The sequence below is a fragment of the Robinsoniella peoriensis genome (assembly GCF_000797495.1).
Lineage (GTDB): Bacteria > Bacillota > Clostridia > Lachnospirales > Lachnospiraceae > Robinsoniella > Robinsoniella peoriensis.
Map to the genome: position 1 here is coordinate 403,700 of NZ_JTGN01000005.1, position 103,074 is coordinate 506,773.

The following is a 103,074-nucleotide window of genomic DNA, read 5'->3' on the forward strand; positions in this document are numbered from 1 at the left end:
ATTAATATTAATACCATCGTAACGAATTTTACCGTCCGCTATATCGTAAAAACGATTAATTAAGTTGGTAATGGTCGTTTTTCCTGCTCCGGTTGCCCCTACAAAAGCTACTTTCTGCCCAGGCTCTGCATAAAGAGTAATATTCTGAAGCACGATTTTATTTTCTTCATAGCCAAAGTCCACATCGAACAGCCGTACATCTCCGGTTAATCTGGTGTAAGTTGTGGTACCATTTTCATGAGGATGTTTCCATGCCCAGGTGCCGGTACGTTCTGTACATTCCACCATCTCTCCGTTAACTTCTTTTGTATTGACCAAGGTTACATATCCTTCATCTACTTCCGGGATTTCATCAATCAGGGTAAATACCCTGTCAGCACCAGCCAGACCCATAATAACCGCATTCAGCTGGTTGGATACCTGACTGACATTTCCGGAAAATTGTCTGGTCATATTTAAAAATGGAACTACAATGCTGATGCTGATTGCCATGCCCGATATGCTAACATTTGGCACGTTACTAAGAAGCAGAATACCACCAACTAAAGCAACTATTACATAGAGTACATTTCCAATATTGTTAAGGATCGGCATCAGCGTGTTGGCAAATTTATTTGCCTGCTGGGCATCGTGAAACAATGCATCATTGTAACGGTCAAAATCTGATTTACTCTCTTCTTCGTGGCAAAATACCTTTACGACCTTCTGCCCATTCATCATTTCCTCCACAAACCCCTCTGCTTTTCCCAGAGCAATCTGTTGGCGGATAAAATATTTAGCTGAATTTCCTCCAATTTTCTTTGTGACAAGCACCATAAATACCACACCGATAACGACTACAATTGTCAGCCATACGCTATAGTAAAGCATAATAGAAAATATCGTCAGCACCGTAACGGCAGATACTAAAAGCTGAGGGAAACTCTGGGATATCATCTGACGCAGAGTATCAATATCGTTGGTATAGTAGCTCATAATATCACCGTGGTTGTGGGTATCAAAATAGCGGACTGGAAGATCCTGCATACCGTTAAACATTTTCTGGCGCAGCTTTTTTAGTGTACCCTGCGTGATTACAGCCATCATCTGGTTGTAAATAACAGATGCACACAGGGACAGTACATAAAAGGTTACCAACAGCAATACCAGTCCGATGATTTTGGCAGAAACCGAATCCCAGTCACCGCTCTGCCAGCTCTGTTCTATGGTTGCAATTACATTCTGCATAAAAATAGCCGGGATGGAACTGACAACCGCATTGAAAATAATGCAGATCAGTACCACAGGCATCATTACAGGATAAAAACTAAACAGCGTCTTAATTACCCGCCCTAATACTCCTTTTTTACTCTTCATCAGAACCACCTGCCTTATTTTGTGAATTGTATACTTCCTGGTAAATCGTATTTCCTCTTAACAGCTCTTGATGGGTTCCCACTGCATTAATGGTACCTCCATCCATGACCACAATGCGGTCAGCATCCTGTACAGAAGAAGTTCTCTGTGCAATGATAATCTTAGTCGTATCGGGAATAAACTCCCGAAATGCTTTTCTGATCTGGGCATCCGTTTTCGTATCCACCGCACTTGTAGAATCATCCAGAATAATAATTTTCGGTTTCTTCAAAAGAGCTCTGGCAATACAAAGCCTCTGTTTCTGACCGCCTGATACATTGGAACCGCCCTGTTCTATGTAAGTATCATATTGCTCCGGGAACTGCATAATAAATTCATCTGCCTGAGCCAGCTTACATGCTTCTATCATTTCTTCGTCTGTGGCTTCTTTATTTCCCCACCGCAGATTATCTTTAATGGTACCAGAAAACAGGATATTTTTTTGCAGTACAACTGATACCTGGTTCCTAAGGGTTTCTATATCATAATCTTTAACATCAATCCCACCTACTTTCACTACCCCTTCTGTAGTATCATAAAGTCTTGAAATCAGCTGGATTAATGAAGATTTTGATGAACCGGTTCCTCCGATAATACCTATCGTTTCTCCTGATTTTATATGAAGATTAATGTCGGCAAGCGCCATTTTTTCTGCTTTCATTGAATATTTAAAATTAACCTGTTCAAAATCAACAGAGCCGTCTGCCACTGTAAAGACCGGATCTGCCGGATTCGCCAGCGAACTGTCTTCTCTTAATACTTCAACAATACGTTTCGAAGATTCACTTGCCATGGTGATCATAACAAATACCATAGACAGCATCATCAGGCTGCTCAATATCTGAAAGCTGTATGCTAACAGAGAGGATAACTGCCCTACGTCCAAGTCCAGGCCTCTGGAAGTAATAATTGTATAAGAACCAAATGACATCACAAATATCATTACAGAATAAATACAAAACTGCATTAGCGGATTGTTAATGGCTAAAATCCTCTCCGCTCTTGTAAAGTCATTGCAGACATCTCCCGCAGCTGTTCCAAATTTTTCTTTCTCGTAGTCTTCTCTCACATAAGATTTTACAACACGCATACCTTTGATATTTTCCTGCACAGAATTGTTAAGAGCATCGTATTTTTTAAATACCTGCTTAAATAATGGCATTACTTTTCGGATTACCAAAAAGAGTCCAAACCCCAAAATCGGGATTACAATCAGGAAAACAAATGCCATTTTCCCACCCATAATAAAAGCCATGGCAAAGGCAAATAACAGCATTAACGGACAGCGGATAGCCGTTCTCACAATCATCATGTAGGCATTCTGAACATTGGTAACATCAGTGGTAAGCCGGGTTACCAGGGATGATGTTGAAAATTTGTCGATATTCTCAAAGGAATAACTCTGTATTTTATAATACATATCCTTTCTGATATTACGGGCAAAACCGCAGGATGCCGTTGCGCATGCAGTTCCCGCCAGTGCTCCAAAAGTCAGGGACAATCCTGCCATGACTACCAGCAGCAATCCGTATTGAAACAGAACTATAAGATCACAGCCCGCTTTTATCTGATTGACCAGTTGCGCAATCAAAAATGGAATAATACACTCCATAACAACTTCCAAAGAAACCAATATCGGTGCCTGTATGGAGGCTTTTTTAAATTCTCTGATACATTTCATAAGTTCTTTTATCATTGCTTTTCCTATCTCCTTTTCTATTTTCCATCATCTTTACCAACAAAATAACGGGCAGGTTAATCAACCGGATTTATGTGATTAACACTACTCGTTTCGCCTTTTTAGCTTCTCTATTTATTTGTGCCCGCAACTAGTTGGGTAAATGATTACCTTCCAAAAAAATATTCTGTTCCCTTGTTCCCTGCCTGCTTTAATAATGTGAGAAATTCTGCTGCCTGCTCTTCTGACATATCCTCTGTAATCATAGTTTCCCAATCTGACATTACTTTGTTTATTGTGTCAAATGCCTTATAAGCTTTTTCAGTGGGATATAACCTGCTGGTGCGCTTATCATTTACAAAAGTTTCTCTGGTGAGATACTCTTCTTTTTCTAAATAATCCAAAGCTCTGGTAATATTACTTGGATGGACATAAATTAACGTCTTCAGCTTATCCTGGGTAATGCCGGGATTTATACAAATGTGGATAATGAAGACATGATGGCTGCTGTTGATATTCAGCTCTTTAAATTGTTGATCAGCGTATACATTACTTAATCTTCCTAAAATAGACAGCCACTTAAATACTTGACCCATGACAGCACCCTGCTTTCTTTTTTAGTCATTATAGCACTATATTATTGCGTGCGCAACTTCTTTTTTATTTTTTATTCTTTTTTGATTTTAATTGTGACACACAGATGTCACAATATACATGGTATGATTATATCAAAAAGGAGGTATTTATTATGAATTACGAATGGAAAAAAGAAGAAAAAGAAATATATCTGCCGAAAGCAAAGGCTGTGCTGGTCTCCGTACCCAAACAAAGATTTATATCCCTGAAAGGAAAAGGAGACCCAAACAGCTGCGAATTCAGTGAAAAAATCAGTGTACTATTCCCTGCTGCATACAGCATAAAATCCCAATATAAAAAATATTGCAAATCCACAGCCCAGGATGTTTTATATGATAATTATTCCGTTAACCCTCTGGAAGCTGTATGGGACATGACTGAAGACGGAAAACAGTCTGACAAATTAATAAAAAGTGAACTTATTTATGAAATGATGATCGCTATTCCTGATTTTGTGCCGGACGAAGTAATTGCAGAAGGGATTGCAAATGTTAAGAAGAAAAAACCGAATCCTCTCCTGAATGAATTATCTGTGATTACCATGGAAGAACGTTTATCCGTTCAAATACTCCATAGCGGATCCTATGATGATGAACCAGCCAGCTTTAAACTGATGGATCAATTCTGTCAGGATTATAACCTCAGAAGAACCGATGATACGCATATAGAAATATATATCGTTGTTAAAACCGTCATTCAGGCTAATTTAAAAACCGTTCTGCGCTACGATGTATGCCCAAAATAAATATGTTCCTCTTGTTACATTTATGTTAGAATAATGACATGGGGTATACCAGGAGGGATTGCTATGCAGAGTAATCGGTTGTTTGAAATTATTTATATACTGCTGAATAAAAAAAAAGTTACTGCTACGGAGTTGGCTGAGTATTTTGAAGTGTCAAGACGTACCATTTGCAGGGATATTGAGATGCTCTCTTTCGCCGGCATTCCTATTTATGCCAATAAGGGAAGATACGGCGGAATCAGCCTGCTGGACAATTTCGTTTTAGATAAATCACTGATCACTGATTCGGAACAGCAGGAAATTCTAGCATCCTTAAAGATATTGGAAGAATTGAAATATCCAAATGCCAAAGAATCTCTTGGCAGACTGGCAAATCTATTTCAAAAGACCAACGATGATTGGATTTCTGTCGATTTTTCGCATTGGGGAAGTCATACAGATGAAATCGATACTTTTTCCATAATCAAAAGCTGTATTTTACAGCAGATAATCATTGAATTTGATTATTTTAATTCTTTCGGACAAAGCAGTTGCAACCGGATAGAGCCGTACAAGCTATGGTTTAAAGAAAAATCATGGTATATAAAAGGATATAGCCTCAAACACGAGGAATTTCGAATTTACAAAATGACACGGATTAAAAATTTAAAAGCCGCATCCCAATCCTTTGCCAAAAGGGAACTGCCTTCCGAATCTGCCGGCATAGAAATGAGATCCCCCTTTGAACTTGTGAACTTAAAACTTCAATTTTCCAGTGAAATCGCTTACCGGGTTTATGATGAATTTGATTTGGAACAGATAAAAGAAGATGAAAAAGGAAATTTAATCGTAACTGCGGAATATCCCTTAAATGACTGGGTATACGGTTATATCCTATCGTTCGGAAAAGAAGTGGTGGTTCTGGAACCGGACCATGTAAAAAAGCATATCTTGGAGATAGTAAATGAAATTACCGGAAATTACATAGCACTATTTGCAAAATGAAAATGTTATATGAAAGGTGACATCTAATGGCACCTTTCTTGCGATACCATATCACTAAAGGAGCGAAAGTCTAATGAAAATGACATTAAAAATTGAGGAGCAGATGTTTGCGCCTTGCGGGATGAATTGCATGGTCTGTTATAAACATTGTTTCACAAAAAAACCATGCCCTGGATGTATGGGTATGAATACAGGAAAGCCGAAACATTGTCGTAGTTGTAAAATAAAAGATTGTGTCCAGAAAAAGAGTCTGACTTACTGTTATGAGTGTACCGATTTCCCATGTAAGTTAATAAATAATCTTGAAAAAAGCTACAATCAACGATACGGAGAAAGCCTTGTAGCAAATAGTTTAATTGTTAAGGATAATGGTATTCCATACCTGCTGGAAACACACAGCAAAATCTATTGTTGCCCAAAATGCGGGGGTGTGATTTCTCTGCACGATAAAGTATGCAGTGATTGTCGGAATCCTGCGTAACTAAACGTAGCCGCTTGCACACCTTTCCTTTAGAAATTTCAATTATGTTGTTTTATCCCCCTGTTTATTTCACTATATTTGCTGCCGGTGTCACCTTTTCTTTTATAGGCATTAAAAGATCTAACTGTAAATGTTCATCATCTTTATCGGGTTGTTCAATATGATTGTAGAAATTCAAGTGTTCCTCCAATAGGCCGCACATATGCTCCTGATCTTGCAAGTCACCTGCAAAATCATATCTTTCGTTTTTCATAATCCAATCAAGAAATGAATCCCACTCATTAAAATTTCCAAAAGTAATCATATGAGCCGCATATAAGCCTCCGCAGAATTTCTTTTTTTCAAGTGGATCTGGTACTTCCATCTCATCAGGAATCGTTACCCAAGTCTCATAACCATGATAACCTGTTTCATCAACCGGATTAGGGTGATTAAAGCCATACAGTCTCAGATCCGGTTTTAATTTACACAAAGCACTTTCCTTTACAAACTTTTCAATTAAGAAGTTTGCATTTAATTCAGGTTCATCCCCAATACAACGAGCCGCAGCTACAGTAGCCGGAGGCAGATAGATAATGCGTACATCATTGATTTTGGAGAGGCGCTCATCTGCTTTCTTTAATTTGTCTGCGGATTGTTCTTCTTTAAAATTAATACTAATAAGACTGAGAGACTCAATAGTCGCCAGCAGTGTATCATCCTGGGATATCAAATTCTTCAGTGGCAGCTCAGTCGACTTGCTGAGTTCTTCAACAAAATGATTTAGTATATCTCTAATTGTGGAAAGAGCTGTAATTTCTTCGTCTAATTCTTCCATGTTCTTCCGGAAAATTTCGATTGCCGCTACCGCATTTGTATTATTCAATATAATAGAAATTTGGCGGACAGGTATTCGCAGCTTACGCAATAGTATGATCTGTTTCATTCGGGTAACTGCATTATTATCATAGATACGGTAGGAATATCCTTCCCGCCGGGAACTGCTGATTAATCCAACCTTTTCGTAATAGCGAAGCATTCTCGTTGAAATCCCCAAACTTCTGGATACTTGGCTTATTGTCATTTCCTCCATTTTATACCTCCTTATTATATCTCATGTTATAGTTTATATTTTAAACTGCGACACGGTGTCAAAGTCAAGTAAAATAAGTATCTGACTCAGATGAACATTCCTTCCCATGAAATTTGGCATTGAAAACAGAAAAACGGTTATATTTCACTCTTTTTCTAAAATTCCTCTTTGATACATTCCAAAAATATCCTTGCTAAAAGGGGATCGAACTGGATTCCCGCATTTTTTTCTATCTCCGTACAGGCGTACTCTTTTGTTCTATTTTGATTATTAACATCGTTAGCCACTGCATCATAACTGTCTGCAATACAGCATATCCGGGCTTCCAACGGGATTTCCTCACACCGAAGGCCATCGGGATACCCTTTTCCGTCCCAGCGTTCATGATGGTATTCTGCCATAGCCCACACCGTATTCTCATATTTCTCCTGGTCTTTTTTTAACATACAGACCGCAATGTCTCCGCCGTATTCGGCATGATTATGGATCATAGAACGCTCTTTTTGTGTCAGGGGAGCCTTTTTACAAAGTATTTCTCCTGGTATTAATATTTTACCTGCATCGTGATAGAGGGCACCTAAACGAACGGCTTCTATAGAAAGTTCTCTTGCAGCCTGCGCATACGTCTGGGCAGAACACATTTTTACAAACAGGGCACAAGCGTACTTTGCAGTAAGACCTTGATGAATATAAAGATCTTTCGGCAAATTTAAATAAAGCCTTTTGAAAATTTCCTGCACATTATTTTGTTTTAATCTTTGCATAATTTTCCCTCCTTCACCAGACTGCGATTCGTATACAAGAGGCGGCTAAAAATAATTTAAAATCCGGGAAAATTTTCCTGTATATTTCTCCACTGCTTCTGTTATATTATATCTTTATGATATTAACAAATCATGATATCCGGCTTATCTTTCGCAAAATACTTTATTTTACGAAAATAACCTTTTTCCCCTTTTCCTATCACCGTTCCCAGCAGCGATCCTGACGGCTTATGACGGCTTATATTTTTATGCTGTAAGACGATTCAGCTTTAACATGGATTTTTGAATATGCTGTTTTGTAGAGTGTCCATACCATTCCAGGGTGATCTTTGCGGAACTATGTCCCAGAATCTCTTTCAATGCCTGGATATCCCCGTTTTTTTCAATAAACCTTGTGGCAAACGTATGCCGCAGTGTATGAAAGTGAATGCCCTGAAGCCCGATTGATTCAGTTACCCTGGTCAGATGATATTGTAATACTCTGGGATCCATCGCTTTTCTGCCTGCCCCAAAGATATAATCACTCCCCAGGGCTTGGTTATCTTTTTTGAACTGAACCAGTATCTTCACCAGAAAACGGGGGAGGGGAATAAATCGTCTGGATGAGTCTGACTTTGTTTCCGTCAGGAGCAGTTTCGTCTTCTGTTTCTGCTGATGATACAGCGAGACTCTTTGAATACTGTGTGATACATGAATTCCCCCGGTCAGCGGATCAAAATCCTGCCAGGTATAGCCACAGCATTCCCCTACCCTGCTGCCGCTGTAAAGAGCCAATAACACTGCCAAATCCTTTGATTTTTTATCATCCAGTTTCTCTTCTATCCGCTTCTGTTCATTCAATGTCATAAATCTCGGTTTTTTCCGCTTATATTTTTTCTTTTTATAGGGTAAAAGCGGAAGACCCGATATCAGTTTTCTATCCCGGGCGCTGCACAGAGCTGCCATAAAACGTTTACAGATATTTTGTGCAGTAGCTGTTGTAATATTTTTATCAAGAATAGCATTGTAAACAATCTCCATTGTTTTGTTATTCATATTCTTCAATTTAATTTTACCAGCCGATGGAAGTATATGACGCTCTACCTGGCCTCTGTACACCGCGTAAGTAGAATACTTTACCTCTGGCTTAATTACTGCTTCCAGCCAAAACTCCAGCCATGCACCTATTGATCCGTCCCGGTAAATTTCTTCAGACCTGTCAATCGTTTTTGCCAGCGTCCTGTCCGCTTTGCAAATCTCCAGTTTTTTCTTAACCTCTGTATAGGTCTTTCCATATATATAAGAAAAAGCAGTCCTGCCGTTAGGCTTCCTTCCTATTACATATCTGCCTTCCCACCTGCCATCCTTCCGTTTATAGATATTCTCTCCTCGTCTTGCCATGCTGTTCACTCTCCTTCTAAATTTGACGGCTTATCTGACGGCTTAAAAATTCCACCCCGTACTCTACAATACAGAACTTTTTGGACAAATGCTTCAAAGAACTTTATTATTTCACAAATTCTTTCATAAATATTGAGAAAAATCTACATAGTATTGACAATTATATCCAATTATGGTAGACTCATGCCATAATTTAAGTTGTTTTTAACAAGATTTTTATTCAATATCATAAAATAAAGTATTTTACGAACGGCAAATAGGCTACAGGCTATTTCAGCGGTTCTTTTTTTGAGTATCCCTTTCCCTTGACATAAGTCCATAACTATAATACGATGAAACCATCAAAATAACTAAAAACCTTTCAAAAACCACTCAATATAAATAAACCGTCCAAACCTCAAATGGAAATGAAAAGGAAAAGTAAGGAGAATGCAGACCATGACTACCGAAATTACAACCATTGACAGCTACATTAGCCAGTACACGCCAGAGATTCAAGAGATATTAAATATCATAAGAAACCACATTAGGGAGTGTGCCCCTGACGCAGCCGAAAAAATCAGCTGGGGTATGCCAACCTTTACTTATCACGGTAATCTGGTGCACTTTGCCGCTAATAAACATCATTTAGGATTTTATCCCGGTGAGAATGGCGTTGCATGCTTTAAGCAAAAATTGACAAAATACAAGTGCAGTAAGGGAGCAATTCAATTTCCATATGCTGAACCATTGCCTCTTGACCTTATAAAAGAGATTGTTGCATTCCGGTTAAAGGAAAATATGCAGATATATGAAGAAAAGTTAAAGAAAAAATCTAAATGACACTGCATTTAATCATTTGTTTGACAGTGGATATAAAAAAGGCGCTGACCAATGACGACAAAGACTTTCATACTTCGTCATCAGGCAGCGCCCTTTTTTATAATTATTTACTCCACAACCACACCTTTTTGCAGCATTACATTTGCATAAAGCGCTTTTTCACTTGTAGTAATGATCGCATAGACTTTCTTAGCCTCTTCATAGAATGCGAACCGTTCGATATTACCAACTGCGTTCTCGCCTCTTTCATCATACTTTGCAACGATTTCTTTGTATGTATCCCAGATTGGTGTCTCTACATTGTCTCCAGCCATTACTTCCATAAGATTAACCGGCTGTTCCACATAGGTATCCAATGGCATTACCTTTAAAATGGCATCTAATATTTCAGGTACCCCATGTCCGTCACAGCGGATAACTATTGCATCTTTTCCCATGGATTCTGCCGGGAAATTGCCATCTGAAATGATGATTCTGTCACTGTGTCCCATTTCACATAAAACTTTTAATAATTGAGGTGATAATATCTGTGGTATTCCTTTTAACATAATTTAATGTCCTCCAACTTTTCTTTTATTTGCATAGATGCCGGTTAGAATCGGTACTACTACTGCACTGATAACAACAACTGCCGCAATCTGGGTTGCCGCTGTTTCAGCATATGGTTTCCAGGCAGGATCCACAAGGGCAATCGCCGCCGGCACTCCGATAGCATTGGCACCGGTGGCACAGGCTGCAAGCCCCGCATATCCCGGACGGCCTGCAATTAATTTATCGCATAGCACGGTAAATGCCCCGCCAATCCCCAGAACGATGACACTTAATAGTATGCCTTCTATTCCGGCACTGGCTGCATTTTTCAAATCAATGCCCGCACCCAGGGTAAATCCTATAAATGGCAGCAGCAGCTGTATTCCGGGCTTTAGAAATTCCCTTATCGTTTTACTGATATTTCCAACTAATATTCCCATCAGCAGGGGGATTACCGTAGCGATCAGCGAGATCGCTGAAAAACTGGCTGACCCCGATACGCCCAGAACAATTAAGGTAAGAAATGGGCCATTGGTCAATGAAAGGGGGCCCACTACTGCTGCATCCGCTTCATCTCCATAGGCCGCAGCCAGAGAGAGGTAAATGCTTCCGTTAATATTTGTAATGGCACAAACTAGTGCCAATAATGAAACTCCAAATATGCCTTCGTTTCCCACAAGCCTTCCGATCAGCAAAATACTCAGGAAACCAAGCAGAAATTTGGATACCAGAAGCGCTGCACTCCGTCTTGCCACCAGACCCAATTTTTTCATCTGAAGCTGGCTCCCAAGGCACAATAGCTGCACGCCCATAATGGTAATTGCTCCTTCCGCAGAGAAGACAGCGGTTGTAAATGATCCGATTTCTAAGATATCCGGGAAAAAAGAGTGAATGATTATCCCCATAAACATAGGGATAATCATTAATCCTGCCGGTACTTTTTTTAATACCTTCCATATCATATATTATTTTACGATAAATCCGTCTTCATCCCATAAGTCATGCCAGTCATTGGCACCTTCCCATAAGAATACCTGACCTTTTACCAATCTGTTATTTCTCTCTAAAGTCGCAATAGACGCCATTTCTTCTTCGGTTAACGGATCTTCCGTTGTAAGTTTTAAATTGCTTACATATTCTGCTTCATGAATGGAGAATGGAATCGGAATCTGTCCTCTTTGTACGGCCCATTTCAGTGCGATAACCGCAGGATGACAATTGTGAGCTTTGGCAATGGAAACCATTTCCGGAGTCTGGATATCCGCGATATCTTCCGGACACATGTCTCTTTCCGGTCTTGTTGGGGAACCGATGGGCATAAAGCCAATTGGCTGAATATCATGAGCTGTCAGGTAGTCAAATAACTTCTGTTGCTGGAAGCATGGATGCAATTCCATTTCACATGCAACCGGTTTGATTCTTAGTTTTGGCAGTACCGCCTCTAATTTCGGAATTGTCATATTGGAGATACCGATGCTTTTGATTAATCCCTTTTCTACTAATTCTTCACATCTCTGATAAGTAGCCACAAATTCTTCAACACTGAATGGTTTGGAATCCGGATTACGGGAATCTACGTCACAGTGTGGTGCATGGTAATTCGGAAATGGCCAGTGGATAAAGAATAAATCCACATATTCACACTGTAAATCTGCAATACTCTTTCTGCAGGACTCCTCCACTCTCTCATGCATGTCATTCCATACTTTTGTCATTATGTAAAGATCTTTACGTTCTACCACACCCTCATCCATTGCATCTTTAAATACTTTTCCAATTTGATCTTCATTTCCATAGCAAGCTGCACAGTCAAACATACGGTATCCGCAGCGGATTGCTCCCGCAACTGCTGCTGAAACCTGCTCAGCAGTAAAACGGTCGGAACCAAAGGTACCCATTCCGATGCAGGGAATTTCTTCACCTGTATAAAGTTTTCTTTTTGGCACGATAGCCGGATTAATAAAATTACTCATGTTTGTTTCCTCCTATTTATAATTATTTTTTTATTGATAAGTTAATAAATCTGTATCATACATATCTCAGTTTATAAAGATTTGTATTTCCCTGATCTCCCGGTTCATTATATTTTTTTCATCAGACCTTTCAGGCTCTCATATAATTCCAGGTATGTTTCATAGTTTTTCCGGTAAAGCCGGTGCTTTTCCATATCCGGCTCATGCCGTCTGGTAACTTTGACCGTCAACTGTACCGCTTCTTCAAAATCTTTGTATACGCCGACTCCCACACCGGCGAGAATCACTGCTCCCAGTGTGGTTGCCGTATCAGAGGACGGAACTACAATCGGCTTTCCTGTAATGTCCGACTTTATCTGGGTCCACAGCAGTGAATTTGCCGAGCCTCCCATTGCTCTTAGTTCTTCCACCTTTGCCCCGGTGTCTTCTGCAATATCCAGGTTATGCTTTAAAGAAAAAGCAACGCCTTCCATAGCCGCCCTGACCATATGCCCTTTTGTTTTATTAAAGTCCAGGCCATAATAAACACCTTTTGCATTTGGATCCCATATCGGGGATCGTTCACCAGCCATATAAGGCAGGAATACTACACCGTCGCTTCCGGGTGATACCGATTCCGCAATCTCATTTAGCTGCACCAGTGATGGTTTACCGACTCTCTCTGCAATTTCCCGTTCATAATCAGCGAATTCCTTTTCAAACCATCGCATGACACCGCCGCCGCCAACGGTTCCTCCCTGTAAAAGCCACTGTCCGGGAACTACATGGGCACCCATTATTAACCGGGGATCTGCTGCATACTCTTCCATACAGATGCTCATTCCACCTGCCTGACCACCCTGTTCCTGGGTTTCTCCAACGTGGATAACTCCGGCACCAAGTGTTCCGCACGCAGCGTCGAGTCCCCCTGCAACTACCGGAGTCCCCACAGCCAGCCCGGTTTCTTGTGCTGCACCTGGGGTTACGGTCCCAACTACCTGATGGCAGGGTACCAGTTCCGGCAGAAAACTTCTGGGAATGCCCATTTTTTCACACATATCATCGTTCCAGCAGCCATTTCTCATGTCGAAGCAATGCACCCCATACCCCTGTGACAGGTCATGGCTTAATACATCCGTTAACCGGTATGCAATAAATGCATTTGACTGAAGAATCTTGTCAATCTTTTTATACATTTCCGGAAGGTGCTCTTTATACCATAGAATTTTTGCTGTGGTATAAGATGGCTGCAGTGAATTCCCTGTGAGTGCGAATATATTCTCTTCTCCGATTTCGCTGTTGATTCTGTCACAGATATCCTGCGCCCTTGTATCCATCCAGATCGGAGTATTTGCAAGCACATTACCCTCTTTATCAATTGGAATTGCCGACCAGCTTTGACCGTCGATTCCAACGCCTGCAATATCTGCAGCATCTATATGATTCATTTTTAATAATGATCTAATCGTGCCGCATACAGCTTTCCACCATTCGTCCGGATTTTGCTCTGCCCAGCCGGGCTGTGGATAATAGACCGGATATTCACCGGTACCGGATGCAATTACCGAGCCGTTTTTTTCAAACACTGCTATCTTGCAGGCACTCGTACCGATATCGATTCCTAATAATAATTGTCCCATATATGACCTCCTGGCGGCTGACTATGCCGCTATTGTCTGGTATTCCCAACGCCTTTTCTTATATTATAGATTTTTTTAATATTAATACAAGAGATTAAATTGACAGAACAAACCAATATATGTCGCATTATCGAATATTTCTTGACTTTCGAATATCGAACTGGTACGATGAAGAAAAAAGAAGCTGGTTGGATACGAATTATGCGCACTGTTTATACGGATTTAAATATAAAATTTTCAATTGAAGACACTACATTCCATGTGCTGAATATTGTATTTGAACGTTTTTTGCGTTCCATGCCAAAGCACAGCCATGGAAGCAACAGTTATGAACTTCACTATATTCCTTACGGTCATGGTAAAGTAAATATTGACAACACAATCTATGATGTGGAGCCTAATACGCTTTATATGACAGGCCCCCATGTGGAACACGAGCAGATTCCCATTAAAGATGATCCGATGACCGAATACTGTATTTACTTCAAAATAAGTAAAGCGCCTTCTTCCTCTGCCGGAACTATGGCTAATACTGACTCCATTACGGTACAGTTTCAAAAAACGAAGTTCTGGTTCGGAAAAGACTCACAGGATATCTACCACCTGATGCAGCAGATTTTTTACGAATTGGAAAATAAGTACACCGGTTATATCACACAGGTTGAAACCCTGCTGCAGCAGTGCATTGTAAAGGTGGTTCGGAACTACGAAAACAAAAAGGAATCCAGGGCACATTTTTCTCCTTCGAACCTGGTAGACAGCAAATATCTCATTGTAGAGGAATGCTTTTTATATGACTACGAAACCATTACACTTGAAAAACTCTCGGTTCGTCTGGGCCTCAGCACCAGGCAGACCGAGCGGTTTTTAAAAGATTATTACGGCAAAACATTTTCCCAGAAAAAGAGCGAGGCCAAGATGTCTATGGCTAAAATCCTGTTATCGGACGAAACACTGAGTATTTCAGAGGTTGCCATCCGATTGAATTATTCCTCTGTGGAACATTTTTCTTATGCTTTTAAATTGTTTTATGGGATAACGGCTAGGCAGTATCGAAAGAATCATGCAGAAAATGAATAGGTAAGGGGGATGAGGGACTTCCATTTCAGTGCTTTTCTGCCTTCGACGGAACTCTTTCACAAAGCACTGCATACCGCTGCAGGTTAAATCCATAGGGATGGCAGGTAAGCAGCGTTATCAGATCTCTACCTTCCTGAATTAAAATTTCCTGAATATCTGTAGGTTTCAGTATTTTGATTTCCGCCACCCGATAAGTTAATGTTTCTCTGAAATTTTTAATGATTACCTCATCTCCCGGTTCCAGTTTTTCAATATCCCGGAACATTGCCGCTCTGCTGTACCCACGGTGGGCTGCTATCACTGCATTTGAATTTATACCGCCCACAGGCAGGGATGTCTGGGTCAGATGTGCCGCTCCTTTTGCCATATTTTCATTGGTAGCTCCCAGGTAAACAGGCAGTTCGATGTCCATTTTTGGGATTTTTAAGCTTCCGATCATATCTTCATCAAATCCCCATTCCTTCAGGCTAAAGCCGATCTGCTCATAGGAAAACGGATCAACCAGATCTTTTTGTCCTGATAAAAACAAGTTCCGGTTGTAAGCTAATATTTTTTCGTAAAGTTCATCGAAAAATGGTTTGGGAACTGAGGTATCTGACACTTCCGCTTTCATTTCCCTTTTCATCTTATCGGTTTTCTGATCAAACGCTTCCAGAACTTTTCTTACTTCCCGGTCATATACCTGCTGAGAAATGTAAGGATAGAGCAATAATCCCATACCTGCAGCCAAAGAAATTACTGCCATAATTAAAATGATTTTCTTTTTTAAGATCATCTCTCATTTCCTTTCTTTCTATTTCTAATGACGGCAGTAATAATGATAAGCAGTATAATCACAGCTGTTGTCAGACCTGTAATCCATAATGTCTGTTCCTCCCGGGTGAGCTTTCTCTCTGTCTTTTCAGCTGCCTGCTTTTCCTGCCATGCATGATAGTCTGTTCTTTTGCCCCGAACCAGAAGCCTGTGGCTGTTAACACCGTATGGAGTACATGTAACCAGAGTCACATAATCTTTTCCCGCCACGGGCTTTAAATCATCTGTATTTTCCGGTTCCACGACCTTAATCTGGTCAACCTGATAGGCGAGTACCCGGTCCAGAATATGCAGATAGAACATATCTCCCTCTCCCAGTTCCGTTAAATCGGTAAACAGTTTTGCCGTTGTAAGCCCTGTATGTCCGGTAAATACCGCATGGGTACCTGCCCCTCCTACGGGCAAAGAAGTCCCCTCCAGATGTCCCACACCTTTTTTTAATGTAGATTCACCTGTTCCATGGTAGACAGCCAGATTCACATCAATATCCGGAATATCAATATATCCCATAATTCCATTTATATTCAATACTTCTTTGTAATTATCCTGCAGCACCATACCGCTTCCTTCCATGAACGGATCCCTCAGCACATTTCCGCTCAGACTTTCATTATATTCTTCTGCTTTTTTCCATTCTTCCTCCATCTCATCCCTGGCTTTATTTTTCACCTGGTCCTCAAAATTCTGAATGGCATATGACTGGTTTCTCTCCATGAGTAAATTACTGACATGAGGATACAGGAAGAATCCCATGCCCAGCAATAATAAAACCACGATTGAAATTATTCTCTTCATAATAGGCTCCTATTTGAATGGGTATTTGTTCCGGACACAGGAGACGCAGCGGGCTGCGCTGACTACTTTGCAGGCTGAATTACGGTATCTTTTTACAATGAAAGGGGGAAGCTGTCCTTCCCCCTCAAACCTTGTTGATCAGATATTAATGATTTACTTTACGCTTTTTAAAGGAATGTATCAGCAGTATGACAGCCAATACAATGAATCCGATACCTGCTGCCGTAAAGATTGTGGTACCCATTCCACCGGTTACCGGCAGTATAAATGCACTGCTGTTCTTCACGGTTACCTGGGCAATACAGCCGGTATTCTCAATCCCTGCAGGATTTACCGTTACCTTGATTGGCTCATTTAAAAGGTTATAACCATTCGGTGCCTGTGTTTCTACTAAATAATAGGTAGTAGGTTTGTTATCTTCCGTAACTTTATCACCGGTTACTCCATAAGCAAACCCTAAAAATTCAGCCGTTCCGTCTGCTTTTGTGGTTACGATAATGTCATTTCCGTTTACATCCCTGATGTATTTTTTATCTTTTGCATCGCTTAAACTGGCTGCAATGGCGAATTTGGCATCCGGAAGTTTCGTTTCCTGATCATTTGCGTCTACTTTCATAATACCAATTTTTCCGGTATGGACTTCCGGCTTATTTTCAGGCAGAACTTCATAGCTCTTATCCTGGTCAAACTGATTTTTATAATCCAGCCTGGCACCATTCTTAATCTCGGTCTGCATCGGAGCGTCTTCCGTCAGAGTTGTATCAAATACAACTCTTATAAATTTATATCCGCTGTCTGCAAGATATTGGCGTCCCGTCTGAGTAAAGCTGACTTTTATATTGCTCTGGGTTGTTTCTGAGGCATCATAATTCCCGGCTGGAATCAAAACTTCACCCTCACTGCCTGTCTCCGTACTTCTGTCTTTTACCCCATATACCTTAACCGAATCTGCCACGTATTTTAATACACCATCCAGTGCATCGGTAATATCATATTTTTTCGCTGCTGCTACATTAGTCGGTACGGAAGGCTGAATAATCCAGGTTACTTTCCCACCGTGGGTATCCGAAGTTTCATGTTTGTTGGGAACTTTAGTCACATATTTATCAATGTCTGCACTTTCATTTTTGGGATAAACATGAACATCGGTAATCCACCCGTTACCTTCCGGATTCGTCATAGGCACGCTTACAATAAAAGGTGCGACAGGTTCTGCTACCTTTTCACTTGGAAGCTCGGTTACATAATAAAAACCTCTTGGCAGATTGTCAATTGCTGCAATACCCAGATCTTTACCATCTTCATCTGTTCCGGATGTGATAACCGTCTGTGCTGTATCTTTATCTAACATATCCTCTGTAACTTCCGATGCATTTGTGGGGATTTTTCCATCAGTTGAGGATACCGCATTTCCATCCGCATCCAGTGTAATCTTTAATTTTACTATTTCAAATTCAATTCCATTTAAAGGTACTGCGGATGCCGGTATATCTGTGGTCTCATTTCCGTTTCCAGGTGTATCTGCATCTGTTAAGTCATCCATTAAATATTTATGGATGGTAAGGCTGCCTGTGGCCTCCGGCAGATCAGTATCATTACCGGCTGCTGCTGCAGAAACAGCAAACATACCTGTTGTTAAAACTGCTGCCATAAAAACTGCACTCATCTTCTTTATCATTTTTTTCATTTTATTCTGGTTCTCCTTTTCTTGTTATTTGATTTACTGCCAGTAAAAACCAACAGAAATACAGCCAGCATTATTATGCCAACTCCGGTCACAGAGAAGAGCAGTGTTCCGCTGCCTCCTGCAAGCGGCAGTTCTGTGTTTTTAAAATTAGGCAATTTATATATTACTTTATCGCCCTGGATTTCCTTTATAAATGCAGGGGGCAATGGATCTCCTGCTGCTTTTATGGTTATGGGATTCTCTTTGTTGGTCACATCCACATGAATACGCCACTGTCCCAATGGCAGACTATATCCCGGATTGGTCTGAACCTCTGCCAGCTGATAATCACCGCTTGGAACATCTGCAAAGTCTACCAGTCCATTCTGGTCACTTACCACTGTATCTCTCTCGGTCCAGCAGTTTCCCGGTTCATTCGTTACCAATTCATCGTGTTGTGTATCCTGTTGATGTTTTGCAGAACAGCTGTAAAGTTTAAATTTCACATTGCTTAAAGGTTTACTATGATCATTTCCATCCACTTTGTAGAATTGAAAAGGAACTGCTATCAGAGTATTGACAAATAAAGCATGATCTGTATTGCTTGTCCCATCGGCGGATGTATAAGTAATGCTTTTCACTTCCAGGCTGTCTGTACCTTCGGCTTTCCCAATAGCAACTGCTGCTGCATAAACATTCGTGTCATATATATAATTGGGATCTCCGTTATCTTTTTCGGTAATCAGGTAATGATACACATAGTATGCTCCTTCTTTCAGGGTATCCTGTGTAATCTCACTTCCCAGACTGATGGTCCCTAATTTTGCTGTTCCATCGGCTTCATTTACTGTAATTAGCGGTGACGCCAATGCGGGTGTTGCCGGATATGCCGGATCGTTTTTCAACGAAAACTCAAACATTCCTTCCGGAATAGCCGTAATTTCTTTTCCTGTAGGGTATTTTAATTCTTTTAATACTTCTAAGGATACATCGACGGGATGCAAGGGGTCCTGCTGCTCTGCCGTCAGGTGCTGGGTAAAGGCTGCTGCAACGGATACATTCTGATATAAATCCCGCGCTTCTGCAAGTTTTGCCTCTGCCGCTGCCTTAGCTGCCGCTCTGTCCGGTACATATGCAACTGCCGGATCCGTTGATTCACCGCTGCCGACAATATAGGTAATCATACCGGCTTTCCCATTGTGATTTCCCGCAGTCCATTTCAGGGTTATTGATTCCAGATCTCCCCCTTCCGGAGGTATAATTTCCAAATCAATAGTATCCGTATCATCGCCGCCCAGGACAAATGACCCGTCTTCTAATTCCTGAACTCCCTGCAGCTCTCCCGTATCAATTATGCTGCCGCTTCTTCCATTGATTTTCAGTTTACCGTCACGTACAGAAAAAGCGACAGGCATCGGATTTTTGTCATATCCGCCCGGCGGACTGTCTTCTAAAAAATAATAGTCTCCTACCTCCAGTCCCTCTACATCAATTCTCCCGTTTGCATCGGTAATATAACTTCCTGTCACAATATCCGATTCCGGAGACGGATTATCTCCCTGTTTCCGATACAGGACGTATTTTGCACCCGCTTTCGGTTTACCGTCATCCTGTCCCGTTTTGATAAGGGAGATCTTGTGAGTAGTGTTGACGGTACCTTTCTCAACTTTTGTATACATTTTAATTTCAAAGGGTATTCTCCAGGAAAGAGTTGATGCATTGGACTGCACGTCATCAAATCCGGAATCGGTTATAACAAACCAGTTCATTCTGGAATCATTTGCTGCTCCCAGGGTGATAAACAGTTTTCCGCTTCCCAAAATATTCGATAACTGAAGGCTTTCAATTTTACCACCCTGCTGGGAAACCTGCGCTCCTGTGGATATCCCGTCCAATTCCCGGATCTTAATGCTGTCTTCCCGGATATTGACATGGTCATCTCCTGCATAAAATGAGAGAGGCACTGTATATGTTCCGGCAAAGTTTTCCGTTCCATCCACGACATACTTCAGAACTTCATCATCCAGCTTCACAACGTTTTCTGTCAAAAGAGGCTGTAGATTAAATCTTCCTCCCACCCAAAGAGGATACTTGCGGATGGGATTACCATATACATTTACCTCCATGGACCGTCCAAAAATTCCATAGTAGGTCTGTTCTTCCGGTGTTACATCTGATTCAATAACCGCCTTTGATATGGACAGGGGTCTGATGTCCACAATATGATTATAGGAAATATCCCATTTCGCACATGATTTCAGTATAGAGATACCTTGTATATCTCCAATTTCTTTATTGCTTGCATAAATAGTTCCGGTATAAGACTTTAATAAATCTGCAACCGTTGAAAAACTATTTTTCTCCAATGTATTTCCATTCAGAAAGTTTGCAGGATCTGCCATAATAGAATCATAAATTGCCTGGGCAAAATTCTGATCCTTTATTCCGGCTGCCTGAATAGATTCCGGATTAAAATTGCTGATATCCAGTTTCGGCATTCCCGGATCGCTGCCGGGTGGTTCACTTTCCGATTCTGATTGTGCCTGGGATTCTGTTCCTGTGTGAGATTGCGTTTCTGGCTGAGATTCTGTCTGTTTTCCTGTCTCTGCCTGCGTTTCATTCTCTGCCGGTGTCTCTGATTGTGCCTTTGACTCAGTTTGTGCCTGCGTCTCTGAATTTTCCTGCTTTCCGGATTCGGATTGTGTTTCTGTTTCAGGCTCTGCAGTTACTTCAGGCGGAATTGACACATCTCCTGTAAGCCCTGCAGAAGCTTCCACTTGCTGCTTCCAAATTGGATTAGCAGTGAGACATACAGCAAAGCATAAAACGAGTATTATCATTCTTGTTATCCTATTTTTAAACCTCAATGTATTCCCCCCTATCCACGATGCTGCTATTCTGACAGACTACCCTGTAAATATAAGCTCCAAAGCTTTGATGGAAATTCCTGCTGCCGGAATGATCAATACTGGCTGCTTTTTTTACTGCGGAAGACGGCATACGTTCCCAGTCCCATAAATATAATAGCTGCTATAACTGCAATGAGCTCACTTCCATTTTCACCTGTTTTCGGGGAAACACCAGTCTCTTCGCTTTTTCCCTGTTCTTTTTCCTGATATACCAATGCCACCGGTGATGCCGAATGAAAGACCGCACTTGCAATATTCCCATTCGTTGTGGTATCTAATAACTCCCATCCATGCTCCTCACATTTATGCAGCACATAAACCTGAATATTTGATGTAATACTATTGCATACCAGGTCAATGCTGACCGGGTTTTCACTGGATGGCATAGGATCCGCCTGAATTGTTAAATTGCTTATTTTCGTCAGGAATTTGTAATCAGACAGCTTCTCCAGGGAAATAACCTTTGTCTTACTGTTATAAAGTTCCAGTTCATCCTTTCCCAGTGCTTCCGCCAGATTCTTATTCAGATTTTCGTTAATCTTATCCACCTCACTTTGTATTTCCGGATCATCAAACTTATCTGACAAGCTTACGGTTCCTCTGTCGGAGCCGGCGCTTACAATGCCCCCGATACCTGTTGAGACACTGTGAATTATGCCGCTGGCATTTACCTGCATTCCAGTCATCAGAAGCATGCAGACAACTAAAATGACTGCCATTTTTTGTTTCATAGCCAAATCCTCCTTTTCAATAAAAGTATTTTTAATTCTTTTCTTAAGTTTTTTCTGTCGATGTGCACAATATATTTCACTCCTCCTCTCCTGAAGCGTTTTTTAACGCTTTCTATTTATCTAAAACTGCCACAGATATAAATGTTTTACTTTCTATGACAGGCAGATAACCCAATGGCCTTACTAATTTAATACTGGGAATAAATAAATGCTGTATTTCCGGGATAAAATAAGCTTAATAGGATCCAAATTAAAATACATATGAGTACTTTTGATGAAAACTTGTCCATAGGAAGCAGTTTGTAAAATCCATTTCCCTGATTTTTGAATTTAGCAATCAGTGTTGCAATAATCATTATCAGGGCAAATATAACCGTATATATGTAAATATAATCTATCCCCGGTTTCCAGCAGAAAATCCTGCCCAATATGAGGACTGCCTGTTCCACTGAGTCTGCCCGGAAAAATATCCAGCAGACGCAGACAAAAGCATAGGTAAGCAGCCAGGATACGAAAGCACCCACCCCCTGCATCGCCTTATTTTCAACTCTGACAGGATGCTTCTTCCTAAAGGTTAAATAGTTTTTATGAAGAACCAAAGCAAATCCATTGAGCAGCCCCCATACAATATAGGTCCAGTTAGCTCCATGCCAAAGCCCACCCAAAGTCATGGTTATCACCAGATTTAAATAAGTCCGCCCTCTTCCTTTCCTGTTTCCGCCCAGCGGAATATACAGATACTGCATAAGCCAGGAAGACAGGCTGATATGCCAGCGCTTCCAAAACTCTGATAAATTTTTCGATATGTATGGAATATTAAAATTGGGCGGGATCTCAAATCCCAATATCTTAGCAATTCCGATAGCCATATCGGAATAACCGGAAAAATCACAATATATCTGAATGGAATAAGAGATTACCGCAAATATAATAGAAAGCGCACTGTAGGCCGCCGGAGCCTGAAAGACTGCATCCACACATACAGACAACCGGTCCGCTATCACAAACTTTTTAAATATTCCGAAAAGTACAATCTGTATCCCTGCCTCTGCATTTGCTTTTGTAATCTGCCTTTTTTCATTGATCTGCTGAAGAAACTGTTTGTTCTTCACAATCGGTCCCGTTGAGATCTTGGGGAAAAAACCTGTTAACAGTGCCACGGATATGAAATCTGCCGGCTTTAATTCCTCTTTATAGATATCCGCCACATAGCTGATTGCCTGAAATGTGTAAAAGGAAATCCCAAGTGGCATTGCTATTTTCCATAGCTGTACATTGCTTTTTATCTGAAATAAAGACAGGAAAGATTCTGTAAAAAAATGATAATATTTAAAAAATCCCAAAATAATTAACATAAAAGCAATATATATAAATAGAGTTGTTTTCCTTTTTGCAGGATTCTTATTTTCCCTGGCTATATTTTTCCCTGCAATATAAGTCACATAGGTCTGCAGGATAAGTAAAATTAAAAATCTCACATCCAGATAGGAATAAAATATGTAACTGCTGGCCAGCAGAATTTTGTTATGCTGTCTCTTTTCATGCGTAATCATTAACAAAATGATGGTTACACTAAATAAAATCAAAAACTGAATTGATATAAATCCCATAGTTAATTATCCTCACAAGAAATCAGATTTGCTTGACTCAAAGCATTGTATAGTTCTTTTGCAAGAATCCGATGCCCTGTCCTGTTCAGGTGCCCTTCACCCATCGAAGTGTTGTTAAAACCATAGGGAACGCAATACTCCTTCTCATAGCTTTCCAAAAATGCATTCCCGGTATCGATGATCTGAATATCCTGTTTTTTGCAGACCTGCTGAAAATATTGGTAAGTATCATCGCAGGTTACTTCCATATGGTCACCGCTTATTTTTACTATGGGATGGTATAGAATGAATATCTTACCCTGATATTCCTCTTTCATCTTCGTAAATATCTGATCCAATATTTCTTTATAGCGGTAAACGTTACTTATTTTATCCTGCGTCTCCGTTTCCTGCTCCTGTTGATGAATACCAAATGCCCCGCTGAAATCAATTTTAAAATCTGCAAATTGTTTTTGCTGTAATAAATTCAGCAGCGGCATATTTTCTTTTACTGTAATCGCCAGCTTTTGCATTCCGGATATATTTTCCGCGATAGCGGGTCCGTTTTCTTCCTTATTATATGGAATCTGATCCAGACATTTTTCTAAAGTCTGAATGTCACAATTGGTATTAAAGACTTCCAGTACAACCCCTCTGGCATTCGGAAACTCTTTCACTGCCGCCGAAAAATGTCTTAAAAGATCCGGCATATAATGTCCGTCCGTGCCGATATTATAGATATATTCCCTGGGCTCTCCTGTAATCTTCCCGTTCACCAGATCGGTATATCTTTCACCTATTGGAACTTCCTTTCCCTGTGTATGGGAAGATCCCATCACCAGAATATAGTTGTCCCTGGCAATCGGATACTGGTTGATATACCCATTCTCATCCACTTTTCCGATTCCAAAGCCTTCCAAAGCATTGGAATAAAAGGAACCGGGATTCCAAATTGCACTGGTAGCTGATTCCGATCTGCTGATCCACCCAGGCTGATGAAAATAGATGAATATAAATAAATTGACGAAGCAAAAGGAAATTATTATGGCAGATATCCAGGCTGCCAGGGTTTTGACTGTTCTTTTCATCTCTACATCCTTTCGTATCCGTGCACCAGCTGCAGCTGCTGCAGCGAATATTCTAATCATTTTGCATTACCCCAAGGACCAGAAATCTGTAATTACTTCCCATCCCGTGGCAGGTTGATAACGTAAGAATTTTATCGGTTGGAAGGAGTGCAGTATTCTCGTCAGTATTGCTTCTCATATCACGGATATTCATGATTTCTTTTAGAAAGGGAAAGAAGGACTCATCGCCTGAAAAATCATAACTTTTCATAATATGCCGGTTGTCAAATAACACTGCCGCAAATATCCGGTAAGTCAGTTTCTTATCTTTCATATAAATATAAATCTCCCGGTTGGCATCGAAAAAACTTTTATCCTCAAAAAGGCGTAACTCCCCAAACATATCTCCGTTTTTCATGTTATGTCCGTATAAAACTGTTACAGGGTCCATAAAATCTTTGCTATTATAATCTTCACTGAAAATAGATCCTTCTATATTGGCACTGCCGTCCGGTGTCTTGTCCAGATAATAGCTATTGTCATCTTTTCGCTGGACAACCGGATAATTTACCTTTGTACCCGGTATCTCTATCCACGCATAGACATCCGGCATTTCTTTTTGTATCTTCACAATATTTACCGGTAGGTCCGTTGGCTGATCTGTTGTTGTATCGGTGGATGAGGGAGACTTCGAATCTGTTTCTTTTGGTTTATTGTCTTTGTTTACCGAATCCTTCTCGTCCTGGTTTTTAGTCCCTTCTTCTTCTGCATCATTTTCCGTTACCGCAGCATACTCATAGAGTTTCGCAGCAGCCAGCTTCTGCATTTGTCTGTTTACCGCAAAACCAATACATAACCCTGCCAGTAAAAATGCTGCAATTCCCACAATGAGCCACTTTAAACCTGCCCTTTTCTTCTTATTCAACTTCCATCACCGCCGCTGTTCTTTGTTTCGGTTTCTGCCTCCGCGTAAAAATTATCGAGTATTACATCATATAACTGATCCTGGTCTATATGAAATTCTTCATAATAAGTTCCTTTTTCTGTTTTACCGGGAAGCATCTGAATGTCGTCCCCGCTGAAATTTGTATCCAGCATCAGGGTTGCCAGGTAAACTGCATGATCAAGCCCAAGGTTTGTCACCATATTTTTAGACAGCTCCTGATAAAGCTTAACCGGCAAAGACGGGTCTTTTCTGATCGTTCCTTTTGCTGCATTTAAAAATGACAATATATATGTTTTCTGCCTCTGCATACGCATTCCATTGCCGCCGCTTTTAGTAATATCTCTTCTTTGGATAAATTTCATAGCCTGTTCTCCGGTCAGGGTGATTTTCGCCCCCTTTTGAAATGCCGGGTCATCATATTCCATATCTTCCGGTATGGTTACCGTAACGCCGCCTACCGCATCATTTAATTTTGAAACAGCTTCCAGATTTATCGCAGCGTATCCATGAATCGGGAGGTTATACATTAATTTTGAAACAGCTTCCTTCATCATTTCACAGGATTTATCAGAACCATCCCCATATGCATAGGCAAGGGCCAGATGATTCTTTTCTTCACCAAGATAATTTCCTTCGTAATCATAATTTTTAATTGCAGTCATGGTATCTCTCGAAATACCAAATATTTTCATTTTTCGGGTATCCGGATTCAGGGAAAGGAGAAAAACAGCATCCGCCTGTCCACCTTTCCCGGATATTCCCGGTATGGTTTCTATTTCCTGAGTGCGCTTATCGATACCCATACATAAAATGTTGATTACGTTTTCCTGGTAACGATATGCTTTTCCATCATGGTAGTATAAAGACGGATCATACGCTTGCTCTTCATTTTTACCATCTTGCTTACCTTTGGCATCCTCACTTTCTTTTTCCAGTGTGGGTGCCTTGCTCAGTGTGTTCTTTTGCAGCAGGCTGTTCTTCCCCATAACCCGGTACGTATGATAGACTCCAAACCCGCCCATCCCCGTAAACACGCATAAAGTAAAGCAGACAAGCACAATCCTGATTAATATTTTAAATTTTCTGCCTTTTGAAAATACATAACGGTAGAACATCGCCAAACCAAATCCAAGGAATCCCCCTAAGGTGTTGCAAACAAGGTCATCTATATCAAATACACCTGTCCTGGTTTGGAACTGAATAGTCTCAATAAAAAGACTGCAAAGAGGAATCACCAGGAGTAAAAAATATTTCTTCTTTCCGTCGGATCGGATTAACTGTATAAAAACTCCCACCGGTACAAAAAGAAGGATATTACCAAATATCCGGACGATCGCCCTGTTGGGATATCCGGCACGATATATTTCATCAAATAAAATCAGATTCACTTTCGCTTCTTTCATCGGTACTCTTGTAAAAAGTGTAATGCTGAGTATGATCCCTAGATACAGAAGCAGCATACTGATTACGGAGATATTCCGAACCTTTATCTTAGCAGTATCGGTGATATGCAGGTGCGCTGCGGTAAAATAAACCGCAATACACAATAAAACAGCTGACAACACCATAATCAGAAAGGAAAAGGGAACTTTTTCTAATTCTGCTGACATGGTTTCCAGCACTTTACCGAAATTAATGATCGCTTTCATAACATCCTCCTTTGCATCTGTATTCTAAATCCGATCTGTATCTTTAATTTTCCCCATCCGATACTTTTTGTTTGTAATAACGGTAAGACTTTCCATAATAATAGTTGTGATATCCGTACTTTAGGAACCCTGCTTCCACATAGTTTAAAACGTAACCCACCAGCTTAAGATCTGAATTTGCAAGCATTTCCATGCCTTCCCGCACGTACCTTGCTTCCACATAATCCTGTCTCACCAGATATATTCCGGCATCTGCATACTCGGATATCATAGATGCATCTGTAAAAAAAGAAACCGGCGGCGTATCTATGACCACATAATCATATTCACTGCCCAAAGAATCCATAATTTCCTGAAAACGGGGATTGGAAAGAACATTTGCAGTATCTTCCCTTGCTTTTCCGGCACACAAAACCATAATATGATCCCTGTACTTTTTAACTGCCTTCTCTAATTCCAATTTATTTTCTATAACATCCTGCAAGCCTTCTCCACTGCTCTCTATTCCCAGCATCGTGCCGATGGAAGGATGCCTCAGATCACAGTCAACCAGAACCACTCTTTTTCCTTCATCTGCCATAGCCTGAGCCAGATTCACCGCAAATGTTGTCTTGCCTTCACTTGGCAGTGAACTGGTGATCATCAGGATTTTGGCATTCTCTTCTTTCAGGTGTTTTGCAGTTCTGGACTGTATGGACCTTATGGCCTGGCGGAAATCATAGGAAACCTTCTTGTCCGAAATTAAGATATGGCGTACTTCTTTATTGGTCCGCTTCTTCTCCTTCACTTTCGGAATGTACGCCAGGCAGTCCAGATTCACAATTTTTTTCATATCCGTCTCTCTGCGGATTGTTTTTCTTGTGAGGGCATAGCATACCAGAAGAACAAATACACAGCAGCCTCCGGACAGAATACCCATAAGGATGTACTTTAACTGTGGATATGGATTCACTGGGTTCTCTGTTGCCAGGGTGTAATCGATTACATTTAACTCTACCGTTCCAACATTTTTGGATGCATATACCGGATAAGTTTCCTGGAAAGCTTCCATCATTGCATTTGCCTGGTTATAATCCGCAGAAGTTATCATTACATTTAGCATATTAGAGGAACTGGTATTATACATGCGGATGCTCCCGGGCAGCTTTTCTTCCTTAATCTGCATCTTCTGTTTTATATCAGAGGACAAACCGGTATTTGCCAGAATATCCGGAAACGATGCACTCAGCCGCCCTGTGATCACCACATCTGTTGCTGCATCTCCTGTTTTCGTCACCACGTATGTCAGTTTTGCCTGATAAAGCAGGGTATAATTCCAGGATTTAACTGCAACTATTCCGCCTGAAGTCATAAGAAAGACAAGCAGAAGCAGAATTTTCCAACGCTTCAAGCCATTCCACATATTATCAATAAAATTTCTCACGTCCAGAATTTTATCGTCATCATAAATGATGTCTATTTTATCATTGTATAGCTGCATGTTAATTCCTCACCTTCACGTCATGGTTATTCGCCGGACCTCTGTCATATCTTCCATAATATTTCTTATATCCATATGCCTTCGCTCCTGCCCTGCCGACAACTCTGGAACAAACCGCATTTAACACAAACCCGGTAACTTCCGTCCCTCCCCGTTCTAACAGATCAATGATGTCATTGATATTTCTGGCCTTTGCCATATTCTGCCTGATCACTAAAATTGTCTGTGGAATGATAGAAGCCAGAACTTCCACATCTCTGATGATTCCGGCTGGAGGGACATCCAGTATAATATAGTCCATCTCTTCTTCTGCTCTTTTTAACAATTCTTTTGCTTTTTCATTTGTTAAGAGGATATCGCTTTCGATCATGGTTTTTGTGGAAAAGCAATAGTTAACCAGATCATTTTTTTCCCGGAAAATAACGTCTTCATAGGATGCTTTGCCCTCCAGATACGAGACAATATCCCTCCCCACCGGAATCTCCCGGTCTAAGATACGATACAATGCAGGTTTCTTCATATCTACATCAATCAGAAGTACTTTTTGCCCTCTGGATGCCAGTTTTAGTGCAAGGTTTGCAGCAATTGTAGATTTTCCTTCATTTTCCATAACACTGGTTACCATGAAAGTTTTGTCCCGGCTTTTTTCCAGCTTACGCAGCAGCATCGTTACCGTTTTACTCATTTCTTCAGAATAAGTAAAGCTGACCGTAGGATTGGAAAGTAAGATACTCTTTTTTGCGTATTTATTTTCAAAGTGTATTTCACCCAGATAGTCAGCGTCTATCAGCTTCTTTGCCTGCATGGCATTCTGAATTCTCCCGCTGAATATATTGGCAATGCCTATCATACTTATTTCCATTAAGATCACAAATATAAAAATGGTTATGGAAATTGCCATGGCATTATTAGACTCACAGGTAATCTTCGCTGCCAGGGGCGCACCGGTTTTCTCCATCAGGTATCCGCCTGTCAGATAGGAGGATACCTTAGCATAATTCTTTAAAGCAGCAGACATCATCCGAAAGGAAGCCTCTGCTGATAAAGCCCTGGTTTCCAGCAGAATCATGTTGGAGCCCTCTACACTTTTTGCCTGTATCGTTCCGGGAAGTTTGCTGCAGTCAAGCTCTTCCCGGACACGGCTGCCCAAAACATCACTGTTCAGGGAGCTGACACATCTTCCCACCACATTGTTTATGTTATAATCCCCTAAGGAACTGAGTGTATTATCTCTGGATATTACAACCATGTTCATTTTGGATACATACACGTCCGGTCTGATCCGGTTCCAGATCCCGAAAAAACAAATTCCAAAGGTAAATGCCAGCATCAGTATGTACGGAATATTTTTCAGCAATGTCCGTCCTATCGATATATAATCGATTCCGGAATCCTTTATTTCCTCCTGACGATTGTCATAATCCATAATTTCCTCCTATTCTACTACCACCAGAAGCTCCGCATTGCAGGTATACTCCTGGCTGTCTGTGGTATAAGTATATACAACAGAGTAATTACCCTTTTTTCCGGTATCAACATTGGATGCGTATTTTATTCGGGAAATATTAATCCATTTTCCGGACTTCTCTTTTGCTTCTGCTTCTGTGACTTCTTTCTTTTTCCCGTTCACTTTCATGCTTACCATAGGACCAAAATCGATACTCAGGGTCATCTGGTCATATACATAATCCAGATAATCCGTTGGCTCAAAAGCATCACCTTTTGAAAGATAAATGACATATTGCTTTAACATAATCTTAGGAACAAAGTTTCTTTCCTCATAACTGTCATCATAGATTTCCACTTTTACAGGCAAGGCGGCGGTATCCCCTACGCTGTTAGTCACCTGAAGTGTGCAGTCATAGATTCCCGCTTTAGGATCTTCATCAAATTTATCTTCTCCTTCAATTTTGATGAACGGACTGATATCACCATCCAGACAGTCATCTGCTTTTACATACTGAATCAGAGATATGTCTTCATTTTTAGAAAAACGAAGGGGACTGGTGATGGAAAACCTTGGGCTGTGATAATCTGTATAATGCAGTTTTCTCGTTACAGCTCCAATATTATTGGAATGGTCAAATGCCGCATAAGAAATCATAAATTCGTTATCAGCACCTGATTGATCTTTTTCAATACTCTCAATCAGCAATGAATCCGTAACATCTCCATCCTGTTCATCGATGGCTTTAATCCCTTTCATCAGTTCTTCATTCCCCGCCTCAATGGAAGCTGATATTTCCTCATTTTCACAAATAAGATCCGGACCGGTCACATCCCGCTTCTTCTGCATCTGATATACCTCATATACACCAAAACCCAGAGAAATGATAAAAGCCAATATAATGAATCTTTTAATCCATTTCATAATATGAATCTCCTCTTTCTGTACTATATAAACGTTAAATGATGCGGCTGTAAGGTTTGTATCTCTTCATTATTAATAATGCGGTCCGGATTTTTTTCCAAAAGTAATTCTGCGTATTCCACAGAAAATTCTTTTATCAAGAACCTCCGGATTCTATCCATGGAAATAGTTCTCCCGGCATAACCGTGTGCATCGGAAGCCACCAATTGTACCAGATTGGAGCGGAGCATTGCATATGCCAGCCTCGCTGCATATGTCCCAAACTCTCCAAAGAGACTTCCTTTGTTAATCTGCATTGCACAATCCTGCTTTATTAATTCATAAATAAATTCCGGATTATCCTGCATAAAATAATACCGTTCCGGGTGTGCCAGAATAACCCGGTACCCTATTGCCTGTATCTGACAAATTGCCTGGTTAACCTGCTGCGGTCGTTCCCGGAAATCAAACTCTAAGAGAACATAACTGCCGTGATTCATCGCGATCACTTCTTTGCGGTCCAGCTTCTCACATAAGTGATCATCGAAATACAACTCCATTCCCGGTAATATTTCTACCGGAATCTGATAACCCTTCAGTTTCTTTCGCAGATATTCCAAAACCTCATAATAATCTACCGTGGAATAAGGATAACAGTTTCCATGGCTGGCTGCGAAGATCCTGTCTGTGCCATTTTCATAAGCCGTATATATCATATCGATACTCTCTTCCACTGTCTCAGGTCCGTCATCAAGACCGGGTAAAATATGTGCATGGATATCTGTCACGGAAGATACCTCCTATCCTTTCATTTTTTTATATGGATTTTTCAACTGTGCAAAATGTAAGAAGGCGGAAAAAAGGATTACAAGTCCAAGCACCAGAACCGGTTTCACATACAGACCAAAATCACCTGCAAAAAACGGTATCCGTTCCCAGAACTTTCCCACCACTTCAATGACAGCAACCTGACTAATATAAATATACAAATATAGATTAGAACCAATCTGTTCTATTAACGTTCCTTTTTTGCTGTTCCCGTTTTGTATTGCATAAAGGTAAAGTCCGGTAATAAACACTACATTTCCGGTATATAACAATGCATTGCCCACGAACCGGCTTTCCATTATAATCATTACCGTTCCCAACACTGAAATTAAGAGGGGAATATTTTTATTTTTTATCAACTGAATATCTTTTTCTTTGTTATGAAGATAATGTCCCAGCATAAAAAACGGATAACCTGTAAGCAGAAAATTCCGGTACCATTTTAAATGGATACCAAATCCCAATACGGTTCCCAGCTCACAAAGTACCAGATTCACAATCAGTAAAATACTTGCGGTTAAATAAAGAACAAAGTACCGTTTTCCAAATATCTTTACCAGAATCCCAAACAACAGATAAACATATAACGCTGCGGGAATATACCACAGTACTCCATTGATCGAATCGGTTACATTAAACAGCAGAAAATCGAATATATTCTGACTCTGAAAGATTGCCAGGCTCAGCCATTCCATCGCTTCTGCTATGCCGCCGCTTAATAATTTCGGCAGAAAGCGCCAGCCGATATAGCAGATCATGGCCGCCACCAGTAACTGTAATGTTTTCTTAATCCTTCGCCCGGTAACCACAAGGGTTGTTTCCTTATCTGCAAAGAATGTATAATACCCACTCAGCATAAAAAAGAAAGGAATACCGGTTCTTGCAAAAGCAGATATTACCGCACCGGGAACCGAGGGAAAGCGGCAATGGATTAATACAATTCCCATACAGGCAAGGCCTTTTAGGTAATTCAAAAAATAGTTGGTTTGGTTTTGGTTTTTCATTTAAGGATTTCCCCATTCCTTTTTTATAACTAAATAAAGATCTAAGAAACTAGCTTTAAAACTACTCTTAAAATTACTAATATACTTTTGATAGAAAATCACATAATATATCCAAACAAATATATTTTTATCCGTTAGAAATTTACATCGTAAATTTGCACATTGTATAGATTTGTTTAAAAATATATCCTTTGTATTTGAATAATTATTTTTGAAATCTTTTGAATTAATTACTCTTAATAAGCTTTGATAATATAATTTTCTTTCCATACATGTAAAAATTCTATTTTTCAATGTTTTGACTCCATGCCATGATGTGTTAGCACTATGGCATCTTCTGTATATTGAACAAAAATTAATTTTATAAGAACTATCCAAAAAATTAGCAAATCCCCACAAAAATGTATCATGTCCTATTCCTATCCCTGAAATATCATATTTCATAATTTCTTGAAAAAATTTGTTTTTTATACACATACAACATCCCAAGCCTGTTAAAATATGATTTGTCTTTGAATACGATATATAATTTATAGACATGTCATAATCTTTTGGATTATTGCTTTGATAAAAAACAGCTTGATTAGAATAATAGTTCCCCGAAAAATTTGCACACTCTGCTAACAAGACATTTATATTGGCATTATCTTCCATAGCCTCTGTCATAATTTCAATTTTTGTATTTACCCATATATCATCCTGATCACAAAGAAAAATATACTTTCCAGTTGCTTTTTTTATAGTATCAATAAAGTTTTGAGAATATCCTTTATTGATCTTATTTTCCAAAAGCAACCAAGTCTTTTGCAATGAGTATTTTTCTATATATGACTGTATAATGCTAACTGTATTATCCGTTGATGCGTCGTCAGCTATAAGCACCTCATCTACTTGTAAAGTTTGTTTTCTCAATGAATCTAATTGTTCAATAATAAATCTTTCACCATTATAAGTAGCTAATACTACACTTACACTCTTTGATATTCTGCTTTTTTCATCTTGCATTTTTATATACCCTGACTCCTCTTGTGAAAATATATCTTTATTGTTTTTTATAGATTTCATTCATAAATGATATCTTTTTATCCCATGTATAATTATCAAGTACTTTCTTATACGCTGCTAATCCCTTTTCCCTTACCAGTTCCGGCTTTCTAATACATTCTTCCATTATTTCTGCAAGCTTCATTATGTATTCTTCACGGCTATTCCCAGATATTAAAAATCCTTCCTGGTCGGTAACCATCAGGGCCGCCCCACCTTGATTTAATGTAATTACCGGTAATCCATGAGAAAAAGCTTCTACTAATACAGTTCCTGTAGTTTCCCTCAGACTTGGAAATATAAAAAGATCTGCTTTATCGTAATACTTTTGCATGTTTTCATATGATAATTTTCCAGTAAAAATCACTTTTTTATTTAAATTCTTTTTATTACAGGATTCTTTTAAATAGTCTGACTCCGGGCCATCACCGCACAAAATCACCTGATACTTCAACTCAGAATCCACAATCGATAAGGCATCTATTAATAGCGAAAGACCTTTTCGGAACACCATACGGCCTGACCATATAAAGGTCATTATTTTTTCTGGCTGATTCGATAATCTTGCTATTCTATCAGTCATTAGAACCTTTTCTTTTTCAATTGCCACATCCAGAAGCAAATAGCATTTTTGCTTATTTTTGATATGCGGCAGCAAAAAATCATACGTTTCCCGGTTGGTAAAAAAAATAGAATCTGCTTTATTAATGGCTCTTTTGTATCTGGGATTGCGAATCGTTATTTTATTAATCAATGATCGAATATCTTCTTCTGCCCTGTTATGCCTGGTATAATATTTAAGCGGCTTCGGCGTTTGCTGTGCACCGCCGATAGGTCCCAGCAGATAGCGGGTATTTATCTTGTACAGAAATCCTATTAAACGAAAATCGCTGGTAGAAACATGATGAATAAGATCAAACTGATATATCTTATGCAGCTTTTTTATCATACTATATGCCGGATACTGCCATAATTTCTGGTATACCAGAAACCCTTTTCCTGTTTTATAATAGAAATTCATCCAATCCGGTATATCACAATAGAAGAAATGCATATTGGTTATGTTATGCTCTGATAAGTATCTTTCAATCTGTGGTTCCCTGTCTTTTCGTGTCACCACATATACCTCATGGTCAGTTCTCATATAAAATGGCCAGAGCCATCCAAGCCCCTCATCACTCCCTGCATTGGGTTCACAGGAAAAAGAATAGTATAAGATTCTCATCTGGGTTTATCTCCTTTTACGTCCGTTATTCCACCTGTCGAATCTATCATGTCCCATTATTTTCAGAAGCATTTTCTTTAATGCCATTTTGATCGTATCCGATAATTTTTTTTCAAGCCAGGTCCCCATCATGTGATGAATCATATATGTATTTTCAGTTTTCCTGATATGTGAATTATCCATGTCATAACCAGTAAAATACTCAACCGGATAAATCTTCATATCGGAATGTATAATCTGTAAGGTATCATTGGTCTGTAAACCATACTTCTTTGCCAGCATAGTCAAATGATCATTGATGGGTGTTATGTCCATCGTTCCATCCTCTGACTGAAAATTGCGGGTATGATAAGTTCTTAAAAACTCTGCTAAAAATGGATGGTGCGGAACCGATGCAATGAATGCTGCCGTTAACAAAGTTTCTGTCACAAATCCGGATACAAAAGTTTCATTGTCTAAAATATCATTGAGGGATTTTACTACTTCAACATCCGTATCCAGATAGATACCGCCATAATTACACAACACCTGAACTCTTACATAATCGCTCACAAAAGCGTATTTATTGCATTCATAAGCCTGCTTTACATACGCAGGTGCAAGGTGTATCTCAAAATTGTTTTCATTCCACTCTATGATTTGGTATTCCGGGAGCATTTTTTCCCAGGTACTTATGCAAAATTGTATTAACTTACTTTTTTCTCCTTTACCAAACCAGCAGTAATGCAGTATCTTAGGAATTGTTTGCATATCTGTTTTACCTCCATGACAAATCCGAAAAATACTGGATCGTTTTTTCCAGTCCTTCTCTTAAGCAGATACCCGGTTCCCATCCCAGTTCTTTTCTCGCCAGTTCAATCACTGGTTTTCTCTGCATCGGATCATCGGAAGGCAGTGGGTGAAATACCAGTTTCGATTTACTTCCAGTCAGTTCAATCACAAGTTCCGCAAGGCTTTTAATCGTAAATTCACCCGGATTCCCGATATTTACAGGACCCGTAAATCCTTCGTGGGAATTCATAAGCCTCACCATTCCTTCAATTAAATCATCTGCATAGCAGAAACTTCTTGTCTGGCTTCCATCTCCATAAATGGTGATATCCTCATCTTTCAGCGCCTGAACTATAAAATTTGATACGACTCTTCCATCATTAGGATGCATCCTGGGTCCATATGTATTAAAGATTCTCATAACCTTTATATCTACGTTATGCTGTCTGTGATAGTCAAAAAATAACGTTTCCGCCACACGTTTTCCCTCATCATAGCAGGAACGGATTCCGATGGTATTCACACAGCCCCGGTAGCTTTCCGGCTGTGGATGAATCTCCGGATCGCCATATACCTCACTGGTACTTGCCTGCAGTATTCTTGCATGTACTCTTTTTGCCAGTCCCAGCATATTCATGGCACCCAGTACACTTGCTTTGGTTGTTTTTATGGGATTATACTGATAGTGAATCGGACTGGCAGGACATGCCAGGTTGTAAATCATATCTACCTCTGCATACAGGGGATTCACAATATCATGACGTAAAAATTCAAAATTTTTCTTATCAAACAGATGCTCTATATTTCTTTTGCTTCCTGTAAATAAATTATCTACACAGATTACTTCATGCCCCTCATTTACAAGACGTTCACATAAATGAGAACCTAAAAATCCTGCTCCTCCTGTTACTAAAATTCTGTTCTTCAATTTTTATCCTTCTTTCAATAAAACTTATTAATGTTAATTCCAACTTTTTTTAACAGATAAATGATGAAAAGTACTCCTAAACTCATATTGCATTTCAATAAAATCAATATAATTTTTAATTTGTATCCTCCACCATGCACTGTCAGATTTTTAATTGCCTCTTCCACACATGGCAATGATAAATATTTATTTAAAAGATAATATGACTTCTTTATCTTTTCTTTTTCTGTAATATTATTCATCAATTCTATAATAGATAAAACATTAGATCCGGAATATAATTCAAATATATCTACGCACATCTCAGCCATAACCTCAGACCGGATCCGTTCTCTCGCTTCTGACAGAGCTATTTTGTTTTGCAGTAAATTACTTCCCTGTAAAGTTCTCAGAAGCGCACCGCTATTTCTGATATAGTAATAATAGAGCTCTTTATGAATAGAACACATGGAACGGGCATGGATGCAAAACTCACAGATAAACATTGAATCTTCATTCAGAATAATTTTTTCATCAAAACGAATATGATGTCTGTCAATAATATCCTTTCGAAATAAATGCTTCCAGACCATACCTTTTTCTCTTTTCGGATCAATGTCTCCTTTACCATTCCACCTGCTGATACTTAGTTTTGATATTCCTATTAACCGTGGAAAATAATTTTTCATTATCAATTTATTGGAATTGTATTCATACTTATCTTTTGGCAATACACTTTCTGTTATCCCATCTGGAAATACAGCATAATATCCAAATGAGACAAGGTCTGACTCCTTTTGTTCAATTAAGGATGATAATATCTTAAGTGCATCTTTATCTATTTCGTCATCAGGATCTGCAAATAAAATGTATTTTCCCCTGGCTTGGTCCAAGCCTTTATTTCGTGCTGATGAGACACCACCGTTTTCTTTTTCTATATATATAATTCTCCTGTCTCTTGTCGCGTAATCTTTACATATAGCAGAAGTGTCATCATCCGATCCATCGTTAACCAATATTATTTCATAATTACGGAATCGATTTTCGATAATACTGTCCAGGCATACATTTAAATAGGCGCTCACGTTATAGCACGGAATTATAATACTAAAAAGACACTGTTCCATAATCCATAGCTCCTTTAATCCACAGAAATGAAATCAATTTTTCCCCACCCCAATCTGATAATATGTAAATCCAAGCTCTTCCACCGCTTTCTTCTCATACTGATTTCTGCCATCGAAAATAACCGGAGTTTTCATTCTCTTCAGCATCTCCTGAAAATCAGGTGAGCGGAATTCTTTCCACTCGGTTATCAGCAGCATGGCATCCACATCCACTAGTGCAGAGTATTTGCTTTTCACATATTCCACATGGGAGTTATCTTTCAGATAACAGGTTCGGGCTTCGTTTTCCGCCTTTGGATCATAAGCCTTAATCTTCGCACCTCTTTTTGTCAGTTCCGAAATAATGGTAATGGATGCCGCTTCCCGCATATCATCTGTCTCCGGTTTAAAAGACAGCCCCCATACGCCAAAACATTTATCACTCAGATCTTCACCAAAATAATCTGCCACTTTCTGTACCAGGACTTTTTTCTGCATAAAATTGACCTCTTCTACCGATTTTAAAAGGGATGCCTGATATCCGGACTCTTCTGCTGTGCGGATCAATGCCTGCACATCCTTTGGAAAACAGGAGCCGCCATAGCCGCAGCCGGGATAAATGAAACTGTAGCCGATCCTGGAATCACTGCCGATCCCAAGCCTGACATGATTCACATCCGCACCCACCAGTTCACAGATATTAGCCATTTCGTTCATAAAGCTTATTTTAGCCGCCAGCATGGAATTGGCTGCATATTTCGTCATCTCTGCACTGGCAATATCCATACAGATAAAATTATTGGTGTTCAGTACATAATGCTTGTAAAGTTCTTTCATCATGGAAAAGGCATGTTCATTATCTGCACCTATAACGATTCTGTCCGGGCGCATGGTATCTGCTATGGCATTACCTTCTTTTAAAAATTCAGGATTGGAGATTACATCAAATGTCAATTCCAGACATCGTTTATCCAATTCTTCCTGGATTTTTTTCCGTACCTTTCCTGCCGTTCCCACCGGAACTGTAGATTTATCTATAACAAAGACGTGGTTCTCCATATATTTTCCAATGGATGCCGCCACGGAAAGCACGTATTGCAAATCTGCACTTCCATCTTCACCCATTGGCGTTCCAACTGCAATAAAACAGATTTTAGATTTTTGAATTGCTTCCTGCAGCGATGTTGTAAAACTAAGGTGCCCCAGTTCTAAATTCCGGACTACAATTTCTTCTAATCCAGGTTCATATATTGGAATGGTTCCATTTTGCAGGTTTTTAATTTTGACTGCATTGGTATCCACGCATACTACTTCATTTCCCATTTCAGACAGACATGCCCCTGTTACCAGCCCCACATACCCTGTCCCAATGACGGTAATTCTCATAACCGGTTCCTCCGTATTTCAGTAATTTTCAGATTTGTACTTCTTCTATATGTATTATTCTTTTTGATATTTTCCTGTCTGCTGCTCACCTGTCATTTTCAATGGTTTCTAATACAATCCCGGCAATGGTATCCCAGGAATATTTCTTTATGTACTCTTCCTGATGACTGGTCACGTAATTTTTGATTTCTGCATTATTTAACAGCCGGTGCATTTTACCAGCCAGATCCAGGGGGTTCTCTTCATCAATGAGATACCCGTTTTTCCCCTCTGTAATAATTTCTTTCATAGAAAATGCATTTCGGGCTATGCAGGGAAGCCCAAAGATCAATGCTTCTGCGAAAACGATACCAAAAGGTTCTGACCGTGATGGCATAACAAAAATATCACAAAGATTATAATATTCCGCCAGCTTTTCAGGCCTCATCAATCCAAGATACTTCACTCCGTCGGGTATTTCTCCCGGCAAAGGCCACGTTTCAGGACCTGCTATATAAAGTTCTGCATCCGGCATCTTTTCCTTTTTTAATATCCGAAATGCCTCAAGTACCACTTCTCCGCCTTTTCGCTGGAATTCTTTTCCTACAAATAAGATCTTATTGGACTGCTTTCTTGAGCGGTCAATGCTGGAAATATCCACATTGCATCCCCCGCCGATTGCATGGACTTTCCCCGGATCTACTCCCGTGTTGCTGACCAGGTCGTCCACAAGCCATTGTCCCATAGTAAAAATCCCTTTACATTTTTTATAGAACTCCACTGCCTTATCCCTTCTCACTTTCATGACTTCGGCGGAAGTGTTCGGCGGCATCGCAGTATATTTTAAAATCGGGCTTTGCGCCTGGTACAGCCGGTAAAGGTAATCATCTGATAAATCGATATAGATATATGTATTTTCGGTTACTTTCGTATCATATTCCCGATACATAAAATAACGGTTTTGGGGAATAACCTTCAGGTTTTCATTCAGGCATTTTTCTCCCCAGGCAATATCATCTAACCGGTAATCTGAATGTCTTAAAAGTTTGTTCGCAGCACGGGAAAGGAAAAGCCGCTCCCTGCTCCTGTTCTTCAGGCAGTAAGCGCTGTCTGTGACTGCTTCCGACTGCTTTCTCATAGCTTCGAATAAACCATAAGGAATTCCGGACCAATCCATTACCGGGTTATCCGTCCATTTCCAGATATGTTCAATGTTCATATTCTTCTTCCTCTTTCTGTCTTTTCCATGGCTTTCTCTTCATAATAGCGGTCACTCTGCCAAACTCCGGTCTGTTGCGGAATACAATCACATACAGCAAATTTGGTATGATCAGACATATTCCCGCCTGCCCTAAGAATGAAACTACAGATCCCGGGGTAGAAATCAATTGGCATAGTAAGTAAGTACACAGGGCAGCTGTCACAGTTATAAGCAGCTGTTTCAATAAATCCCAATAGTACTCCATGGAACTTCTTTTTAAAACAATGTTGTAAAATACCTTCAGCTCCCATGGATAAGATATAAACAGGGATATGAAGATTGTGGAAAATAAAATCCCATTGATTCCAAATATATTTACCAGTACAACATCTAAAATCAAATTCAAAATTACGGTAACCGGGGGTCTGAACCGATCTTCATACCAGACGCCTGCCGCATCTCTGTATACTGTTACAATCTTCCTGACATAGCTGATATAGAAATACAAAACGCATAAAATGACCGTATCCATTCCAAACAGCCGGTCTTGTCCCACCCATAACCACATAAAACTCTGATACAGACAGAGCAGGCAGATGGCACACCATCCGCACAGCCAGTGATTAATAAAGATCAACATTTTATAATCCTGGTAATTCTTTTGCAAAGACTCTGTTTCCAGGCTGTTTCCCACGCCTGCAGTCAATGAATTATGAAATATGGTCAGCATACTTCCTACTGCAAACAGGATATAATAATAATTGTTGAATTTACCCAGAATCAGAAGTCCCAAAAAACTGGAAATCACTATATTATCTACCGAAACCAAAGCAGTACCGCCTAAACGATAACAAATTAATCCTAAAAGCTTCTGTTTCATCCCCGACCTGATATCAGCCGATACCTTTCCCCTGCAAAAATACCGCGGATACATTTTTCTGACGGCAACCGCTGTGATTACATTTATCAAAATAGTACAAACAGGCGTTAATATTACATAGATGTAATAATTCTTAAATAAAATCAAAACAGCTGCCTGCACCAGATATATCCCCACGTATACAAATAGAGATATTTTACTTGACACATCATTTCTTTGATGTGCAGCCAGTAAACATGCTTTATATCCCCAGAAAAAATAGCCGAAAACCGCATTAAAGAGGAATACCAGATACAAAACGTATATATTAATATCCCGGGGCCAGGCACCATGAATCAGGTGTTCCATAAATGGCATAATCGCTATTCCCAACAGCAGCATCGCTGCGCCAACAAAATAGTAAAATTTGCGGAACAGGTTTAATAACGAACAAATCGTGTCTTCATCACCGGAAGCAATCGGTTTGTACATATAATAGACAATGGCTCCGCCAAATCCTAATTCCGCAAAGTTTAAAACACTAAAAATAGAAGTAAACAGGCTATTTAACCCAATATATTCTTCGCCCAGAATATAAAGCATTACCGTTCGGATTACAAAAGGAAGCAGCATCATAACAAGTGTATTAATAACCCCGTAAAAAGTACTTCTGACAAAATTTTTTGTTCTTTCCATTTTCATTGCTGTCTTCTCTCCAGTCTGTAGCTTCGCCTGACTACGATTAAAATTGTGATCATCATAAAGTACATCAGGTAACAGGTGCTGTCGTACAGTGGATTTCCGGTAAATCCATATACCCCAAAAACGAACTGGCCTGTAATGGAAAATCCGATCAGATCTCTTCTGCTGCTGTTCTCCCTAAAAAATCGTATGAACAGATGCACAGAAGAGAACAGACAGATTAACTGTACCGATACAAAACAAACTACGCCGGTAATCCCTGTCTCACAAAGTAATTGTAAGTATATATTGTGCACCTGAGATGTATTTTTAAATAAGGTAAAGTTCTGCTTAAACTCTCCCCATCCTATCCCAAACAACTTTGTATATGCAGATTCTCCCCACAATTTCCACGCAACAGCGTGAATATCGTTCCGGCTGTTTGATATATCTTTTTGCTCCGAAAAATTGACCAGAGTTTCAATAATTCTGCCAATTGCATTTTCATTTCCATATGCTCTGTAAAACCAAATACTAAATCCTGCAAGGAAAATCACTAAAATCGGTAATAATAGAATACGTCGCATTCTTATCTTCTGATTACAATTGATAAAATAAACTAACATACATAATACAAGTGCAATTAACATGATGGTTCTTTTGTCCGTGAACACAAGTGCAGTAAAACAAAAAATAACAGACAGCATATAACCAACAGAGTTCTTTCCATTTTTGCAGAATAAAAATGCACCTATCCCAAAAACAATGATGTACGCTGACAGCGAAATACTCAGTGCCATTCCCCCGGCATCATAATTCCATGTTCCAAGAATACGCCAGGCAAATTTAACATACACCGGATAAACAAATTGCTGCAGTATCACAAAAAAAGCTTCAATCAACGCCCGGAGTTTCATATATAAAATAATGCCGTCAAACCTTCTTGCCGGTTCGTTAACTGCAAATATGCCTGACAGGGAAACAACATACCCAAGAATATCAATAAGTAAAAAGTCCGGGGTATGTATCAGATAATTGAAAAGCGGAAAAATTCCAATTAATATTCCCCAGAGAATATTAATATAGTTAAAATTGATCTGACGGCTTCTGATGATATAAACAATAAAAGCAATCAGAGTCATGGCATAGCTGTAATTCATATATCTTCCGATGGAAGAAGACAGCAAAGTAAGCATCCAACAGACTGTAAAAAAACTCCAGGCATCTGTTTTTATGTTTTGTCCTGTCGTATTTTTTAAACTAAGCATTGAGTGCCCCCTCTAAAAATTGAAAAGACAACTTCTGCAATTCCTTTAATCTATTTTTTACAGCCAGGTAATCAATTCCGTCTTTATCAAAAGTATACGTTTCTTTTCGCATATCCCACAGGTTGTTCGAAAGTTTAAGCGAATCTAACAGATCGTACATACGACTTTCCTGATGAACTCTTGGAATGGTTAAAAACCGTTTTTCAAATATAATGGAAAATACCGTTCCGTGAAACGAGTTGGTCACGATATAACTGGCATTTTTGATATATCTGAGAAATTCCTCCGGAGAACAATACTTATCCACATATTTAATATTTTTCAATCTGGTAACCCCTGGAAAAATATCCACAATACTATAACCGTATTTTTCTCTCAAACATTCAACTGCCCGGTCCAGTTCCTGTGAATATTCCAACCCATACATCAGGATATAGGGTTCCTTTATATCAGACGGTTTTATAAATCCCAGCCATTGTTCTTTTGTTAACAGTAATGTGGGATCCAGTACGGTAACAACCTGAGCGGCACCCAGTCTGTGCATCTGTTCCTCCAGGCTTTTTTCCCTTACCGATACCGCCTTAAAATCTTTCGTCAATGATATGATTTTTTTAATATAGGTGTCGTCTCTTGCCCCGCCAATACTGGCTCCGTATGCTATTTTTTTGTGGCTTTCCGCGACAAAGCTTAAAAAATAACCTTTGTCAAACTTGTCCATGGTATAATAATTGTTCCATACCTGATCGCTGCCAGTGATATAATAATCACAGTCCGGATAATTGTCTTTTAACTCCCGGTAAGAGTGGTAATAAGGTGTTACCACTAAATATTTATGGACAAAATCTTGAAAGCCATCATGCTTCCTCTTCCGTCTGAAATAAAAAACATTGCTTAATGCAGTTTTACCCATTCCGGCTAAAATCCGGAATTTTGTCACAACTCCATGATTGCCATAGTAATGTATCCGCAGTTTCCGGTATCTGACCGGACTGTTATATATCGGCCATGATTTCTGATAATTCAAAAAAACCACCTCATGCCCCTGCTTTTTTAAATGTTCATTCAGCGCCACGGCCTGAAGAGCTCCACCATAGTTAATGGATTTATGTAATGTTACTACTCCTATTTTTGCCATATGATCTCCTTACCTGCTCGTAGTACTGTACCAAATTCTTCAGATACTGGTCTGCATCGAAATCTCTCTTTGCATTCGCCACTGCTTTTTCCCCCATGATCCGGTACTCTTCCCGGGAAAGCCCTGCCATCTTCTTCATACATTCCGCCAGACTTGCAGTGTCTTTGGGTCTGGCAATGTATCCGGTTTCCCCATTCTCTACAATCTCCGGCAGACCGCCGTTGCTGCTGACAATTACCGGTTTCCCCTGTGCCATTGCTTCCATAATGGTATATGGACCATTTTCATACCATTCCGAAGGAAGAACGATGCATTTTGCTCTCTGTACGATACGCTGCAGCACCTCCCCTGACAGAAACCCCATCAGCCTGATTCTTTCTTTTAATTGATGACAGCTGATATACTGCTGAATTTCGTCTTCTAAATCTCCGCTTCCGGCAAGATACAGCGGATTTTCCAGACCGGATTCCTGATAGGCTTTTAACATTGTCATGATTCCTTTTTCTTTGCTAAGCCTTCCGAAATAGAGAAAATAAGAGTCATTTTCCTGCACAGCCTGGTATACGCTTTTGGCAGGAAGGAAATTTTTCATATGTATTACCGGGGAAGCGGTAATGGCAGCTTCTTCGATCTTGCGTTTATAAAAAGCAGAGGGTGTTATAAACAGATCAATTTTCTGATACGTCTTTTTCCATTTATAAAGGTACGCTTCTGCTGCAGACAAGAGACTTTTCACGCTGGAATCCTTTACGCACTGATTGCGGAAACATGCACCATAATGTCCGCTTTTGCATGCTTCACAGATATTTCCGTGGGTCAGCATCATGTAATTGGGGCAGATACAATTCAGGTCATGGGCTGTATAGACGATGGGGATATGATATTTTGTCACAGCATCAATTATTGAATGGGTCAGCTGCCTTTGAAACAGATTCAGGTGAACGACATCCGGCTTCTCTTTTTGAATCAGAGCACTGATTTTCTTTTTTGCCTCTCTGGAATATAATATTTTCATTCCGGTTTGAAGCATGCGGATCTTGTCCATTTTGCCGTTAAAATCCACATGTTCAGTAAAATACCCTTCCTGCCCGCAAGGGAAATTCCGGTCATCTTTCATGGAAAAATAAATAACCTCATGACCTTTTTCTTTGAGCAGTTCACCCAGTCCAAAATAATACGTTTCCGATCCGCCCTTAATATAATGAAATTTGTTAACCAGCAATATTTTCATATTCGTGTTATCTCCTCTCATTTTTTCCAAGGAACAGTTTCTCATATTGATCTACAATATATCCCCAGTTGTACCAGTCTGATATTCTCTTTTTTGCCGTTTTTCCCATGTCCGCAATCTGAGCAGGTGACATTTGATCTGCCTCATTAATTAAACGCGCAAGATTTCCGTCCTTTTTATTCCAGTATAATGCGCCGTCCTCTCCCACTTCCCGGTTAAATCCCACGTCCAGCAGAAGATTCAGATCCGTTGCACTGAGGGCTTCCAGCAGACTTGGATTCGTTCCTCCTACTTCATGACCGTGAAAATATCCATACGCATCTTCACGTATTTTCTTTAAGATTTCAGAATCATACATTGTGCCTGCAAATTTAATTCTTGGATCTTTTGCAAATCCTGTTTTCTGCTTTAATTCCTCCAGAAATTTTTCGCTGACATTCGTTATTAGAGCGAAATCTTTTGTTGTCCCGGACTTCATGAACTCCCGAATCATGATTTCATAATTATTCTCAGGAACAAACCTGCCAACCACCAGATAATACTCTTTTGGTCTTAATTTTTTATCCTGATACCAGTGAACCAGTTTTTCATCTGTGTCGGAAATTACAGATTTACCGGTTTCTGCACCATAGGCAATATAAGTGGTATTGGGGCTGTAAACTCTGTATTCCGAACGGATATAACTTTCGATATTTTTACTGTCACAAATTAAAAGATCCGCATACTTCACCATACAGGATTCCGAATATTTCCAATATCTTCTGACAATTGGACTCCACTTTTTACGCAGAAATTCATGACCATCGGGATTAATATATAAAAGTCCGCCTATTTCTTCTATCTTCTTTTTATAATGCCTGATAAATATTCCGATCCTGCATGCCAATATGTAGAAAACAGGCTGCCTGACGTGGTGCTTTTTTACGTAGCGGAGCGCCCATCGCATGGCATCCGCATCATATAAGATAGCTCTTGCCGGACCTATCTTCTTCCACTTAATGGTATAACAGTCAGCACCATTATAAGAAAATTCGGCCTCCCGGGCATTGTAATCTTCCGGTTCTGCTGCACAGGCAACATGATACTCTACTTCATCTGACTTTTTAAACTTCGTCAGCTTCTCTACAAATGTTTCAAATCCGCCATATTTTGCTGGAATCCCTTTTGAACCGATGATAAATACATGCTGTACTTTTTTCTTATTCCTATTATCATTCGTAACCTTTGGTTTCATCTCGTATTTTCATCTCCATTTCATAATCATTTCATCATTTAAATCCTTCGTTTTCCAATCTTCAGGAAGAACCTTCCCTTTTTAAAACCACCCAAACTGTTTTCAAAAGGATTTTGACATCTAAAAAAATGGACCAGTTCATGATATAACTGACATCCAGCTTGACTATTTCTTCAAAGTTTGTGATGTTGCTCCTGCCGCTTACCTGCCATAGCCCCGTAATCCCCGGCTTAATGGCTATTCTTTTTCTATGGTGGAACTGATATTTTTCCCATTCATCCAGGGTAGGAGGCCTGGTTCCAACAAGACTCATCTCACCTTTCAATACATTCCAGAACTGCGGAAGCTCATCTATGGAAGATTTTCGTATAAAGTCTCCGATCCCTTTAATAATTCTGGGATCATTGTCCATCTTAAACATCAGCCCGTCTTCGATATTGTTTTGCTCCATCAGCTCTTTTTTTCTTTTCTCTGCATCCAGATACATGGAGCGGAATTTATATATATGAAAACGACGTCCGTTTTTTCCGATTCTTACCTGTGAAAAAAAGATCGGTCCCGGCGACTTAAAGTAGATAAGCGGTCCCACAGCCAAACCTATTACCAGTGTCATAAAGCACCCCACCAGCCCGCCGCAGATATCCAGTAACCGCTTCCAGAACAGCTGCCCGGTTGTCACCAGATTCACGGAACTGGAAAGCACCGTATATCCCACAATGTTTTCCACAAACTGATTGGTTTTTAGTTCCGGAATATGAATTAAATTAATATGTATTGTAAGTCCCATTTCCGTACATCCATCTATCAGCGGCTTGTAAATAGGGTCCAGCTCCGGTAATGAAAAAAATACTTCATCAATACATTCATTTTTCATATAGTCCAAAGCATTGCTGCGGTCAGCCAGTACCGGAATATCCAGAATCTTCTCTCCCCGCATGTCTTCATCCATAACAATGACGCCCATAATGCAGAAGTTCCCAAAACTACGGGTTTGGAAATCCAGGATCATTTTCCTGACACTTTTTTTATCTGTTATCAGAATCAGATTTCTTTTTCCCTGGCTCACTAAAAATAAGCTTCCGCTTTTTAAAGTCTTCTTTCTGACGCATCGGAAACAAAAACTCAACAGGGTAAAGAAAGCCCACATAGTTACATAAACGGAACGCGAATACATATTCATGGTTTTTGCAAGATACAGATACAGCAAGAAACAAATCATCACACAGGACGTATGGTGGATCGTTTCCTTTACTTCTTTTCCAATACCTCTTTTTAAAATATCCTGATAGCTCCCAAATGCAAGAGCGATCAATCCATCAATAAAGATAAAAATGACTGACCAACCTAAATAAATATCTCTTAAGTAAAAAGTTTGAACTCCATATCTAATCATAAAGGCAATCATTAAGGCTGCTTCCACACAAATCAGATCAATAATGATAAAATCAAGGTGTTTCATCCAATTATTTAAATTTTTCTGGTACATAATTAACTCTTTTTCTACCTTATTTTTATATTTAACTGCTTTTTTGTAAAATTGTACTTTTCTCTAAATGCCTTTCACTTCGAATTCCCCAGAGCATTCCAATCTGATTCAATTTGAAGACTTCACTTTCCTCCAGTTTATTTTTCCTGGTCCCTCTGTATTTTTCCCGTTGAACATTGATCCATATTCCTAATTTATATCCGGATTCCGTTACATAATTAAAAGGTACTTCCAGATTCCCATAGGTCTTATAGTAGCAGCTTGCCTGCTCATACCATTCATCCCATTCCCTTCTTGTACGGATCTGCCAGTTAATACCCAGCCGTTCTAATTTATCTGTTTCCTCCGGACGCAGTTTGTTTTGCTTGTAACGTTTCCTTTGATAACTGATCCATTCGCCCAATGGCAGATGCCTGACCAAATATCCCTTTGGAATATCTATATTTTTGTACTCCTCATAATACTGGACACAATACTGATACCAGATCTCCCACTGTGTGCGTATCCCCAGCGTCCATTCCATTTCAATCTGATTCAACAGATATATTCTTCTTTCATCAATCTGGTAAACACCCTTTTCATGATACGCAGCTCTTTGCCGCTCAATCCACCGCCCAAGCAAAAGATCATTGTTTGTTCTGTATTTTACCGGTATTCTTAAGTGATGGTTTGTCTCATAATATTCCTTTGCCAGTTCATACCATACATCCCAATCAAGGCGCGTATACTGGCGCTTACTCGTCTTGTTCATTTTCTTTTTTCTCTGCATCCTTTCTTTTTTAGCAACGCCTCACCATATATGTGGTACAACTTTTTACATTTCCAAGAACGCGGTTCCTTACCGTTTTCCCTATTACATAATTACCATTATGTAGTATCAGAACCAGAGAAAAGGGATCATTTTGTGTTTTATATGCAATATGTGAAATTAATCTGAGTCAATAGGAAAATTTAAGATATGAAAAGAAAAGTCTTTTACAATTTTTAATGCAAAAGACTTGTTTGAATGTTCAAAATTAAGTAACTGATTAAAATTCGACTTTTTTTCTATTATGTATTTGCATTTTTATCAAAATAGTGCTAATATAATACCAATCGTAAAAAATAGTTATGTAATTTATAAATGTCTGATACTACATAATGGTAATTATGTAGTTTTTATTTTCTATAGGATTAATCCCAGTTTATCAATATCTCTCTGATGTTCATACCCCGATGTCATAATGTAGATACGTGTCGTATTTATACTGCTATGACCCAGTACATCTGCTAACTTGGCAATATCTTTTTTTAATTCATAAAAGCATCTGGCAAACAGCTTTCTCAGGTTATGAGGGAACACTTTTTCTTTTGATACACCTGCTTTTTGACATAATTTCTTCATGTCTGCCCAGATATTACTTCTATTGAGTGATTTGCCGCCTTTCGTAATGAAAACTTCTCCGCTTTTAATCCCATATTTCTTTGAAAAAAGAATTAGTATCTTTTTTAACTTTTTGGGTATCAGGATTATTCTGGTCTTATTCTTGCTGGATACCGTAATCTCTCCCTGTTTAATATCCTCGATCTTAAAATATTTCAATTCAGATATACGAATACCCGTTGATGCTATCGTTTGGAGTATTACAAACATTCTTTCGTTATTAATGGACTTTGCTGTATTCAGCAGGCGTATATATTCTTCTTTATTCAGTTCCTTCTCCGAAGAACGGTATGGCTTTTTTTGTACCTTTAGCTGCTTTACACAGAAATCATTTAGCCCAAAAAACTGCAGGAACTTATTCACTGCCGCTATCATGGAATTAACACTGGTTACTGCAAAATTATCCTTTAGATATTTCTTGTAAGCAATTACAAGGTCCTTTCTGATTTCATTTCCAGCAAGAAATACTTGAAATCTTCTGATATCCCGCATATATTTCTGTATCGTTAAATCACTTTTTTCCTCTTTTTGTAACTGTCTTATAAAAAGTACGATCGCGTCTTCCGAAACTTTCTCTGGTTTCATATTTTGTCTCCTAAAAATGTCTTCCTTATATTATTTAATTCTGGTATATCTTTATTTGACTATTATCTTCAAGATAATTAATAATTATGAGGTATTTTTAAAAAATAAAAAACTGTGTTAGCTAAAATATAAAAGCTTACACAGTTCTCCCAATTAAAATAAATAATAACGCTATCTAATTAGCATATTCACATTTCAATATAATATCAATCTTAACCGGAATAACCCCGGTTGAATATCATAATCAATACTGCCATTATATTTCTTAACAAAAGCCTGAATGCTTCTGCTCCCAATACCTCGTTTAAAGTAAACATTAATCCCAAAGTCATTGAAGTGGTCATTAGAACCTTAATGAGATTGTAAAGAATGTCATCACTAAATATTAGAATAGAAATCACTCTCCTGGGCTTCTTTGAATAAAAACTCCATATAGCTTTTTCTGGCACTTTGATAAGTTCGCGTAATTCTCAGCTCTTTTTTATTAATCAGAGTAAAACCTTTCTTTGAAATTTTATTGACAAATAACATGTTAACGATTACGGACGAGGAAACCTTAGTAAAACGGAAATCTTTTAACAGATCCTGCATTTTCTGACCAAAAGACTCCCGAAAAATAACACTGTCAATTACTTCTCCATTCTCCAGATAATAGGATAAATAATGATAATGATACTCAATATAGATAATGGAACTCTTACTGACTGTAACCATGCCATTACTTGTTTTTATATAGACACTAGTGTTAAACCGCTCGTAACGTTTCAATACTTTCTGTAAAACCAGGTACAGTTCTTCGTATTTCACTGGTTTTAACAAATAATAATAGGCATGTACCGTATAAGACTGAACTGCAAAATCCGGTGAATTTGACAGATAAATAATAACAGCCTGTTCATCTCTCTGCCTTATGAGCTGTCCCATCTCTATACCATTTCTTTCCGGCATGATAATATCCATCAAATAAATTTCGAAATTCTCGTAACGAATCGCATTCAATAGACTATTAGCAGTATGAAATACGGCAATTGAAATTTCCGTTTCCGAATATAATTTTATTATCTGCTGCACTATAACATTCAGCCGATGTAATTCTACCTCATCATCATCACAGATAGCAATCTTAATCATTTTATCCCTCCCAAGGTGTCATAACAGGCCATAACAAATAGCAAAAAACCTAATAGCTGCAGAATAATTGTATCTTAAGGTAATCCTGATGTCAAACAGAGATCAAATTCTTGAAATAATCTTGAAACTTTCAAATTTGAAATATTTGCAAAGAGAAGCCATCAGGATCATATACAGAGGATTCTCCTAATGGCTGAATATATTATTTTCCTTACCTTTACACCTTTGGTAGTCATTTATATGGGCTGATTAATGGACCGCATTAACAGAAACTACTTCATCCTGGGCCATGTCATCTCATGACCAGGTATGTTCATCTAATGATACCCTATATTCATGCATCGATGGATTATAGACGGCATAACTGCCTTTGCCTGTATTTTTCACATAATAAAGCGCCTGATCAGCATGGCTGAAGAGGCTATAAAAATCCCTGCCGTCTTTTGGATAAAATGCAATTCCTATACTGCAGCTCAAATGAATATCATACTCTTCGAAAGAAATTTCTTTGATTCCTATTAAAATTTTATCTGCCAGTTCAGCTGCTAACTGATCTGACAACCCCGGAAGAAATGCAAGAAACTCATCTCCCCCAACTCTGCCTAGCACATCCGTAAAACGAAATTTATTTTTCATCATTGAAGCGATCTTTGATAACGTCTTATCCCCACACAAGTGACCAAACTGATCATTGACATATTTAAAGTCATCCACATCAATTAGAAATAACGCACCCTTTTCGCAATCCTTCCACTCCAGATACTCTTCCATTTTCTTCTGGGATACCGCCTTATTATAAAGCCCCGTTAGACAGTCGTTCTGGGCTTTAATTATCAGCTCCTGCCGTTCTCTCTTCTCTTCCTCTATATCTACGATCACGCCGACTGCCCTTACAGGTCTTTTATTATTGTCATATTGTGTAGTAGCCCGAATACGGCACCAGGTGAATCTGCCCTTTGCATTTTTTATGCGAAATTCTGTTTCTGAATAAGGAACACCCGCTGCAGTGTCCGTCATAATTGCAATAAACGCAGCCATATCATCCGGATGTATATTCGGTGACTGGGGAATCCTACTGCTAATGCCTTCCCTTATGGCAGTATAGCCAAACTTCTTACTCCAGTTCTTGGAAAAAGTCAGACTATCCGCATCCATATCCCATTCAAAGATAATATCCGTCCCCTGATCCATAATAACCTGATGCCGCTCTAAAGAAAGCCGCAGGGCTTCCCTCTGCTTCCTCTGTTCTGTTATGTCCAACATAACACAATATAATGTCCGTTGTCCATCTTCTCCTACAGCAAGCCTCCCTTTATCCAGTATCCACACCAGACCGCCATCCTTAATTGGTATCCGGTACTCCAACTCCAGATCATTTTTAAATGCCAGCTGGTGTTTCATTGATTCAAACACAGCGTCCCGGTCTTCTTTATATATCATTCTTGCAAATCGATTCTGAAATCTTTCCTCAATATCGTTCCTGCTATATCCGAACATCTCGAAAAAACTGTCACTCATATTAATTATCGTCAGTTCCTCATCATCCTTACATTGGTGAAGTCCACATGGAACATTCTTTGTCAAGGCAGACATCTCCCTTAACTTAGACTGAAGCTCCTGTAATGTTTCCCGTTTAAATTCCACTTTTGTCTCCTTCCTCTAAACATTTATTCCATTTACAATCAGTATAGAATTCAGGATTATAATTTTTTTCTTCAAAATTAGAACATGGCTGAAAGTATAGGTCTAGAGCGTGTATTAGAATTGCTTTCTGGCAGCTGTGCATCACACTTTGTGGGTGATTTGTCCCGGATGAAGGGCGCGTAGCGGGCTACGTAACCTGAGTTCGGGGCAAATATGCCGCAAAGTAGGACGTGCAGATGGCGGGAATGAATTTCAAACACTCTATAATACTTATTTTCTATTTTAAGCTATTTTACTATAAAAGCAATACTTTAGGGAAACATACACTTATATGACATTTAAATTCACTTAAACGACACTTCACAACACCCATTAAAGCTGCATAAAAGCAATAAGCAGAACCGATATCAGCGCCATTGCACAATATAACCATCTGTTCCAGCAAAAGACCCTGCTTCCGCCATAAGCTTCAAAGGGATAAAATGCCAGGATACGATAGATCAAAAGTATTTCTCCAATCCATGAGGCATAGTGAAAAATCAAATGAGAAGATTGAAATATCATAGATACTCCCGTTAATACAATCATAAACAACCATTCTGCTAAAGCCACCATTCCCAAATCCCTGCGGAATTCGTTCGTGTTTTCGTAGTCCCGGGGATACCAGTTGCCGCTCATTGGAAATACTCCGCTAAAAAAATTTACGATTGCAGCAACACCTGCTCCTCCATTATTCATACGAAACTGCCATTCCCTCTTACTGGACATGGCCATTATTCTGCCCACGGCGATTCTGCCAGCCAGGATTCCTGCATAGACCCCCAGAAATATCATGGGTTCTTTTATGCGGTACAAAGTTAAAAGAATCAGCAAAACATTGATCAGAAGATATGCCCCAATCTGTCTGCCGGTGCTGTCTTTACTTTCCAGTGTCTCATTGCGCACTGCCAGATAAAAATCCATCCCGATAGCCAGCCAGAATAAATTTCGAATAAACTGGGACAAGACACCCAAAACCCCCAGATGCCGGAACATTTCCGGCAATCCAACCCTGGAAAATCCATTTTTCAGAAATAAACTCCAGGAACCGACATTGTCATCCTTTACTAATGCTGCCTGAGAGTCACATCCCTGCTCCCAAAGATGATTCGTGGTTGCCTGGTACAATTTTCTGCCAATTCCTCTCCCATGATAATCCGGGTCTACAAATGCATATTCAAAGTACCCCGTTCTCTTCCCCTGGACTTCAGTAATTTTGTAGATAATGGCTCCTGTAATTTTTCCATCAACTACTGCTACTAATGCATGTTTTGGTTCACTTACAAACATTCCTTCAATAAAATTAAATGCCCGCTTGCCAATTTTTTTCACCTCTTTGGCTTCTTCCTGCTCCATAGTGCGAATTACAATCTCCACTGATTTCCTCCTTTTTCATTCCACGTTTTTTAGTAGATGCCCAATGGGAACGCAAAAAGGCATAGCCTGTATCTTCCCTTACAAGCCATGCCTGATTATTTATTTGTGGTTGACCCATATGAATATGATCCAAAAGGCAGCGTCTGATACGGCGTTGTCCATAGGTCCCTCCTTGTGGTTTATTTACTAAAAGTATATAAAAGCTTTCTCTTACTGTCAAGAAAAGTTTAATCCGTTCAGTTGGTTACAATAAGATCACTTTCACAAACATTGCAGCAGAGAAACCATAACCACTGCCCAGGCTTCACAGTTTATCATTTAAGAAAAATACAATAGCGAATAATGTCAAACATTTATTGATAATTTTTAGTTTACACACAGTTTTATATATTTTACATAATATTACATATTTTAATTATACAGTTTATATTGTATTTATATTATATATTTATTATATTTTATACAGTTTATAATATATTATAAATTTAAATAGTGTATGAAATACTTTTTTAAAACTATTTAAATTAGACATTGACATGTTTTTCCATATAATATACTATTAATTTATAAGGTATAAAACTTTAATCATTCTTCTGCCCACAATGAAATGGAGGGAATCTAATGAAAAGCATGGAAGCAAGCAGTTACAGTGAAAAATTAGAGCGATTGGACCGGTGCACCAGATTAGAAAAGGTCGACCGTGTACCAATCGGAGCGGCAACACTGTATTTTCCAGCAAAATATTCTGGTATCTCATATGAAGACATGTATTATGACCAGGATAAGTACATGAAGGCCTCAACTAAGTTTGCAAAGGATTTCAATTGGGATGCAGCATGTATGCTTCGCTCATTTGAGTCTGTGACACTGGGTTTGGCACTTGCAGGAACAGATCCGGAAACTGCGGTAAATGCAGCAGCTGCTTCTGTTCTGGGCGGCGGATTTGCACATGACATTCTAAAAGACAATTATTCATCCCAACCCGGCAGAGAGGTTCCACCCTATGTGGAATCACAATTTAAAATCAAAAGTCCGGTCATGAGCGTTGAAGAATATGACGAATTTATTGACGATCCTTTTGGCTTCCTTAATAATAAGGTAGTTCCACGGGTATATGGCTCATTAAGCAGACCTGGCAGCAGTGAATCAACAACTGCCCTCATAAAATTTGGCATGAAGCTGGGTCCTGCATTGGGGGATTTACAAACCTTTACTCAGGAAATGAAAGACGTAAACTGCCCGCCATGGTATATGGCACTTAATCCAAATCCACTGGATGCACTTGGAGCATTTCTCAGAGATTTTGATCAGGTTATTTATGATCTCCGGCGTGTTCCGGATAAGGTTCATAAGATTTGTGCGGCTCTGGCTCCGGTACTATTGGCTGTTGGAAAAGCTACGGGAGAGATTTCATATCAGCTGACGGGCTCCAGGAGGGTATTCTGTCCGGTCTGGTATAACAGCTTCCTGTCAGAAAAACAGTTCCGTGAATTTCATTGGCCATATCTCAAGTACATTTGTGAAGAACTCATCAAAGCAGATTTTACACCACTCCTTTCTCTGCAGGGCAGTTATGACCATTTGTTGGATACACTTCTTGAACTGCCGGCCGGTAAAGCAATTGCCTGGTTTGACCGGACAGACCCTATAAAGGCAAAACAAGTCATTGGAGAGCACATGTGTATCGCAGGCGGTATATCACCGGCGCTTTTAATTGGTGGCACTGTTAAAGAAGTTGATACACGGGTAAAAGAACTTTTAGACGAAATGAAAACTGCGTCCGGGTTCATATTTACCCTTCCGTTTAACGCCATAGGTCCTGCAAAAATCGAAAATGTTGCCGCAATGACTGACGCTGTCCACAACTATGGTATCTACCGGTAGACCTCATACATAAATCAATTCGTTATTGGATCTCATACACAAACTAATTTGTTATTGGTTCCTATCTAATTCGTTATTGGATTTCATATCAGACTAATTCGTTATTGGATTTCATATCAGACTAATTCGTTATTGGATTGCACACCAAACTATTCGTTATTGGATCTCACACCAAACTAATTCGTCATTGAATCCCATACCATACTAATTCGTTATTTCATTAATAGTAACTATGAATCGTTTTCAAAGGAGGTTAATTATGATTGATTTAGCCACACTAACAAGAGCTCTCGGGGAGCTTGATGAAGAAAAAGTTCTCTCCATGCTCAATGAATTCGCTGCTGGAAACCCAACTAAAGCAGAAGCAAACAAAGCCATAGAAGCCTGCCAGAAAGGAATGGCAGTTGTCGGAGAGCAGTTCGAAACCGGTGCATATTATGTTGGCGATCTGATGTTTGCCGGAGAAGTGCTGTCAGAAGCGATTAAAATTCTGGAACCCATCATTGGCTCCGATTCCAGTGAAAAAGTCGGTAAAATTGTCTTGGGAACCGTCCATGAAGATCTGCATGATATTGGAAAAAATATCTTTAAAAGTATGGCGGAAGCTTCCGGTTTCGAAGTATATGATCTTGGCATTGATGTGCCCGTCAGTTCCTTTGTGGAAAAAGTACTTGAAGTAAAACCTGAGATAGTGGGACTGAGCGGAGTCCTCACTCTGGCAATCGATTCCATGAAAGATACCATCGACGGGCTGAAGGATGCCGGCATTAGAGATGATGTTAAAGTCACAATTGGAGGCGCATGTGCCAGTTATGACACTATGGTGGTAACGGGTGCGGATGCTTGGTCTAATAATGCGGCGGAAACGGTAAATGTCTGTTTGGACTGGGTGCGGGGGGCTTAGATTTGAACGAGAATTAAGAATTTAAGATCGGATTTCTCAGGTAATTGAGATTATAATTTTTTATTTCAGATCAATATTGTTTTTATAAAAAGGCTGACAGCGGAATCTGCCAGCCTTATGCTGTAGACAGAATTATTTTTATCTGTGCAAGAGTAAACCCTTCCAGGGGCTATGAGAGCAAATTTCATTAATTTCAGGAAATTAATGAAATTCTCTTAAAGGAAGCTTGAAAATCCAATGAAATTCTCTATGAAAAAAGATATACGGTGCTTCACTTTCACTTACTACTCTGATATACTTTAATTAAACTAAAATAAGTCTGTGAAAGGGGTTGTTGATATGAGTTTAATAATTCTTGAACTTTTCATGTTAAAGTATGGGATTTGAGATTATTTGATTGATATCAAATAATTTTCCATTGAATTAGGAAATCCGTATAAAGGAGAAATTTCATATGAATAAACGACTTCTAGGACAGGCTGTATTGCAAGTTATCGGCTTATATTATGCAAAAATTAAGTATCGAAAAAAAGATATTGATCCCATAGATGATTATGTGCCAAAAGTAGAGTATGCATTGCCATTCGATGGAGAATGGTATATAGGAAATGGCGGTGTTACTAAAAACACATCCCACTCGTGGGAAATCTTACCACAACGTTTTGCTTATGATTTCTTTATCGTGGATGAAAATGGGGAGAGCTGCCAAGGCGATAAAAAGGATTTGCATAGTTATTATTGTTATGGAAAAGACATTCTTGCCCCTGCCGACGGCATAGTTATCTCAGTAAAAAATAACTTCCCTGATTGCCGCATAATGAACGATGGGCAGCCCGACCCAGACACACCTGATATTGGCGGTAATCGAATTATTATAAAACACTCGCCAAATGAATATAGTACCATTTGTCATCTTATGCCTGGGAGTGTAAAAGTACAAAAAGGGCAGACTGTAAAAAGAAGTGATGTTGTCGCTCAGTGCGGTAACTCTGGTAATACGACAGAACCCCACATTCACTTTCAGGTGCAGGACACTGCCCATTTTTATTCTTGCATTGGCTTACCTGTCTATTTTTGTAATATTCAAAAAAGGCTCTATGCCAAGTACAATATAGTTGATACACGCCCGCTGCCAGAAAAAGAAGATATAAAAGATGGATATATCCATCGGGGATTATTGGTAAAGAATTTTGGAAATAAATAATGTGCGTGAGGAGATATACATATGGAAATAAAAATCATTGAAAGTAACAAAAAAGACTTTCTCGATTTGTTGCTTTTAGCAGACGAACAGGAAAGCATGATTGATAAATATTTAGATAGAGGAAACCTTTTTGCACTATATGATGACGGATTAAAAAGTATCTGCGTTGTAACTGACGAGGGAAACGGTATTTATGAACTTCAAAATTTGGCAACTTACGAGCAAGTTCAAGGAAAAGGGTATGGAAAAAAGTTAGTTAGCCACATATCCCGTTATTACAAAGATAAAGGTACAACGTTATCTGTCGGCACCGGAGACATCCCCTGGATCATCTCGTTTTACGAATGCTGCGGATTTATTTTATCGCACCGTCTTGAAAATTACTTTATAGAACATTATGATCAACCGATGTTTGATTCAGGTATTCAGTTAAAAGATAAAGTTTATCTCAAAATGGATTTAGGTGTAGTGTAAGAATAGTGCGTGAGCGACTTTTTCGGAGTAACAACAGATTACATTTTAAAAGGAATTGAGCCAGTGCCAATGAAGGCCAAAAAAGCAAAGAACTTACAAGTAAAGTGCTTTATATTGCCTCAACAGCCTTTATTGCTATTGGGCTGTTTTGCGCTTTTGGTAGATGGTATGAAGAACAAACTATGGAAGCGGTGTGGGGTTCAAAGATTATTCAAACAGTGGGGATTGCCGGCTATTTTATTGGGAAAATACTGTCGACAGAAAAAGCACCATTTTATGTTGATTGGTTTAATATAGTTGGTATTGCTTTTATGCCATGTTCTATAATAACTGGATATATTTCAATACTTGTTTTTAATCAAGGGTGGATTGCATCCTATCCGATTGATACAATCCATACTTTAATTTTTAGCGTAGTATTATTTGTGGTCTTAGTTATGCGTTTTATCTTTATAAAAAAACAAAAGCAATCTACGCAGTAATAAATTCAGTTTGAGAATTTTATAATTACATTTAAGCGGTTAGTCATACATGATTGACCGCTTTTTGGTTTAACAATTAAACTTTTTCGGAATGAATGATACATACCCAAGTGATGTTACACGATTTTGTGTTCATGTCTTTGCTATACCCGTACCGAATGACAAGCTGGCAAAGGCAATAAAACAGCTTACCCCAAAACAGCATGAAGCTATCCATGCTAAGTTACTTTGTAGGAATGAACGACAGAGAGATAGGGGAGTTTATTTCCGTTGCTCATTATACTATCTTCTATCGCAAACGCAGCGGACTAGTTAAATTATTGTATTATAGAGTCGGATTATATCAGCGTATCAAGATACTTCTCAATAAATCGCATCCCAATCCCAACAGCAGAAGCTTCCCGTTCATACCGGCAAGTCTGCAGATAAGTAGTATCGTTATCAAAAGGATCCAGCTTCACTACCTTCTTATTGAGATCCATAATATATTTTTTCAAATAGCCTCCCACATATCCGCCTAATATAATGTCACAGTCAAATACCATACGTAAGTCTGTCACCAACACAGCTAAGTCTTCCAGATATTTTTCCCAGACTTTCTTTGATCCTTCATCCCCAGTTTGAAGCTGATCGAAAAATCTTTCCAGACTTCCATTCCCATGCCCCGCCAGAACTCTCGCAGAACAATATACATCTGCACAGCCCTTTTTGCCACAATAACATTTCGCACCGTTTCGTACCAGATTCATATGTCCAAATTCCGCACTTCGGTAATGTTCACCAGTATAAATTCTTTGGTTGATGTAAACGCAGCCGCCTACAGTATCACTGAGAGAGACATAGACAGCATCCTTATTGCGGTTCGCAAACTCTGCAATTGCCGCACTATTAGCATCATTTTCGTAGCAGACATCATATTCGAACAGCTGACTTAAATTTTTCAGACTCACATTATTTACTTTCAGAACATGTGAAGTAATAATCAATTGGTTTTGGGCATCTATAATTCCTGGAACGGAAATTCCCACCCCAAGAATTTTATTACTTTCGATCCGGCTTTCCTCCAGAAAGCAGGCAAAATTCTCATACAGTGCTTCATAATAATCAAGCGTATTTTCATAAGACCTGCGTATTCTCTTCTGGCATAATAAATCCCCTTTTAAATCAATAAATACATAACTGATATGATTCCGGGTAATATCAATACCTGCTGAATACATAAAATGATTGGCTATGGACAGGCCTTTCGCCTTACGCCCTCCGGTCGACTGATATTCATTTCCTTCTGTTACAATTCCAAGCTGAATGAGCTCCTTAATATTTTTAAATACTGTAGGCATACTCAAATCCAGCTTTGACGCTATTTCTGCTTTTGATATTTCTCCGCAGTCTAAAATACATTTAGCTATTCTGACTTTATTGGACTGCCTGCTTTCATCTACGCCATTGACTACCATACATATTCTCGCTTTCATAAAAAGTTATATAAAAGTATATTATACCAACGGCATGATTTTTGCAAGAAACTACACTATATTTCATTTATGTTTTTTACACTATCCCGTATCATCACATCCCACTCTTATCGTTGTGGCATCAAAGCTATAATGTTCTATCTTCTGAATAATCCGCTCCACAGCCCATATGGCAAACTGCTTTATATCTAACGGTTACTTGTCAAATTGTGGGCTTTGTATTTTATATACTCACCCTCAACCTTCTTCATAGCTTGAGAATGGCAGATAGAGCCATTGCCATTGAGAAGTTTTCCCCACTCATTGTCAGTATATTATCCAGATGTTTTGCCCAATCCTGCATTGTCATGGCTTGCTCTCGTTCTGCCTGACGTTCTGCAAAAACATTTTTTATGTGCTTAGAAATCACACTTCTATCTCTTTGGAAGAGGTCTGCCATTTGTCCTATTGACAACCATGCTGTCTCATTTTCAAAGGTAACATTAAAATCCTTCTCTGTTGCCTGACCTGTATTTTCCGCTATTCCGCTCCTAAAATATTCCACATTTCGGAAAACAAAACTGGATTTTTAATGAAAAAGATGTTCGATTGTAGTAAAAAATAAGACCAGAGCTGCCGCAAACCCCTGATTCTATTGGGTTCCTTGCTAACTTGGTCTTATTATAACTTGGTTTTATTATAACACGCTCTCCTGCAACATTCGTCACTTAATCCATATGTAATTTGACCGATCATAGAATTTAAACGTTCATTAATATATCAACTATCATTTAATTCAAACAATCGTCAAAATCTCAATTTAACACTCTGATTATTGTGCAACATATCCTCCATCCACAATCACATCCGACCCTGTTGTGTATCCGGCCGCATCGCATGCCAGATATAATATTGCAGGAATCAACTCTTCCGGTTTACCCATACGGTGATAAGGCATAAGCGGCATCCAGGCATTTTTTAATTCCTGAGGCGTATCAGCTGACATAGGCGTACCAATATAACCCGGGCTTAAACTGTTAACCCGAATTCCATGCTCTGCCCATTCAATGGCAAGAGACCTGGTCATGTGCATTACTCCGGCTTTAGAGGCATTATAAGATGCCTGCCACTGCGGGATATTAACAATTGTGCCAGACATAGATGCCATATTTATAATACTACCCTTGGTTCCGGACTCTATCATCCTTCTGCCTGCGGCTCTTGCCACAATATATTCTCCTGTCAGATTGACATCAATAACCTGTCTCCACTCTTCTATCGTAGCCTCTAAAGTATCCTTATGTATACAGATTCCCGCATTATTAAACACAATGTCAATATGTCCGGAACGTTCCATGATGAGATCCATCGCCTTCTCTACCGCCTCCTCATCTGTCACATTAGCCGTAATACTATACGCTTTACCACCTTCCCCTTCAATCTTCCTGACTGTCTCCCGGGAATCTGTCTTTCCCATAATAACTACCTCGGCTCCCGCCTTTGCCAATGCAATGGCAATTACCTGTCCGATTCCTACTCTTCCCCCTGTAACCAGGGCTGTTTTCCCCGCTAACCCAAAAATACTTTCCAAATACATTATAAATTCTCCTTTCCACCTCACAAATAATTCTTTATTTCTTTTGTATTAATTGTATTTCTTTTATAAAAGCTTTTATCTAAGTATTTAAATTATACTACGATATTTTTTAACTGTCAATCCACTATTATGTACAAATTGAAGCTACAGTATCGCCGGTTTATATCCTGTATTCTATATCATTTACACAAAAACAGGGTGACACAGCCTACACCTCCTGTATCACCCTAATCATCTATGTATCTAATGCACCTGAGCCTTCTTCTCAAAAAAGCTCGTCTAATAAAATATAATATCGTATCCGATCCCAATCCGGTTCTATCCCTAACTTGTCAAAAAGAATATCCGCATTAAAGTCTTCATATATTTTTCCTCCATACCTGCCTTCAAAATTATGCTTTAGACTTCGGTAGCAAAGAGCGATATCCTGATATTTATCAGCTATTCCGCTTCTCCCCAGATCTATAAAACCACTGACTTTATTTTGATTGATAAAAATATTTGGAAGACAATAATCACCATGAGAAAATACAAGATTTTCGGCGGGTCTGTTATCTTTTAACCATGTAAGTAAATCAGCCGGAGAAGCAAATCCATTATCCCCATAGGTTCCCGGCTCTACTCCTTCCATTTCGCAGAGGTTATTAGAAACGAGAATTTCCGCCAGCCGCAGTTTATTATCAATCCCATTATGATAAGGACACGCTGAAATATCCACATTCCACAACATTCGCAGCCCTTCTGCCAGCAATTCCGTTAACAGCTCGGGATCTTCCAGAAATTCCGAGGAGCAGGACATTTCTCCAACCACCCGTTCCATAAGCAGATAATTTGTACTGCAGCTCTTTTCGGAGCAGAGCAGTTTCGGCACCGGAAGTCTGCCGGAGAGCCAGGACAACATTTGATGTTCATTATCTGATTCTTCACATTGCTTTTCTATTTTAAGAATCATATCATCAAAACAGATAACCTGGGAATCGGACATCCCGGTTTTGTCTAAGGTAAATGAACGGGAACCGATTATATTATTAATTTTTGTAGGAATATCCATTATTTTACCTCACTTAATCATTGATATCATTTTCAACTCCAAATCATTTTAAGCATTTAATTCGAATTTAAAAATCTCCATGCCCCTCTACATCTCATCCTTAGATAACTGTGCATACCCCAAAAATAATTTTATTTTGATGGCGGCCTGCAGTTCTAATATTCCAGGACAGTAATTATTTGTTCCACGGTCTTTTCTTCCCGGTCCAACCTTGATTTACCCACCAGTCCCGATCCACCGGATTCCAGGCTGCGCCGGGACTGGACTGCATTTTCCGAAAAACATAAAAAAACAGTTTCCCCCTGATACTGGCTCTGGGCCGTTCTGCCCGCTGCCGCACCCTGGCTGCTATGCGGACAGCTTCCCGCTCCATTTTTTTCCGCTTTTTCACTTTTACATCTGATATCCCCATGGCATTGCTGACAAATGGGAAACAGAATACCCTTGATACGCTCATCCATTTTAACTGTCTTGCAAGTGAACGGGCAGTATGTCCGGCAGGGGCTCCCGCAGATGAGCAAAATGTCATACCCACCTTTTTAAACATTCCACCATGGGGCCTGTGAGTCACCCATCGATACGCCATATGATCCAGGAAATTTTTCATGGAACCGCTCATCTCCATAACATAGTTTGGGCTGTCCAGAAAAATAATATCCGCCCACTCCATTGCCCTGGCTATCGGCTGTACTTTTTTGGCGGCAGGACAATGCTCTTCTCCCTTTATAAAACAGCTGTTGCAGCCGCAGCAAAAATCCGGGCCATCCTTAGGCAGAAAAAATTCCCTGATTTCATCCTGATCATTTGCCAGGTGTTTCAGCACTTCTCTGGTCATGGTATAGGTTACCCCTTTGTGTGACTGCCCATGTATAACCGTAATTTTCATCCTCTCATCCTCCTGTCTTCTGATACAACCGGTTAAACTGCCGGATATGCTGTTCAAATATCTTCAGGGCCTCCGGCTCACGTTTAGGCTGGCAGTCACACATGGTCAGCAGCAAATACAAAGGCGCATAAAAGTGAAGTGCCATAATCTGCACATTTTCCTGTTGAAAATGCCCATATTGGAAAGCAGTCCAAGCAGAATACTTTGATAAGACAGCGGATCATCTGCATATTGTTTAGCATAAAGGTCTGCAAGTGTTTTGCTGTGATACTGCTCTATTGTCAGCAGCTTGCGAAATTTACGGACATATTCGTCATGGAGGAAATATAAAAACAGTTCCTTTCCCATTTGAATCAGCTGTTCCTCCGAAATATCCTTATAGCGGTCAATATCCTTATTTGGTTCCACTCCATTCATCTGCATGGAAGCAGTCTGCTGTTGATAACGAACTGCCATCTCATCGAGAATCGCATCAAAGATATCCTGTTTGCTCTTATAATGTTTATATAGAGACGGGGCTTTTATTCCCACTGCATCTGCAATCTGCCCTACGCTCACTGCATCAAAACCTTTTTCCGAAAACAGCGTTAAGGCATGTTCCAGGATTCTTCTTTTTGTAGATACTTTTCCAGATATTTTTCCGGACTCTTTTCCAGATACTTTTGCAGATACCGTTTTCATCTATAAATCTCCTTTGGCTAATGATAATTAGCTTTATTATATGCTAATTATCATTAGCTTGTCAATCTAAATCTGCGTAATGTATTTGCGTAATGAACGATTGTTTTTGAAAATACTCTATAGTATAATTGAATAACATTAAAATACCAATGAACAAAATTTTAAAGTAAAAATTATGAATGTGAGGATTAAAAATATGAGTAAGAAAAGTATTATCGGAGGTGGGGAAGTCGGTGAACTATCTGCTTTATCTACCCAATGCAACTTGAACGTACGAAAGAGTTCTTGACATCACAGAGAATTGACGCCAGACTTGTATGTGGACCAATGGAAAGTGAATGCGGAATACCCGAACAATATTTTGATTATGTTTATTCTATCTATGCGATAGGCTGGACAACGGATCTGAATGAGACATTCAGCAGAATATCATCCTATCTGAAAAAGGACGGCATCTTCATTTTCAGCTGGTCGCATCCTATACATAAATGCGTATCCGCAGAAAATAACAATCTCATCTTTTGCAATTCCTACTTTGATGAAACATGGTATTCCGTAGCTTTGGAAGATAAAGAAATCAAGTTATCAAATCGTAAACTTTCTACTTATGTTAACGCGCTGTCAGCGAATGGGTTTACAATTGAGCAGATGATTGAAGAAACAGATGAAGATATCATAAATGCATATGGGGAAGATGATTTTAGTAATAAAGCAAAAATGCTTCCTGTAACTTTTATTATTAAAGCAAGGAAGCTGTAGACCGTGATTTAATCTGCCGCAGGCGTTTCAATCATGCGCCTGTAAAGATATACCTATGATAGCCGCTAGCGTAAAATTTTACTCGGATAATGAAAAATAAATAGAAAGAGGCCACCATTTTGTGATAAAGTATTAAGCACGACCAAAATACACACAAAGAAAGGTGACCTCTATGATTAACAGTATAAAGTATTTTGAAGAAAAATGCATCAACAAATTTGAAAAACTGGAAAATGAATTTATGAAAGAGCCATTAAAGCTGGCTGAGTATGTCCATAGTCTGACAGATGAGCTGCACAATCTGGGCTTAAGAATGATCCAGGAATCATTGGAAAGTATGAATGAAATGCTGAGAAAGAGCCAGAAAAGGCTGCAGCACTGGTCAGTAGAATCCCATGAGACTAAACAATTGCTCACATCGCTGGGGACAGTTACATTTAAAAAGACCCTGTTCACGAATAAAGAGACCGGCAAAAGTGAATATCTGCTGGACCGTATTCTTGGACTGGAAAGAAACGAGCGTATTACGGAGGACGCATTGGCAAGAATGCTAAAGGAAGCTGTGCAGACATCCTATAGACGGGGAGGAGAAGAAAGCAGCCTGACAGGGAACGTGAAGAAACAGACTGTAAAAAATAAAATTCATGGATTGAAATTCCCCAAAAATGAAGAAAAACCAAAGAAGAAAAAAGAAGTTGATTATCTGTATATTGAAGCAGATGAAGACCATGCTTCTCTCCAGTTTCGGGAGAAGAAAGGGGATCTTAGAGAAAATGAGAATCACCAGAAGAATAACTGTCTGATCACCAAACTGGTTTATGTTCATGAGGGAATCGAGAAAGAGGCACCAAAGAGTAAACGTCATAAACTGATAAACCCGTACTACTTCTGCGGTGTCAGCCATGGAGAAGAATACAATCAATTTTGGGACGAAATCTATGAATATATGAATAATCATTACGATCTCGATAAGGTTAAGAAAATCTATCTGAATGCAGATGGAGGGGGCTGGATTAAATCAGGAATGAAGCGGATGGCAGGAATAACGTATGTGCTGGATGAATTTCATCTGGAAAAGTATCTGACCAGGCTGACGAGCCACATGAAAGACAGCCGGGAGGATGCGGCAGATGAACTGCGGACTGCAATCAGGAGTAAGACGAAAAAAGAGTTTGAAAGAACCGTAGAAAGACTGGAAGGCTATCTGGAAAACGAAAGAGAAACAAAGCGAATGTCGGAAGCAAAAGCCTATATCCTGTCGAACTGGACAGCAGCGAGGCTGCGGTTAAAACATAAAGACGGAGTAAAAGGAAGCAGTACAGAAGGCCATGTGAGCCATGTATTATCCAGCAGAATGAGTTCAAGGCCGATGGGATGGAGTATGACAGGAGCAGCAAAAATGGCACAGTTAAGAGCCTATAGTGAAAACGGAGGAGAAATGCTGGAATTGGTAAGATACCAAAAAAAGGATGTGCCAAAGGCAGTGGGGGAGGAGTATGAGGTATTGAGCAGTACACAGATATTACAGTCAGAAAGAAGCAGACATGGAGAACTGGGAAAATACACAGAAAGAATAAGCCATAGTCTGTCATTGCAGAGTAAAAAAATCATGTATTTCAATGAGCATATCTGGGGATTGTAAAAAGGGAACAAAAAAAGAGAAAGAGGGATAAACCGGAAACGGCTCAGAAAACTGGGCTTGCTTTGCATACCCAAAAGAGGTATATTAAATACATAAGTCATTGCCTGATACGTTATCAGCGCATCATGGGTGAACTCTACACCATTATTTCCGAAGGTAAATTTACGCAACCATGATAGCCTGTAAAGGTTGACAAAACCGTCTGCCTAATATAGAATCACCATATAACTATTAAAGAAAAGGTGATGGAAGTCCGGCGTACCAGGTGTCACAAAATCAGTGGCATGGGGATGACTGGAAAAGAGTAGATAAAATCAATTCAATTAGGAAACAGAATGGCTGTTGATTCAGCTTATTTTGTGTACCGAATGTTTGGTTTTATTTTACTCTTCACTTTTCTTCATCTTACAAAGATGAGCCGTAGAGTAAAATCTACGGCTTTTCTTTATGCCCAAATGAAAAGGAGAGATCATTATGTTTCAGGAAATCATCAAAAATTTAGAATTACCTGTACTTTACAAAGAGACAGAAAGCGCGTTTTGGGATGATAATTATATCTCAAAACAAATGCTCAAAGCACACCTTGACCCGGAATTTAACGGTGCAAGCAGAAAATTAGCATTCATCGAAAAGTCCGTGTCATGGATAAAAAATATTTTGCCTCCCCATAGCTATCCCTCGTTGCTTGACCTTGGCTGCGGCCCCGGATTATATACAGAGAGATTTGCAAAATGCGGATATTTGGTAACCGGCGTGGATTTTTCAAGACGTTCTATTTCCTATGCACGCCATTCCGCAGAAGAAAAGAATCTGAATATTAAATATATCCGTCAGAACTATCTCACGCTGAATTTAGCAACACATTTTGATCTGGCTACCATGATTTACTGCGATTATGGTGCACTGTCAGCCGAAAACAGACGCATAGTCATGAAGCAGATATACCAGCATTTAAAGCCTGGCGGGAAGCTATTATTAGATGTTTTTTCCATGGTAAAATACAACCTTTTTCATGAAGAACAAACCTGGGAACTGCACCAGAGCGCAGGATTCTGGAGTGCAAAACAACATGTCGTTCTAAATAGAAATTGTAAGTATTCAGATAATATCACCCTGGAACAAATCATCGTTGCAGCAGATCAAGACCTTAAATCTTATTATCTATGGAATTGCTGCTTCACACAAGAAGCCCTGATACAGGAAGCAGAAGAAGCCGGATTTCAGGTACGCAGTGTATATGGTGATGTTGCTGGAAATCACTATGATGAAAAGAGCCATACTATCGCTATTCTTCTTGAAAAGTGTTCTGCGATCCATTAAAAACCGTAAATATATAATCCGGTAATAATTCGTTTTTTGACTATATAAGGCTGAGGAAAAACTCCTCAGCCCATTTCAGATACTTCCCCAAATACAATTGCGTTCTGCCGGCAGCTTCACTTACTGGAATGCCGCAGACCTGCAAATTCATCTGCAATAATTTCATAATCAATATATTCACCGGCAAAATCTGCAATGCCAGAATTTTTTCTTCGTAGGACTGTCTTAAATCCAACACTCTCATACATCCGTTGTGCCGGAAAAAGACCCGCATTAGTGGTTACTATTATTTTTTTCACATCATATCCCCTGATTCTGTTGACAGCTTCCTCAAGCTGCATTGTCCCATAGCCCCTGCCCTGGTAAGTTGATTTAATACAGTTATGCCCCACCTCTACATACTCCGGCATATTTCTTGGATCCCAGGAAACCAGCCCGATTGCTTCGCCGTCTAACGTTGTGATAAAACCATATTGATCTGCAATCTGAAGATTATCAAAGAAAAAATCATCAAATTCTTCCCAATCAGATCTCCAGCATTGTCCCATTCTTTCATCAAAGGAATAAGCATCAGACAATAAATTTAAAATAGTCCCTCTATTAAATCCGCTCACTTTCCTGAACTCAATACACATGCATCATGTTCTCCTTTATCTGTTATATATCTGATATTTATCAGATGAACTCCATCAATTTTCAAATACGCGCTAACCTTTATGCAAGCGATAACCAATTCCCCATACCGTATCGATATACTCTTCCCGGGGACTTATTTCCTTCCCCCTGAACGCAGCAGGTCAATTTTATTCTGCAAGCCGCCACCCTATCTCCTGAAACTTTGTCTTATTATACTGCATTTATCTAAAATCCTCAACTGCATTATAAAGCAAACAACACTCCTGCCTTTTACCGCAGAAGTGTCTGTTATACGTTGTCACATACTCATTTCCTATTTATTTTTCAGGGGAAATAATATATTTTCCATTAGCACGCAATTCTGGTTTGCTTAATACGCCTTCCAGGTTTTCCAACCCGCAGACTTCATAAATCATGCTACTGACATCCAGACGTCTGGTATCAATCAGATCCAAAGCACGCTTTTGTGTATAAGGATTGATGAAAGATGCCTTTAGCACAAGCTCCTTCTGGAAAACTTCGAATGGTTTCACCTGGATAGTTTCATCCGGTTTTGTGAGCCCGAACATCATAACCACAGCTTTATTTCCTGCAATATCAATTGCCTGCCGGATTGTAGACGGCCTTCCCACACATTCAATCACGGTGTTGATCCAGGTCATTCCTGCCGCTTTCAATACCGCCTGAACATCTTCCTTTATAGGGTCAATACAGATATCTGCACCCAATTTCTTCGCTACTTCCCTTTTATTTTCCACAGGCTCCAGCAGAGCTACTTTGGCTGCTCCAGCCAGTTTTGCCAGCTGCATCATCAATAGACCGATCATTCCGCCGCCGATTACCACTACCTGATGTCCGGGCTGAATCTCACACATATCAATTCCGTGCAGGCAGCAGGCTACCGGTTCCGCCATAGCCCCCTGCTCAAATGTTGTATTTTCACCCAGCAGATACACCTGTCTTTCGTTGACTGCACAATATTCTGCAAATCCTCCGTTTACGGTAGTTCCATATCCAATCATATTCTCACAGTAATGTGCCGCGCCATTGCGGCAGGGTTCACAGGTTCCGCAATAACAATTGGGATCTATACATACCCTGTCCCCGACTTTGCAATTTACTACTTCTGCTCCTGTCTGAGCCACCACTCCTGAAAACTCATGTCCCAAAATCGTGGGAGGGGTTACTTCTGCCGCCCCTTTATCTCCCTCATAAATATGTACATCCGTACCGCATACCCCACATGCTTTTACATGAATTAATACGTCCTTTGGTCCGATTTCAGGTTTTTTTGATTCTTCCACTCTCAAGTCATGCTTCCCGTAAAATACTGCACTTTTCATGATCTTCCTCCATTTTTTCTCTTTTATTTTATACTTATGCGTAACACCTAATCATAAGTAGAGTATATTACTTTATATTTAGAATAACAATTGATTTTTATCCCAATTTTCTTATTGATTTCTTGTATAAATTGCATAATAATATATTTTCATTGCTTTTTAAATACAGACATACTATGATAGAAAGAACGATAGGTCGATGAGATGAATTTAGCGAATTAGGAGGTTCTATGAGCGATAAAGGAATGACTACCATGGCAGTCAAAAGAATTAACAAAAATAAAGTATATTCTTTTATCTACCATGAGGGCACTACATCAAAACTGCAGATAGTCCAAAAACTGCAAATGGGTTTATCTACCGTAAGTCAGAACTTAAAAATTTTAGAAGAAGAAGGTCTGCTTGAAAAAAATGGATACTTTGATTCTACGGGAGGTCGGAAAGCCCGGGCAATCCAGATTCGACGTACTGCAAGAGTCTCGATCGGGATTGGAATTTTAAAAAAGATGGTTCATTTTGTGGCAGTCGATCTCTATGGTACTGTGATTTTTGATTCCACACTGGACATCCCTTATCAGACTTCAAGAAAATACTACCGGCAGCTTGGACAGGAACTAGAGGGTTTTATATCCGTAAATGTCTTAGACAGATCTTCAATTTTAGGGGTATCCATTGCTACCCAGGGGATTATTGCACCTGATGGACAATCTGTAAGCTATGGTGTAATCATGGATAATATTCAGATGAAACTATCTGATTTTACAGAATATATTACTTATCCCTGCCGGCTGGAACACGATTCCAAGGCAGCGGCTTACCTGGAACTATGGAATCATAAAGAAATAGACAGCGCAGTTGTGTTTCTGCTGAACCGAAATATGGGCGGCTCTATCATTACGAACGGTCTGGTCCACCAGGGGATTCATATGCACAGCGGTATTATTGAACATCTATGTCTTACGCACGACGGACCGATGTGCTACTGCGGCAGCCGGGGCTGCCTGGAAACTTACTGTTCCGCCAACGCATTGGAACAAGCTTCCGGTATGGGTATCACACCTTTCTTTCAGAAATTAAGGAACGGGGATTCTGACTGCCGGCAAATTTGGGACAGCTATCTGGAACATCTGGCTTTTGCCATGCGCAACCTGAATATTATGATCGACGGTTCCATTATTATCAGCGGATATCTGGCTCCATTTTTTCTGGAAGAGGATGTGGTAACTCTTCTGAATCAAATAAATTCCACATCACCTTTTACCCTTTCCAGAGATCAGATCATTTTGGGCACTCAGGGACAATATACTCCGGCAGTCGGTGCCGCTCTTCATTATGTCAGTGAATTTTTGCAGAATGTCTGAAAACATTAGATTATGAAATAATTTTCCATACATGCTCCGGAAACTGATCTTTCTGCCGCATTATAGCCAACATTAACACAAAAGTGTGTTTTAAAACGCTCTTGAGTTGATGTTGGCTTTTTTTTGTTTTTTTACTAATTTTAAAATTATATTTTGCGTGGAATTTACCCGGAAAATAGCCTCATTTTTACAAATACATTCAACCTTAATCCAGTATATGGCTCTGTACAAGCCTTGACAAAGTAACAACTTTCCAATATACTATGAGTAGTTACTTTGAAAGGAGGCTGACAAATGATTCAATTTGAACATATAACTAAAGCCTACAAAACACAAAGAGTTTTGTCAGATGTCAATTTTACCATTGACAAAGGAGAATTAGTTACCATAATCGGAGAAAGCGGATGTGGAAAAACTACCCTGCTTAAAATGATCAACCGGCTGGTTAAGCCCAGCAGCGGTACCATTACTATCCATGGAGAGAATATTAAAAACGTAGATGAGGTGGCACTGCGCAGGAAAATCGGTTATGTCATTCAGCAAACCGGTTTATTTCCCCACATGACCGTTCAGGAAAATATTGAGTTGATATCCAAACTACAGAAGACAGCTCCCGCAGAACTTGCCAAGAACACCAAAAGAATGATGCAGATGGTGGGACTTGACTGCGATGAGTTTTTGAACCGCTACCCCACCCAGCTTTCCGGCGGCCAGCAGCAGCGTGTTGGTGTTGCCCGGGCATTTGCAACCAATCCGGATATCATTCTTATGGATGAGCCGTTCTCGGCACTGGATCCAATTACTAGATCAGATTTGCAGGACGAGCTGATACAGTTACAGTCTAAACTTAAGAAAACGATAGTTTTTGTGACGCATGATATGGATGAGGCTGTAAAAATTGCTGATAAAATATGCATTATGCGGGACGGAACTATTCTGCAGTACGACACACCGGAAAACATTCTGAAAAATCCGGCAGATGAATTTGTTTCTCATTTCGTCGGACAGAACAGAATCTGGTCCTCTCCGGAGTTTATTAAAGTGTCAGATATTATGATAGAAAAGCCCATTACGACGGCAAAGGACATGTCTGTCTTGAAGTGCATTGACAAAATGAGGCAAAATAAGGTAGACAGTCTGCTGGTAGTGGATCCGGAAAGCAAGCGGCTTTTAGGCATTGTAAAGGCAAGCCGGCTCAGAGGCGTGGAGGACAAAACACAGACTGCTGAAGTATTCATGAAGCAAAATGTTCTGACTCTGAAACCTGAAGAAAGTATCTTGGATACAATCAAACTGGTGACAGAGAATCAGTCATCCACCGTTCCCGTTACAAATGAGGACGGCAGATTGGTTGGCTTGATTACCAGGAGCAGTCTGGTAACAACACTGAGTCAGCAATATCTGGATGTGGGAGAGGAGGATGAAGAGTGAATTTCATAGAATATATTCAATTAAATTATATTCAAATCATTAGCTTGCTGGTGGAACACATCAAGCTGACAGCTATTTCTGTGGGACTGGCGATTTTAATCGGTGTGCCTCTGGGCATTCTAATCTCCTATGTGAGCAAAGCAAGCAAGCCGATTTTATCGGTGGCAAATATTGTACAGGCAATACCAAGCATGGCGCTTCTGGGCTTTATGATTCCTTTTCTTGGGATCGGAACGGTACCGGCAATATGCGCGGTCGTGCTGTATTCTCTGCTGCCAATTATCAAAAACACCTATACCGGACTTGAGAACATCAACCCGCAAACCTTAGAGGCAGCAAAAGGAATCGGACTCACTCCTTTTCAGGTGTTAACACGGGTTCAGATTCCGCTTGCCCTTCCTGTCATTATGGCGGGTGTACGAATTGCATCCGTCACAGCTGTAGGCTTAATGACCATGGCGGCTTTTATCGGCGCCGGAGGGCTTGGCTATCTGGTATTTTCAGGAATTCGTACCGTTAACAACAATCAAATTCTGGCTGGCGCAATACCCGCATGTATATTGGCATTGCTGGTGGATTTTTTGATTGGCACCGTGGAAAAACTGGTAACGCCAATCAGCCTGCAAAAAGGAGATAACAGCATAAAGAAGAAGCATCGAAATATGCAGAAAGGTATTCTGGTGACAGCCGCTGTTGCTACTGCTGCCATTCTTATTTTTACTTCCATTGGCAGTACCTCCAGTACCGGACAAACAATTACAGTGGGCTCTAAGGATTATACGGAGCAGGCTATTTTAGGTAATATGGCAGCGGATTTTATTGAAGACCGCACCGATATTACGGTTAACCGACGGGTAGAGCTCGGCGGCACACAGGTTTGCTTTGGTGCCATGAAAACGGGCGATATTGATATGTATGTAGAATACAGCGGCACGGCATACAGCGATACCCTTCAGCATCCCCCTGTCAATGATGTGGAACTGGTCTATAATACCGCGAAGGCAGAGCTGAAAGAACTGTATGATATTGATGTTCTAAAACAGATGCAGTTTAACAACACCTATGTTATGGCGGTCACCCAGGAAACCGCACAGAAATATAAGCTTGAAACCATCAGCGATCTTGCAAAGGTTGCTAACACTATGAAATCGGGTACCGTATTTGAGTTCTCTAATCGTGCCGACGGGCTGCCCGGTCTTCAGAAAGAGTACGGCTTTACCATAGGCGAAAGCCTGACGCTGGATGGTTCCCCCCGATACACAGCATTGATTAATGGTGATGTGGATGTCATTGATGCTTTTGCAACTGACGGTCTTCTGAAAAAATTTAATCTTAAGGTTCTGACGGATGACAAATCCTTTTTTCCGCCCTATTATGCAATGCCAATCATTCGTGGGGAAGTGCTGGAGGAATGTCCGGAAATTGCACCCCTTATGGAGGAACTGGGAGAATATCTTACTGATGAAGTCATGATGGATCTGAATTACAAGGTAGACGAATTACAGCAGCCCCCCGAGCAGGTTGCCAGGGAATTTTTGACCGAGAAAGGTTTAATCAGCTAATAGTAATAGCTGGAATTCAAACCACGAAAAAATCCTTGTGACCGGTACTGGACTATGCTATATTTATAACAGATAATTTATTTATACAGGAGATGTATTTCACATGGAAGAAAACAAAAGTGAAAAAGTAGTTCAACTACCGGTTTATCAAAAAATCGCTGCAGATATCGCTGCCAAAATAGCAGAGAGAAAATACCTTGTGGGCGAGAAAATTTATTCACGCTCTGTGATTGCTAGTCAGTATTCTGTATCACCGGAGACGGCTCGTAAGGCAATCTGCATACTGGCAGATTTGGAAATTGTTTCAACAACAAAAGGCAGCGGTGTTACGATCCTGTCCCAGGAAAAAGCGTGGCGGTTTCTACAGCAGTTTAACAGTGTACAAACCATTCACAACTATAAAAAAGATCTGCTTGACAATATTTCCCGTCAAAAAAAAGAACTGGACAATTTAAATGAAAAGGTAGCGGCACTGATCGAAAGTACAAACCGGTTTCAAATGCTGCACCCTTTTATGCCCTATGAATTTGAAATTCTTTCAGAGATGCTGTGCATAGGAAAAACTTTAGCAGAATTGCGATTTTGGGAACACACCACAGCAACTGTGATTGCAATTCGCAGAAATGGTGAGGTTTTAATTTCCCCCGGTTCCTATGCTACATTAAATGAGAAGGATATTATTTACTTTATTGGTGATGAATATTCACCGGATCGGGTCACAAACTTTTTGCTGCAAAAATGTTAATGTCGAGGAATTACGTCTGATTTCCTTGAAGCACTTTTTTGTGATATCACTAAAATAATGACTCTATAAAAATGATGACTTTATAAAATAGAAATTTAGAAAAACAGGTATTAGTACAGCATTGCACAAATAATTAAGCTATGCTGTACTAGATCGTGTTTTAAAATTGCTTTCTGGCAGCTGTGCGTCACAGTTTGTGGGAGATTTGTCCCGGATGAAGGGCGCGTAGCGGGCTACGTAACCTATTACGGGCATTGCCATCCATACGGCTATCTCAAATCACTCTTCATTTTTCTGCCAAAAACCAGGGCAGAAGCGCAATATATACAAAATGCATACACCAGAATAATACAAAGGGGTTTTGCCAAATCTCCGAAATTCCCCTGCACAGCCATTCTTGCGCCATTCACTCCCTGATAAAACGGTAATATATGTGCAATTTTCGTTATGGTGCCGCCTATCATATCCACATCCATCCACACGCCTCCGAGCATGCTGACAAGGGTAATGATAATGGAACAAATTCCCGGTGCCGCTTTATCATTTAATAAAGTTCCAAAAAACATACCGATTCCGATAAACATAATAGCTGACGGGATCAGCACCAATATTCCTGCAAACAGATATCCAATCTGAAAGCTGTAACCAATTATCCTTCCGGTCACAAACCCAACGCAAAAAGTAATCAGCACCTGGCATATGGCTATGATCGAAATTGCCAGTGTATATCCCATTACAAAATCAAATGGCCTCATGGGAGATGCATACAGCCGGACCAGGAAAGCAGTCGAACGGTCTTTGGAAACCTGAAGTGCCGTAAACAGCATGACAAAAGTTAATCCAAAAACTGCTATTCCGGGCACAAGTGACTGGATATGGAAAATTGTCATACCCGCTTCATTTGGGATACTTCTGTCAATGACCGTCATCACAATCAGCATAACTATGGGAAATCCCAGGCAAAAAATATAACTTAATGGATCTCTCAACATTTCTTTTACGACTCTTTTTGCAAACACAATGCTCCTCATCATAATCTCTCCTTCCGCTTAAAAGCACGCTTAAAAATGGGAATCCGTATTTTGTGCAATGGTAATAAAAGCATTTTCCAATGAATCTGCATTTGTCAGGGCTTTTAATTCCTCTACACTGCCGCAGGCTTTAATCTCTCCGTCCACCATAACCGCAACGCGGTCAGACAGATGTTCCGCCTCTTCCATGTAATGGGTAGTAAGTACAATTGTCACTTCCCCTTTCAATGCTTCAATATCTTTCCACAGCTCTCGTCTCGCAAGTACATCCAGCCCAAGTGTCGGTTCATCCAGATAGAGAATTTTGGGACCGGTTATCAATGCCATGCCGATACTGACCTTCCGCTGCCAACCACCGGAAAGGGTCTTCGCTTTCTGCTTCTTTACTTCCTCAAAGGAAAACATCTGTATGATTTTATCCACCTGTTCTTTTACCTCATTTGAAGGCAGTCCATAGAGTTCCGCCATAAACTCCAGGTTTTCCAGAACCGTCAGATTTGGTGCCACTGCCGTTTCCTGCGTAGACAGGTTGCTGATATTTTTGATTTCCTGCATTTCACTGCGAATGCTTTTACCGAAAATAAAAGCATCTCCGCCTGTTGGTTTGGAAAGTCCGCTCAGCATTCTGATTGTGGTTGTTTTTCCTGCGCCATTGACGCCAAGCAGGGAAATAATCGTTCCTTCTTCCACTTCCAGGGAAATATCTTTGACGGCAGCTTTTAAACCAAACTCTTTTCTCAGATTTTTTATTACAATTGCTTTGTCCTTCATCCTACCCATCTCCTTTTATGATTGATTCATTTCTTCCAGCTTCCGGTTAATAGCATCTATATCCTGGCGGCAGATTCTGTACTGGACATACCAGCTTATGACATATCCGGTTACATAACTGCATACAACAGTGACTGTTGACTGCAAATATTTTCCAAACCCCCAGCAGAACATACTTACCGGCACCCAGACAGCGGCTGTGACTATAAAATATACAATGCTCTGCTTTACCAGACTCCAGCTTTTTATTTCCATTATCTCCGTCCCCATAGCAAATGACATTGCAGTGATGCCGATCAAAAGGCATTGTACGGCAAAAGCTAACAGATCGGATGGAAAATGTGCTGCAAATTCCGGAACCACCGGAGCGGTTTTACCCTCTCCGATTGTAAAAATCAGTATGACCCCAAAAATAAGATTAATGGTTACACCATAGGAGAAGCTGCTCAGTCCTTTATAAATAACCCGTTTTATCATAGAATTCACCTCATATTCCCAAAGCATGTTTGATTCTGGAAACGTATCTTCTGGATGCATATGTTTCTGTATCATTTTTAAAATAAATCCGTATGGTTCCTACGATATCTGTATCCAGCCGCCGTATTTTCCTGATATTAATAATTTCGGAATTTGATATTCTAACAAAGTGGCTGTCATCCAGGATTTTCTCCAGTTCGTACAGCCTCTCTCGCAGCTGATAGGTGCCGGTATCCGAAACTGCAAAAACTTTCTTACTCTGTGAATAAATGCGGATGAGAGATTCACATGGTAGAATTTCAGCGCTATTCTGTTGATATCCGGTCAATGTCAAATTGACTGCCTGCCCGATAATCTGAACAAGGCTGTCTGTAATATGGTTCTTTTCATCACTGCATATATGAATTTCCGGCTGCTTATATTTCTTATCAATCAAAAGTTGTATTTTCATGGTTCCCTTCCTAAATTCCTAAATGCTTACGGATGCATTGCTCAAAGCTTATTGATCTATGCTTTAACGCTCCATGCCTTGTGGATAAACGGATTATCCCATTTCAAAATGGTAAAGTCAATGCTGCTGCGACAACTGGTCATTTTGGGATGACAAATGGTAATCTGAGCTTCACGACATTTCATAACTCGCCTTCATTGGCAGCTTCTACTATAACCTCTTCTACCATAGATTCATCGGTAAAAGTTATGTAAAAAACCGCCTGGGGCCAGTTCAGGCTCGTCCTGGCATGTTTGCCTTTCTGCCGCGCCGTCTGTTCCAGCAATAACAGCAGTTCATTCAAAACCTCCCTGGTCAGGTAGCCGCCCCTCCAATGGAAAATCAATGGCCTCCCCTTTCGGATAGCTTGCAGCGTCCTCTTAGCCACATCCTCCGTCTTTGTAAAAGACAGCTTTTTTTCCCGGTAATAAAAATGGTTCCCATCATTACAGACAGGTGCCTCATAAATGACCGGCTCATGATCCCGGAAAAATTGCTTATCCTCCAGATTAAAATAGTCATATCTGATGATCCCTTCGTGTCCAAGGGTGTTGTCAAAGGTTACATCCAGCTGATAATACTTACCGTCCATTCTGATAATATTCCAGGCATGCCGGTACTTGATTTTCTTGTCCGGATTGGCTTCTGAGATTGCAATGATACACCAGATTCCCAGAGCATCACAGAGAATTTTTACCGTTTTGGCAATGCCCTCGCACACCCCTACCCCCTGGCCGAGCGGACCGATGATCTCATGGGAATACGGTTTTTTCAGTTTGTCATAGCGGACATTGTTACAGATGAAGTCATGAATGTACAGCTCCTTTTCCAAGTCCGGCAGGGACTGGGCAGGGCGAACAAGCTTTGTGATTCTGGCATTCATTGCCTTTTGATGTTCTTTCATTTTTCCTTTCTCAAACAAATATTCCGGGATAACCTCCACATTAGTGGAGCCCTGATATAAACGGTATTGAAGCCCCACCGCATAGAATATTTCAGGAAAATCCAGCCTCAGTTTGAAAAAAATCTCTCCCAATTCCCGTACCTCAAGCCTCGGAACTTGGAATGCGGAGTCCATTGTCAAAAGACCAGCTTTCATTGCCTGGTACACCTTCTGTTGTATTTTGTTCATATGATTATAATAGTAGCGTTCCATTATTTCCTCCGTATTTTTCATGTTTTTTTATATGGTTTTATATGTTTTTTATGCTATTTTGGTATCACTGAATGTTATCCCGGTAAAATGCAATCTTTCCATCCAGGTTTTTCAGGTATTCATCCCACCTCTTCTTTTCCTCCACCACAGATTTCCGATGAAAGACCAACAGTTCCATTCTTTCGCCCATAGTTGCATCTCCCTCATACCTTAATTCGGAATAATGCCTGTTATCTCTTAAAAGCATTCCCGTCTCTTTCAACCGCTGTATGAATTTCACCCATTCCATATCACTTTCACAGTAATCCCGCCGTCCGGCAGAATCCCGATTCACATGGATTAAACCTTTCTTCTCATAGTAACGTAGTGTATAGGTACTGATTGCTGTGATCTTTGAAAATTTTCCGATAGTCATATATTTTCCTGCTTTCCTCTTATTTACATTATCAGGTATCTCTGGGTTTAGCTGATTAAGACGCTTTGTAGATGTAGGTAGTGTACAGAAAGATGGTTTTCTCAGCAAAAAAGTGCTTGACTTAGAGTATAGTCTAAATCATATCCTTATGATTATAAATGATTTGGAGGAAAAAGAAAATGGAGAAAACTAGATTTGAAACAGGTATGGAAAATTTGAAAAGAATTGACGGCATTGGCGGCGAAGCAGTGATTCAGTCTCTAAGTTCCATATCACCCGATTTGGGAAGATACATTGTAGAATTCGCATTTGGAGAAATTTATGACAGAGAGGGGTTATCTTTTTACAATGTATTCCCTATACCGGATTTGCCAAAGTATTAAATGCCATTCAGGCTGCCAAAAAGGTATTTACTGAAAGAGGATTAATTTAAAACAAATTGATCATTTTCAGTTGAAACCCCATCCTTTTCATGTTACTGTAGTGGAAATAATGCAGCAATCATTTATTGCAGAGAATCATTTATGCCAAAGTGTGTTTTAAATTCATTTCATCCATCTGCACGCCCCACTTTGCGGTATAAATGCTGGCAAACAATTATTGACGGAGGACATTTTTATGAAAATTCGTGATGAATATACCTGCCCTTTAGAACTGGTACATGACATGATAAAGGGAAAGTGGAAAACAATTATTTTATGGCGGCTGCGTCTGGGAGGCACTTCATTAGCCAAACTGGAAAAGGATATCGACGGTATTACGCAGAAAATGCTTTTAGAACAGCTGAAAGAGCTGATCACATATGGATTGGTAGAAAAGAAATCTTATGAGGGATATCCTCTTCATGTTGAATATTCCCTTACTGACGACATGGGGCTTCAGATTTTAGAGGCATTAAAAATCCTGCAGCATATTGGAATTGACTATCTAAAGAAAAATGGTAAGGATGATATGTTAACAGAAAAAGGCATTACTGCGGAATAATACCCACAAAAAAGTGGGTAATTTACGCTCTATCCTCCCACTGCTATAATGGCATTAACCAATACAGCAAGGAGGTAACAATATGGTAGTAACAAGTGATGGAATTATAAATGGAATCATACAAGATCCTTATGGCGGCCGAGGAAGCCAATTTAATGAAAATGGCATTCCCACCTATTCCCTGCCATTCAGGATTGAAAATGCACCGGAGGGGACTGCATCATTTGCTCTTGTTCTGGAAGACAAAGATGCCTATCCTGTCACCGGGGGCTTCGTCTGGGTGCATTGGCTGGCGGCTGATATTACACGCAATGTAATAAATGCAAATGAAAGCCAGACAGCAACCGACTTTACCCAGGGTGTCAACAGCTGGACCAGCATGCAGGGAAATAACCAGTCAAAGGAACTCTCCTGCTATTACAGCGGTATGACTCCTCCTGATCAGGCACACATTTATGAACTTCACGTTTTTGCACTTGATATGCTGCTGCATTTAGATTCCGGATTTCTCCTGAACGAATTATACCGGGCGATGGACGGACATATTTTAGATCAGTACACATTAAAAGGCATCTATGATAAAGTATGATATTCTAAAACAGGTGCACAAAAATACCGGGAAAACAGCACATTCCCTGGCTGTTTCATCCCGGTTTTTTAACGCTTCGCTTTTCCAGATGTTTCTTTTATCACATTAAAGTCTAATAAATAGAACCGTCCATACGGAAAGTTCCTCTACTGAAAAGTTAATAAATTTCCCTTTCTCATTATCAATGTAAGCATATTCTAATGATTTACTTTTACAAGTATCTCTGTCTGGGCTTGCGCAGTAGACTCCCTGGATATCACCATCCACATTCACAGTAAAAGTAAGATTCTTCTGTTTGAAAGGTACTGCTTTCCCTTTATTCCAGCTATCTTCGCTGCAGCCACATAAATTTATTAAATAGAGACATTTGAATCTTTCATTTTCCCGGATCGTAATCCAGACTTTACCCGCTTCTCCGTTTACACTCCAGTTTTCAAATCCACACTGATATTCATAATTATCCCATCCAATATGGGTCATGGATACATCCTGTAACGTACTGTCATAAAATAGATTTAGATAGCGTATCATAAAGTCATAATATTTACGCATAACTGCCGCTGTCTCATCTGACATAATACTATAATCACCATAATATCCCTGTGTCAGTACTGCATTATTCTCTCCTATCAACAGATGATATCCACCATTTGAAACAATGGCTGCTGTGAGAATATATGCTGCATTAGCCGCCGAAAAGGAATCTTCCGTACGGAATGGTGCCAGGTAGGCAGCCAGAATCACCGGTTTCTTGTTCCCGGACAACTTCTTTGCTTCCTGTATCAGCTGCTTAATATGGTAATAGCGGTCATAGGGGGACCATACTTCAATATATACTGCATCCACTGTACTTTTTGCTGTTTCAGCAACCGGCCAGTTTCCCACGTTGTTGAAAACAAGACAAGGCTCATCCACCGCTTTCTGCAGTTCCTCCCGTGTCTCATCGATCAGTCCGCCAAATTCCTGATCCAGTTTCACAAGTTTCGGCCGTTCCTGTAAATGGGAAAATGCAGTTTTTGGAAACCCGTAAGTGTCCATGTGGATTCCTGAAAATCCCGCTCTTACAATTGCATCCCTATATTGTTCGATTAAATGGGTTCTCCAGGGCGCCCCCCTTTCTATATTCATAATATAAAAAACATCTATAAAACGGAATACTTCCTGGTTTCCGTTATAAAAAGCCCAATTTTTATGGCTATTATAAAAGTCCCCGGAAGCGGCATAGACTGCCCCGTATGCCATAGACTTCATGCCATACCCGGAGGCTGTTTTTATTTTAGTTTTGACCGTCCTGAAATCAATCTGTTTTCCCATCATATCCTGATAAACGTCATGAGGCGGAACCAGGGTGTCATGCCGGTAAGACCAATCATAGAACTGCACCATATTTATATGGTATTTTCTTAACTGCTCTATCGCTCCATTATCTGTGTCTTTTTCCTCAAAATCACTGACAAAGCCATAGCGCAGGGAACGTTTGGGATTATCTGCAACATCAAATGCTGTCTCCAGAATTTCCGTTCCATGTTCTCCATAGAGCAAAGCCTCCACGCCATATCCGGCAAATGGTTCATCAAAACCCCCTATACGGATGTCGGTGACTTCCGACAGGGTTCGTATTTCTTTTACTAATTCCTCTTTCTCCAGCATATAAATCTGAATCACGGCATTATTAAATTTTTCCTCCTGCAATTCAAGACGTAAAGTAATTTCTTCATTCCTTAGATACTGCGCCTTTAGCGGATATAAATCCATCATTTTTTCCTCCTGTCTACTTCTATCCTGTCGATATACCTGATCCTTTCCACTAATCTGATCTATCTATCCTTTCAATGCACCGTCAGTCAGCCCCTGCATCAGATTCTTCTGAAAAACTAAAAACACAATAACAACCGGTATAATTGCTATAACTGCAGTTGCTGCCAGAAGATTCCATTTTGCCCCTGCGAACTGCTGGAAATAGACAGACAGCGCCTGGGGAACATTATGTTTTGTGCTGTCCTGCAGGAAGAAAACAGACTGGGCATAATTATTCCATATCCCGAATCCATTTAATATAATCACAGCAGATATGGAGGGTTTCAGCAGCGGAAATATAATTTTCCAGAACACCTGGAAATAGCTGCATCCATCTATTATGGCTGCCTCCTCGATTTCTCCCGGCAGTGCTTTGATAAAACCAGTGAATACAAAAACCGCCTGGGGAATTGCCAGGGTGGCACATACACATGCCATTCCCCACAAGGTATTCACCGCCTTAATGCGAATCATTAGGCTATACAGCGGAACTGTATTAATAATCCCCGGTACCATCATACAGCAAAGCAGTATCGCAAATATAGATTTATTCAGTTTATTGGAAAACCGCGCGATAGCGTATCCCGCCATAGTTGCCAGTATGACGATCAATAAGATTGCAAGCAGCGTGATTATTCCGGAATTAATCATGGCCCTTCCTATATGAGACTGTTTCCATCCTTCTATAAAATTCAGGAAATAAAAATCCGGAAGAAACATATTGCCGTCATAAAAATTACGCTGGGGCGTATTCAGCGAAAGGATCAGCAGTATGGCAAAGGGTGTCAGGCATAGAAGGCTGATCAGGGCAATTGCCAGATACCGAACACACAAAGATAATTTTTTCACATCGAATTCCCCCTATTCTTTTTCTTTCATGAGACGCAAAGATGCAGCAACCGGAATCAGTACAATTACAAACATAATCATTGCAACAGCGGTAGAATAACCGGTCTTACTTCCATAACACATTCTCATAATATAAATGCTCAGTGTCTCCGTCTGATACCCCGGTCCTCCTCCGGTCAGTGACATTACAATATCAAATACAGAAAGAGAACCTATAATATTGGTAATCACATTGATTCTTACTGATGGTCCCAGCAGCGGTAAGGTAATATAACGGAAACATTTCATTTTACCTGCTCCATCAATTTCTGCAGCCTCATACAATTCCTTTGAAATCCCCTGGAGCCCTGCGAGATAGATAACCATAGTCATCCCGGCATACTGCCATACATTTACAAGGATAAGAACCAAAAGTGTGGTCCCATATCCTCCCATCCAGTTTCCAAACCATTCCGGATGGCCTGCATGATCCGCCAGGTGAAAGAGAAAACCCCGTCCGGGCTGAAGCAGAAGATACCATATGTAACCCATGATTAAAGGACTGATAATTGCCGGCATATAAATGCACATTCTGGCTGCAGATTTCCCCTTAAAGGACGAATTCAATAAAAGAGCATATAACAGACCAATGATATTCAGCAGCGGAGCGCTTCCCAATGCAAATAAAACCGTCGTCTTTATATCGGATAGTGCCCTTTCATCCCTGAAAAAATCTATAAAATTCTGAAATCCTATGAAATTTGCTTTCCCTATGCCATCCCAGTCGGTAAAACTCATGCCAATTCCTTTGATCAGCGGATAGATAAAAAACACAAAAAATAATGTAAATGCCGGGATTGCCATAAACTGGTGTAATCCTATTTTGTACCGTCTCATTCTGACCCCTCTCTTTCCCGGAGTATATCTGAAAAATGTCTGCGCTCAGTATAACTGAAATTATTCTGATTTTTTATCAAAACCATCGTTCCATGCCTGTGCATAAGCTTTGGCAAATTCGTCCGGTGTATACTGGCCCGCAAAAAGATTTTGCAGCAGCCTGCCTGCGTCGTCACCAGAAAATCCTGCGGGTTTTTCATTGGTATAACCGATATTCACTGCATTTTTTAATGCCGCGGTTACCTCATCTGCGATTGTTTTCGGTGCCCATTCAGCAGTTACATCCTGAAATGCACTGGGAGCTTTTGCCGCTTCACAATATTTCTTCTGGTTTTCCGGCTGAAACAGGAAATTTAAAAATTCAATACATTCCTCCTTATGTTCTGTTGTTGCAGAAATAGAATAACCCGAATCTTCTGCGCTTAATACAACCGGGCTGGAGTCTGGCATATAAGCCGGATAAGGTGCAAACCCCATCTGGTTCTCCATGTCCGGATTGGCATCCAGTATACTGGAGATTGCCCACATACCATTGCTGAACATCGCAGTCTTTCCACTGACAAAATCCTGTACACAGTTATCATTGGTTGCCGTCAGAACATCCTTGTTGATCAGCTCTTTATCCTGTAGATTCTTCATCTTATCTGCAAAAACAGCCATCGCTCCATTACTGTCTGCAAACCGCAGTTTGCTCTGGTCATTTTTAAGCATTGCTTTTTTTGCATCCAGTGTCCCCAGCGTAGATTTGATATAACCGTGTGGGATAAATTCTATCAAATGTCCCAGATGCCAGGCTTCACTTCCGAAAATGAACCATGGAACTACATCCGGTTTTTCCGTTTTGATTTTCTCTAAGGCTTTTTCGAAATCATCCCATTTCGCGGGAAATTCTTTCATACCCAGATCGTTAAAAATACTTTTGTTATAGAAGAATCCTGCCATGGTCATATTAGTACATACACGAAATGCCTTTTCCTGGTTGACATCGGTACAAGCCTCTTTCATTTCCGGCGACATTCTGTCCCACCATTCATTCTGATCAGACAAGTCCATATACTTGCCTTCATCCACAAATCCCTGTTCATATGTTGTCATGATATCCGGTACTTCATTGGATGCAAATTTAATCTTAATTATATTACTTGCATCCTTCTGATACTCCTGTTCCACAGTAATTCTGTCCTGTGATTTATTGAAATCATCAATAATTTCATTCATCACATCAATGGTTTCAATTTTTCCGGTAAAGAGTTTAATGTTCACTTTTTCAGCATTTTTAGAAGTGGCGGATTCAGGTGCTTCACCGGTATTCCCACAGCCGGCGAGGCTGCTGCATGCCATCACAGATACAAGAGCCAATGCTGTAATTTTGTTCTTTTTCATTTTACGTTCCTCCTTCATATGTCAGGTAACATATCCGTACCTGAAAATGTTTATTTGATGATTTCATCTTAACATTCCTTTTTTCAGTATTAAATACCATATATTTTAGATCATGGTTTCAGTTTTTTATATTTGTGAACCGGCGCTTGCCATTTTATTCAGACTGTATAATAATATAATAAAAGAACTGCAAATGAAAGGGAAAGGGAATTATTATGAAACATTTCAGACATCCAACGTTTCGTACAAAACTTATTTTTATGATCTGCCTATTCACCGTTTTCATTGTACTGGTTGTTTCCTTTCTGAATTACCGTTGGTATTCCAGGCAGCTGACAAAACAGACAATTAATCAGACTCAGCAGATCATTGAACAGGCCGGCTCAAATATAAACACTTACCTTGATGAATTAAACCGGCTGACTTTAGCCCCTTACTATAATGACACTATACTTGAAAATCTTGAAAAAGCTTCTGGTACGCCGCAGGAACAATTGAATTCCAAACGGAAAATTGAGAACTTTCTGTCATCCGTAATGACACTGCCAAGGGATGAAATACTGCGGGTTTATATGATGAATGAAGATCATATTTATGCATATACCAGAACCCCTTATGAAATGTCAGATTATGATTCCTACCCGGAAAGCTCCTGGTACCGGGAAGCATTGTCAACTACCAAACCGATTTATATACCGCCTCATTTAGAAAAGGCATTTGGAAATAAGAAAACTCCGATCTTCTCCATCGTCAGACAGATCCGAAGCAAACAGGATAATAAAAAAATTCTGGGTGTCATGAAAGTTGATGCTGACTATACCGGAATCAAGAAAATATGTGACCGTGTGGAATTAAAAAATGACGGCGCCCTTTTTATTTTGAATGATGATAATCAGATTATCTACCAGACTTCTGAACTTACGGAACCTTCACTGGCAGAACATATTAACCCGGATACCAATCCGAATGATCGTTTTCTGGTGGATTCACTTGGAAACAAGTACCTGGTTAACAGCTATTCTATATTTTCTTCCGGTTTAAAAATAATTGCTTTAAATTCTTACCGCGAATTAATGCAGCCCATAAAAGATAATCTGGAGAAAACAATCCTTCTGGCTTTTTCCTGTATTTTGCTTACAATTGCATTTTTTGCACTTTTTATTAAACAATTTCTAACCCCACTGTTTGAAATCATTGGTCTTATGAAGGAAGTGGAAAATGGAAATCTGGAGATTCAGGTAGCTGTAAAAAATCAGGATGAAATTGGTTATCTTGCCGCTTCTTTTAACAAAATGGTTCAGAATCTTCAGCAATTTCTGACCCGAAATACTCAGCTCGTCAAGGAAGTTTACGAAACTAAATATCTATATAAAGAGTCACAGTACAATGCCTTGTGCAGCCAGATAAAACCTCATTTTATGTACAACACCTTAAATACCATCAGTCTTCTGATAAAATGCAGGGAAAATTCCAAAGCCGTACATGCTATTGAATCCTTTTCTTATTATCTGGGCGGAATAATGAACATTGACAAGGAAATTTCCATTGAAAAAGAGATACAGATCTGTCAATCCTATTTATCCATCATGCAGCTGCGATATGAGGACAAACTGACTTACCATATAGATATCGAAGAAGAATTGTATTCCTGCCAAATTCCATCTCTTTCCATACAGCCTTTGATCGAAAATGCGGTAAAATACGGTTGTGAACCCAAAAGAGGGGCAACCCGCATTCTGATTTCTTCCAAGCTGACTGCCCATGGATACCAGATCCGAATCTCTGATAATGGATTGGGTATGGAGCCGGAAACTCTGGAGAACGTAAAAAAACATATTCAGGATATTAAACTGCATCATCAGGAAGATACCACCGAACTTCTGGGAAACATTGGTTTGATAAATATCTGGAAACGACTTTATTTAAAATTTGGAGAAAAAGCAGAACTGGAACTGATCTCTTCTTACGGGAAAGGAACCACCGTTACCCTATATCTCCCAGAAAGAGATATGCAGAAAAGGAAGGAGGATAATAACAATGTATCATGTATTAGTAGTTGATGATGAAACGCTTATGCGTACATATCTCGCCAGCTGCATTCCTGCATTTACAAACAAATTCCGGGTCAGCGGAATTGCAAAAGATGGGCTGGAGGCTATGGAACTGCTGAAGAAGCAGCACTATGATTTAGTTATTACTGATATACAGATGCCGGAAGTAGACGGACTAAGTCTGGCAAAATATATCCATGAAAATTTTCCGTCTATAGCAGTCATTATTATCTCCGGTTACAATGATTTTGAATATGCCAGAAAAGCAATCAAATATCAAGTTACCGATTATTTATTAAAACCGTTAGTGGATCAGACACTGACAGACCTTCTGGAGACTATTGCAGAACGTCTGAAAGGACAGAATCTCTCCCAATTCCTGGACCAGGGAAATCTGTCCTCCGAGGCAGAGATGAAAAAACAGCTGTTATTATCCATCATTGAGGAAAATACAAAAATGACATATGAACTTTTCAAAAAGCTGGAGGACTCGGACTTGTCATTGATGTCCGCATACGGATGCATCTTAAAATGTACGATCGATGAACTGGATCTTATACTGAAAAACAATACTGCAATTGATGTTACGACAGATCATTTAAAACTTAATCAAATTGTTCAGGACATTTGTGAGGAATATGGATATATGACTCTTTACAATGCAAATGGTTCCACTTTCATACTAATCAGTGAAGACACCGAAACAAAGCTTATACAAAACATGAGCAGGCTGTACTTACAAATAGAAAAAAAATCCCAAGAACAAAAATTGCCCAGGTTAACCGGCATCTGCGGAAAAACGGTAACCGATATTATGGATCTGCCTCTTTCCATGCAAAGTATTTACGATATGCTGCCCATTACGCTGATTGATAAAAACTATCCGCTTATAGCGGGGCTCATTGAACAGCATGCCGCTTTCAAGGAAAAAATACACAGGATCAGCGAGAACATTATCACCGATTACCTGATACAATCCATAGATAAACTGTACATTGACGTAAAAATTTTCTGTACCCTTTTTCTGGAAACAAAAAGTTTTTCCTCGGTACTTCGGTATGGTTCCTATCTGATTCAATATATCAGCGAAAGATCCAATATTAATCTGCCCTATATACGCAAAGCATATGATGAGCTGACCAGACAGGTAAATACCCAGCTTCCTGCCGGTCTGCCCGAAGAATCCACTGCCACTCAGATTATCAGCAATGCAATCAGCACCCTGATTGGGCTGGAATCCAAACCTGCTCTGCCGGAATCCATGCAAATCGTTACAGCTGCAAAAGAATTTATTCTATCCCATTACCAGGAGAATATTTCATTATCTGATGTTGCAGACCACTGCAGGGTAACCAACAGTTACTTAAGCGATCTGTTTCATAAAAAACTGAAGGAACCCTACTCCAAATTTATTTTGAGAATCAGAATGGAACAGGCTGTGAGGCTATTACGCCAAAATCCGGATATTCGGATTTATTCCATAGCGGAGCAGACTGGTTTTGTATCGGTAAAGCATTTTAATACTGTATTTAAAAAATATTATGGAGTTACACCAACGAATTATTTAAAGAATAAATAATTATGTTATTTTCTATATGCTTCAAGTGCTTCGTCCATTAAACCGTCTATACCCTCTCTCACTTCCTGAAAGCGGCTGCTGTACCAAAGCGTAACCCCGTTGGCATCCAGCTCTTTTACCGCTTTCATGGTCTCCCTCTTTAACTCTTCAAATTCCAGGTCATCTGCAGCATAGATACAGCGAAATACCGCTTCATTCATATAAGCATTGATGCGGTCAGATTTTTTTATAATTTCCTCCGGTGGATTTCCTATTTCTGTCAGATAGGATGACCATATGATATTAGGCAGCCGTTCTCCTTTTCCATTTGTATAATTGCTAAAATACTCATAAAAACTTTTCGTACCATAAAAAGAAAGGGCATCTTTTTCTACTGCAGAATAACCGCTGGGATCTGTATTATACTCCGGTTGTATATAAGAACCTTTTTTATCCAGATCTCTGCCGGAATATCCATTTAACCCGGTATATTTGCCCGTTCCGTATACCTCCGCCATATCTGTAATTCCCAGTGAATCATCTCTTTCGTACTGCTTTGTAAGCACCTCTTCCCCTTCTTGCTCCTCCCAAGCCAGATTCCTTGCTCCCTGGGTAATAACACGGGAGCCTTCTTCTGAAAAACACCAGTCCAAAAATTCCATTGCTTTTTCCGGGTGCTTACATTTGCCGGAAATCGCAAATTCATTGAGACCCAGGACACGTTCCCAATAAACAGGCACTGTCTTCACATCCTCAAAAGGCTTTATCGGCATGTAGCCGGCATCCTTCATTCCCTTCCCGGCAAGAATGGACTCTTTCTCCATCACCTGCCATCCATTTAAAGATGCCAGATAGACACCCTGGTTTATTTTTTTCTTATATTCCGAAATCTTCATATCTGCTGCATCCGGGTCCAGGAGCCCCATTTGATTTGCTTTGTAATAAAACCTTACCCCATTCCAGAAAAAGCTGTCTGCATCTGTCAGCGGATCTTCTATTGTCTTTTCCGCGTGATTCAGATATACTGCATAATTTCCTCCTACCGCCTCATATCCCTTTGTTAATGGATAGTCCCGGAGTATAAAAGAATCACCCAAACCCTCTTCGCCAAATGCCCCACCAAACCCATATACCTTTTCTCCTGAGGGTGTACTCACATAATATTTCTGCATCTCCTCCAGCAGTTTTAAAAATTCATCATCCGTCGCAGCAGCCGGATACCCCAGTTCTGAATAGATGTCCCACCGCACCCAGGCTGCCGCTCCCGGAAGCTGATCCGCACAAACTCCGCCCTGTCCTCCCAGACTATAGTAGTCGCCGTCTTCATATACTGCTTTTCGCCTGTATTCGTTGCGGACAGCAAGTCTTGGATCCCCTGAAATGCCCGGAGCATATTCGTTAGCCAGTTCATCCAGAGGCAGAATCAATCCCCCTTTTGCTGCTTTTTTTAGATTATCCCAGACTTCATGATTTTCAGCGGGAGATCCAAAATACATGATGTCATCCAGATCATTGCTCATAAGCTTCGTCTGCAGCAGATCGTAAAAGGTTCCCGTATGCGCTGATGTATTTCCCAGGCTGGCATCTACCGTCAGTTCCAGGCGGATACCAAACTTCTCCTCAATATACTTCGCTACAGGATCTTCCTGCAGCCCTGTATATTTAGACTGGTTTTGTATGAACATTGTCAAAGTAATGACATTCTCTTCCTCCCCCGTCTGCGCTTTATGCTGAAAATTCTGAACATCTGGCAAATGCGCTTTTAACGTACATCCTGCCGTGCAAAAGCTTCCCATTACAGCCAGCACTACAGCTGCTTTTTTTCCCCATCCCGGCATCATTTTAAAAATTCCTTTCTGTACTCTGCAGGGGTCAATCCGGTTTCTTTCTTAAAAGTAGCTGAAAAATAAGCATCATTTAGAAACCCTACTTTTACCCCGATCTCTTTTGCCGTATTATCATGGCCCAAAAGCATTTCTTTCGCCTTTTTAATTCTGATCTCCCTTACATAGTCAGAAAAAGACTTTCCTGTATCTTTTCGAAAATTCTGCCCTATATAAGCTGCATTGACTTTAAAATGTTTCGCAAGTATTTTCAGTGACAGCTCTTCGTGGTAATGTTCCAGAGCATATTTTGCCATTCGTATAGTAAAAGGAGCAAGATTTCTTTCCAGGTCGCTTCCAGCAATCCATCTGTCTGCTCCTGACTCATTTCTGTAAATGCCATTTTTTTCAGCTTCCCGAAAACTATTCCCTACACGAAAACAGCTCTTTACTTCGTTTCCCACAATGGCATACAGTTTGATTCCCGTTTCCCGTTCTACTTTATTCAGACATTCATCAATCACGGTATCCGTTCCCGTTCCTCCCGCAAAACTCCATATTACGATAGTATCCCCCGCATGATTCTGGCAATAATAGCATTCCTGCCATTCCCGCAAAACACTGGCGCAGATACCGTAAATATCATTTTTCACCTGGCTGTCCTGTATTTCCTCCCCAAGTTTTCGCAGCAGAAACGGCTGATACCTCTCTGCCTCCAGATTCAATTCCAGAAAATCAGCCCTCTCTTGCAGCTCTTTTTCACCAATCGCCCCATAGAGCCACCGATTAATAATATTCTCTTTAATAATGCTGATATCCATCTGGGAACGCAGCTTCATTTCTTTTTCCTTTTGTATCTTATGGCTCACATTTGAAACATTGAGATTAATCTCTTCCTCGTTAACTGGTTTTAACAGATAATTCTCAATCCCCAACACAGCCATAGCACGCACATATTCAAAATCATCATATCCGCTCAACACTATAATACGGATGTCCAGTTCCCTCTCCCGTATACTTTTAAGCAGCTCTATCCCGTCCATCTTGGGCATCCTGATATCCGTTATCAGCAGATCCGGTACCTTTTTCTCAATTTCCTCACATGCTTCTGCTCCATTATAAGCCTTTCTTATTCCCGCAAAATGATATTTTTCCCAATCTACCATCATTTCCAGACCTGCGCAGATCATGGGCTCATCATCAACAATTAAGACCTCGTACATAATCTTCCAACTCCTTTTTCCGCATCGCTATGATTCTAACAGTCACTCTCGTTCCCGCACCTTCCCGGCTCTCAATCTGCAGACGGTAATTCTCACCATAGACAATTCGAAGCCGGTTATTTACATTATAAATTCCTACGGATTCCTGAAACATATCATCTCCGGCAAGTTTACTGCGAATCTCTGTTAAACGGGCTTCCGTAATCCCGCACCCATCGTCTTCAACTGTAAATATAATATCTTCACCCTCCTGACAGGCCTTTATCAGAATACTCGCCGGTTCACTTGCTGTTCCGCTGTCCTGAATGCCATGGATCAGTGCATTTTCGATAATGGGCTGCAGGATATGCTTAATCGTAGCGTAACTGCATGCTACGTCTTCTGCCTCCACTTCATATTTCATCCTGATTCCATAACGAAACCGGTAAAGTTCAAGATAGGAATTCACATAGTCTATCTCCTCCCGGACGGATACCACCGCACCTTTTTTCATTATATTCCGGAACATTTCCGATAAAATATAAATCATTTTGCTGGCTTCTTTCTCCCCCTTAACATACAAGTTCATACGGATCGATTCCAGGGTATTATAAAGAAAATGGGGATTTATCTGAGCCTGTAAGGCATAAAGCTCCATTTCCTTCTGTCTCAGCTGATATACATATTCTTTATTGATATATTCCTCCAGTGTGGCACACATATCAATTAGTTCCCGATAAATATATCCTACTTCATCCCTAACCTGCTTTTCCTCATGAAATCCGCTTAATTTTCCATTCTTTACCTGGTCTATGGTAAGTTTAATGGTACGTAACCGGGCAGAAAAATATCGTGTACTAAAAAAAGTCAATACCAGTGACAGCAGAATCACAATAATCATAATACGAAAAATACTCTCCTGTAATATGGCCACATCCTGTCTGATTTCTTCCATTGGTATCAGATTCACCACATAATATTCATGATGTTCATTATAGATAGAATTGTATATGCGGTCTCCCAACATAAATTTTGTGTTCTTATTCTCCAGCCTCTCAAACGGTATCTTTTCTTCCAGATATTCTGCTTTTGAATCATAGACAATTTTTCCGTTCCCGTCCAGTATGTAAATCTGCCCTTTCATATACGGATCAAATTCCTGGCAGGATTGCCGGATGTTTCTGGCATTGAAAGAAATCCCGATGAGCCCGATGTCTTTCGTATAGTCTTTTGGATGATTGATTACATCAATCAGAAAAACCGAAAACATATTGTTTAAATGGTTCCCTCTGCTGGTAACCAGCCGACAGGGTAGTTTATTTTCCTGTATGCTGTCTGTCAGAGTTTCAAAATAATAATAGTCGCTGAAATTCATATTGTTTCCCAGCTGTAAAATCTTTCCATTCTCATTGCTATAAGCATAAATGCCGGAAAACTGCCCGTCAATGGAATAGGCTATCTTGGAAAAATCCTGCCTCACCTCCTCCTGGCCGTCAATATTCTCCGCTTCTGCATCTCTCATAAGCGCTTTCGTTACTTCATCCCACTTTTCCGTAGTTCCGATAAACCTTTGAAATATAGATTTTTCTGCATCAAATTTGTTCCGCATAAAGCTGCTCACTGTTGTCAGAATCTGATTACTCATCTTTAATGTTTCATTATACTTGAGGGTCTGCAGATTTTCCGATAATATATACAGCAGCGCAATGCTTGAAAATATAGTGATCATAAGGTATACCAAAAATACTTTATTCAGAAAATGGCCCGCAAAATATTTCTTTACTCTAATTTTTTCCGTATCATTAGAATTCCCTCTCATAGCCTTCCCCCGCAGTATCACTATGTATTTTTAATATCAGGAAAATATGCTCTGATAGACAGCCTGCTGTCGCAGCCTGTCTATCAGAAGCACATCCTGTTGGAATTCATTATCCACTAATCATTCTGGTTTTGTCAATTACCACATTTCCTGCATTGATATCTGACGGCATAATCTTATGCACTGCATTCTGAAAGAGTTGTACAAGCGGATAGAATCCCTGTACGTATGGCTGTTGGTCTATGGTAAAATCAATTGTTTCATCCTTAACCATATCCAGGATGTCCGGGCATTCGTCAAATCCCGCTACATAGAAATCTCTTTTGCCTTTCAACTCTTTTGCTGCTAATCCTGCACCATGGGTATCGGACTGACCGGTCCCAATCACGGCACAAATAGTCTGATCACGTTCCAGCTCTGCAATGATGGCTTTCTTTGCCAGCTCAGGTGTGTTGCCGGAAACCATTACCGTCATACTGCACTCACCAATCACACTCTGCATCCCATCCAGTCTCAGTCTTAACACCTCCACATCGTCATGCAGGGTAAACAGGATCTTACCTTCTTCTTTTAGCCCCGGTTTAAGGCGCCTTCCGGCTTCACATCCTGCTCTATAAGCATCCTGGCAGACAGAGGATAATACTTTGGCTTCCTTTGTTCTTCCGATATTAAATGCCACAATAGGAATCCCTGCTTCTGCCGCCCGGTTCACTGCCGGAGTAAGTGCCTCCTCATCTACGAGGCTGACTGCAATGCCATCATATTTTTCACATGCCGCTTTGTCTATCAGCCCTGACAAAGCCTTGCAGTCCGCATCCGGGGTTCCTGTAAATAATACATCCACCTGAAGCATTTCTGCCGCATCCGCAATTCCCAGCTTCACCCCGGTGAAAAAATCTTCCTCAATAAAAGGTGTGATATATATAAATTTTCTTTTACCCATATCAATATCCCCCGAATTCGTCAACTGCCTCATACATGGCAATAATATTTTCCGCTCTGTGGTCAGGCATCAGATTATGAATGCTGTTAAATACATATCCGCCGTCTTTCATAAAAATGTCCAGCCTTCGCTTTACATCCTCTTTGACCTGCTCAGGCGTTCCCCTGTTCAGCAGGCTCACCACATCTGCTCCACCTCCCCAGAAAGTAATATCCTTTCCAAACTCATTCTTAAGACGCCCCGGTTCCATCTCAAAACAACTCGTCTGTACCGGGTTAATAATATCCAGACCGGAATCTATCAGATCCGGAAGCATACGGTAAATCGATCCACAGGAATGGAGGAAAGTCTTCATATTCGAATGCTCCTTCACATAACGGAACATCTGTTTATGTCCCTTTTTAAAATACTTACGATACAAGTCCGGACTCATAAGCGGACCGGTATTCATTCCCAGGTCATCTCCAAATCTAATGACATCCACTACATCCCCCAAATACTGGCATGCCTTTTTGACATTTTCCATATGGATCTCCAGTAAAGCATCCACCAGTTTGAATACACTGTCTTCTTCCAGGTACAAATCCATCATAAAATTATCAATTCTTCTCAGAAAAGTTCCCCACTCAAATAGGTTGCAGCCAATGACAAGCATTACTGCCTTGTCTGTAGTTGCTCTTAATGTCATTGCCTTTTCCCTCATTTTCGTCCAAAAATCCGGCTCCCCTGCATGATCCCAGGGACTATGGGTAAAAGCACTCCACTGTACGGATGCAAGATCTTGTGCAAGATTGTCAAAATTATCCGGATAACCATCTGCATATGGAAACAGCACCTGATCAAAAAAAGTAGCTCCTACCGGCATTCTGGCCGACAGCCTGCCATCCTTTAAATATGCAAAATACTGACCGTCCGTCTGCTTAACCGGATGAAACCATACCGGATACTGAGCTGTGCTTCCATTGGAAAGTACAATATCTCTCCAGTCAGACTCCTCCGTATTAAATGCTCTGCCGATATCCACAATATCAATTTTAAACTTTTCCAGAATTTCTTCTTCGGGAATAACTACCTGCTGGCAAACATCATAGATTCTGGTATGTCCTCCCTTTAACTTCAGTTCCTTTTTTACATTATTATAAGCAATAGCCGAAATATTAGAGCTTGGCGTGGAGCCAAGATCCCTTGGTACCCGGTCTGCTTCTTTGTGGTTGATTGCTGTTAAAATTCGTTCTCTCGATGTCATTCTTGTGTCCTCCCTATTTCATTCTGTTCTTCAAAACCCCATCCAGCACAACAGCGCCGACTAATACTGCTCCTTTAAATACGCTTTGCCAAAAGGACTGCACCCCGATCAGATTTAATCCATTTGAAAGAAAGCCTACAATAAATGCTCCGGTTACCATACCAAGAACAGAGCCTTTTCCACCGGAAAGACTGGTTCCGCCAAGAACAACTGCTACAATTACGTCAAACTCAAACCCACTTCCCGTATTTGGCTGTCCAACCCCCAGTCTGGATGCCATCAGACATGCCGCAAGTCCTGTCATCAATCCCGAAAGCACAAAGCAGATTCCTGTATATCCTCCCACATTGATTCCGGAGAGCTGCGCCGCCATCTTATTACCGCCTATTGCCACTGCATATTTTCCAAGTACTGTTTTCTTCTGGATAAAGACAAAGACAGCCACTACTGCCACACAGATCAAAAGAGGTATCGGAACCGGACCTATATAACCTGTTCCGATCACTTTAAAACTGGATGGGATCCCAGAGGTGATTGCAACTCCGCCGCAGAGAATATATGCCAGCCCACTTGCTGCATACATTGTTCCCAGAGTAGCGATTACCGGTGTAATCTTTAGCTTCACCACAATCAATGCGTTAATTAATCCAATCAATGCCCCAAAAAGCATTCCAATCAGAATTGCCACTGGCATGGGTGCTCCTGCTACTGCAGATTTTGCACACATTACTCCGGAAAAGGCAATGATACTGCCTACGGAAAGATCCATACAGCCGGCAATCATTAACAGCGTCACCGCACTTCCTGCAATCACCACTGTCGCCACCTGTCTTGTTACATTCATAAGATTCGTATACGTAAAAAATTCCGGAGACATCATAGAGAGTGCAAACATAATAATAATTAATATTGCCAGTATAATGATTCCCTGGTTCCCCGCCGCAGACATTTTCCTTTTGCCTGGAAAAATCTTACGTTCCAACGTTTCTGCTGTATTTACACCTTTGTTCATTTCGAGCTTCCCCCTGTCACAATATGCATAATTTTTCTGCTGTCTGTTTCCTGCCCGTTGGGAAATTCCGCCGCAATTTTTCCTTCGTACAGCAGGATAATCCTGTCACAGATACCCAGAATTTCAGGCAGCTCCGATGACATAACCATGACAGACACTTCTTCCTCTTTTGTTATTTTCCTGATAAGAGAATAGATTTCTTCCTTAGCCCCTACATCAACTCCGCGGGTTGGCTCATCCAGTATCAATACCGAGCAATTGGATGCAATACATTTTGACAGCACTACTTTCTGCTGGTTTCCACCGGAAAGGCTTGCTACATTTTGTTCTTCACCTGTAGCAGCAATTCTCATTTTATCCATATATGCCTTTGCCATCAGACGTTCTTTTCGCTTCTGTACAATCCCATATCTGGATATTTTATGTATGCTCATGTAAGGAATATTTTCTTTAATGGATAACTGTGTGAACAGTCCCTCCGTCCTGCGCTCCTCCGGAACCAGAGCAAGCCCTTTCCTGATTCTGCTGACTACATTCTGCTTCTTCACTGCCTCACCATTAATTTCCACTGATCCGCTGCATTTATCCACTCCATAAACCGCCCTGCAGATCTCTGTCTTACCCGAACCTACCAGCCCATAGAATCCCAGAATCTCCCCCTTATACAGTTCAAAATTAATATCCTTCAGTTTTTTATTTGTAATATTTTTCGCCGAGAGAACAACCTTGCTTTTGTCCACACTGCCCGGAATATATTCCTGGGCAACTACTTTGCCAATCATCATCCGTATAAGCTCCGCCTGTGACTCCAGGTCTCCTACCGCTTTTGTACCAATTACCCTGCCGTCCCGGAATACAGTGACGTTATCTCCTAATTCCATAATTTCATTCAGCCTGTGTGAAATATAAATAACCGTTACATTGTGCTTCTTTAAAGTGCGGATAATGTCTAACAGACGTTCCGCCTCTTTCTCCGAAATCGCAGCTGTAGGCTCATCCATAATAATCAGATCCGTCTCCAGCGCAACTGCCTTGGCGATTTCTATAATCTGTTTCTTACCAACACTGAGCGTTTCAACTTTGCTGTATAAATCAATCTCCGGTGCAAATTGCTTTAGTACCTGAAACAACTTTTCAGAGGCTTTTCCGTATTTTAATATCCCATGTACCGATTCTTCTATGCCCAGGGTTAAATTTTCTTGTACCGTAAGATCATCCACCACATTCAGTTCCTGATATAAAACGCTCATTCCGGCATTCATAGCATCTTTAATATTTTTTGCGGCATACTCTTTCCCATTGTAGAGTATAGTTCCGCCGCTCCGCTGGATTGCTCCGGTCATAATCTTGATAAAGGTAGACTTACCAGCGCCATTTTCCCCCACTATGCAATGTACGGTATTCTTCTGAATGTCAAAATTGACATCCTTTAATGCCATCACTCCGGGGTATTTCTTGGAGAGGCTCCTGACTTCCACAATATTTTCATTCATATCGTTACCCCTCAAGCCCCAGTTCTTTTTTAATATTTATTTTAGTCTGATACTGCACATCCAAGAACTCCTGCAGTTCATCTACTGAGGTATTCCAATAGTCAAACATCACATCATACATATTGATATCCTGTTTCTGCTTATAATCAATTTTTCCATTAATGCAGTCCAGCATTATATCCGTTAGCTGTTCTGCGAAATCCTTTGGTGGAAGAGCCATGCAAAGCTTCATTGACGAGTTGGGATCAGCCAGCTTCACCATCTCCTGCTCTGAACCGTCAACACTGGCAAAAATCTCTGTCTGGGGAACTCCGTCAATTGCTTTTCCCCTTCCTGCAGCTTCAAATGCTGCAATGCCTCCAAGAGCCGCATCTCCATTTACGCCCAGTACTACGTTGACATCCGGATGTGCCTGCAGGAGATCTTCTGCTGCTGAAACCGCCTGATCCCTCACGCCTGCCGAGTCGAGTCTTGCCACCACTTCCGCATCTTCGGCAACCGACTTCACTCCTTCTATAAACGCATCACATCTGTCCTTTTCCACTACCGGTGCTGCCGGTATTCCCAGTGTTGCCACTTTAACTGGTTCATTGGGGTGAAATTCCATCCATCTTTTTGCCGTTGCTGCGCCTAAATCATATGAGATATCATATTCCGCCAGATAAGCATTCGGTCCCGGTACGTTAGAGGCATTTACAAACGTAAGCACCGGTATCCCCGCATCCTGTGCCTGCTGTACAAACGGGCTGATTGCTTCCCCATCGTTTGCCTGGACGATAATGCCATTTACTTTTTTCGCAATTAAGTCTTCCATTGAACTGGCAATGGTTTCCGGGCTGGATTTTCCATCCAATACGACTGCCTTGATTCCCTTTTGCTGAGCATATTGCTCAAATGCCGCCGCATCTGCCTGCTGATAAGGCATTGCCAGATCCAGTTCAATCCTTCCAATTTTCAGTTCAGCTGAATCACCGGAAGCATCCGCTTCTTCCGTGTTTACTGCTTGTGTTCCCTTTGTGGTATCTTCCACCTTTTTGTTCTCACCTGATGAACATCCGACGGTCATACACATTGCCATAGCTGCTGTTAACGCAATTCCCTTCCATTTCAAAGTTCCCTTCATTTGTTTACCTCCTATTGTTTTTACCAACCAGCCTTTATCTCTATTGACTAATATTATAGTAAATCATATTTAAATTTTGTGCAATTTCAATAATTTTAGTTTCTTATAAAAATTGTATAAATGCAAGTGGTCTGTCTGATTTGAAAAGGAAATCCCTACAACTTACCATAGCAAAACAGACAGGATTCACATCTACTGCCTTCCCTTTTGCCCCTGGTAAAAAATGCAATAATAATAAATAGACAATGTATATTTACATATGATATTATTAGGAAAAGTTTTCTATAATATTGGAGGAATTAATTATGAGCAAGATGAAATATTGCCAAAGTTGTGGTATGCCCCTTGAATCTACGGACGTTTTAGGCACAGACAAAAATGAAAGGTTAAATGAGGATTACTGTATCTATTGTTACAAGGACGGTGAATTTACCAGTGATTGCACTATGAACGAAATGATTGAAATCAGTGTAAAGCATATGAAAGAATCCGGTATATTGAAAGAGCAGAATAAAACGGAAGAAGAAGCACGTGAATTTATGTGTAGTTTTTTCCCGGAGTTAAAGAGATGGCATTGTACCTGTACCGAAGCATGTGCCAGTGGCTATAATCCTAACTGTACCTGCACTTCCAGTGAATGTCATTGTACGGAAAAAAGCAAATAGAAGTAGGCTGCTTTACTGCTAAACGAATTCGGCACTATTACCATTGGGCCTGCATGAGCTTGAATATGACTGTGCCGGAATCACAACCAATGAAGTTTTGAAAGGTATCGGTTTAAAATGATTTAAGCTGAACTGATACCTTTCAAGCAGACAATAAAATACTTGAGTTTTTAGTATATATAGAATCTAAAAGAAACTGTTTTTAATCTGCTTCGTATACTCTAATCTTAAATCCTCCTATAAAGTCACTACACTCTGCAGCTACCGTATAGGTATCTGCTTTATCCAATGTGAAAAAAGTTTCCAGCTCTGTTGCCTTCGCCAATTTATAAACTTCATTTTCCTTTGAATCAAATAAAATTATATCTAAATCACCATTTTTTATGTTGGACCTAAATGAAAATTTTATTCTGTCACCCGCCTTGCCTGAAAATGAAATGCTAGAAGTTATCGTTGTCTGCTCCTTATAATTACGGTTGATATTACCCAGCGATACTGGTCGCGTATACAAATAAACGCTAAATACTATTGCTATAACAATGATAGCGATGATACCTATTACTATTGTATTTTTCTTTTTCATTATTTTCCCCTTTTAAGATTGGTTTCTTATAAAGACATTATACCATTACTATAAGATTCTGTACTAGAGCGAACAGTTTCTTAAATTGAGGTTTAGCTGATTAAGACGCTTTGTAGATGTAGGTAGTGTACGGAAAGATGGGTGTGGGAAACTGGCATGGACTCCGTCAGCTGGCTGCAGAACTGGTATTTTCTAACCTTTCCGAAGCGCTTTTTGGCGGCACGCGGGCATTCGCTCCGAAATCCTGATGCATTTCGCAGCTCACTGCCCGCTTAGTATCCGATGGGAGCCAGTCGAATACTATCCGCCAAAAAACACTTCGAAAAGGTAAGTAAATGAACTGTACCCTTTGTCAAGGACATTTTAAAAAGTGGGGCACTTTTTTCGCACCTTTACTTCCAAAGTATCCTGCATACAGGTACACCTCTTTAAATGTCATGGTATTCTATGAAATTTTTTAACTATCCGTATTTTTCTGATATAATTGGCATCCAAGTTCTTCCGGTTTTTTGGCTATGACCGGATGCGCAGGTATTTTGGGAACATCCAGTGGATATTCTCCAGTGATGACAAATTTATAAAACTCATTGGGTGCAAGCTTCGCCAGATGCCATTGGTACCGC

General features: G+C 40.0%; 98 protein-coding genes (1 of these 98 running past the window's edge). 24 read left to right on the plus strand and 74 right to left on the minus strand.

Annotated features, from left to right (window positions below):
• The 3 genes from QR40_RS12600 to QR40_RS12610 all read right to left on the minus strand — a co-directional run.
• A protein-coding gene (locus QR40_RS12600; RefSeq protein WP_044288913.1) for an ABC transporter ATP-binding protein crosses the window boundary here: on the minus strand, positions 1 to 1,356 show its 5' portion. 525 nt of this gene lie to the left of the window's left edge; the window shows 1,356 of its 1,881 coding nt (coding positions 1–1,356); it begins with the start codon at positions 1,354 to 1,356; its stop codon lies off the left edge, out of view.
• On the minus strand, positions 1,346 to 3,091 hold the full coding sequence (locus QR40_RS12605) for an ABC transporter ATP-binding protein (RefSeq protein WP_044295286.1): 1,746 nt from the start codon (positions 3,089 to 3,091) through the stop codon (positions 1,346 to 1,348). Before QR40_RS12605 ends, QR40_RS12600 begins: the two co-directional genes overlap by 11 nt.
• 149 nt (positions 3,092 to 3,240) lie before the next feature.
• A complete protein-coding gene (locus QR40_RS12610) occupies positions 3,241 to 3,669 on the minus strand; it encodes a MarR family winged helix-turn-helix transcriptional regulator (RefSeq protein ID WP_044295287.1) in 429 nt (142 codons plus the stop codon).
• Positions 3,670 to 3,821: 152 nt separating this feature from the next.
• Here QR40_RS12610 and QR40_RS12615 point away from each other — a divergent pair, with 152 nt between their 5' ends.
• From QR40_RS12615 to QR40_RS33175, 3 genes are all read left to right on the plus strand, one after another.
• A complete protein-coding gene (locus tag QR40_RS12615; protein WP_052430829.1) occupies positions 3,822 to 4,454 on the plus strand; it encodes a GyrI-like domain-containing protein in 633 nt (210 codons plus the stop codon).
• Positions 4,455 to 4,517: 63 nt separating this feature from the next.
• The gene (locus QR40_RS12620) at positions 4,518 to 5,438 is read left to right on the plus strand and encodes a helix-turn-helix transcriptional regulator (RefSeq protein ID WP_044295288.1); all 921 of its coding nucleotides are present in this window, start codon (positions 4,518 to 4,520) and stop codon (positions 5,436 to 5,438) included.
• 73 nt (positions 5,439 to 5,511) lie between these two features.
• Positions 5,512 to 5,919, plus strand: a complete 408-nt coding sequence (locus tag QR40_RS33175; RefSeq protein WP_044295290.1) for a DUF3795 domain-containing protein — start codon at positions 5,512 to 5,514, stop codon at positions 5,917 to 5,919.
• A gap of 64 nt (positions 5,920 to 5,983) precedes the next feature.
• Here the strand turns inward: QR40_RS33175 and QR40_RS12630 are convergent, their stop codons facing one another.
• The 3 genes from QR40_RS12630 to QR40_RS12640 form a co-directional block, all read right to left on the minus strand.
• A complete protein-coding gene (locus tag QR40_RS12630; protein ID WP_044295292.1) occupies positions 5,984 to 6,991 on the minus strand; it encodes a MerR family transcriptional regulator in 1,008 nt (335 codons plus the stop codon).
• A 155-nt stretch (positions 6,992 to 7,146) separates the two neighbouring features.
• The gene (locus QR40_RS12635) at positions 7,147 to 7,755 is read right to left on the minus strand and encodes an HD-GYP domain-containing protein (RefSeq protein WP_052430830.1); all 609 of its coding nucleotides are present in this window, start codon (positions 7,753 to 7,755) and stop codon (positions 7,147 to 7,149) included.
• A gap of 246 nt (positions 7,756 to 8,001) precedes the next feature.
• Positions 8,002 to 9,135, minus strand: a complete 1,134-nt coding sequence (locus tag QR40_RS12640) for a tyrosine-type recombinase/integrase (protein ID WP_044295294.1) — start codon at positions 9,133 to 9,135, stop codon at positions 8,002 to 8,004.
• Positions 9,136 to 9,573: 438 nt separating this feature from the next.
• Between QR40_RS12640 and QR40_RS12645 the strand changes: the two genes are divergently transcribed.
• On the plus strand, positions 9,574 to 9,957 hold the full coding sequence (locus tag QR40_RS12645) for an iron chaperone (RefSeq protein WP_330373732.1): 384 nt from the start codon (positions 9,574 to 9,576) through the stop codon (positions 9,955 to 9,957).
• 107 nt (positions 9,958 to 10,064) lie between these two features.
• Here the strand turns inward: QR40_RS12645 and QR40_RS12650 are convergent, their stop codons facing one another.
• From QR40_RS12650 to xylB, 4 genes are all read right to left on the minus strand, one after another.
• Positions 10,065 to 10,505, minus strand: a complete 441-nt coding sequence (locus QR40_RS12650) for an RbsD/FucU family protein (protein WP_027292662.1) — start codon at positions 10,503 to 10,505, stop codon at positions 10,065 to 10,067.
• A 3-nt stretch (positions 10,506 to 10,508) separates the two neighbouring features.
• The gene (locus QR40_RS12655) at positions 10,509 to 11,450 is read right to left on the minus strand and encodes a 2-keto-3-deoxygluconate permease (RefSeq protein ID WP_044295298.1); all 942 of its coding nucleotides are present in this window, start codon (positions 11,448 to 11,450) and stop codon (positions 10,509 to 10,511) included.
• Between the two features lie 3 nt (positions 11,451 to 11,453).
• Positions 11,454 to 12,461 carry an aldo/keto reductase family protein gene (locus tag QR40_RS12660; protein ID WP_027292661.1) on the minus strand — a complete coding sequence of 336 codons (1,008 nt, stop codon included), beginning with the start codon at positions 12,459 to 12,461 and terminating at the stop codon, positions 11,454 to 11,456.
• Between the two features lie 107 nt (positions 12,462 to 12,568).
• Positions 12,569 to 14,080, minus strand: a complete 1,512-nt coding sequence (xylB, locus tag QR40_RS12665; protein WP_044295303.1) for a xylulokinase — start codon at positions 14,078 to 14,080, stop codon at positions 12,569 to 12,571.
• Positions 14,081 to 14,248: 168 nt separating this feature from the next.
• Here xylB and QR40_RS12670 point away from each other — a divergent pair, with 168 nt between their 5' ends.
• Positions 14,249 to 15,160 carry an AraC family transcriptional regulator gene (locus QR40_RS12670; RefSeq protein ID WP_242858508.1) on the plus strand — a complete coding sequence of 304 codons (912 nt, stop codon included), beginning with the start codon at positions 14,249 to 14,251 and terminating at the stop codon, positions 15,158 to 15,160.
• Between the two features lie 25 nt (positions 15,161 to 15,185).
• On the opposite strand, the gene QR40_RS12675 is transcribed toward QR40_RS12670, so the two are convergent.
• From QR40_RS12675 to QR40_RS31775, 35 genes are all read right to left on the minus strand, one after another.
• Positions 15,186 to 15,935 carry a class C sortase gene (locus QR40_RS12675; protein WP_044295304.1) on the minus strand — a complete coding sequence of 250 codons (750 nt, stop codon included), beginning with the start codon at positions 15,933 to 15,935 and terminating at the stop codon, positions 15,186 to 15,188.
• On the minus strand, positions 15,932 to 16,768 hold the full coding sequence (locus QR40_RS12680; protein ID WP_044295306.1) for a class C sortase: 837 nt from the start codon (positions 16,766 to 16,768) through the stop codon (positions 15,932 to 15,934). The genes QR40_RS12675 and QR40_RS12680 overlap by 4 nt, the downstream gene beginning before the upstream one ends.
• A 145-nt stretch (positions 16,769 to 16,913) precedes the next feature.
• Positions 16,914 to 18,455, minus strand: coding sequence for a SpaH/EbpB family LPXTG-anchored major pilin (locus QR40_RS12685; RefSeq protein WP_044295307.1), 1,542 nt, complete (start codon positions 18,453 to 18,455; stop codon positions 16,914 to 16,916).
• Positions 18,452 to 21,274: a SpaA isopeptide-forming pilin-related protein gene (locus tag QR40_RS12690; RefSeq protein ID WP_152614209.1), complete on the minus strand. Its 2,823-nt coding sequence runs from the start codon at positions 21,272 to 21,274 to the stop codon at positions 18,452 to 18,454. Before QR40_RS12690 ends, QR40_RS12685 begins: the two co-directional genes overlap by 4 nt.
• Before the next feature lie 122 nt (positions 21,275 to 21,396).
• On the minus strand, positions 21,397 to 22,074 hold the full coding sequence (locus tag QR40_RS12695) for an LPXTG cell wall anchor domain-containing protein (protein ID WP_044295310.1): 678 nt from the start codon (positions 22,072 to 22,074) through the stop codon (positions 21,397 to 21,399).
• Positions 22,075 to 22,262: 188 nt separating this feature from the next.
• A complete protein-coding gene (locus QR40_RS12700; protein ID WP_052430831.1) occupies positions 22,263 to 23,684 on the minus strand; it encodes an MBOAT family O-acyltransferase in 1,422 nt (473 codons plus the stop codon).
• 2 nt (positions 23,685 to 23,686) lie between these two features.
• The gene (locus QR40_RS12705) at positions 23,687 to 24,811 is read right to left on the minus strand and encodes an SGNH/GDSL hydrolase family protein (protein WP_044295312.1); all 1,125 of its coding nucleotides are present in this window, start codon (positions 24,809 to 24,811) and stop codon (positions 23,687 to 23,689) included.
• Positions 24,804 to 25,655 carry a class B sortase gene (srtB, locus tag QR40_RS12710; RefSeq protein WP_052430832.1) on the minus strand — a complete coding sequence of 284 codons (852 nt, stop codon included), beginning with the start codon at positions 25,653 to 25,655 and terminating at the stop codon, positions 24,804 to 24,806. Before srtB ends, QR40_RS12705 begins: the two co-directional genes overlap by 8 nt.
• Positions 25,652 to 27,325, minus strand: coding sequence for an LCP family glycopolymer transferase (locus tag QR40_RS29820; RefSeq protein ID WP_052430833.1), 1,674 nt, complete (start codon positions 27,323 to 27,325; stop codon positions 25,652 to 25,654). The genes srtB and QR40_RS29820 overlap by 4 nt, the downstream gene beginning before the upstream one ends.
• A gap of 43 nt (positions 27,326 to 27,368) precedes the next feature.
• Complete coding sequence (locus tag QR40_RS12720) at positions 27,369 to 28,805, minus strand: polysaccharide biosynthesis tyrosine autokinase (protein ID WP_044295314.1); 1,437 nt, start codon at positions 28,803 to 28,805, stop codon at positions 27,369 to 27,371.
• A 1-nt stretch (position 28,806) separates the two neighbouring features.
• Positions 28,807 to 30,231, minus strand: coding sequence for a CpsD/CapB family tyrosine-protein kinase (locus tag QR40_RS12725; RefSeq protein WP_044295315.1), 1,425 nt, complete (start codon positions 30,229 to 30,231; stop codon positions 28,807 to 28,809).
• A gap of 9 nt (positions 30,232 to 30,240) precedes the next feature.
• On the minus strand, positions 30,241 to 31,176 hold the full coding sequence (locus tag QR40_RS12730; RefSeq protein WP_027292649.1) for a hypothetical protein: 936 nt from the start codon (positions 31,174 to 31,176) through the stop codon (positions 30,241 to 30,243).
• A gap of 23 nt (positions 31,177 to 31,199) precedes the next feature.
• On the minus strand, positions 31,200 to 31,943 hold the full coding sequence (locus tag QR40_RS12735) for a tyrosine-protein phosphatase (RefSeq protein WP_044295316.1): 744 nt from the start codon (positions 31,941 to 31,943) through the stop codon (positions 31,200 to 31,202).
• A 12-nt stretch (positions 31,944 to 31,955) separates the two neighbouring features.
• Entirely contained in the window at positions 31,956 to 32,987 is a 1,032-nt protein-coding gene (locus QR40_RS12740) for an acyltransferase family protein (RefSeq protein ID WP_044295318.1), read from the minus strand.
• Positions 32,988 to 34,052: a glycosyltransferase gene (locus QR40_RS29825; RefSeq protein WP_052430834.1), complete on the minus strand. Its 1,065-nt coding sequence runs from the start codon at positions 34,050 to 34,052 to the stop codon at positions 32,988 to 32,990.
• On the minus strand, positions 34,030 to 35,256 hold the full coding sequence (locus QR40_RS12750) for a glycosyltransferase family 4 protein (protein WP_044295321.1): 1,227 nt from the start codon (positions 35,254 to 35,256) through the stop codon (positions 34,030 to 34,032). Before QR40_RS12750 ends, QR40_RS29825 begins: the two co-directional genes overlap by 23 nt.
• Positions 35,257 to 35,262: 6 nt before the next feature.
• Positions 35,263 to 36,006 carry a glycosyltransferase family 32 protein gene (locus QR40_RS12755; protein ID WP_044295322.1) on the minus strand — a complete coding sequence of 248 codons (744 nt, stop codon included), beginning with the start codon at positions 36,004 to 36,006 and terminating at the stop codon, positions 35,263 to 35,265.
• Between the two features lie 7 nt (positions 36,007 to 36,013).
• On the minus strand, positions 36,014 to 36,955 hold the full coding sequence (locus tag QR40_RS12760) for a UDP-glucuronic acid decarboxylase family protein (protein WP_027292643.1): 942 nt from the start codon (positions 36,953 to 36,955) through the stop codon (positions 36,014 to 36,016).
• Between the two features lie 14 nt (positions 36,956 to 36,969).
• Entirely contained in the window at positions 36,970 to 38,061 is a 1,092-nt protein-coding gene (locus QR40_RS29830) for a glycosyltransferase (protein WP_027292642.1), read from the minus strand.
• A 33-nt stretch (positions 38,062 to 38,094) separates the two neighbouring features.
• Positions 38,095 to 39,426: a UDP-glucose dehydrogenase family protein gene (locus tag QR40_RS12770; protein ID WP_044295323.1), complete on the minus strand. Its 1,332-nt coding sequence runs from the start codon at positions 39,424 to 39,426 to the stop codon at positions 38,095 to 38,097.
• A gap of 85 nt (positions 39,427 to 39,511) precedes the next feature.
• The gene (locus QR40_RS12775) at positions 39,512 to 40,624 is read right to left on the minus strand and encodes a glycosyltransferase family 4 protein (protein ID WP_052430835.1); all 1,113 of its coding nucleotides are present in this window, start codon (positions 40,622 to 40,624) and stop codon (positions 39,512 to 39,514) included.
• Complete coding sequence (locus QR40_RS12780; protein ID WP_152614210.1) at positions 40,614 to 42,161, minus strand: lipopolysaccharide biosynthesis protein; 1,548 nt, start codon at positions 42,159 to 42,161, stop codon at positions 40,614 to 40,616. Before QR40_RS12780 ends, QR40_RS12775 begins: the two co-directional genes overlap by 11 nt.
• A 2-nt stretch (positions 42,162 to 42,163) precedes the next feature.
• Positions 42,164 to 43,414, minus strand: a complete 1,251-nt coding sequence (locus QR40_RS12785) for an O-antigen ligase family protein (RefSeq protein ID WP_044295325.1) — start codon at positions 43,412 to 43,414, stop codon at positions 42,164 to 42,166.
• Positions 43,407 to 44,549 carry a polysaccharide pyruvyl transferase family protein gene (locus QR40_RS12790; RefSeq protein WP_044295327.1) on the minus strand — a complete coding sequence of 381 codons (1,143 nt, stop codon included), beginning with the start codon at positions 44,547 to 44,549 and terminating at the stop codon, positions 43,407 to 43,409. The genes QR40_RS12785 and QR40_RS12790 overlap by 8 nt, the downstream gene beginning before the upstream one ends.
• Positions 44,518 to 45,780 (minus strand): glycosyltransferase, encoded by a 1,263-nt coding sequence (locus QR40_RS12795; RefSeq protein WP_044295330.1) that lies wholly within the window; start codon positions 45,778 to 45,780, stop codon positions 44,518 to 44,520. Before QR40_RS12795 ends, QR40_RS12790 begins: the two co-directional genes overlap by 32 nt.
• Positions 45,781 to 45,787: 7 nt before the next feature.
• Positions 45,788 to 47,014, minus strand: coding sequence for a beta 1-4 rhamnosyltransferase Cps2T (cps2T, locus tag QR40_RS12800; RefSeq protein ID WP_044295332.1), 1,227 nt, complete (start codon positions 47,012 to 47,014; stop codon positions 45,788 to 45,790).
• A 61-nt stretch (positions 47,015 to 47,075) separates the two neighbouring features.
• Positions 47,076 to 48,500, minus strand: coding sequence for a sugar transferase (locus tag QR40_RS12805; RefSeq protein WP_027292636.1), 1,425 nt, complete (start codon positions 48,498 to 48,500; stop codon positions 47,076 to 47,078).
• A 31-nt stretch (positions 48,501 to 48,531) separates the two neighbouring features.
• Entirely contained in the window at positions 48,532 to 49,251 is a 720-nt protein-coding gene (locus QR40_RS12810) for a helicase associated domain-containing protein (protein WP_160295806.1), read from the minus strand.
• Between the two features lie 414 nt (positions 49,252 to 49,665).
• Complete coding sequence (locus QR40_RS12815) at positions 49,666 to 50,508, minus strand: tyrosine-type recombinase/integrase (protein ID WP_044295337.1); 843 nt, start codon at positions 50,506 to 50,508, stop codon at positions 49,666 to 49,668.
• Between the two features lie 212 nt (positions 50,509 to 50,720).
• Positions 50,721 to 50,852 carry a hypothetical protein gene (locus QR40_RS32570; RefSeq protein ID WP_276325434.1) on the minus strand — a complete coding sequence of 44 codons (132 nt, stop codon included), beginning with the start codon at positions 50,850 to 50,852 and terminating at the stop codon, positions 50,721 to 50,723.
• A gap of 34 nt (positions 50,853 to 50,886) precedes the next feature.
• The gene (locus QR40_RS12820) at positions 50,887 to 51,639 is read right to left on the minus strand and encodes a LytR/AlgR family response regulator transcription factor (RefSeq protein WP_044295339.1); all 753 of its coding nucleotides are present in this window, start codon (positions 51,637 to 51,639) and stop codon (positions 50,887 to 50,889) included.
• Between the two features lie 297 nt (positions 51,640 to 51,936).
• Entirely contained in the window at positions 51,937 to 53,283 is a 1,347-nt protein-coding gene (locus QR40_RS12825; RefSeq protein WP_052430836.1) for a sensor domain-containing diguanylate cyclase, read from the minus strand.
• Positions 53,284 to 53,360: 77 nt separating this feature from the next.
• A complete protein-coding gene (locus QR40_RS33180; RefSeq protein WP_081998891.1) occupies positions 53,361 to 53,543 on the minus strand; it encodes a DUF6783 domain-containing protein in 183 nt (60 codons plus the stop codon).
• Between the two features lie 112 nt (positions 53,544 to 53,655).
• The gene (locus QR40_RS12830) at positions 53,656 to 54,699 is read right to left on the minus strand and encodes a GNAT family N-acetyltransferase (protein WP_044295349.1); all 1,044 of its coding nucleotides are present in this window, start codon (positions 54,697 to 54,699) and stop codon (positions 53,656 to 53,658) included.
• Positions 54,626 to 54,919, minus strand: a complete 294-nt coding sequence (locus QR40_RS31775; RefSeq protein WP_156042777.1) for a hypothetical protein — start codon at positions 54,917 to 54,919, stop codon at positions 54,626 to 54,628. Before QR40_RS31775 ends, QR40_RS12830 begins: the two co-directional genes overlap by 74 nt.
• A gap of 401 nt (positions 54,920 to 55,320) precedes the next feature.
• On the opposite strand from QR40_RS31775, the gene QR40_RS12835 reads away from it, so the two are divergent.
• The 5 genes from QR40_RS12835 to QR40_RS31375 all read left to right on the plus strand — a co-directional run bounded on the left by QR40_RS12835 (position 55,321) and on the right by QR40_RS31375 (position 59,647).
• Positions 55,321 to 56,583: a uroporphyrinogen decarboxylase family protein gene (locus tag QR40_RS12835; RefSeq protein ID WP_044295350.1), complete on the plus strand. Its 1,263-nt coding sequence runs from the start codon at positions 55,321 to 55,323 to the stop codon at positions 56,581 to 56,583.
• 259 nt (positions 56,584 to 56,842) lie between these two features.
• Positions 56,843 to 57,487, plus strand: coding sequence for a cobalamin B12-binding domain-containing protein (locus QR40_RS12840; RefSeq protein WP_044295351.1), 645 nt, complete (start codon positions 56,843 to 56,845; stop codon positions 57,485 to 57,487).
• 454 nt (positions 57,488 to 57,941) lie between these two features.
• Positions 57,942 to 58,691, plus strand: coding sequence for a M23 family metallopeptidase (locus QR40_RS12845; protein WP_044295353.1), 750 nt, complete (start codon positions 57,942 to 57,944; stop codon positions 58,689 to 58,691).
• A gap of 21 nt (positions 58,692 to 58,712) precedes the next feature.
• Entirely contained in the window at positions 58,713 to 59,165 is a 453-nt protein-coding gene (locus QR40_RS31370) for a GNAT family N-acetyltransferase (protein WP_027292628.1), read from the plus strand.
• A 104-nt stretch (positions 59,166 to 59,269) separates the two neighbouring features.
• Positions 59,270 to 59,647, plus strand: a complete 378-nt coding sequence (locus QR40_RS31375) for a hypothetical protein (protein ID WP_242858510.1) — start codon at positions 59,270 to 59,272, stop codon at positions 59,645 to 59,647.
• A gap of 338 nt (positions 59,648 to 59,985) precedes the next feature.
• On the opposite strand, the gene QR40_RS12860 is transcribed toward QR40_RS31375, so the two are convergent.
• The 6 genes from QR40_RS12860 to QR40_RS12885 all read right to left on the minus strand — a co-directional run bounded on the left by QR40_RS12860 (position 59,986) and on the right by QR40_RS12885 (position 65,316).
• On the minus strand, positions 59,986 to 61,122 hold the full coding sequence (locus QR40_RS12860) for an ROK family transcriptional regulator (protein WP_242858511.1): 1,137 nt from the start codon (positions 61,120 to 61,122) through the stop codon (positions 59,986 to 59,988).
• Between the two features lie 247 nt (positions 61,123 to 61,369).
• Positions 61,370 to 61,666: a hypothetical protein gene (locus QR40_RS32080; RefSeq protein WP_200889751.1), complete on the minus strand. Its 297-nt coding sequence runs from the start codon at positions 61,664 to 61,666 to the stop codon at positions 61,370 to 61,372.
• A gap of 267 nt (positions 61,667 to 61,933) precedes the next feature.
• Complete coding sequence (locus tag QR40_RS12870) at positions 61,934 to 62,698, minus strand: SDR family oxidoreductase (RefSeq protein ID WP_200889752.1); 765 nt, start codon at positions 62,696 to 62,698, stop codon at positions 61,934 to 61,936.
• Between the two features lie 265 nt (positions 62,699 to 62,963).
• The gene (locus QR40_RS12875) at positions 62,964 to 63,749 is read right to left on the minus strand and encodes an APH(3') family aminoglycoside O-phosphotransferase (RefSeq protein ID WP_052430837.1); all 786 of its coding nucleotides are present in this window, start codon (positions 63,747 to 63,749) and stop codon (positions 62,964 to 62,966) included.
• Between the two features lie 175 nt (positions 63,750 to 63,924).
• Positions 63,925 to 64,635, minus strand: coding sequence for a flavodoxin family protein (locus tag QR40_RS12880; RefSeq protein ID WP_044295357.1), 711 nt, complete (start codon positions 64,633 to 64,635; stop codon positions 63,925 to 63,927).
• A 105-nt stretch (positions 64,636 to 64,740) separates the two neighbouring features.
• The gene (locus QR40_RS12885; protein ID WP_242858513.1) at positions 64,741 to 65,316 is read right to left on the minus strand and encodes a TetR/AcrR family transcriptional regulator; all 576 of its coding nucleotides are present in this window, start codon (positions 65,314 to 65,316) and stop codon (positions 64,741 to 64,743) included.
• 258 nt (positions 65,317 to 65,574) lie between these two features.
• On the opposite strand from QR40_RS12885, the gene QR40_RS12890 reads away from it, so the two are divergent.
• The 3 genes from QR40_RS12890 to QR40_RS12900 all read left to right on the plus strand — a co-directional run bounded on the left by QR40_RS12890 (position 65,575) and on the right by QR40_RS12900 (position 69,037).
• Entirely contained in the window at positions 65,575 to 66,075 is a 501-nt protein-coding gene (locus QR40_RS12890) for a class I SAM-dependent methyltransferase (RefSeq protein WP_052430838.1), read from the plus strand.
• A 172-nt stretch (positions 66,076 to 66,247) separates the two neighbouring features.
• Positions 66,248 to 67,717 (plus strand): ISLre2 family transposase, encoded by a 1,470-nt coding sequence (locus QR40_RS12895; protein ID WP_044295359.1) that lies wholly within the window; start codon positions 66,248 to 66,250, stop codon positions 67,715 to 67,717.
• Positions 67,718 to 68,191: 474 nt separating this feature from the next.
• Positions 68,192 to 69,037, plus strand: coding sequence for a class I SAM-dependent methyltransferase (locus tag QR40_RS12900; protein WP_044295361.1), 846 nt, complete (start codon positions 68,192 to 68,194; stop codon positions 69,035 to 69,037).
• A 116-nt stretch (positions 69,038 to 69,153) separates the two neighbouring features.
• Here the strand turns inward: QR40_RS12900 and QR40_RS12905 are convergent, their stop codons facing one another.
• Both QR40_RS12905 and QR40_RS12910 read right to left on the minus strand, forming a co-directional pair.
• On the minus strand, positions 69,154 to 69,651 hold the full coding sequence (locus tag QR40_RS12905) for a GNAT family N-acetyltransferase (RefSeq protein ID WP_242858514.1): 498 nt from the start codon (positions 69,649 to 69,651) through the stop codon (positions 69,154 to 69,156).
• Between the two features lie 339 nt (positions 69,652 to 69,990).
• Positions 69,991 to 71,016 carry a zinc-dependent alcohol dehydrogenase family protein gene (locus QR40_RS12910; RefSeq protein WP_044295365.1) on the minus strand — a complete coding sequence of 342 codons (1,026 nt, stop codon included), beginning with the start codon at positions 71,014 to 71,016 and terminating at the stop codon, positions 69,991 to 69,993.
• Positions 71,017 to 71,246: 230 nt separating this feature from the next.
• On the opposite strand from QR40_RS12910, the gene QR40_RS12915 reads away from it, so the two are divergent.
• The 4 genes from QR40_RS12915 (at position 71,247) to QR40_RS12930 (ending at position 76,115) form a co-directional block, all read left to right on the plus strand.
• A complete protein-coding gene (locus QR40_RS12915; RefSeq protein WP_044295366.1) occupies positions 71,247 to 72,377 on the plus strand; it encodes an ROK family transcriptional regulator in 1,131 nt (376 codons plus the stop codon).
• Between the two features lie 294 nt (positions 72,378 to 72,671).
• The gene (locus QR40_RS12920) at positions 72,672 to 73,808 is read left to right on the plus strand and encodes an ABC transporter ATP-binding protein (protein ID WP_044295368.1); all 1,137 of its coding nucleotides are present in this window, start codon (positions 72,672 to 72,674) and stop codon (positions 73,806 to 73,808) included.
• Positions 73,805 to 75,370, plus strand: a complete 1,566-nt coding sequence (locus tag QR40_RS12925) for an ABC transporter permease/substrate-binding protein (protein WP_044295370.1) — start codon at positions 73,805 to 73,807, stop codon at positions 75,368 to 75,370. The genes QR40_RS12920 and QR40_RS12925 overlap by 4 nt, the downstream gene beginning before the upstream one ends.
• A gap of 103 nt (positions 75,371 to 75,473) precedes the next feature.
• Positions 75,474 to 76,115 carry a GntR family transcriptional regulator gene (locus tag QR40_RS12930; protein ID WP_027292617.1) on the plus strand — a complete coding sequence of 214 codons (642 nt, stop codon included), beginning with the start codon at positions 75,474 to 75,476 and terminating at the stop codon, positions 76,113 to 76,115.
• A gap of 138 nt (positions 76,116 to 76,253) precedes the next feature.
• Here QR40_RS12930 and QR40_RS33185 read toward each other — a convergent pair whose 3' ends face one another.
• The 8 genes from QR40_RS33185 to QR40_RS12960 form a co-directional block, all read right to left on the minus strand.
• Positions 76,254 to 76,376 (minus strand): DUF6783 domain-containing protein, encoded by a 123-nt coding sequence (locus QR40_RS33185; protein WP_334291783.1) that lies wholly within the window; start codon positions 76,374 to 76,376, stop codon positions 76,254 to 76,256.
• Between the two features lie 8 nt (positions 76,377 to 76,384).
• The gene (locus tag QR40_RS12935) at positions 76,385 to 77,149 is read right to left on the minus strand and encodes an ABC transporter permease (protein ID WP_081820117.1); all 765 of its coding nucleotides are present in this window, start codon (positions 77,147 to 77,149) and stop codon (positions 76,385 to 76,387) included.
• 27 nt (positions 77,150 to 77,176) lie between these two features.
• Complete coding sequence (locus QR40_RS12940) at positions 77,177 to 77,926, minus strand: ABC transporter ATP-binding protein (protein WP_242858516.1); 750 nt, start codon at positions 77,924 to 77,926, stop codon at positions 77,177 to 77,179.
• A 6-nt stretch (positions 77,927 to 77,932) separates the two neighbouring features.
• Positions 77,933 to 78,394, minus strand: a complete 462-nt coding sequence (locus tag QR40_RS12945) for a DUF3021 domain-containing protein (protein WP_044295374.1) — start codon at positions 78,392 to 78,394, stop codon at positions 77,933 to 77,935.
• Between the two features lie 10 nt (positions 78,395 to 78,404).
• Positions 78,405 to 78,845: a LytTR family DNA-binding domain-containing protein gene (locus QR40_RS12950; RefSeq protein WP_027292613.1), complete on the minus strand. Its 441-nt coding sequence runs from the start codon at positions 78,843 to 78,845 to the stop codon at positions 78,405 to 78,407.
• Positions 78,846 to 78,901: 56 nt separating this feature from the next.
• A complete protein-coding gene (locus tag QR40_RS32575) occupies positions 78,902 to 79,030 on the minus strand; it encodes a hypothetical protein (RefSeq protein ID WP_255348061.1) in 129 nt (42 codons plus the stop codon).
• The gene (locus tag QR40_RS12955) at positions 79,027 to 80,040 is read right to left on the minus strand and encodes a transglutaminase domain-containing protein (protein ID WP_044295376.1); all 1,014 of its coding nucleotides are present in this window, start codon (positions 80,038 to 80,040) and stop codon (positions 79,027 to 79,029) included. Before QR40_RS12955 ends, QR40_RS32575 begins: the two co-directional genes overlap by 4 nt.
• Positions 80,041 to 80,104: 64 nt before the next feature.
• Positions 80,105 to 80,455 (minus strand): MerR family transcriptional regulator, encoded by a 351-nt coding sequence (locus tag QR40_RS12960; protein WP_044295378.1) that lies wholly within the window; start codon positions 80,453 to 80,455, stop codon positions 80,105 to 80,107.
• 179 nt (positions 80,456 to 80,634) lie between these two features.
• On the opposite strand from QR40_RS12960, the gene QR40_RS12965 reads away from it, so the two are divergent.
• The 3 genes from QR40_RS12965 to QR40_RS12975 all read left to right on the plus strand — a co-directional run bounded on the left by QR40_RS12965 (position 80,635) and on the right by QR40_RS12975 (position 82,028).
• Positions 80,635 to 80,838 (plus strand): carboxymuconolactone decarboxylase family protein, encoded by a 204-nt coding sequence (locus QR40_RS12965; protein WP_330373734.1) that lies wholly within the window; start codon positions 80,635 to 80,637, stop codon positions 80,836 to 80,838.
• Positions 80,839 to 81,073: 235 nt separating this feature from the next.
• Positions 81,074 to 81,439: a winged helix-turn-helix transcriptional regulator gene (locus QR40_RS12970; protein WP_044295380.1), complete on the plus strand. Its 366-nt coding sequence runs from the start codon at positions 81,074 to 81,076 to the stop codon at positions 81,437 to 81,439.
• 82 nt (positions 81,440 to 81,521) lie between these two features.
• Positions 81,522 to 82,028 carry a YbhB/YbcL family Raf kinase inhibitor-like protein gene (locus QR40_RS12975; protein ID WP_044295382.1) on the plus strand — a complete coding sequence of 169 codons (507 nt, stop codon included), beginning with the start codon at positions 81,522 to 81,524 and terminating at the stop codon, positions 82,026 to 82,028.
• Between the two features lie 105 nt (positions 82,029 to 82,133).
• Here QR40_RS12975 and QR40_RS12980 read toward each other — a convergent pair whose 3' ends face one another.
• From QR40_RS12980 to QR40_RS12995, 4 genes are all read right to left on the minus strand, one after another.
• Complete coding sequence (locus QR40_RS12980; RefSeq protein WP_063837576.1) at positions 82,134 to 83,786, minus strand: glycoside hydrolase family 66 protein; 1,653 nt, start codon at positions 83,784 to 83,786, stop codon at positions 82,134 to 82,136.
• A gap of 63 nt (positions 83,787 to 83,849) precedes the next feature.
• A complete protein-coding gene (locus QR40_RS12985; RefSeq protein WP_044295384.1) occupies positions 83,850 to 84,674 on the minus strand; it encodes a carbohydrate ABC transporter permease in 825 nt (274 codons plus the stop codon).
• 12 nt (positions 84,675 to 84,686) lie between these two features.
• Positions 84,687 to 85,550, minus strand: coding sequence for a carbohydrate ABC transporter permease (locus QR40_RS12990; protein WP_027292606.1), 864 nt, complete (start codon positions 85,548 to 85,550; stop codon positions 84,687 to 84,689).
• 60 nt (positions 85,551 to 85,610) lie between these two features.
• Entirely contained in the window at positions 85,611 to 86,933 is a 1,323-nt protein-coding gene (locus QR40_RS12995; RefSeq protein ID WP_027292605.1) for an ABC transporter substrate-binding protein, read from the minus strand.
• Between the two features lie 215 nt (positions 86,934 to 87,148).
• Between QR40_RS12995 and QR40_RS13000 the strand changes: the two genes are divergently transcribed.
• Both QR40_RS13000 and QR40_RS13005 read left to right on the plus strand, forming a co-directional pair.
• Positions 87,149 to 88,993, plus strand: a complete 1,845-nt coding sequence (locus tag QR40_RS13000; protein WP_027292604.1) for a cache domain-containing sensor histidine kinase — start codon at positions 87,149 to 87,151, stop codon at positions 88,991 to 88,993.
• Entirely contained in the window at positions 88,971 to 90,563 is a 1,593-nt protein-coding gene (locus QR40_RS13005) for a response regulator (protein WP_044295385.1), read from the plus strand. The genes QR40_RS13000 and QR40_RS13005 overlap by 23 nt, the downstream gene beginning before the upstream one ends.
• A gap of 5 nt (positions 90,564 to 90,568) precedes the next feature.
• On the opposite strand, the gene QR40_RS13010 is transcribed toward QR40_RS13005, so the two are convergent.
• The 8 genes from QR40_RS13010 to QR40_RS13045 form a co-directional block, all read right to left on the minus strand.
• Complete coding sequence (locus QR40_RS13010) at positions 90,569 to 92,383, minus strand: extracellular solute-binding protein (RefSeq protein WP_044295387.1); 1,815 nt, start codon at positions 92,381 to 92,383, stop codon at positions 90,569 to 90,571.
• Positions 92,380 to 93,588, minus strand: coding sequence for a response regulator transcription factor (locus QR40_RS13015; RefSeq protein WP_027292601.1), 1,209 nt, complete (start codon positions 93,586 to 93,588; stop codon positions 92,380 to 92,382). Before QR40_RS13015 ends, QR40_RS13010 begins: the two co-directional genes overlap by 4 nt.
• Positions 93,566 to 95,212, minus strand: a complete 1,647-nt coding sequence (locus tag QR40_RS13020) for a sensor histidine kinase (protein ID WP_160295807.1) — start codon at positions 95,210 to 95,212, stop codon at positions 93,566 to 93,568. Before QR40_RS13020 ends, QR40_RS13015 begins: the two co-directional genes overlap by 23 nt.
• 283 nt (positions 95,213 to 95,495) lie before the next feature.
• Positions 95,496 to 96,329, minus strand: coding sequence for a substrate-binding domain-containing protein (locus QR40_RS13025; protein WP_044295391.1), 834 nt, complete (start codon positions 96,327 to 96,329; stop codon positions 95,496 to 95,498).
• Between the two features lies 1 nt (position 96,330).
• The gene (locus QR40_RS13030; protein WP_027292598.1) at positions 96,331 to 97,575 is read right to left on the minus strand and encodes a uroporphyrinogen decarboxylase family protein; all 1,245 of its coding nucleotides are present in this window, start codon (positions 97,573 to 97,575) and stop codon (positions 96,331 to 96,333) included.
• Positions 97,576 to 97,588: 13 nt separating this feature from the next.
• Entirely contained in the window at positions 97,589 to 98,587 is a 999-nt protein-coding gene (locus QR40_RS13035; RefSeq protein ID WP_052377663.1) for an ABC transporter permease, read from the minus strand.
• Positions 98,584 to 100,080, minus strand: coding sequence for a sugar ABC transporter ATP-binding protein (locus QR40_RS13040; RefSeq protein ID WP_044295393.1), 1,497 nt, complete (start codon positions 100,078 to 100,080; stop codon positions 98,584 to 98,586). The genes QR40_RS13035 and QR40_RS13040 overlap by 4 nt, the downstream gene beginning before the upstream one ends.
• Before the next feature lie 4 nt (positions 100,081 to 100,084).
• The gene (locus QR40_RS13045) at positions 100,085 to 101,203 is read right to left on the minus strand and encodes a sugar ABC transporter substrate-binding protein (protein WP_044295395.1); all 1,119 of its coding nucleotides are present in this window, start codon (positions 101,201 to 101,203) and stop codon (positions 100,085 to 100,087) included.
• Between the two features lie 305 nt (positions 101,204 to 101,508).
• Here QR40_RS13045 and QR40_RS13050 point away from each other — a divergent pair, with 305 nt between their 5' ends.
• A complete protein-coding gene (locus QR40_RS13050) occupies positions 101,509 to 101,868 on the plus strand; it encodes a zinc ribbon domain-containing protein (protein WP_081998894.1) in 360 nt (119 codons plus the stop codon).
• Positions 101,869 to 102,070: 202 nt separating this feature from the next.
• Here the strand turns inward: QR40_RS13050 and QR40_RS13055 are convergent, their stop codons facing one another.
• Positions 102,071 to 102,451, minus strand: a complete 381-nt coding sequence (locus QR40_RS13055) for a hypothetical protein (protein ID WP_044295396.1) — start codon at positions 102,449 to 102,451, stop codon at positions 102,071 to 102,073.
• A 125-nt stretch (positions 102,452 to 102,576) separates the two neighbouring features.
• On the opposite strand from QR40_RS13055, the gene QR40_RS32580 reads away from it, so the two are divergent.
• A complete protein-coding gene (locus QR40_RS32580; RefSeq protein ID WP_255348096.1) occupies positions 102,577 to 102,699 on the plus strand; it encodes a hypothetical protein in 123 nt (40 codons plus the stop codon).
• Positions 102,700 to 103,074: the final 375 nt, after the last annotated feature.

What these genes read in the sequence shown, in the direction of transcription:
- QR40_RS12605 (WP_044295286.1), bottom strand. Translation starts at nt 3,091, where the DNA reads ATGATAAAAGAACTTATGAAATGTATCAGAGAATTTAAAAAAGCCTCC.
- QR40_RS12610 (WP_044295287.1), bottom strand. Translation starts at nt 3,669, where the DNA reads ATGGGTCAAGTATTTAAGTGGCTGTCTATTTTAGGAAGATTAAGTAAT.
- QR40_RS12615 (WP_052430829.1), top strand. Translation starts at nt 3,822, where the DNA reads ATGAATTACGAATGGAAAAAAGAAGAAAAAGAAATATATCTGCCGAAA.
- QR40_RS12620 (WP_044295288.1), top strand. Translation starts at nt 4,518, where the DNA reads ATGCAGAGTAATCGGTTGTTTGAAATTATTTATATACTGCTGAATAAA.
- QR40_RS33175 (WP_044295290.1), top strand. Translation starts at nt 5,512, where the DNA reads ATGAAAATGACATTAAAAATTGAGGAGCAGATGTTTGCGCCTTGCGGG.
- QR40_RS12630 (WP_044295292.1), bottom strand. Translation starts at nt 6,991, where the DNA reads ATGGAGGAAATGACAATAAGCCAAGTATCCAGAAGTTTGGGGATTTCA.
- QR40_RS12635 (WP_052430830.1), bottom strand. Translation starts at nt 7,755, where the DNA reads ATGCAAAGATTAAAACAAAATAATGTGCAGGAAATTTTCAAAAGGCTT.
- QR40_RS12640 (WP_044295294.1), bottom strand. Translation starts at nt 9,135, where the DNA reads ATGGCAAGACGAGGAGAGAATATCTATAAACGGAAGGATGGCAGGTGG.
- QR40_RS12645 (WP_330373732.1), top strand. Translation starts at nt 9,574, where the DNA reads ATGACTACCGAAATTACAACCATTGACAGCTACATTAGCCAGTACACG.
- QR40_RS12650 (WP_027292662.1), bottom strand. Translation starts at nt 10,505, where the DNA reads ATGTTAAAAGGAATACCACAGATATTATCACCTCAATTATTAAAAGTT.
- QR40_RS12655 (WP_044295298.1), bottom strand. Translation starts at nt 11,450, where the DNA reads ATGATATGGAAGGTATTAAAAAAAGTACCGGCAGGATTAATGATTATC.
- QR40_RS12660 (WP_027292661.1), bottom strand. Translation starts at nt 12,461, where the DNA reads ATGAGTAATTTTATTAATCCGGCTATCGTGCCAAAAAGAAAACTTTAT.
- xylB (WP_044295303.1), bottom strand. Translation starts at nt 14,080, where the DNA reads ATGGGACAATTATTATTAGGAATCGATATCGGTACGAGTGCCTGCAAG.
- QR40_RS12670 (WP_242858508.1), top strand. Translation starts at nt 14,249, where the DNA reads ATGAAGAAAAAAGAAGCTGGTTGGATACGAATTATGCGCACTGTTTAT.
- QR40_RS12675 (WP_044295304.1), bottom strand. Translation starts at nt 15,935, where the DNA reads ATGATCTTAAAAAAGAAAATCATTTTAATTATGGCAGTAATTTCTTTG.
- QR40_RS12680 (WP_044295306.1), bottom strand. Translation starts at nt 16,768, where the DNA reads ATGAAGAGAATAATTTCAATCGTGGTTTTATTATTGCTGGGCATGGGA.
- QR40_RS12685 (WP_044295307.1), bottom strand. Translation starts at nt 18,455, where the DNA reads ATGAAAAAAATGATAAAGAAGATGAGTGCAGTTTTTATGGCAGCAGTT.
- QR40_RS12690 (WP_152614209.1), bottom strand. Translation starts at nt 21,274, where the DNA reads ATGATAATACTCGTTTTATGCTTTGCTGTATGTCTCACTGCTAATCCA.
- QR40_RS12695 (WP_044295310.1), bottom strand. Translation starts at nt 22,074, where the DNA reads ATGAAACAAAAAATGGCAGTCATTTTAGTTGTCTGCATGCTTCTGATG.
- QR40_RS12700 (WP_052430831.1), bottom strand. Translation starts at nt 23,684, where the DNA reads ATGGGATTTATATCAATTCAGTTTTTGATTTTATTTAGTGTAACCATC.
- QR40_RS12705 (WP_044295312.1), bottom strand. Translation starts at nt 24,811, where the DNA reads ATGATTAGAATATTCGCTGCAGCAGCTGCAGCTGGTGCACGGATACGA.
- QR40_RS29820 (WP_052430833.1), bottom strand. Translation starts at nt 27,325, where the DNA reads ATGAAAGCGATCATTAATTTCGGTAAAGTGCTGGAAACCATGTCAGCA.
- QR40_RS12720 (WP_044295314.1), bottom strand. Translation starts at nt 28,805, where the DNA reads ATGCAGCTATACAATGATAAAATAGACATCATTTATGATGACGATAAA.
- QR40_RS12725 (WP_044295315.1), bottom strand. Translation starts at nt 30,231, where the DNA reads ATGGATTATGACAATCGTCAGGAGGAAATAAAGGATTCCGGAATCGAT.
- QR40_RS12730 (WP_027292649.1), bottom strand. Translation starts at nt 31,176, where the DNA reads ATGAAATGGATTAAAAGATTCATTATATTGGCTTTTATCATTTCTCTG.
- QR40_RS12740 (WP_044295318.1), bottom strand. Translation starts at nt 32,987, where the DNA reads ATGAAAAACCAAAACCAAACCAACTATTTTTTGAATTACCTAAAAGGC.
- QR40_RS29825 (WP_052430834.1), bottom strand. Translation starts at nt 34,052, where the DNA reads ATGAAATCTATAAAAAACAATAAAGATATATTTTCACAAGAGGAGTCA.
- QR40_RS12750 (WP_044295321.1), bottom strand. Translation starts at nt 35,256, where the DNA reads ATGAGAATCTTATACTATTCTTTTTCCTGTGAACCCAATGCAGGGAGT.
- QR40_RS12755 (WP_044295322.1), bottom strand. Translation starts at nt 36,006, where the DNA reads ATGCAAACAATTCCTAAGATACTGCATTACTGCTGGTTTGGTAAAGGA.
- QR40_RS29830 (WP_027292642.1), bottom strand. Translation starts at nt 38,061, where the DNA reads ATGGAACAGTGTCTTTTTAGTATTATAATTCCGTGCTATAACGTGAGC.
- QR40_RS12770 (WP_044295323.1), bottom strand. Translation starts at nt 39,426, where the DNA reads ATGAGAATTACCGTCATTGGGACAGGGTATGTGGGGCTGGTAACAGGG.
- QR40_RS12775 (WP_052430835.1), bottom strand. Translation starts at nt 40,624, where the DNA reads ATGAACATTGAACATATCTGGAAATGGACGGATAACCCGGTAATGGAT.
- QR40_RS12780 (WP_152614210.1), bottom strand. Translation starts at nt 42,161, where the DNA reads ATGGAAAGAACAAAAAATTTTGTCAGAAGTACTTTTTACGGGGTTATT.
- QR40_RS12785 (WP_044295325.1), bottom strand. Translation starts at nt 43,414, where the DNA reads ATGCTTAGTTTAAAAAATACGACAGGACAAAACATAAAAACAGATGCC.
- QR40_RS12790 (WP_044295327.1), bottom strand. Translation starts at nt 44,549, where the DNA reads ATGGCAAAAATAGGAGTAGTAACATTACATAAATCCATTAACTATGGT.
- QR40_RS12795 (WP_044295330.1), bottom strand. Translation starts at nt 45,780, where the DNA reads ATGAAAATATTGCTGGTTAACAAATTTCATTATATTAAGGGCGGATCG.
- cps2T (WP_044295332.1), bottom strand. Translation starts at nt 47,014, where the DNA reads ATGAAACCAAAGGTTACGAATGATAATAGGAATAAGAAAAAAGTACAG.
- QR40_RS12805 (WP_027292636.1), bottom strand. Translation starts at nt 48,500, where the DNA reads ATGTACCAGAAAAATTTAAATAATTGGATGAAACACCTTGATTTTATC.
- QR40_RS12810 (WP_160295806.1), bottom strand. Translation starts at nt 49,251, where the DNA reads ATGAACAAGACGAGTAAGCGCCAGTATACGCGCCTTGATTGGGATGTA.
- QR40_RS12815 (WP_044295337.1), bottom strand. Translation starts at nt 50,508, where the DNA reads ATGAAACCAGAGAAAGTTTCGGAAGACGCGATCGTACTTTTTATAAGA.
- QR40_RS32570 (WP_276325434.1), bottom strand. Translation starts at nt 50,852, where the DNA reads ATGACCACTTCAATGACTTTGGGATTAATGTTTACTTTAAACGAGGTA.
- QR40_RS12820 (WP_044295339.1), bottom strand. Translation starts at nt 51,639, where the DNA reads ATGATTAAGATTGCTATCTGTGATGATGATGAGGTAGAATTACATCGG.
- QR40_RS12835 (WP_044295350.1), top strand. Translation starts at nt 55,321, where the DNA reads ATGAAAAGCATGGAAGCAAGCAGTTACAGTGAAAAATTAGAGCGATTG.
- QR40_RS12840 (WP_044295351.1), top strand. Translation starts at nt 56,843, where the DNA reads ATGATTGATTTAGCCACACTAACAAGAGCTCTCGGGGAGCTTGATGAA.
- QR40_RS12845 (WP_044295353.1), top strand. Translation starts at nt 57,942, where the DNA reads ATGAATAAACGACTTCTAGGACAGGCTGTATTGCAAGTTATCGGCTTA.
- QR40_RS31370 (WP_027292628.1), top strand. Translation starts at nt 58,713, where the DNA reads ATGGAAATAAAAATCATTGAAAGTAACAAAAAAGACTTTCTCGATTTG.
- QR40_RS12860 (WP_242858511.1), bottom strand. Translation starts at nt 61,122, where the DNA reads ATGAAAGCGAGAATATGTATGGTAGTCAATGGCGTAGATGAAAGCAGG.
- QR40_RS12870 (WP_200889752.1), bottom strand. Translation starts at nt 62,698, where the DNA reads ATGTATTTGGAAAGTATTTTTGGGTTAGCGGGGAAAACAGCCCTGGTT.
- QR40_RS12875 (WP_052430837.1), bottom strand. Translation starts at nt 63,749, where the DNA reads ATGGATATTCCTACAAAAATTAATAATATAATCGGTTCCCGTTCATTT.
- QR40_RS12880 (WP_044295357.1), bottom strand. Translation starts at nt 64,635, where the DNA reads ATGAAAATTACGGTTATACATGGGCAGTCACACAAAGGGGTAACCTAT.
- QR40_RS12885 (WP_242858513.1), bottom strand. Translation starts at nt 65,316, where the DNA reads ATGAAAACGGTATCTGCAAAAGTATCTGGAAAAGAGTCCGGAAAAATA.
- QR40_RS12890 (WP_052430838.1), top strand. Translation starts at nt 65,575, where the DNA reads ATGCAACTTGAACGTACGAAAGAGTTCTTGACATCACAGAGAATTGAC.
- QR40_RS12895 (WP_044295359.1), top strand. Translation starts at nt 66,248, where the DNA reads ATGATTAACAGTATAAAGTATTTTGAAGAAAAATGCATCAACAAATTT.
- QR40_RS12900 (WP_044295361.1), top strand. Translation starts at nt 68,192, where the DNA reads ATGTTTCAGGAAATCATCAAAAATTTAGAATTACCTGTACTTTACAAA.
- QR40_RS12910 (WP_044295365.1), bottom strand. Translation starts at nt 71,016, where the DNA reads ATGAAAAGTGCAGTATTTTACGGGAAGCATGACTTGAGAGTGGAAGAA.
- QR40_RS12915 (WP_044295366.1), top strand. Translation starts at nt 71,247, where the DNA reads ATGAGCGATAAAGGAATGACTACCATGGCAGTCAAAAGAATTAACAAA.
- QR40_RS12920 (WP_044295368.1), top strand. Translation starts at nt 72,672, where the DNA reads ATGATTCAATTTGAACATATAACTAAAGCCTACAAAACACAAAGAGTT.
- QR40_RS12930 (WP_027292617.1), top strand. Translation starts at nt 75,474, where the DNA reads ATGGAAGAAAACAAAAGTGAAAAAGTAGTTCAACTACCGGTTTATCAA.
- QR40_RS33185 (WP_334291783.1), bottom strand. Translation starts at nt 76,376, where the DNA reads ATGGCAATGCCCGTAATAGGTTACGTAGCCCGCTACGCGCCCTTCATC.
- QR40_RS12935 (WP_081820117.1), bottom strand. Translation starts at nt 77,149, where the DNA reads ATGATGAGGAGCATTGTGTTTGCAAAAAGAGTCGTAAAAGAAATGTTG.
- QR40_RS12940 (WP_242858516.1), bottom strand. Translation starts at nt 77,926, where the DNA reads ATGGGTAGGATGAAGGACAAAGCAATTGTAATAAAAAATCTGAGAAAA.
- QR40_RS12945 (WP_044295374.1), bottom strand. Translation starts at nt 78,394, where the DNA reads ATGATAAAACGGGTTATTTATAAAGGACTGAGCAGCTTCTCCTATGGT.
- QR40_RS12950 (WP_027292613.1), bottom strand. Translation starts at nt 78,845, where the DNA reads ATGAAAATACAACTTTTGATTGATAAGAAATATAAGCAGCCGGAAATT.
- QR40_RS32575 (WP_255348061.1), bottom strand. Translation starts at nt 79,030, where the DNA reads ATGAAATGTCGTGAAGCTCAGATTACCATTTGTCATCCCAAAATGACC.
- QR40_RS12955 (WP_044295376.1), bottom strand. Translation starts at nt 80,040, where the DNA reads ATGGAACGCTACTATTATAATCATATGAACAAAATACAACAGAAGGTG.
- QR40_RS12960 (WP_044295378.1), bottom strand. Translation starts at nt 80,455, where the DNA reads ATGACTATCGGAAAATTTTCAAAGATCACAGCAATCAGTACCTATACA.
- QR40_RS12965 (WP_330373734.1), top strand. Translation starts at nt 80,635, where the DNA reads ATGGAGAAAACTAGATTTGAAACAGGTATGGAAAATTTGAAAAGAATT.
- QR40_RS12970 (WP_044295380.1), top strand. Translation starts at nt 81,074, where the DNA reads ATGAAAATTCGTGATGAATATACCTGCCCTTTAGAACTGGTACATGAC.
- QR40_RS12975 (WP_044295382.1), top strand. Translation starts at nt 81,522, where the DNA reads ATGGTAGTAACAAGTGATGGAATTATAAATGGAATCATACAAGATCCT.
- QR40_RS12980 (WP_063837576.1), bottom strand. Translation starts at nt 83,786, where the DNA reads ATGATGGATTTATATCCGCTAAAGGCGCAGTATCTAAGGAATGAAGAA.
- QR40_RS12990 (WP_027292606.1), bottom strand. Translation starts at nt 85,550, where the DNA reads ATGAGACGGTACAAAATAGGATTACACCAGTTTATGGCAATCCCGGCA.
- QR40_RS12995 (WP_027292605.1), bottom strand. Translation starts at nt 86,933, where the DNA reads ATGAAAAAGAACAAAATTACAGCATTGGCTCTTGTATCTGTGATGGCA.
- QR40_RS13000 (WP_027292604.1), top strand. Translation starts at nt 87,149, where the DNA reads ATGAAACATTTCAGACATCCAACGTTTCGTACAAAACTTATTTTTATG.
- QR40_RS13005 (WP_044295385.1), top strand. Translation starts at nt 88,971, where the DNA reads ATGTATCATGTATTAGTAGTTGATGATGAAACGCTTATGCGTACATAT.
- QR40_RS13010 (WP_044295387.1), bottom strand. Translation starts at nt 92,383, where the DNA reads ATGATGCCGGGATGGGGAAAAAAAGCAGCTGTAGTGCTGGCTGTAATG.
- QR40_RS13015 (WP_027292601.1), bottom strand. Translation starts at nt 93,588, where the DNA reads ATGTACGAGGTCTTAATTGTTGATGATGAGCCCATGATCTGCGCAGGT.
- QR40_RS13020 (WP_160295807.1), bottom strand. Translation starts at nt 95,212, where the DNA reads ATGAGTAATCAGATTCTGACAACAGTGAGCAGCTTTATGCGGAACAAA.
- QR40_RS13025 (WP_044295391.1), bottom strand. Translation starts at nt 96,329, where the DNA reads ATGGGTAAAAGAAAATTTATATATATCACACCTTTTATTGAGGAAGAT.
- QR40_RS13030 (WP_027292598.1), bottom strand. Translation starts at nt 97,575, where the DNA reads ATGACATCGAGAGAACGAATTTTAACAGCAATCAACCACAAAGAAGCA.
- QR40_RS13035 (WP_052377663.1), bottom strand. Translation starts at nt 98,587, where the DNA reads ATGAACAAAGGTGTAAATACAGCAGAAACGTTGGAACGTAAGATTTTT.
- QR40_RS13040 (WP_044295393.1), bottom strand. Translation starts at nt 100,080, where the DNA reads ATGAATGAAAATATTGTGGAAGTCAGGAGCCTCTCCAAGAAATACCCC.
- QR40_RS13045 (WP_044295395.1), bottom strand. Translation starts at nt 101,203, where the DNA reads ATGAAGGGAACTTTGAAATGGAAGGGAATTGCGTTAACAGCAGCTATG.
- QR40_RS13050 (WP_081998894.1), top strand. Translation starts at nt 101,509, where the DNA reads ATGAGCAAGATGAAATATTGCCAAAGTTGTGGTATGCCCCTTGAATCT.
- QR40_RS13055 (WP_044295396.1), bottom strand. Translation starts at nt 102,451, where the DNA reads ATGAAAAAGAAAAATACAATAGTAATAGGTATCATCGCTATCATTGTT.